Raw genomic sequence first — 83,299 nt, 5'->3', positions numbered from 1 at the left:
TGTATTCGAAGAATCATTTGAGAATGCCCGCGTGGCGGCGTGTCCGCCGGGGTGGTGTCTGCTGCTTCGGCATTGTGAGCCATGGAGCTTTCGATGAGTGAACGCAAGGCTGTCACGAAGACCATCGCGACCCGGTACGCACGCTCGTCCAAGGCGGTGAAGAAGCAGATTCTGGATGAGCTGTGCGCAACGACCGGCTGGCACCGGGACCATGCCCGGAAGGCTCTGCGGATGGCGCTGGTACTCAAGGTTGCCCGGCCCAGGGGGCCCCGGCCGCCGCTCTACGGGGAGGCGGTGATCGAGGCGCTGCGGTTCTGCTGGGCGGTCCAGGGTACCCCGTGTGGTCGGCTCCTCGCTGCCGGGCTGCCGGACCTGGTGCCGCGCCTGCGGCGGTTCAAAGAGCTTCAGATTGATGCCGGTACGGCCGAGCAGCTGTTGAAGATTGCGCCGGCGACCATTGATCGCCGGCTCAAGGCCGATCGGGCGAAACTGGAGCCCCGCGGCCGCTCCCATACCAAGCCTGGAACGCTGCTGAAGGACTCGATTCCGATGCGGACCTGGGCCGAGTGGGATGACGCAGTTCCCGGTTTCGTCGAGATCGATCTGGTCGGGCACGAGGGCGGCAACAACCAAGGGGAATTCTGTTTCACCCTTGATATCACTGACATCGCGACCGGTTGGACGGAAACCCGCTCAGTGAAAAACAAGGCCCAGAAATGGGTGTTCGCGGCCATTAAAGACGCCACCACTTCGTTCCCGTTTCCGATCCTGGGCATCGATTCGGATAACGGCTCGGAGTTCATCAATTGGGAGCTGTTCCGCTGGTGCGAACAGGAGAAACTCACGTTCACCCGGTCCCGGTCCGGGAACAAAAACGACGGCGCCCACGTGGAGCAGAAAAACTGGCACATCGTCCGCCAGACCGTCGGCTACCACCGCTACGACACCGCTGCCGAGCTGGAACTGCTGAACCGGATCTGGGCCCTCCAGCGGCTGCTGACCAACCACTTCGCGCCGCAGCAGAAACTTCTCGCGAAAGTCCGGACCGGGGCAAAGATCAGCAAGAAATACGATCCACCCGCCACCCCGTACCAGCGCGTCCTGGCCGACACCGGCACCGTCCACCGGGACGTGAAGGCCCGGCTGAAACGAGAGAACAGGCCACTGAACCCCGCCGCCATCCAGCGTCAGATCCAAGCATTATGCGCGGACCTGCTGGCACTGACCACCGCGAAACAAGGTCCAAAAACACGACCTGCTATCCGGGCAAAATCAAATGATTCCACGAATCAGCCCAGGCGGGCATCTTGACATGATTCCTCGGGTTCACTTGGAGGCAAATCAACTCTGGACAGTAGGAGGCAAAGTGGAGCAAACTGGCCTTATCATCATCAAAACTTATCAAACTGCATCAAACGGTATGAAACTCTAGGAAAGAGCCACTATGGATTCCTCCAGCTCCAAGATCGTCCGCTCAGACGCAGCCTTGGCTTTTGTCATCTTGGGGCTGGGGTGCTTTCTTGCCTTTACGGGAGAAGGTCTCATCGGACGGTGGCAGGACTCCGCGTCCAGACGGCAATCCATCGACTTCGAGGATCTCCTTGGCTTTGTAGCGGTCGCTGCCGGGCTGGTCATCGTGGCCTGGTGGGTGTTGTCCCTCATGGCGGCTTTCGCAGCAGCCGTGTTGGCACAGGCCGGGCGAAAGCGCGCCGCGGCCGTCACCGGACGCTTCAGCCCGGCCTTCATGCGTCGGCTCGCCCTGGGGGTCCTGGGGATGCAGTTGATTGGGGCACCCCTCGCCCACGCAGATGCGCGGCAGGGGCCGGGATTGGTCCCAAACTATCCGGTTGCAGTGTCTGCTGCGTGGGCGCCCACCCAAGATCAGCGGGCCGACACTCCGGTCCGGTCCTCTGTAAGTCTGGCTTTCGCCGTCGAGCCGGTGCAAGAAAACTTCACAGGCCCGCGGGTCCCCCGCACGTCGGATGTTCGGCCCCAGTGGCAACCCCATCCGCCCGTTTCAGCGCCCAGGCTTGTCACCTCAGTGCCGGCCAGGACCGCGAATAACCAGCCGCACCGGCCGGAGTTAGTGGTCAGGGCGGGTGACTCACTGTGGACGATCGCTGCCACGCACCTGGGTCCGGAAGCTACCGACATCGAGATAGCAAGGGAGTGGCCCCGCTGGTTTAGAGCAAACATCGCGACAATCGGCAACAATCCGGGTGTCCTCCTGCCAGGCCAGATCCTCAGGGCTCCCTGAGCACGACGGGCACCACAGCGAGCCTCAGCATTCCCGCATTACAGCGTGCCTGGCATTCCGTGGCGTGCCCTCAATTCCATTCAAGCCCAAAGGACCGAGTCATGACTGCAGCAACCACCATCCGGAGCGCGGGCATTCCAGCGCCACAGGCCATCCAGTCGATAGGGCTGGGTGCAACTGAGGAGATGCGGGAGATTTGCGCCATCACCAGGTCCACCGTCCAGGCGGCCATAGAAGTCCTTGCCGGCACCAGGCCGATCAACCAGCTGGCGCGGCGGCTGGACCAAAGGTGCCTGCTGGCGCTTCAGCATCGCGCCAGCCTGACACGGCGGGAAGCTGCACGTGAGCCCAGGAAGCTGGGACGCCTCCACCGGAACCCGACCGTCCGCTCCGTCCGGGCATGCGAAATTACTCCGGACATTTATGAAGCCAGCGCGGTGGTGATCGACGAGCTGAGGGCCCGTGCTGTTGCCGTGCGGCTCGAGCGAAGCAAACAGATCTGGCGGATCACTGCATTGGAAATCGGCTGAGCATCAGACAGCGCAAGGAGCGAGAGCCGGAAACACCAAGGACAGGGAACAACATGGACCAAGAACAACAAGGACCGAACACAGGAAGGGACCCGGGCGAGTTGCCCGGGTCCCTTCCTGCAGATTGTCAGTGCGTTCGGCTCTAACGCTTCTTCTTGCCGTCGCGGCGGTTCTGCGAAGCGGCCTTAGCCGGATTCCCCGAGCGTCCTGCCGCCCGGCCCTCGACGCGGGTCTGGGTTCCGCCGCCTTCCGCGGGCGCCGTGTATTGCAGCTGCGCCGGCTTTTCCGGCGCTTCCAGGCCTGCGGCGCGGATCTGCGGCTCGTGATGTTCGGTGTGCCCGCCGGCAGCATCGGCCACCACAACATCCTCGGCGGGGGTGACTTCAACCTCGAGGTTGAAGAGGAACCCCACGCTTTCCTCACGGATGGCCTCCATCATGGACTGGAACATCGTGAAGCCTTCGCGCTGGTATTCGACCAGCGGGTCACGCTGTGCCATGGCGCGCAGTCCGATGCCCTCCTTGAGGTAGTCCATCTCATAGAGATGCTCCTGCCACTTCCGTCCGATGACAGAAAGAACAACGCGCCGTTCGAGCTCGCGCATGCTTTCGGAACCGATGGCTTCCTCGCGGGCCTGGTACACCAGCTTGGCGTCGGAGAGGATCTCTTCCCTCAGGAACTCGACGGTGATGCGCGATTTTCCGCCCGCCTCGTCGATCACATCGTGTGGGGTCACCGTGACGGGGTAGAGCGTCTTGAGGTTCGTCCAGAGCTGGTCGAAGTCCCAGTCGTCTCCGTTGCCTTCGGCCGTGGCCTCGTCGATAAGGGCATTAATGGTGTCCTCGAGGAAGAACTGCACTTTTTCGTGGAGGTCGTCACCCTCGAGGATCCGGCGCCGGTCACCGTAGATGGCCTCACGCTGGCGGTTGAGGACGTCGTCGTATTTCAGGACATTTTTGCGCTGCTCCGCATTCCTGCCCTCCACCTGGCCCTGGGCCGAGGCGATGGCCCGGGATACCAGCTTGGATTCGAGCGCCACATCATCTGGCACCGAACTGTTCATCAGGCGCTCAGCAGCCCCGGAGTTGAACAGCCGCATGAGGTCATCGGTCAGCGAGAGGTAGAAACGCGACTCGCCGGGGTCGCCCTGACGTCCCGAACGGCCACGGAGCTGGTTGTCGATCCGGCGTGACTCGTGCCGCTCGGTGCCCAGCACGTAGAGGCCACCCAGGTTCAGCACTTCCTCGTGCTCTTCCTTGACGGCCTGCTTGGCGGCGTCAAGCGCCTGCGGCCACGCTGCCTCGTACTCCTCGGAGTTCTCCTCCGGATCCAGCCCCTGCCTGGCGAGTTCGGCGATTGCGGTGAACTCGGCATTTCCGCCCAGCATGATGTCCGTACCGCGGCCGGCCATGTTGGTGGCCACGGTCACTGCGCCCTTGCGGCCGGCCTGTGCAACGATCGCCGCTTCCCGCGCATGGTTCTTGGCGTTCAGCACCTCGTGCCGGATGCCTTCCTTGGCCAGCAGCCGCGACAGGTACTCGCTCTTCTCGACGCTGGTGGTGCCGACCAGGACGGGCTGGCCCTGTTCATGGCGTTCGGCGATGTCCTTGACCACCGCATCGAACTTGACGGTTTCGTTCTTGTAGACCAGGTCCGACCGGTCGATCCGCTGCATGTCCCGGTTGGTCGGGATGGCGACTACCCCGAGCTTGTACGTGCTCATGAACTCGGCTGCTTCGGTCTCGGCCGTACCGGTCATGCCTGACAGCTTCCCGTACATGCGGAAGTAGTTCTGCAGCGTAACGGTGGCGAGGGTCTGGTTTTCGGCCTTGATCTCGACGCCTTCTTTGGCCTCAATCGCCTGGTGCATGCCCTCGTTGTACCGCCTGCCGGCGAGGATGCGGCCCGTATGCTCGTCGACGATCAGGACTTCCCCGTCAAGGATGACGTAGTCCTTGTCGCGCTTGAACAGTTCCTTGGCCTTGATGGCGTTGTTCAGGAAACCGATCAGCGGGGTGTTGGCGGATTCGTAGAGGTTCTGGATGCCCAGGTAGTCCTCGACCTTTTCAATGCCGCTCTCGAGAACGCCGACGGTGCGCTTCTTCTCGTCGACTTCATAGTCCTTCTCGGGCTGCAGCCGCAGCACCACCTTGGCGAATTCGCTGTACCACCGGTTCGTGTCCCCCTGCGCCGGACCGGAGATGATGAGCGGAGTCCGGGCCTCGTCAATGAGGATGGAGTCGACTTCATCGACAATCGCGAAGTGGTGCCCGCGCTGGACCAGCTCCGACTTGTCCCAGGCCATGTTGTCGCGGAGGTAGTCGAAGCCGAATTCGTTGTTGGTTCCGTAGGTGATGTCCGCGGCGTACTGCTGCCGGCGGATGGCTGGGTCCTGGTTGGCAAGGATGCAGCCGCTGGTGAGTCCGAGGAACCGGTAGACCCGGCCCATGAGCTCGGACTGGTACTCGGCGAGGTAGTCGTTGACCGTGACGACGTGCACGCCTTTGCCGGCGAGGGCATTGAGGTAGGCCGGCGCGGTGGCGACGAGCGTCTTGCCTTCACCGGTTTTCATTTCGGCGATGTTCCCAAGGTGGAGTGCAGCACCACCCATGAGCTGGACGTCGAAATGGCGCAGGCCAAGAGTGCGGGACGAGGCCTCGCGGACCGCGGCGAAAGCCTCGGGCAGGAGATCATCGAGTGTCTCGCCGTCCAGGTGGCGCTGCCGGAGCCGGTCCGTTTCTTCACGGAGCTCGGCGTCGGAGAACGTTTTGAATGAGTCTTCAAGGGCGTTAATGGAATCGGCATAGTTCCGCAGTTGCTTCAGGGTTTTTTTATCACCTGTGCGGAGAAGTTTTTCGATTAGTGATGCCACGTGAAGTTGCTCCCAGTCTCATGCTGCCGAATTCTGGCGTGTTCAGTCTACGGGAGAGACGCGAAGCGGGTAGCCCTGTTCCCTCAGAGCGGATACCTGCTGTCGGCGCCGCTGATGGCTGTGCCCACCGCCGCGCCAAGGTCCCCTGACGGCGATACGGCCACATCACCGAGCCCGAGCCAGTCGGCCATCAGCCGCAGTTCCGCGGCAAGTTCGACGGCGGTGTCCGCCGGGGCGTCCGGCTCGCCGAAGCAGGCCTTGGCCAGCAGCCTGCCGCCCGCGCGGTCAGTCTTCAGGTCAACTCTGGCCACGATGCGGTCCCGCAGCAGGAAGGGCAGGACGTAATAGCCGTACCGGCGCTTCGGCTGAGGGGTGTAGATCTCGATGCGGTAGTGGAACCCGAAGAGCTCCTCCAGTCTCCGGCGCTCGAAAACCAGGGAGTCGAACGGGCTGAGCAGTGCCCTGCCCGTTGCGGTCCGCGGCAGCCGTGCCTCGACGTGGCGGAACAGTTTCCGCTCCCAGCCGCGAACAGTGACCGGCTCGAGCCGGCCGCTCTCCACAAGATGCTGGACAGACACAGCCGCTGCCTTCATCGGTGTTCTGAAATAGTCGGCAAAGCACCGCACCGTCCCGATGCCGTGTGCCTGGGCCGCCGCGTCGATGAGCCTGTCCATGGCCGCCTCGGGATCCTGAGGCGCCTCCAAGTCCAGGGCCGGGAGGACGTGCCTGGTCAGCGCGTATCGGCGTTCGAACTGGTCGGTCCTCGATGCGCAGGAGACGACACCCTCTTCAAACAGGTGTTCCAGGACGCGCTTGACCGCGTTCCAGTTCCAGCCCCAGTTGACGTGTTTGCGGTCCTCCACATGGCCGATAGCCGCCGTGAGTTCGGCGGCGGTCATGGGTTTTCCGGTGGCCAGGGCCTCCAGCACGAGGCCCGTCACGCCTGAGCGCAGCGCTGGATCCATGGCGGAAGCTCCCACCCAGACGCGGTTCTGCCACGTTACAAGGTCCTGGAAATGCTCTGGCCGGATGAAACTCGCCTCATGGGCCCAGTACTCGAGCATTCGCCGGGGATGCCTGCCCGCCATCTGCTGCAGGATCGTACGGTCGTAGTTGCCCAGCCGGGAGAAGAAGGGCAGGAAATGGCTCCGCGCCAGGACATTGACGGAGTCGATTTGGACCAGTTGGATCCGGGCAAAGGTCCGGCCCACCGTCCGTGAAGTCACGGGGCCGGCGGGCCGTCCTTTGTCCAGTCCCTGGGCTGCCAGGGCGATCCGCCGGGCCTGTGAAAGGCTCAGCGTTGCAACCATGTCAGCCCTTTCGTTGTGAGGGCACTATCCTAAGCTGTTGCTGCCGCGTCGTCGGAGCGGTACGCGTGGATCTTCTCCTCCAGGGTGTTCTCGCCGGGCTCGCAGTAGTGGTCCAGGGTGATCACGCCGTACGTCCAGCCGCGGCGCCGGTAGACCACTGACGGCGCATTCGTGGCCTTGTCCACGAAGAGGTAAAAGTCGTGGCCGATAAGTTCCATGTTGTCCACGGCGTCATCCAGCGTGAGGGACGCTGCCGGGAAGATCTTGCGGCGGATCAAAACCGGAGAGTCTCCGGCAGGAATGTCATTGTCGACGTCGTAGCGCGACTTCTCCGCGGGCTCCGGCGCAGGCTCGGCGCGGTTGCTCGCTTCGACGTAGATAGGCTGATGGGTGCTGGCGGGCTCCAAGGATGCGGTCGCCTCGCGTACCGCTTTGGGCGTGTGCCGCCCGTGGTGCACCTTCTTGCGGTCCTTCGCCCTGCGGAGCCGCTCCAGCAGCTTGTTGTAGGCGAGATCGAAAGCGGCGAACTTGTCTGCGGCGCTTGCTTCGGCACGGATTACGGGGCCCCTGCCCAGGACGGTCACTTCAACTGTGAGCTGGTCGCCGGTCTGGCGTGCGTTCGTTTCCTTGGAAACCTTCGCATCCACCCGCTGGACCTTGTCCCCAAGCGATTCGATCTTCGAGATCTTCTCGCCGGCGTATTCGCGGAATCGGTCCGAGACCGTCAGATTTCGTCCGCTAATCATGAACTCCATGGTGCCCTCCAAATGACTTCGGTGACACGACAGCGGCACTTCATGGGGACGATCTGACTGACAGTCGAGCCCCTTTCCGAGCCGCTATCGAAAGGTACAACTGATCTTGGTACCCATAACCGACGTTAGTTCATAGCAACGAGTTATTCATCCTTTCGCCCTTTATTTTTTTCTATGACTCCTGTAGCCGGGGGGCTGCCCCCGGAGGGGCCTCGCGGAGGGGCTGGGAGGGGCCTGCGGAGCTGCTGCGTCGGGCGCACGGGTGGCTGCCAGGACGACGGCGCCGCGGACCACGGCCCCGGCCTGGTGCAACGCCCGGGCGGCCTCCGCGAGCGTCGCACCGGTGGTGAGGACGTCGTCGACAATGATGCACGGGCGACCTGCCAGCCCGCTTTCCCCTGCCTTCCAGGCGACCCGCATGGAGCCGCGCACCCTCCTGGCCCGTGCCCCTCGGTTCAGCCCCTTCTGTCCGCCGGATGTGGCCGTGCCCGTGCCCGTGGCCACCGTGGGTGGCCTGATCTTCCGGAGGACGTCATGGCACTCCAGCCCGTCGAGGATGCCGTGGCGGCGGAGATAGCGGACCAAGAGGCGTACGGGCGTGAATCCGCGCTTCCGGTACGCCCCGTTGCTGCTGGGCACAGGCACCAGCCAGATGTCCCGGTCGGTGCCAACGGCGGCAAGGACCGCACGTCCCAGCGCCTTTCCCAGCGACGCGGTCAGGGGTCCCTGGCCATGGCGTTTGAAGGAGAGGACCGACTGTGCCAGCTCCTCGCGGTAGATGCCGGCCGCCACCACAGGCAGAAGGACGGAGCCGTCCGTGCCCATCAGGGCGGGAGCCGCAGACTCGGCCCGGAACGGCCTCCGGGTCAGCAGCCGGACCTGCCGCTCACAGCCGGAGCAAATGGCCCTGTCCTCGTTGCCGCAGCACACGCACTCGACGGGCACTGCCAGCGCCATGACCTCGGCCGTTGCATCAGCCAGCAGGTCCGCAGCCCGCAGCAGCCGCCGCCGGTGTTCACTGCGGTGCTTCGCACGTCTGAGCAGGTGGGGCTGCAGGTCAGGGTCCCTGGCAGCGCCGTGGACGGATTGGGGGTGTCGGGTCTCCACGCAGCAAGCATCGCCCGGAAGCGGCGGCGGCGGAAGACGCCCCCGCCGCGTTGTGGAAAACCGCGTTGTGGAAAACGCCGTTGTGGAAAACGCCGCGCAATCAGCCGGGGAATGAGGGATCCAAGGGCCCCTTCAGCTGTGGCGACCAGCCGTTCCCCAGCCTTTGGAAGATGCCGTCCGCGGACTGGGCGTAGATTTCCTCGGATCCATTGCCGGCGCTGAGTGCTACCAGGCCGCGCCACGGCGCGAGCTTCTGCGGCTGGGTGGAGGTGAGGGAGAGCAGTTCCGGGGCAACGTTCGCCGAGGCCGCGCCCTGCATCACCGCTACCGTTGTGTCGGTGACCCAGACTCCCTGGTTCGGGCTGTCGCCCGAGTGCAGGGTGACTGGCGAGGTCAGCTGTTTCGGGGTCCCGTCGGCGTTGCGGATGATGCCGGTCACCTGGACCCGGGTCGCTCCGTTCTGTTCGGAAATGACCAGCGCGCGCACGCCCTCGCGGGAAACGCGGAAATCCTTGACCGTGCGGCCCGCCAGCCAGGAGGGAGTCAGCGTTACGGACGGCACCGTGGCTCCTTGCGCTATTCCTGTGGGGCGGAATGCGGTGAGCTCAGTGACGCCCTGCGCACCGGGCCCCGCGGTCCAGACCCAGTCGTGCAGGCTAAAGGACGGGCGGGAGAGCGTGCTCCGGGTGATCAGGGCACGCGGGGCCTGCCCCGGAACCATGGAGTACAGGGTGCTCCGGGTGCTGTCGAGAAATGCCACCGTCTGTGAGACGGGCGATTCAGCCGGCGCACGCGGCTTCAGCCCCGCAACGGACTCCATGTCGGGCAGCGGCGAAATTCTGTTGTTTTCGTAACGCACAAGCTCGTTGTTGCTGACGGCGATCTGGCGGGCCGGAACATTTCTGTTCTGAACGGGCGGCAGCACCGAACCGTTGTCCTCAACACGCACCAGGTCCTGGTTGGCCCTAAGCTCCACGTTGATGACATCGGGCTGGCTGCGGAATGTCAGGGCCAGCTGGGTCTGCATCCTCAGCCTGTCTTCCGTGGAAGCTTCGGTGAGTTCCTTGGCAGACAGATCCACCTGGGCAGCTCCGGAGACCACCGGAACGGATTCCCGTGCCAGCTTCATCCCGGACGGGAACGCGCTGACGACGGCGCCCTTGAGATACGGAGCCGGCCCGCCAAGCAGGGCGCTCGTCATCGACTTGACGGTCTTCTTCTTGATAAACCAGCGGACGTCGGGCACGGCATAGGTGAACGTGGGGTCGTAAAAGTAAATGGGATAGGCGCCATAGATCACCTTGAACGTCTCTTCAGGAATGGCAGTGCCGTCCGGAAGTTTGGATATCCGCCACTCCCCGTCCACCTGGGTCAGCGTGACGGGGATGCTCTCCTTGGTTCCCTCCGGCATCTGGGTGGCAACGCCGTCGGCATCCACGGAATACGCGACATCCAGTTCGTAGTTGAAGACCCCCTCGACGCCCGTCCGGACCACGCGCTCGGACCGGAAAACCAGCGTGCGCTGGTCGGGCTTCCACGCGACCGACGATGCCTGGGTTAGGTACTGGCGTGCCACGGCGTAGTCATCCTCATAGCCGCTGCCCGCCAGATAGAAATCCTCGATGACGGCTTCAGGGCTGGACCCCGTGCGGGGCGCAACGGGGAAGAAAACCGGAGCATTGGGATTTCCCGCGCTCTCGTCGGTGCTCTTTCCCACCGGCCCGGACCGGGGAATCTGGGCGCACGCGCCCAGCAACAGAAGTACGACGGCGACGAGTGCCGCCGCAGCGCGGCCCACCACCGGCCGCCTTCTCATGACCTCTCCCCTGTGGCGGCCGTTTCCGATGCAACGTCACCTTCCGAAACAACGTCGCCGTCAGGCGCAGCCTCGGTTCCATGGGGCTCTGCCGTTTCATGCGCGGCCGCGTGGGCCCCGTGCGATTCCTGGTTGCCCAGAACAAGGACGGAGCGGTCGCCGCCAGCGGGAAGGGCGACGTCCGCAGGTTCAAGCTGCAGCGGTGACTTTGAGATTGTGCCGCCCTGTTTCAGAGGAAGGGTCAGCCGGAAGTTGGAGCCCACGCCCTTGTTTCCCCAAGCCTGGAGCCACCCGTGATGGAGCTTGGTGTCCTCGGTGGCGATCGACAGGCCCAGGCCGCTGCCTCCTGTCGTCCTCGCCCGTGCAGGGTCTGCGCGCCAGAAACGGTCGAAGACCCTGGCCGCTTCGGCGGGGCTCATTCCTATTCCGTGATCACGGACGGTGATGGCAACCGCCGTCGCATTGGACGCCACCGAGATGTTCACGGGCTTCCCCTCACCGTGTTCCAATGCGTTCAGCACGAGGTTCCTGAGGATCCGGTCAATCCTGCGGGCGTCCATCTCCACCACGATGCTTCCCTCCGGGGCGTTCAGCGTCATGGCCGAACCGTACTCCTCGGCCACGGGTGCGGCGCCCTCCATGACGTGGGACACGAGCTGCACGATATCCGTGGGTTCCGCATCCAGCATGGCAACGCCGGCGTCAAAGCGGGAGATCTCGAGAAGGTCAGCCAGCAGGGACTGGAAGCGTTCAACCTGGTTGTAAAGCAGCTCCGCGGACCTCTTGTTAATGGGGTCGAAATCGTCACGGGCGTCGTACAGTACCTCAGCTGCCATTCGCACGGTGGTCAGCGGGGTCCGCAGCTCGTGGGAAACGTCGGAGACGAAGCGCTGCTGCATCTGCGAGAGGGTGGCGAGCTGGGTGATCTGCTCTTGGAGGCTGGCCGCCATGTGGTTGAAGGATGCCCCGAGCCGGGCCACTTCGTCCTCGCCCTTGACCACCATCCGCTCTTGCAACTGCCCGGCAGCGAGCTTTTCGGACACCACAGCAGCATGGCTGACGGGGCTGACCACATTCCGGGTGACGTACCAGGCAATGGCACCGATCATGATGATCAGTGCCGCGCCGCCGGCCCACAGGACGTTTTGGATCTCGTCCAGGGTCTGCTGGGCCGTGTCGAGGTCGTAGATCAGGTAGAGCTCGTAGACGGTGCCGTTGAACGTCACCTTGTTGCCGACGGCGATGCCCGGACGGTCTTCGGTGCCCACGGGAAACTCCATGGACGCCCAGAACTGGTCCTTGCCGGAATCCTGGACAGCGGCCCTGAGCTCTTTGGGAATGACGCTGACGGTCAACTGGTCCGAAGCCCGGGACTCGACCCAGCGGTTCCGGGGCTTGGTTTGGTCGGGCATCGCTTCAAAGACGTAGCGCCGCTGGATCACGGATCCCCTGCCTTCGACCGCATTCAAGGTGTCGTAGACGAGGGTGATGACGCTGGACTGATCGGTGACCTGGGCGCCGTCGAACGTATCCTGCACCTGCTTGACGTTGTACCGGGTCTCTGACTCCGCCTGCGTAAGCCGTTCCTGGAATAGATTGTTGGCGATCTGGTTGGACAGGTACGCCCCCACGATCGCAAAGGAACTTATGGACAGCAGCAGGGTGGTCAGGACCGTCCTGAATTGCAGGGAACGGCGCCACCTCCGCTGGACGGAGTGCAGCAGGAACCGGATGCCGGGCAAGACCTTCTCCAGCCCGGTGCGCACGAGCCGCAGGACGCGCAGTGAAACGATCAGGGCTCGCCGTCTCCAGATCCGCGCCCGCAGCTGCAGCCGGACATATCCGCCCGAGAAGGCGTCGGTGTGCTCCGGAGCAGGATGGGCAGCCGACCCGTGCGGGCCATCGGTGCCGGACGATACGCCTTGCACCACCCGCGGGCCGGCGGGGACAGTGTGGACGCCTACCTGTTGTGAATCGGGCGCTGGATCCGGCGCCGCCGCACCCGGCATGGGGGCGCCGACCGCCGGCCCTTTAGGGGCTTCGGAGGGATTCTGGCCCTGGGGTTCAGGAACCTGCTTTATAGCCGACACCACGGACCGTCAATACTACTTCCGGTGCTTCCGGATCACGTTCAATTTTCGACCTCAGTCGCTGGACATGGACATTGACCAGCCGGGTGTCCGCTGCGTGGCGGTAGCCCCAGACCTGCTCGAGCAGCAGTTCTCGGGTAAAAACCTGCCAGGGTTTGCGCGCCAGAGCGACCAGAAGGTCAAACTCCAGCGGTGTCAGTGAGATCCGCTCGCCGCCGCGGCTCACGGCGTGGCCCGCGACGTCGATGGTAACGTCTGCGATCCGGAGCGTCTCCGGTGCCTTCTGATCGCCCGGGCGAAGCCTGGCCCGCACGCGGGCTACCAGTTCGGCGGGTTTGAAGGGTTTCGGCACGTAGTCGTCGGCGCCGGATTCCAGCCCCCGGACGACGTCGGACGTGTCCGATTTGGCAGTCAGCATGACGATCGGGACATCGGACTCCGACCGGATCTGACGGCAGACCTCGATGCCGTCCGTCCCGGGGAGCATCAGGTCCAGCAGCACAAGGTCCGGCTTCGAGGAGCGGAAGATATCCAATGCCTGCCCGCCGTCCGCGCAAAAGACTGGCTCAAAACCATCATTGCGCAAAACAATGCCGATCATTTCCGCCAATGCCTCGTCATCGTCCACTACCAGAATGCGTGCCTTCATAGTTATATATTCCCTTATTGCCCTTGCTTTGTCCTATTGACGGCATTCTCGGCATGGCGGGCAGCCCGCTAGGATGCAGCAGGACAGTCCACGCCCATCAGGAGGATCCAAATGACCATGCCGATTTACCAACAGGCCATGGGGGCAGGGTTCACGCGGCTGCAGCCTGAACTCCAGGATTACTTTTCACTCGCACCGGGTTCAGGCACGTATGGCGTGGGCGAAGGCACCTTTGACGTCGTCGGGTGCCGGCAATCCTGGCTGCGGCCGCTGCTCCGGCTGACGGCAGGCGAACAGGCATTTTTCCCTGAATACGGTGAAAGCGTGCCGTTCCGGATCGAAAACCATGCCCATCTGGATCCGTTCGGCCGTTCCAGCCTGACAGCCCGGCGGGAGATCTTCTTTCCTGGCCGCACCAGGATCTTTCAGGACACCACCAGCGTGTCTTCGGCGACGCACGGTGTTTCCGAAGGGTCTGATGACTCCGGCGGACACGCCAGGCTCGTTGACTATGTGGGCAGATACCGCAGACTGGTCACCGACCTTAACCTGAGCGTCACCCCTGAGGGCAGGCTCCGCGGCATTTCCGAAGCGTCCCGGCTGTTCCTGGGCCCGCTGCGACTGCCGCTGCCCGCTTTGCTCGATGCAAAGGCCTATGCCGAGCAGTGGTGGGAGCCATCAGACGGAGACCGTGGCCGTCACCGCATCCAGGTGAAAGTGATCCAGCCGCAGATCGGATTGGTACTGGTCTATGCCGGGCACTTTGATTACCGGCTTGAGTCGTATGCGGAGGGCAGTTCGACGCCGGGATTCCTCCCCGGGTACGCCGCCCCCGATCGCTGGGAACAGCGGAGCTGACGCTGCTCTTCAGCGCATTCGGTGCCCGGTGAATCTTGCTGGGCCAGTTCCGGCAGTACTCAGCCCAGCGCCAACTGGTTCAGGGCGTCGGCAACGTGGGTCAGCCGCGTGAGCACCGCAGTGGCGCCGGAGGGGGTGAAACCGTCCAGCCCGCCTGTGGGGGTAATCCTGAGCGTACGCAGCTCTGTCGCAGGCAGACCGAGCTGCCGCCAGGGACGCCACACCGCGTCGGCAGCCTCGCCCGCCTTGGCCAGCTCTGCCGCGGGGTTGTCCACTGCCAGGACGCCTGCCCACAGCCGCTTGCCTGCCTCAACGGCCTCAGCCAGCTGCTCCCACTGGCGTGACGTGAGCGCTTTGAGGGGAACGGCGATGCCGTCGGCGCCGGCCGCGAGGATCCGCTCAAAGGGCGCCTCGATTTCGGGCACCGAAATGACGACTTCGGCGGCGCCGGCAGCGTGGAGGCCGTCCACCACCACGCGCCAAAGCTCGGACACTTCCTGCCCGGGGACCGAACGCAGGGTCCGGTAGCCGCTGGCTGTTGGAATCGTGCCGGCCAGCACGGAAGCAATGTCCGGTTCGTCGACCTGCGCCACCAGCCGGGCGCCGGGAACGGCGCCCCCCACGCGGGCCAGATGCTCCCCAACTCCGGCGGCGAGGGAAGCCGCGATATCGCGCCGGGCGCCGTAGTCAATCAGCGCCCGCTCACCGTTGTGCAGGTGCAGTCCGGCGGCCAGGCTCAATGGACCCCGCAGCTGCACCTTGAATTCCGAAGCCGGGCTGTCCTCTTCCCCGGCAACGTCCGCGAGCGCGTTGATGTCCGTGGAGAGCGCCGATTTGGCCCGGATCAGGTCCCGCCCCGGACGGTCCACCAGGCGCCAGCCGTGCGGCTGCACGTCCACGGCCATCTCAACGAGCAGGGATGCGGTGCGGCCTATGGCATCAGCGCCCACTCCGCGGCCGGGCAGCTCGGCCAGGTACGGCAGGTGGGGGTCTCCGAGTTCACCGCGGATGCTGCGTGTGGCCTCCAGCGGATCCTGCCCGGGCCATGGTCCCAGCGCCGTGGCCGTCACCTGGCCCTGCTGCGGCTCTTCTGCTGCAGGCACGGCTTAGGCGCTGAGCTGCGTGGTCGGTCCTGCGGCAGGGCTGGCCGGCCCGCCGCCACTTTGACTGCCGGGCCCCCTGCCGGCGCCGTTGTGGTGGTCCTCCGCGATGGCCTCGTGGTGGCGGATGACTTCGCCGATGATGAAGTTCAGGAACTTTTCCGCGAAGGCAGGATCAAGCTGGGCATCTTCGGCGAGCCGCCGCAGCCGGGCGATCTGGGCCGTTTCCCTGCCAGGGTCCCCGGCAGGGAGCCTGTGCGTGGCCTTCAGGAAACCCACCTTCTGCGTTGCCTTGAAGCGTTCCGCCAGGAGATAAACAAGGGTCGCATCGATGTTGTCGATGCTGGACCGGATCGACAACAGCTCCGCCATCACCGCGGGATCCACATGCCCGGCCAGCGAACTTGCGGCGGGATTGTAGGACTCACTGTCAGGCAGATCATGGTTTAGCTCGGTCATGATTCCAGTCTATGGGCACGGCCGGGATGTCCGCCGGTGTTAAGCTGCCGAACGCGCCGACGGCGGACGGACAATGTAAGTGTTCCGGAAAAGACCGACGACGGAGGGTGACCATGAGGATCGCAGTGCTGGGTACGGGCGTTGCGGGCAGGACCCTGGCGGGAAAGCTCGTGGAGGTCGGGCACGCCGTCACCATGGGGTCCCGGACTGCCACCAACGAGGCGGCCGCGCGATGGGCTGCCGGCGCCGGGCCACTGGCCAAGGCCGCCACCTTCTTCGATGCGGCTGCGGAGGGGGAGGTGGTGATCAACGCAACACCGGGCGCGGTGTCCCTGGACGTGCTGGCGGCTGCGAGCACCAGGAACCTCGACGGTAAGGTGCTGATCGACGTCGCAAATCCGCTCGATCATTCGGCGGGCTTCCCGCCGTCGCTCTCCATCGCGAATACAGACAGCCTGGCGGAAACCATTCAGCGCGCCTTTCCCACCGCCAGGGTGGTCAAGGCCCTGAACACCATGCGCGCCGATGTCATGATAGCTCCGGAGCGGCTGGCCGGCGGCGACCACGACGCCTTTCTGGCCGGCGACGACGCGGAAGCCAAGGCTGTGGTGAAGGGGCTGCTCGCGGAATTCGGCTGGCGGCCGGAACACATTCGGGACCTGGGATCGCTCGATGCCGCCCGCGGAATGGAGATGTGGCTGCCCCTGTGGCTGCGGATCTTCCTCACCCAGGGCAACAAAGACCCGTTCAACATCAAGGTGGTTTCGGCTTAGGACCGCACGAACCCGCTAAATGGATGAGCGGGTCCGCCACACAGTCCCCGATGGTCAGTTGTGGATTGAACGACGCGGCCGGGTCTTGGAATACGAAACCGATTTCCTTGCGGAGCGGCCTAAACGTCCTCTCCTTGACGTGCAGCATTTCGTAGCCCAGCACGTTCAGGCTGCCGCCGGTAGTGCGGTTCAGGCCCGCGATGGCCCGGCCGATGGTGGCCTGCCGGAGCCGGACTCGCCCACGAGACCGAATACCGGAAAGGTCTGAGGCGCGAATCCAGACCTCAAGGCTGCCGACGTCACCGAACCACCCTTCCTGGGTGGTCCAGCTCTGCAGGTCTATGATCAGGCGATGCTCATCACCGGGGCTGGTCAGGGGCAGGAAGGTATGCAGGAGCTTCCGGGCGTTGATCTCTCCGTGCTGGCTGTGCCCGGCGCAGGGCCTCCTCCAGGACCTCTGCAGTACTGAACTCCTGGAGTGGCCCGCCTGCCCGGTCGGCCGCCGGTGGCAGGGTGAACCCGGAAAGGGCCATGACAGGCTGGCAGACCGGGCCCGGAGCATCAAGGTCAGCCGGCGGTTCCACAAAGGCGCTGCGGTCGGGCTCGGGCACCCACCGCACCAGCCAGACATCGTTGTTCCCGTCCTCGGCGTCGTACCCCTAGCTCTGGAGGTCGGGCCCACCCGGTGGTTCGACCGGTTCTGCCGGGCCTGCGGGCGGCCCCTGACTATAGGCTGGTGCCGATGATGCCTGAGCTCACCCGAGAACGCGGCCGCGGACCCCAGTGGCCGCGCAACGCGCAGCCGCGCAGCACTGTTCTGCGCCGCCGCCCCGGGCGGTGTCCTTGGTGAGCTCGGGCCCCGCAGTGCTCCTGGCGCTGGCGATCCTGTGGTTGCCGGGTGCCGTTCTGGTGGCGGCCCTGCGCCTGCGCGGTGTCGTGGCGGTCGCCCTTGCCCCGGTGCTGTCGGTGTCGGTCGTCGCCGTCAGCGCCGTCGTGGCGCCGGGGCCGGGTCTGGACTGGGGGTGGTGGGTGCCCGCGACGGGGACCGCCATCCTGGTGGCCTTCCTGGTGCTGATGACCGGCCTGCGCCGACGCCTTCAGCTCCCGGGCGAGCGGGGCAGGCGAGCCACCGGCGCCCAGGCCCGATGGGAGCCCGGCGTTCTGGCCTGGGGCCTGACCGGTGCCGCCGTGGCCACGGGACTGATCACCGCACGCCTGCTGCTGGCCACCCCCGACCTGGAGTCGATCACCCAGAACTACGACACCGTTTTCCACCTCAACGCGGTGCACTACGCGCTCGAAGCCGGCAACGCCTCCTCCTGGTTCATCGGAGAGTTCACCCGGCCCGGCGCCGAGTCCCCGGCCCCATACCCCGGGGCGTGGCACGGGCTGGTGGCACTGCTGGTGCAGCTCTCCGGGCTCAGCATCGCCGCGGCCACCAACGTGATGTGGCTGGCCGTGTCCGGTCTCGTCTGGCCGGTGAGCGCGCTCCTGCTGACCCGCACCTTGGTGGGACCCCAGCCGGTGGTGCTCGCCGCGGCCGGGGTGCTCAGTAGTGCTTTCGCGGCCTTCCCCTACCTCTTGCTGCAATACGGGACCGTCTATCCCAATGCGCTGTCCTACGCGCTTCTTCCCGTCGGACTGGCGCTGGTGCTGACCCTGCTGGGCCAGGCGCGCGCACCGGTCGTCCCCCGGGCCCTGGCGGGTCTTCTGCTGGTGCTGTACCTGCCGGCGCAGGTGCTCTCCCAGCCCAACGGCGTGGTCTCGATCGCCTTCCTGCTGTCTCCGCTGCTGCTCGTCCTGATGCTGTCCTGGGTGCGGACCGGCCTCAGCAGCTCCCCCGCCACCGGCGGGCGACGGGTGGGACTGGTGCTGGTGGCGCTGGCCAGCGCGGTCGGTGTGCTCGCGTCCAACGAGACCGTCCTGGGCCTGTTCTCCTGGTCCCACCCCAAGAGCATGCCCCTCGGCGAAGCGCTGTGGCGGGCCGTGACCCACTTCCCGCTGCCCGCCGGCTGGCCCGCCCCGGTGCTCAGTGGACTCGTGCTGACAGGGCTCTACCAGATGGCCCGCCACGATCGGCGAGGATGGATGGTCGTCAGCTTCACCCTGACCGTGATGGCCTACGGGCTGGCGATCGGCTCCAACAACGACCTGGGCAACGCCCTCATCGCCCCCTGGTACGGCAATCCGGAGCGGTTGGCCGCGTTGATGCCAATCTTCGGCGTCCCGTGGGCCGCGGTGGGGCTGGAGCGGGTGATCACCGCGGTCAGTCGCTGTCGCCGGTCCCGTCACCGCCGCCGTGATCGCCGCACCGGGCAGGTCCTACCCCTGCCTCTGGCCGCCCTTACGGTGGCTGCGCTGCTGGCCGTGGCCAGTCCCACGCTGTGGCAGTTGAACATGCGGTTGGCCGACCGCTTCGAGGTGCCCGTCGTCCACGACCCGGGCAAGCAGCTCGACGTCCACAAGCTCAGACTGCTACAGCAGCTCGCCGAGCACGTCCCCGACGACGCCGTACTGGCCAACAACCCCTGGAACGGATCTCCCCTGGCCGTGGCGATCGCTGGCCGGGATGTGCTCTTTCCTTACATGACCATGGCATCGCTCGACGAAGACAGGACGCTGCTGCGCCGTGAGCTGGACGAGATCGCCACCTCGGAGCAGGTCTGCGCGGCCGCCCAGCGCCTGCGGGTGGAATACCTGCTGGACTTCGGTGACGGCTACCACTACCCCGGCATCGACCAGGCATACCCGGGCATCGACCGGGCCGCGGACTCCGAAGCCTTCGAACCGGTTGCAGCCGCCGGCGACGCCCGCCTGCTGAAACTGACCCAGTGCGCCGGGAGCAGCCCCGGCTGAACGATTGGCGCCGTTGATATCGCCTCGTCAGACTTTGATGCCGCTTGAAGGCGTGCTTGGTGACGAGCCGGTATTCGCTGACGCCGCGCGACTGCCCGGCTTCGATATAGTCCTTGCAGAGGGTGCCTGTCACGTTGATGCGGACGAGCCGCAGGACGATGCCTGCCGTCAGCAGGTCCAGGGCGACGGCTGGCGGGACTGCATGTGCCATGACGTCAGCCAGGGCGGCCATATTCCCGCTGCGGACCGCGTCCAGCCAGTAGATCCCGGTGGGCGCCTGATCCAGTGAGGGCCGGTTCACTGGACGTCTTGGCTCGCCCTGCCACCGGAAGCCAGCCAAGCCACACCGAAAAAGTGAGTGAGCAGCAGCCCCGCAAAGAACACGGGGTCGCATAGCAGAGGCCGGCAGGAGCGCGGCGCAGAACCTACTCACGGGCACGGAAGACGGCCGGCGCAAATTCCGCCGGCCGTCGCGTGGTCCGAAATTGGGTTCTGGCTAACTCAGGAGGCGTCTACTTCAGTTCAGCGCGCTGCAGCGAGCGGGCGGCATCGATGGTGGCCTGGCCAAGGACCCGGCTGCCCTGGTACAGCACCACTGTCTGACCGGGCGCAACGCCCCTCAGGGGATCCGTCAGCGTCACCACGAGACTGTCCCGTTCCACGCCGCTGTCATCAGCAGCGCGCTCAACCCGGGCACGGGCGGGCACGGGGTCGCCGTGCGCACGGACCTGCGCATGGCAGTCGAAGTCGGCGCCTGTGCCCACCTCGCCGATGGGCAGCCCGGCCCAGGAGACCTTGATGCCGCGGATCTCGTCGATGGCGAGGAGAGCCTCCGGCCCAACCACCACTTTGTTCTCCTTGGGCCGGATTTCGAGAACGAACCTGGGCTTGCCGTCGGCAGCCGGCCGGCCGAGCTTCAGGCCTCGGCGCTGCCCCACGGTGAACGCGTTGGCCCCGGGATGCTCGCCTACCTTGGATCCGGTCTCGTCCACGATGTCCCCGGTGGTCATCTCGATCTTCTCCGCCAGCCAGCCGGCGGTGTCGCCGTCCGGGATGAAGCAGATGTCATGGCTGTCCGGCTTGTTCGCCACGGACAGCCCGCGCCGTTCGGCTTCTGCCCGCACTTCGGTCTTGGACGGAGTGTCCGCGAGGGGGAACATCGAGTGCTTGAGCTGCTCATGCGTCAGCACCCCGAGCACGTAGCTCTGGTCCTTGGCCCAGTCAGCGGCGCGGTGCAGCTCCGGGTTTCCGTCGGCGTCGTTGATCACCTTCGCGTAATGCCCCGTGCACACGGCATCGAAACCCAGGGCGATTGCCTTCTCCAGCAGGGCGGCGAACTTGATGCGCTCGTTGCACCGCATGCAGGGATTCGGCGTGCGGCCCGCGGCGTATTCGTCGATGAAGTCCTGGACCACGTCCTCCTTGAACCGCTCGGAGAAGTCCCACACGTAATACGGGATGCCCAGAACGTCGCAGGCGCGCCAGGCGTCCCGGGAGTCCTCGATGGTGCAGCAGCCCCTGCTTCCCGTGCGCAGGGTGCCGGGCATGCGGGACAGCGCCAGGTGGACCCCGACGACGTCGTGCCCCGCCTCGACGGCGCGGGCGGCGGCAACGGCGGAGTCAACTCCGCCGCTCATGGCTGCTAGAACTCGCATGTAAGCTTTCTGTGGGCTGGTGGCGTGGGGTGTCGGCAGGTTATCCCCGCCGGCCTGTGGGAGCAGGAGGCCGAACCTGAAGTTGCACTTCCTGCGCCACTATTCTATCGCCCGGGGGAATCTGGCTTAAATTGCCTTGACGGCCGCGCCCCACTCTTCTAACGTCAAAAGAACTGGTTTTAGAGTGCAGACCGCTTGGCCTGCCTGACGAATCGAGCGGACAATGTCCCCTGAGAGCATCGTTATTGCCGGCGCAGGACTGGCCGGGGCCACGGCAGCACGCACGCTGCGCACTGAGGGATTCCACGGCCGGATCACCATCGCCGGGGCGGAATCGCACCACCCCTACATCAGACCGCCATTGTCCAAGGAGTATCTGCTCGGCAAGGCCGCGGAGGATGCCGTGGAGGTCGTGCCGGAGAACTGGTACACGGAAAACAACGTCACGCTCCGGCTGGGCGTTCCGGTGACCGAGGTGGACCCTGCCGGACACGCCGTCCGCTATGCCGACGGCACGTCCGAGGGCTACGACGCCCTGTTGCTCGCCACGGGCGCGCTCCCGCGGCCCCTCAAGCTGCCCGGCAGCGGACTCGACGGCGTCACCACGTTCCGGACGCTCGACGACAGCCGGCGCCTGCGGGAGCAGCTCTCGGACGGCGGCCGCAATGTGGTCATGGTCGGCTCCGGCTGGATTGGCATGGAGCTGGCGGCCGCGGCCCGCAGCTACGGAAACCAGGTCACCCTCCTGGGACGGGAGGAGGTGCCGCTCGCAGGTGCCATCGGTCCCGACCTGGGCCGGTTCTTCCGCGCCCTGCATGAAGGCAACGGCGTGCGTTTCCTGCTGCCTGCCACGGCGCGCGAAATCACCGGCCACGCGGGCAAGACCACCGGGGTCCTCACCGATTCCGGCGAGCAGCTCCCGGCGGACATCGTGGTCATCGCCGTCGGCGTGGTGCCCGATACCGCCTTGGCCGGCGCGGCCGGCCTGGAGCTCCGGAACGGAATCCTCACCGACGCCTCGCTGAGGACGAGCGCACCGGACATCTTCGCGGCCGGCGATGTTGCGAACGCCCTGCACCCGTTCACGGGAGAACATGACCGCAGCGAGCACTGGGCCAACGCCCTCAAAGGCGGCAAGGTGGCGGGCAAAGCCATGCTCGGCCAGGACGCCGTCCTGGACGCCATCCCATACTTCTACACCGACCAGTACGACGTCAGCATGGAGTATTCCGGCTTTCCCGCACTCACGGCAGGTGTATCGCCGGTCATCCGCGGGTCCCTGGAATCGAAGGAATTTGTCGCCTTCTGGCAGCAGCAGGGACGGGTAGTGGCCGGAATGAGCGTCAACTGGCCGCGCTCCAGCAAGCCGAGCGCACAGAAGACCATCAAGGCCCTTATCTCGGCCCGCTCGGACGTGCCAGCTGCAGCCCTGTCCGACCCGGCGGTGCCCTTTGATCAGCTGATGCCGGACGCCTGACGCGCCACGGTGCCGGCCGTCTGGATCGATGATTCATGGCCGGCCATGCCGGCCTGCCGGGCGCGGGCGTACGCGTCAGGCAGCGCGGCCAGGAGCGCGTCCACGTCCGCTTCAGTCGAGGGATGGCCAAGCGTGAACCGCTGGGCCCCGCGGGCAGTTGCTTCGTCCAGCCCCATCGCAAGCAGCACATGGGAAGGACGGGGCACGCCGGCTGTGCAGGCCGAGCCGGTGGATGATTCGACGCCGGCAAGGTCCAAAAGGAAAAGCAGTGAGTCGCCTTCGCAGCCCGGGAAGGTGAAGTGTGCGTTTCCGGGCAGCCTGCCCGGCCCGGGTGCCCCGCGCAGGACGGCAGCAGGGACGGCGTCGTGAACGCCTGCGACCAGCCGGTCCCTCAACCCCGAGATCCGGGCCGACTCCGCGGCCAGGTTGCCCGTTGCGGCCTGGGCGGCGGCGGCAAATGCCGCGATGGAGGCAGTATCCAGGGTGCCGGAGCGGACGTCCCGCTCCTGACCGCCGCCATGCTGAACAGGCGTGAGCTTCACCGCCCGTCCCAAAAGCAGGGCGCCAACGCCCACCGGTCCGCCGATCTTGTGGCCGGAGATGGACATGGCGTCCAGGCCGGACTCCTTGAAATCCACAGGAATGGAACCGAATGCCTGAACGGCGTCGGAGTGGACAGGCACCCCTGCACCGTGCGACAGCTCGACGATTCGCCGCACCGGCTGAATGGTGCCCACCTCGTTGTTGGCCCACATGACGGTCACGAGGGCGATTGACTGAGGATCACGGCGGAGTTCAGCTTCAAGGACGCCGAGGTCCAGCACCCCGTTCGAGTCCACGGGCAGCCAGGTGACCTCGGCACCTTCGTGCCGCTGCAGCCACTCGACTGTGTCCATAACGGCGTGATGCTCGACGGCGGAGCAGAGGATCCGCCGCCGGCCCGGGTCTTCGGCGCGCCTGGACCAGTAAAGTCCCTTGACGGCAAGGTTGTCGGCCTCGGTTCCGCCCGAGGTAAAGATGACCTCCGACGGATGCGCGCCCGCGGCTGCGGCAATGACTTCCCGGGCGTCCTCCACGGAGCGGCGGGCCCGTCGTCCCGCTCCATGCAGCGATGACGGGTTTCCGGTCCGGGCCAGCTCGCGGGTCAGTGCGGCCAACGCCTCGGCGGCTATGGGCGTGGTTGCGGCATGATCCAAGTAGGCAGGCACGGATTAATTCTACCTGCGGGGCACGGCGCGGCCCGGCGCTATGGCCTGATCCTGGCGCAGCAGCGCCCCGCGGACCGGTCCTCTTGCACCTTCTCTTCGGGCACGCCGCAGGCGGAAGCGGCACCGCTGAGAAAAGCACCGTTCATCGCACACACCACGTCCGTGTGGCCCTCAGCCAGCCGATGGAACGGACAGTTCAAGAGGACGATTCCCCCCTGACCATCGGGAGCGGGGCGGTATCCGACCTGGGTCAGCAGTTGCTCCAGTGGCCCTCCCCCACCTGCGGCAGCCTGCCCCCGGGAGTAGGCCGTGGCGAGGAGAGCCTCGCGGACGGAAACACCGCCCGACATCGACGATTCGATGGCCGAGGCCAGGAGTTCCCCCGCGAGATCGTAACTCCGGTCCGGGACGGACGCACCCACTTCCGCTAGTGCGGGACGGTACAGCTTGGCCGGACGGCCCGAGCCAGGGCCGCCCTTGCCACCGAGCTTCCTGAATTCGACGGCGAGGAGGCCATCGCGCACCAAGCGGTCAAGGTGGAAGGACGCCGTGCTTCGCGGGAGATCCAGAGCTCCTGCGGCATCGTCACGGCCTACGGCCGAGGGCGCCGAGGCGACGTACTCGAAGAGGCGCCGCCGGGTCGCGTCCCCCAGCGACGCGAGCGCAGCCAACCGCTCCCCCCACGACAGCTTCGCACCTGATTCACGGGTCATGACTCCAGCGTATCTCTAAAAACAAGATTCATTGCTAAACCGTTGCAGGAGATCTAAAATCAAATTACCTACTTTTAGAAGGAGCGTGTCATGAAAACATCAGCATTGACCGGAAAGGCCCCCTCCGGAACGTTGGTGCAGGAGCCGGCTCGCCAGGCATTCCTGCTGCTGCGAACCGTCTTCACGGTGGCACCGATCCTCTTTGGCCTGGACAAATTCCTCAACCTGCTCACCGACTGGACGATCTATCTTGCTCCTGTTGCGACGTCGGTAATCCCGGTGTCGGGGCAGACCTTCATGTATGCCGTGGGGGTCATTGAAGTCCTGGCAGGGCTGCTGGTCGCATTCCGTCCCCGGATCGGCTCGCTGGTCGTGGCCGCCTGGCTGTTGGGGATAATCGTGAACCTGCTCATCCTGGGCAACTTCTATGACGTTGCCCTGCGCGACTTCGGCCTCTTCGTGGGTGCAGTCGCCCTGAACCGGCTCGCCGTGGCCTCGGGAAAGTAAGCCCGGCAGCTACTCGGCAGGCGGCTCAACCGCCAGCCAGCGTCCAACGTCCCCCCGGGCGGCGGCAAGGGCGGGAGCCGATGGGCAGGCAAGCGTGACGAAAATGGATGAACCGGCCTGGCCGAAGACCCGGGCAAGCATGGCGGCCCTGCCCTTGGGCAGGGCCGCACGCTCAAAGACCAGCACGTCAACGGTCGGCCCCGGCTTGCCAGCCTCCCCGCCCCAGCGGAGGACGTCCGGCTTCAAATACTTCGGCAGGATGGTGGGATCGAGATAGGTGAAGAGCCTTTCCGTCGATTCCCGGTCGTTGCCTGCCACAAGCGGCCACTGGTTGGTCCGGACCTTGGCCGCAGCCAGGCAGCCGTCGGATTTCCTGTACTCGCTGGCGCCTCCGGCCGGGGTCCCGGTCCGCCGCCAGCCTGGCGCTTCCGCCAGGCCCTCCGACACCTGCACGGGAATGCCACGGGCCAACGTGGAGCCGGCGGAAAACGGCATGCTGCGGGCGGCGACGGCGGCGGCGTCGTGACCGGGGGTAACAGTGGGAGCGGCCGGCTGCCGGCTGGCAGGCGCAGTCTCCCGGGCACCGGGATCGGGGACCCCCACGCTGCAGGCGCCCAGAACAGTCGCGGCCACCGCGGCCAGCACTGCCCGCGTGGAAAGTGCCAATCCCCACTGGAGGGACCGCCTGCCCGCCGGGTCACTCGGGCGCGGATCGCTAAGCCCGGCCATCAACACCTCACAATTTCCTGCGCGAATGGGCGTCCGGCAGAAGCCCGGGCGCCATGGTCCTTCGAAGAGTCTAAACGCCGCCCGCCGCCCCTTTGTGACCGGCCGGGAACCCGAGATGCAGGCACGGACGTTGTCAGACTAGTCCGGCATTGCCGGCCGATATGCTTGGCAGACCGGGCGGCGTGCGTGCGCTGGCAACATCAACCGAAGGACCGTGCTTGACCGAGGGAAACAGCTCCCACTACGAGGTACTCCGCGTCCCCGTGACCGCAACGGACAAAGAGATCAAGATGGCCTACCGCAGGGCAGCACGGGTCTCGCATCCTGACCACGGCGGTGATGCCGCCGCCTTCCGGCAGGTCACCCTTGCCTATGAAACGCTGATCGACCCGCGGCGACGGGCTGCCTACGACCGCTCCTACGCGACAGGCCCCAGGCACCGGAGCAGGGAGGACGCGGACGAGGCCCACTTTGATGCGCCGGCGGCAGGAAGCCATGCCTCTGCGACGATCCACCGGCCCGGCACTCCGCGGAACACCTCCGGCGACGATCCGGTCTATGTGCCTCCGTTTGATTCGCCCGGCGCTGTCCCGCTGATCCCCCTCGACGTGGCCAGCCGGCAGGTCCACGGGATGCCAAGGAAGCGTGGCATCTTCGGAGCCGAAGCCCGGATCCAGCGGGAAATGCGCACCGTCCAGCTCATCAGCCGGCAGGTCCTCCCGGCCATTCCTGCAGCCCGGCTGATCAACGGGCTGCAGTCTCCGGCGGACAACAGCCACATCGATCACGCACTACTCTCGGGCTACCGGCTGGCCCTGATCGGGTCCATGCTCCTGCCCAAAGGCGCCTACGCCTGGGACGGGGCCACGCTGAAGCATGGCAGCCGGTCCATCGCTCCCCCGCAGCTGACCCATATTGTCCGGGCGATGCAGGACATCTTCCCCGAACTGAACATAACCGGCTGGACAGTGGTCCACAGCCCCGACGGCAACCTCCACGAACCGGTCATTGACCACCACCGCCGGTCCCGCGCTTCCTCCGACGTGGTGCAGGTGGTCAATGCCGCAGGGCTTGCCAGGGGTCTCAAGCAGTTCCTCGCTGCCGGCCCGGCCCCCAACACTGTCAATGTCCCGGTACTGGCCAGGCTGCTGAGGGGAATGCACTGAGCCGGAACCGGCCCAAGACTCTCCCGGTACTAGGATTGAACGGTGTTCCGCATCCTCTTCCATACCCCTGAAATCCCCGGCAATACCGGCAACGCAATACGCCTTGCTGCCATCACGGGGGCAGAACTCCACCTCGTTGAGCCGCTGGGCTTCGATTTCTCGGATGCCAAGCTGCGCCGGGCGGGGCTCGACTACCATGACCTTGCAGTCGTGACCGTTCACCCCGACCTCGAGTCTGCATGGAAAGCTCTGCAGCCGGAGCGGGTCTTTGCCTTCACCTCGGACGGCGAAAAGTCGTACACGGACATCGCCTACCAGCCGGGCGACGTGCTGCTGTTCGGCCCGGAGTCGGTGGGCCTGCCGGAACATGTGAAGAACGATCCCCACGTGACCTCGAGGGTGCGGCTGCCCATGCTGCCCTCCCTGCGGTCACTGAACCTGGCCAACGCCGCATCCATCGCGGTGTACGAGGCGTGGCGCCAGCAGGGCTTCGCCGGCGCGAAGGTCTGACGGGGCCTGGTCTGACGGCGCGAAGGTCTGACGGCGGCCAGGTCTGACAACCAAGCTCTGACACCGCCCAGGCGCACCCATCCGAGGCGCCGCCCGCACCGAATCACTGCTGAGGTCAGATCCCAGGGATGAGGAGCGGCAGGTGAAAACAGTACGTGCGGGCAGGCCAACACCCGGTTTCGCCCGCAACAGTGCTGCCGTCTCCGGGCTGGGCCCACAGGGGACGTCCGGAGACCTATGCTTGACAGTGATGGAAACTCCCAACGCGCCGAACCTTGGCGCCCCAGCGCCGCCAGGCAGCGCCGTCGACCTGAACGGCCAGCTGGCGGCATTGCTGGAGCGCATCGCCACCGGCGACCAGCCGGCCTTCGCCGAGTTCTACCGGCTGACCTCCCGCCGGGTATACGGCATGGCCAGGCGCGTCCTGATCGATCCGGAGCTCAGCGAAGACACCACACAAGAGGTTTTTCTGCAGGTCTGGCAAAACGCCGCCAAATTCGACTCCGCCAGCGGAAGTCCCCTGGCATGGCTCATGACCATCTCCCACCGCCGTGCCGTGGACAAAGTGCGGTCATCGCAGTCTTCCAGTGACCGTGAGGCCAGGTACGGCGCCAGCAGCCAGGACATCGACCACGATTCCGTGGCGGATGAGGTGGACAGCAGGCTGGAAGCCGAAGCCGTGGCGCGGTGCCTGGGAACGCTTACGGAAACGCAGCAGGAATCCGTGCGGCTGGCCTACTACGGCGGACTGACCTACCGGGAAGTCGCCGAAAAGCTCGACGCTGCCATACCTACAATCAAGTCCCGCATACGCGACGGACTGATCCGACTGAAGAACTGCTTGGGGGTGAGTTGAAATGAGCGAAACGAACGATACGAACGGCCGCCGGTTGCCTCGGGGGTTCGCTGCCGACATTTCCACTGACCTGACCGCCGGCCGCGCGGTGGAACTCGCCGAAGTATATGCCCTGGATGCCGTGAGTGACGCGGAGCGGCGGGCCATCGAAGAGTACGTCAGGACCGCTCCGGAGTCCGAGCGCGAGTCCTTCAATGAACGCGTCCGCCAGGCCAGGGAAACACTGGCCATGGCGTTCACCGCAGAGGAGGAACCTCCGGCAGACCTGTTCGGCCGGATAGTCGCCCAGCTTCCGGTGCAGCCTCCTGCCGCGGAGCACGCTGAGGCACCGGCCGCACAGCCACCTGCGGCAGCGGATGATCTTGCTGCTGCCCGGGAACGCCGCAACGTCCGAGGCCGGGCCTCCGGTATGCGGAACTGGCTCATTGGCGTTGCTGCAGCCGCCGTCATCGCCCTGGGCGGCGTGGGGGTCGGCGCGTACATGGCCAACCAGAATGATCCGCTGACCCAGGTCCTCCAGGCGCAGGACGTGCGCCAGGCGACCGTCGAGGTCAGCGGCGGCGGCACGGCCACCGTGTCCATATCGTCGTCGAAGGACGCTTTGGTTGTACGGATGAAGGACGTACCCGCGCCCCCGCCCGGCAAGGTGTACCAGATGTGGCTGATTCCGAAGGACGGATCCACTCCGGTTTCCCAGGGGCTGATGGACGAGGAAGCGCTGTCAAAGCCTGCCGTGGTCAAGGGCATCAGTTCCGCTGCCGCGCTCGGCATCACCGTGGAACCGGCCGGCGGCTCAGCTGCACCAACATCGCCCACGGTCGCTGACGCACCGCTCAATGCCTGAGCGGCGCGTCAGCATCCGGCAACGCGCCGGTGTTGACGCCTTGGCCTAAAAGCCGGCGATCGTTCCCGGGCCGTTGACGGCTACGACGTGGAATGCCTCGGCGCTGCGCCCTTCGGGCAGGCCGGCACGCTGCGCGTTCAGCACCATGCCGTTCCGCACCGTGTTCTCCATGGCGGTGGCATCGGGATGCTGGCTGACGTGGACATGGAGCGCGGCCAGTTTGCTCTCCACATGCTCAGTGACGTCAACGAAATGGTTTTCCCGCTCCTCCGGCCCGGCAAACAGCCAAAGCCACGGGACCTTGTAGGCGTCCAGCCCGGACTCCGCGAGTTCTGGATACGCGTGCGGGTTTTCCACGGCGGGGTAGATCGCCCGCGTCACCGCCTCGCCCACTGCCAGGTGGTCGGGGTGGCTCTTCTGGATGCGGTTCCAGTTGCGCTCGGGATGCAGGGACAGCACGACGTCGGGACGGATTTCGCGGATCAGCTTCACCACTCCCCACATCACCAGATGGTTCGGTTCGAGGAACCCGTCCCGCTCGTGGAGGTAGTGGATGTCGGTGACCCCGACGAGCGCTGCCGCACGCTCCTGCTCGGCCGCCCGCAGGGCAACGATTTCCTCCCGGTGGGCCGGGTCGAACCCGCCCGCGTCGCCGTCGGTCATGATGCAGTAGCTGACGTCGACGCCGGCGGCGGTCCAGGCAGCGATGGTGCCTGCGGCACCAAAGTCGATGTCGTCAGGATGGGCCGCGAAACAGAGCACCCGTTCAACCCGGTGCTTGTCCGGGTTGAACGGGCTCTGTGCTGGAGCTTGGGGCGTCAAGGAATCAGCCCTTGCGCTTCTTGATTTCTTCGGTGGCCTGCGGGAGTACCTTGAAGAGGTCGCCGACGATGCCGAAGTCCGCGATTTCGAACACCGGCGACTCAGCGTCCTTGTTCACGGCCACGATGACCTTGGCCGTCTGCATGCCGGCCTTCTGCTGGATGGCGCCGGAGATTCCCGCTGAGATGTAGAGCTGGGGGGAGACGACCTTGCCGGTCTGGCCGACCTGGGCGTCGTGGCTGATCCAGCCGGCATCGGTGGCCGCGCGGGATGCTCCCACTGCTGCGCCGAGGGCATCAGCCAGTTCCTCGACAGGGGTGAAGTCCCCGTCCAGGCCGCGGCCGCCGGCCACCACGATCCGTGCATCCGTGAGGTCCGGGCGTCCGCTCGCGACCTTCTGCTCGCGGGCGGTGATCCGGGCAGCCGTGGCGGCCGCATCGGCGGGAGCGTCAACCGTCACGGTTTCGGGCGTTGCGGGCGCGGCAGCCGGTTCGGGGTTCACGCTGTTGGCCTTGACCGAGAACACGCTGACAGGCGTGGTGGCCTTCGCCGCGGTGGCGTAGGACCCTGCCAGCACAGACTTGTGGGCGGTGCCGTCGGCGTCGATTGCGACGACGTCGGTGATCACACCGGCGCTCAAGCGGATCCCGAGCCGCGCCGCGATTTCCTTGCCCTCCGGGGAGTTTTCCAGCAGCACCCTGGTGGCGCCGGACTTGTCGACCGATGCCGCCACGAATGCCGCTTTGGCGGCCACCAGGTAGTCGTCCAGGTCCTGCGCGGACGGCCGGTAGACGGCGGCGGCACCGTAGGCAGCCAGGGCGGCAGCGGCGTCGTCGTGCAGGTCGCCGTTGACCGCGACGGCGGTCTCGCCGAGGGAACGGGCGATGGTCAGGAGTTCCAGGGTGCTCTTCTTGAGGGCCTGGCCCGGGTTGTCAATGAATACAAGTGCGTTTGCCATGTGATGTGATCCCTCTCAGAGCAGCTTCTGGGCGGCCAGGAAGTCCACCAGCTTGATGCCGGCGTCGCCTTCGTCCGTGATGATGGTGCCGGCCGTGCGCGGCGGGCGTTCCTCGGCCGACGTCACCGTCGTCCACGATCCGGCGTGGCCCACCTGGGACGGATCGACTCCGATGTCAGCCAGCGAAAGCGTGGTGATGCTCTTGCGCTTGGCGGCGATGATGCCCTTGAAGTTGGGATAGCGGGGTTCGTTGATCTGGTCCGTCACCGACACAACAGCGGGCAGGGACGCCTCCACGGTTTCGGAGTGGGTGTCCGCGTCACGGCGCGCGGTGACCCGTCCGCCGTCGACCTCCAGGGAGGAAGCGAAGGTCACCTGGGGAAGCCCGAGGCGCTCGGCGAGCTGGGCCGGAACGAGGGATGTCTCGCCGTCGGTGGACGCCATGCCGGTGAGGACCAGGTCCACGGGCGCGTCAGCGCCGAGGTGCCGGACTGCGGCCGCGAGTGCGAGGGACGTGGCGGCGGCGTCCGAACCGGTGAGTGCTTCGTCCGTGAGGTGAACGCCCTCCGTGGCTCCGATCTGCAGGGACTTCTTGATGGCGTTCACGGCGCCTGCCGGCCCCATGCTGAGGGCGATGACCTTGTTGCCGGCCTTGCTTCCGCCGCGCGCCTCGATCAGCTGCAGCGCCGCTTCCAGAGGGTATTCGTCCAGCTCGGACAGGATGCTCTCGTCGCGGTCTGTCGTGTGGCCCTCGCCAGTGAGGTGCCGGTCAAACTGGGCGTCCGGCACATGCTTGACCAGGACGATGATCTTCAATGTCTCTTCCACTGTATTTACAGCAGCCTTCCATGCTTGTGGATAGCCAGCCGGGTGAGGTCATGGCCGCGGAACGCCCGGGGTACGGGTAGCTCCTAGCTAACCATATAGGGGCGTGCCGATGCCGCCCCGTGTTAACGCCTGTGTCAGCCTGGCTACCGGATTGGCACAGAACGACGGCGGGACCCACCTTCCCGGTGAGTCCCGCCGTCGGTAGCGCTTCTGTTGGGGTTGCCCTACTGTTCCGCTGCGGCTCCCAGTGTCACGTCGAGCTGCTGCTCGCGGCCGTTGCGCTGAATGGTGATCTTGACGGAAGCACCCGCCGGCTGCTCGCGGACTGCCGCGGTGAGCTGGTTCGGGTCACTGATGGCAAGGTCATTGAAGCGGGTGACGACGTCGCCGACCCTGATGCCTGCCTTGGCAGCGGCGGAGTTCGCTTCCACCGTGGCGACATCCGCCCCAATGGAGAAGCCCGAGGTCGAATCCGAGGAGGACTTCTCCTTGACGCTGACTCCGAGCTGGCCATGGGTGGCCTTGCCGTTCTCGATAATTTCCTGGGCCACGCGCTTGGCGTGGTTGATCGGGATGCTGAAACCTACACCGATGTTGCCCGTCCCGGTCGCCGCCGAGCTGCCGCCGGCCGAAGCGATGGCCACGTTGACGCCGATGATCTCACCCTTGGTGTTCACCAGTGCACCGCCGGAGTTGCCCGGGTTGATGGCGGCATCTGTCTGGATCACGTTGATGGCGATTGAGCCCTTGTTCGCTGAACTCTGGCCCTGTCCCTGGCCCGGAGGCGCGAACTCGAAGCCCTGGTCACCGCCCTGGGAGTTGTCCTGACCGTCCTTAGGCGCTGCGGAGGAAGCGACGCTGATGGTCCGGTTGAGGGTGGAGACGATGCCGTCTGTGACTGTGCCGTTCAGGCCAAGCGGCGAGCCGATCGCCACCGCGGTATCGCCGACGTTCAGTTTGCTCGAATCGCCCAGCGTGGCGGGGGTGAGTCCTGAGGGGTTGTCCACCTTGATGACGGCGAGGTCGGACAGCGGATCAGTCCCGACGAGTTTCGCGGACAAAACCTGGCCCTCGCTGGTCCGTATTTCTATGTCCGCGTTGGCGACGGTGCCGTCCAGCGTCACCACGTGGGTGTTCGTCAGGATGTGCCCCTGGTCGTCGATGATCACGCCCGAGCCGGTGCCGCCTTCGCTGCCGCTCGTGGCCTTGATGGTGACAACGCTCGGCGTTGCCTTGGTGGCCGCCGCCGTGATGGCGTTGACATCATCCTTGTTGTTGACGATGACAGTTCCGGGCTGGCCTCCCGTGCTGACCGTCGGTGCGGTCCCGCCGTCGAACAGATTTCCGGCACCTACCGTTGCCACGCCGCCTCCCACGAGGCCTGCGGCGAGGATGCTGGCAACCAGGGTGCCCACGCCAAAGGTGGCCTTGCGTTTGGGGGCGTTGGCCCGGTTGTCCTGGAATGCGGAGTGGGCGGCGTGCTGGGCGGGCACCGGCTGGTGGCCAGGTGCGCCGGCGTGCTGGGGTGCATGCTGCGGTGCAGAAGCGAACTGCTGGGTCGCAGGCCCGGAGTGCTGGCCATAGAAGGGAGCATGCTGCGGATATTCGGGATGCGGTCCGGTGCTGGGCTGGTGCTGCCCGTTGCCAGGCTCATGGGGTCCGTGGCCCCGGCCATCCGCGGCCTCGTCCGGCCGGTCCAGCCGCAAGGTGGGGTTCTCCTGGATATCTCGGTTTTCCTGGCTGTCCCGGTTTTCCTGGCTGTTCCGGTTTTCCTGGGCGTCCTGGTTTTCCCCCTGCTGGAGACCCTCCGGGCGCGCCGGCCGAGCCGTCTGATCAGCGGGCCGCCCTGCAGGATCTCGGTTCTCAGGAGCTGACCCCGGTAGTGGGTTCTCAGTCATTGGACTTCCTTTCATCCTCGTCTGTATTAACTATGGACGATGTGACTGAAACTAGGGCGGACGTTTGCTGAGAGCTTGCTGAGCGCGCGGCACCCCTGCGATCTTGGCGGTCCTCTAAGCGTGGAAAGCGCTTTTCGCTGGTGGCATATTCCCGGCCCGTGGACGGTCCCCTTGGTGCACCATAGAATCAAGAAGTGCCACAGCGACCTGCGGCTTTACACCCGGCGTGGGGGCGCTGCTGCATTCTGAGACGGCTGTTTCATCCTGAACCAGTCGCGGTGTGCTGAAGGGTTGCCATGCGGTCAATGTTGAAACGTGTATTCGCCGTGATCGGCCTGACTGGAATGCTGGCGCTCCCTGCCACAGCAGCCTGGGCCGAGAGTCCGGTCCCACTCGATCCTGTCACCAAGATTGTCGATAATGCCGGCGTCCTCGGCGGCAAGAAGGCCGACGTCGAAACGGCCATCAAGAAGCTCGGCACGGACCACGCCATGACACTGCATGTCGTGTACGTCAAGAAATTCGAGAACCCGACGGACGGAACAGCCTGGACCGCCCAAGTGGCCCAAAAGGCAAATCTGCGCTCAAACGCGATGGTTCTGGCGGTTGCAACAGACCCAAGCGCCAGGCAGTACCAGCTAAGCAAGCCCCAGGGCAGCAAGATCACCGACGCACAACGTGACACGATCGTAAAGAGCGCCGTCGATCCGCAGCTCCGCAACGGTGACTATGCGCAGGCCGCCATCGACACTGCGGCCGCCATCGGCGACGCCGCCGGCGGCGGAAGCGGCAGCGTTCCGTCCGGCGACGGTGCCGGCACAGCTGTGCTGGTTGGTGTGGGTGTTGTGGCCGCCGGCGGAGCGGCGACATACCTGTACCTCCGCAACCGGCGCAAGAAGGCTGCTTTGGCCTCCAGCGCCAGCTATGGCCCGCAGGGCGCCGAGCTCGATCCCCTTGCTTCGCTGAGCGTCGAGGAACTCCGCCGCAAGAGCGGTCCGCTGCTGATCGAAGCCGACGACGCCATCAAGTCGAGCGAGCAGGAACTGGGCTTCGCCGAGGCGCAGTACGGCGAGGCTGCCGTCGGAAACTTCACGAAGGCGCTCCAGGAGGCCAAAGCCCACATGTCCGAATCGTTCAAGCTGCAGCAGCAGCTGGACGACCACATCCCGGACACCGAGGAGCAGCAGCGCACCTGGCTGGGCGAGATCATCCGCCGCTCGGAAGCTGCCCTGGAGTCCCTGCAGGAGCAGAAAGCGGACTTCGATTCCCTCCGCGAGCTCGAAAAGAATGCGCCGCAGGCGCTGGCCGCTGTTGATTCCGGGGCGGCTGCTGCAGACGCGAAGATCACCAACGCTGAGCGCACCCTCGCGGAGCTGCGGGGCAAGTACGCCGAGAGCGCACTCGTCCAGGTGGCGGACAACATCACGCAGGGCAAGGAGCGGCTCGCCTTCGTGCAGAACGCCAGCAGCACCGCGCGCGAGAAGCTGGATGCCGGCGAGGGAAGCTTGGCCGCTGTAGCCGTCCGCGCCGCTGAGGAAAGTCTGCACCAGACCAACGTGCTCCTCGACGCCATTTCGAAGGTGTCCGGCAGCCTGGATGAGGCCCGGAAGGGGCTCGAGGCCGCCGTTGTGGACACCTCCCAGGACCTGGCCCAGGCAAAGGCCCTGATCCAGTCCGGTGCACACCCGGAGCTTGCCGGTCCTGTGGCAGGCGTCGAGGCGGCACTCGCCCAGGTGAAAACCGAGATCCAGGGTGGCCGGATTGACCCGATCGCCACGCTTGAACGGGTGGAAACCGCCCACCAGTCGCTGGACCGTTCACTGAGCGGCATACGCGACCAGCAGGAGCAGGCCCGCCGCGCGCAGGCCTCGCTGCAGCAGACCATCATGTCCGCGCAGGCGCAGATCAGCGCCACGTCGGACTACATCACCGCACGGCGCGGCGGAGTGGGGACGGAAGCCAGGACCCGGCTGGCCGAAGCACAGCGCAACCTCGACTACGCCCTGTCCATCTCACGCAATGACCCTGTCACGGCTCTGACGTACGCCCAGCAGGCCCACGCCCTGGCTGCCCAGGCGGCGCACGTGGCTCAATCCGACGTCGACAACTTTGGCGGTTACGCCAACCAGGGCTACGGCCGTGGCGGCATGTTCGGCGGCGGTGGAGGCGGAGGCCTCGGCGGCGCCATCCTGGGTGGCATCCTGATCAACTCCATCCTGAACGGCGGAAGCGGAGTCGGCTGGGGCGGCGGCCACAGCGACGGCGGAGGCTGGGGCGGTGATGCTGGCGGCTTCGGAGGCGGAGACGGCGGCGGCGGAGACTGGGGCGGCGACTTCGGCGGCGGCGGGGACTTCTAGCCGGCAGAGAGACTCCGCCGGGCCGGGATCTTCCGGACGGCGGGTAGAAGCGGTATATCAACTGATCACTGGATTCAGTGGGAAAACTGAGCAGGACGAAAGGTAACACCATGGTTAAGCAGTCTATTTTTGGCCGCATGGCGCAGCTCGCAAAGGCGAACATCAATTCCTTGCTCGATCAGGCCGAGGACCCGCAGAAAATGCTCGACCAGATGGTGCGGGACTACACCAACAACATCGCCGAAGCCGAGTCGGCAGTGGCGCAGACCATCGGTAACCTTCGGATGCTGCAGCAGGACTACAACGAGGATGTGAAGAACGCCCAGGACTGGGGCAACAAGGCTCTGGCGGCGTCGCGCAAGGCCGATGAGTACCGCAGCGCCGGCGACACCGTTGACGCCCAGAAGTTCGATAACCTGGCCAAGATTGCGCTGCAGCGACAGATGGCATCTGAGAACGAGGCCAAGGCCGCCGAGCCGAGCATCGCGTCGCAGGCCGAGGTTGTGGAGCGCCTCAAGACCGGGCTGGACCAGATGAAGGGCAAGCTGAACCAGCTCACCAGCAAGCGCAACGAACTGGTGGCCCGCTCCAAGACCGCAGCGGCCCAAACCCAGGTTCACGACGCCCTCAAGAGCATTGACATCATGGACCCCACCAGCGAAGTGGGCCGCTTCGAAGAAAAAATCCGCCGCGAAGAAGCAAAAGTCCTCGGCCAGCAGGAGCTCGCCGCGTCGAGCCTCGATGCGCAGTTCAACCAGCTTGAAGACCTTGGCGAGCAGACCGAGATTGAGGCCCGACTGGCCGCGCTGAAGTCCGGCGGGGCCAAGCCTGCCATCGGCGCCGGGGGTACGGCGTCCGGTTCGGCAGCAGTCGGTTCGACCGTCGACGAGGCCGACTTCGACAAGCTGTAGCACCCGAGAGCAGCCTGCAGGAACTTAGAGCAGGATAGTTGGGTACGGACAAGGCCGGGATCTGAGGATCCCGGCCTTTTCCGTACCCGCGGCAGGTAGCGTGGGGCCATGGCTTCAACGATTGTCTGGCTCCGGGACGACCTTCGCCTCGACGACAACCCGGCCCTTTCCGCCGCAGCCTCACGCCCGGACAGGATGACTGTGGTCTACATCATGGATGAGGACTCCCCCGGCATCCGTCCGCTGGGCGGAGCAACGAAATGGTGGCTCCACCATTCGCTGGCCCGGCTTTCCGCAGAACTCGAATCCAAAGGCTCCCGCCTGCTGTTCCGCCGCGGCGCCGCCCCCGCCGTGCTCCGTGGCCTGGCCGAGGAGACGGAAGCAGGAACGCTTCTGTGGAACAGACGCTACGGACTAGCCGAACGGACCGTGGACGCGGGCATCAAGGAATGGGCCGCCCGGCAGGGCATCACTGTCACCAGCTTCCAGGCGAACCTCCTCTTCGAACCATGGACGGTCCGAACAGGCACGGGCGGGCCGTACAAGGTGTTCACCCCGTTCTGGCGGTCCTGCCTGGCGGCTGCGGAGCCGCGGATGCCGGTGGACGCCCCCACGCGTCTCCCCGAACCGGCACACGGTGCCGGCGGTTCCCTGCCCGGCAGCGACAGCCTCGACAGCTGGGGGCTGCTCCCCCGCCGGCCCGACTGGAGCCGCGGGCTCGCCGAAACCTGGACGCCGGGGGAACGCGGCGGGCGCCTGCGGCTGGAGGATTTCCTGGACGGACCCGTCGAGGAGTACGGCACCGGACGTGATCTGCCCGGTGTGGAAGGCACCAGCCGGCTCTCCCCGCATCTGCGCTTTGGCGAAATCAGCCCGTTCCGGGCCTGGCAGGCACTCCGCCAGCGCTTCCCGCGGAACGCTCCTGCCGACGTCGGCATCTTCCGAAGCGAGCTTGGCTGGCGGGAATTCTGCTGGCACCTGCTCTATGAAAACCCCGGCCTCGCCACAGACAACTACCGCCGCGAGTTTGACCGCTTTGCCTGGCAAACGCCGTCCGCGGCCGAACTCGCAGCGTGGCACCAGAGGCGCACCGGCTATCCGCTCGTTGATGCCGGCATGCGTCAGCTGTGGCAGACGGGATGGATGCACAACCGCGTCCGCATGGCCGCCGCGTCGTTCCTGGTGAAGAACCTGCTGGCCGACTGGCGCCTGGGGGAAGCCTGGTTCTGGGACACACTCGTGGACGCCGACGCCGCAAGCAACCCCGCGAACTGGCAATGGGTGGCCGGCTCCGGGGCGGATGCTTCGCCGTATTTCAGGATCTTCAACCCTGTCACCCAGAGCAAGAAGTTTGATTCACGGGGCCGATACCTGCGCAGGTTCATCCCCGAACTCGCTGGTCTGGACGACAAAACTGTCCATAAGCCGTGGAAGGACGCCACAGCTGCCGAAGGCTATCCTGCACCGCTCGTGGGGCTGCAGGAATCACGCGCGCGGGCGCTGGACGCCTACCAGCAGCTAAAGGACGGCTGAGAGGCGCTTGCGGCGTCTGCGGTCAGCGGCTGGTGACCTTGCCCATCAGGGAAGCAATGGGGCGCAGGAACAGCGGCCTTGCCAGGAACCATGCCGCGACCATCACTGCGACTGACGTGGTGAAGATCCAGAAGCCGGCCCAGCCGGCGTCGTCGCTCGCGGCGTACATATGGTTCAGGTTCCTCAGCGCGCCGGTCGCCAACACGAGGAACACGTGCACCACTATGAAGGCGACGAAGTAGACCATCACGGGGAAATGGATGGCGCGCGCCGCTTCGATCGGGAAGGCCCTGTTCAGCCCGGCCGCCTTCTTGGGCCAGGCCGCTGACATCCGCAGGCCGGTGATGAAGGAGAGCGGGGCCGCGATGAAGACCGTGGCAAAGTACGCCAGCAGCTGCAGGGCGTTGTAGTTCACCCAGCCATTCTCGGTGGGCCAGTCCAGCGACGCATACTGCAGTGCAGCCGACAGCGCATTCGGGAAAACGTCCCAGCTGGTGGGCACGATGCGCATCCACTGGCCTGTTGCGAAGAGCAGGACCGCGAAAACGAGGCCATTGAGGATCCACAGAACGTCGAGGGTCAGGTGGAACCAGAGCTCCAGGGAGATCTTCGTGGGGGCAGTCTTAGTCCGGATGAGGCCCTTGTTGTTCCGCGTCCAGTAGCCGCCCGGACGGGTGGTGGTGCGTACCTGCCAGCCCGTGCGGATGATGAGCAGCAGCAGGAAGGCGTTCAGGAAGTGCTGCCAGCCGAGCCAGGCCGGGAAGCCGACCGGCGCGCCGCCGGGAAGTTCGGAATGCCCCGGGTAGTCCGACAGGAAGGACTGAACGCCGGAAAGGCCCGTAGCCCACTTTGCGAGCAGAACCACCAGCACTGCGGCCACGAGGACCGCCGGCACAGTCCAGTAAAGCCTGGACCGCTTGCCTTTCGCCGTGCCGGATTTGTTCTTCGTTGTGGACATCGAAACTACATTCCTCTCAAGAATGACTGAGACGGGCAACTGCCCCGGCCGAAACACTCCGGGCCCTGCGAAGAGAATACTAGGAAGTGCCAGAACGTGAACAAAAGCTACCGGGAAACGAAAAGCCCTGGCCGGTTCACACCGGCCAGGGCTTCGTCTTTGGTTGCGGGGACAGGATTTGAACCTGTGACCTCTGGGTTATGAGCCCAGCGAGCTACCGAACTGCTCCACCCCGCGTCGCTTGATCAACTCTACCCTACTTTCGCGGCCGCCGACGCCACTCCCCGGACCGCACCCTGGCTTCGCCCCGGCACTCTTCGGCCAGTCCCCAGGGACAGCAAAAGGCCCGGACCACCTGACGGTGTTCCGGGCCTTCTCTCAGTTGCGGGGACAGGATTTGAACCTGTGACCTCTGGGTTATGAGCCCAGCGAGCTACCGAACTGCTCCACCCCGCGTCGCAAGAACAACTCTACCGGCCGGTGAACAGCAGGCCAAATCGAGGCGACGTGATCTGCGTCTCGGGCGGCTGCCCCGCTACGGCAGGCCGACTTCAGGCCAACAGGAAAGGCCCGCCGCCGCTCCCTCGCGGGAGACGGCGGCGGGCCTTTCCTACTCGTGCCTCAGTTCAGCGTCCTGGCACGTGCCCAGCTGCTAGCCGGTTCAACTGCCCACCGCCTCAGCTGCTGGGAGTCGGGGCCGGTGTCGGCGAGGGGGACTGCTCCGAAGCCGGAGTCGTGGCGGCAATCTTCGCCTCGGCGTCGATGGCCTTCTGCAGTGCTGCGTTCAGCTTCTGCTGTTGCTCGCCATAGGCCGCGAAGTCGCCCTTGGCCAGTGCTTCCTGCCCGGCCTTGATGGCTGCGTTGGCTTCTGCCAAGGCGCCCTTCAGTTCTGCGCGGGCATCGGTTGTTCCCGGGGCAGGTGCTCCCCCACCCCCACCACTTGGTGGCGCCGGAGTCTGGCCGTTATTTGAGGAGTCGCCGGCGGCGGCACCGGAGTCACCGCCGAAGAGCTGGTTCAGAGCCTCGTCCAGGGTGGGGGCAAAGCCGATCTTGTCGCCAAAGGCAACAAGCACGCGCTGCAGTGTCGGGTACGACGTTTCACCGGTGGAGCGTAGGTACACCGGCTGGACATACAGCAGGCCGCCACCTGCGGGCAGCGTCAGGAGGTTGCCGTTCAGAACATCCGAGGCGCCCTGCCGGAGCAGGTTGAGCGCCTGTGACACCGTCGGATCGGAGTTGAACTTGTTCTGCGCCTGGCCCGGCCCGGGAACCTGGGCTTCCGGCGGGACTTGGAGAAGCCTGAGCTTTCCGTAGGACTCAGCCTTCACGCCCTTCTGGTTGCCGGCGTCCGAATCGGCCGCCAGGAAGCCGTACAGGACGTTCCTCGCATTGCCGTCAACCACCTGCGGAATGAAGGAGGACGTCAGCTGGAAGGCAGGCTTCTTCTGGTCAGGCATCTGTAGCGACATGTAGAACGGGGGCTGCTTGACGTTCTCTGAAACCGTGGGATCGTTCGGAACGCTCCAGGCGTCGTCGTTCTTGTAGAAGCTGACCGGATCCGTCACATGGTAACGCCCCAGCAGTTCCCGCTGCACCTTGAAGAGGTCCTCCGGGTAGCGGACGTGGCTCATGACGTCGGCGGACATCTCCGAGTATGGCTTGAGGGAATTCGGGAAGACCTTCTGCCATGCCTTCAGCAGCGGATCCTGATCATCCCATGCAAACAGCGTGACAGACCCGTCGTACGCATCGACGGTGGCCTTCACAGAGTTGCGGATGTAATTCACCGAGCTGTTGGGCAGCGCCACGGTTCGGCCCGCCGTGGTCTGCGAATCCGTCGTGACATCCGAGAGCTGTGCTTGCTGGGAATAGGGGTAGTACTGGCTGGTGGTATAGCCGTCCACAATCCACTTGACCCTGCCGTCAACGACAGCCGGATAAGCGTTTCCGTCGACGGTCAAATAGGGTGCCACCTTCTTTACGCGATCGCGGGGATCCCGCTCGTAGAGGATCTGGGAGGCCGGGTTCACACCATCGGACAGCAGCAGATCGGAGGACTGGAACTTGATCGAGTAGAGCACCCGGTTGAGGAAACTGCCGACGTTCGGGCCGCCGTTGCCGGTGAACGTGTACTGCGTTTCGCCTCCGGTGTCCCTGCCTGCGGGGCGGTCCTGCTCACGGTGCGGAGCACCCTCGGGAGCACCCACGATCGAGTATTCCGGCGAATCCTCGCCGAAGTAGATTCGGGGCTCGTACGTTTCGTCCGTCCCGAGCACACCGGTGGACGGAATCCCCGACTGCAGGAACTCTGGCTTGCCGTCGGCGGTGAACTTGTTTCCCTTGGCGGCCACCACTCCATAGCCGTGGGTGTACACAACGTGGCGGTTCAGCCACGACTGCTGGTCAGGGCTCAGGCCATCCGGGTTCAGTTCACGGACCGCGATCACCGTGTCCTGGACTTTACCGTCGATCTCGTACCGGTCCACATTCAACGCTCTGGGGAACTGATAGTACGGCCGGTACTGCTCAAGCTGCGAGAACGCATCCGAGATAAGGTTCGGGTCCAGGAGCCGGATATTGACGGTGGTTTGAGCGTCCTTTGCCAGCGCACCGGTGGCGGCAGTGGTGGTGGCGTTGTAACGCTCCAGCTGCACCTGGTCGAGCCCGTATGCTGCCCGGGTCATGTCGATGTTGCGTTTAATGTACTGGTTTTCGAGGGTCTGCTCGGACGGGCGGACCTGGAATTGCTGGATGACCCACGGGTAGACACCGCCGGCGAGGATGGAGGTGATGACCAGCATTGACGTTCCGATGAGCGGCAGCCGCCACCTGCCGATGATCGCGGCAACAATGAACAGGACGGCAACGAGGATGGCGGCAACAGCCAGGATCGCCTTGGTGGGAATGACGGCGTTGACGTCCGTGTAGAGCGCACCGGCCCACCTGCCGCTGTTGTTCTGGACGGCGACGTAGCGGTCCAGCCAAAAGTTGATGCCCAGGAGCAGCAGGAACGAGGCGCCCGTTACGGCAAGGTGGATCTGCGCGGCGCGGCTGGTGAAGATCCCGCGTTCCATGATCCGGATGCTGCCGTAAAGGTAGTGGGTCAGGATGCCGGCGATGCCGGCAACGACCGCCACGCTGATGAGGAATCCGACGATGAAGCCCACGAACGGGAGCGTCATGAGGTAAAAGCTGATGTCCAGCCCGAATTCCGGGTCATTCCGGCCGAAGGATTCCTGGTTGAAGAACAGCAGCACCTTCTGCCACTGGCTCGAGGCGGCACTTCCGGCGAAGAGCCCGAACAGCACCGGAAGGCCGACCATGACCACCCGCCGCACTGGTTCAAGCTGGGCCTGGTAGCGGTTGAGGTTGTCCCGGATTTCGGAATCCGGGGCGTACACCGGTCGGGCGTGGTAGGCGATCCGGATGGCGTAGAACACTCCGGCGAACATGATCGCGAAACCCGCGGCAAAGATGCTGATTCTTGCCACGTTTTCCGTCAGGAAGACTTCAAAGAAGCCCAACTGCTGGTACCAGAGGACGTCCGTCCACACGTTGGCAAAGAAGATGAATCCGACGACAACCAGCGCTACGACAATGAGCGTCGGCGTCAAGGCACCGCGCTTTGGCTGGAGTCTTCCGGGCGGGGTGGGGCTGGCAGGACGGGACAAACTCTGTACCTCATAGCTTTGTCATATTTTTGAATTTCCGGGGACCAGCATGCATGATGCGCTGCACCGTGGGCGCAGAGCACGTATCAGCTTGCTCAGCCCACCACACACCCGACAGCGGCTGTTATTTAGTGCCACGAGCGGCGAGGGGCCTTAGTTCCTGCCTTTAGTCTAGTTGTTTGCGCAGGCGGGAAGACCCGATGTGTCCCCGCCGTTTGCTGCCAATTCCACGGCGCGCTTCGCCTCGTCCAGATTCTCGACTTTAACCACCTGCAGGCCCTCTGGAACATTCCCTGAAACTTCGGAGCAGTTTGCTGCCGGTGCAAGGAACATCGTGGCACCGTCCGCCCGGGCGCCGTGCATCTTGACCGCGACACCGCCGATGGGTCCTACTACTCCGTCCGGCGAGATGGTTCCGGTTCCGGCGATGTGCTTGCCGCCCGTGAGGTCGCCCGGCGTCACGGTATCGATGATGCCCAAGGCAAACATCAAGCCGGCGCTCGGTCCTCCCACCTTTTCCAATGAGATCTCGACATCGAACGGGAAGGTGAAGCGGTATTTGAGGAGGACCCCCAGGATGAACCTGCCGGAATCGCTCCGGGCGGGGGTTACCGTTTCCGTGATGGCCTTGCCCTCGCGCTCCACGACGACGACGACGGGCTTGCCCGCTCCCGCAGCCAGTTCGTCCTGGACGACGGCGAGTGAGCTGATCGGTTTGCCGTTGATCGAGGTGAAGACATCGCCGGGCTTCAGCTTCCCCTGCGAGGCGGAGCCCTCCGACAGGTCGGCGACCTCCAGCTTCTGCCCGAACGGTATGTTGAGTTCCTTCAGCGCCGAGGCCACGGCATTCTCCTGCGACGTGGTCATGGCCACTGCGCTCTCCTGCTGGGACTGCTCCTTGGTAAGGCCCGTGGGGAAGATGAGCTCCTCCGGATAGACGGCCTTTGAACCGTCGAGCCAGGCTGAGAAGGCTTCGAATACGCTGACCGGTCCGTTAGGGCCGCCGTCGACATAGACAGTGGTGAGATTCAGATTCCCCTCGGCCGGGTAGGTGTCGCGCCCGGTGATGCTGATGACCGGCTTGCCGTTGTCCTTTCCCAGCGTGTTAAACGTGGGCCCCGGCGACTCGACGACGTACGGGACCGGCAGCACGGCGGGGGTGACACCGAGGACGAGCGCAATGAGCCCTGACAGCATCATGGCGGAGACCCGGGGATCGCGCGCCGTGGAAGGGCCTGATCCGGCGGTACCCGCCGATTCGCTGCCCGCGGCAGGAGCCGCGGACTCGTCTGAGGGCTGATCGCCCTTGGTAATCGTCACTGAAGGACCTCTCCGCGCCGCAGTCAACGTCCACGGCGCTGGGGCTGCAACAAGCGGACGGCCCGGTGCAGCCTGCAAACATTCCGACTACTAACACTACGCGTCCGGGCGCGGCTAAAGCTCTTTGCCTACAGCGAACGGACCGTCTTTGGGCAGACAGCCGCTCTCGCGCAGGGGTAGCGTGAAGGTGATCAATAGTCACACCGACGATCGGCGGGATCATGACCTCCAACCCACTCAATCCGTCCAACGGCGACGACAATCCGAAGGATCCGCTGGCGGAAATGCTGCAGAACCTCATGGGCGGCAAGGGCATGGGCGACATCGACCCCTCCGAACTGGCCAAGGCCGCGGGGCTTCCCGATGACCCCAACCTCCTGGCCCAGATGTTCTCGCAGGTCCAGGCCATGATGAGCGCGCCCTCCGAGGGGCCCGTGAACTGGAAGCTCGCCCATGACAATGCGCGGCGCGTGGCTGCCAGCAGCACCGACCCGTCAGTGAGCCCGGCGCAATCCAGGGAAGTGGATGAGGCCCTCCGGCTGGCCGAGCTCTGGCTGGACCAGGTGACGGATCTGCCGGCCACCGGACTGATCGGCAAGGCCTGGTCCCGGGCGGAGTGGGTCGAGGAGACCCTCGGGACGTGGAAGCGGCTCACCGAGCCCGTGGCCAACAGCGTCGCCAACGCGCTGTCCAGCGCCATGACCGAGCAGATGCCCGAGGAAATGAAGTCCATGATGGGCGGCGCTTCCTCCATGCTCCAGAACATGGGCGGCGCCATTTTCGGCATGCAGCTGGGACAGGCCATCGGTGCGCTCTCCGCCGAGGTGGTCAGTTCCACGGACATCGGCGTCCCCCTCGCGGACCTGGAAATGGCCCTTCTTCCCGGCAACGTGGCCAAATTCGGAGAGGGCCTCAGCCTGCCGGAAAATGACATCCGCCTGTTCCTCGCGGTCCGTGAAGCGGCGCACGCCCGCCTCTTCGTCCAGGTCCCTTGGCTGCGGGGCCACCTGTTGGGCGCCATCGAGGCGTACGCCCGCGGCATCCACATCGACACGTCCCGGATCGAGGAGCTGGCCCGGGACCTGGACCCCAGCAACCCGGAAGGCATCCAGGAGGCGCTGTCGCAGGGCGTCTTCATGCCCAAGCGGACTCCGGCGCAGGAGCAGGCCCTCCAGAAGCTGGAAACCGCGCTGGCGCTCGTTGAGGGCTGGGTGGATGAACTCACCGCGGCGGCCACGGAGAAGGTCCTCCCCTCCGCCGGCGCTCTCCGCGAAACGGTGCGGCGCCGCCGCGCCACCGGTGGTCCGGCCGAACATGCCTTCGCCTCGCTGGTGGGTCTTGAGCTGCGTCCCCGCAGGCTCCGCGAAGCGGCAACGCTGTGGGCCTCGCTCAAGCAGGAACGCGGCATCGAGGGCCGCGACGCCATCTGGAAGCACCCTGACCTGCTGCCCACAGCCGAGGATCTGGACGACCCCAAGGGCTTCAGTGAACGCCGCCAGCTGGCAGAGGCCAGCGACAGCGAAGTGGATGATGCCCTGATGAAACTGCTGGATGGCGGCTTCGACACTCCCGAGCCGGGCACGGCGGCCGACGACGGCGCGGCCGGAGGCGCGGAGCAAGGCACTAAAGACAACCGCCGCACGTCGGACGGCGGCGGTGCACAGGACACCGGCGGTGCACAAGACACAGGCGGTACAAAGGACGCCGACGGGACGAAGAAGGACGACGGCGGCCAGTAAGACGGCCGCTGACGGGTCAGTCCCCCGGGACGGACCCGTCGGCAGTTAATCCCCGCGAGGTCGCGAAAGAGACACCTTCCAGGAAGGCCTTGGCCCGCGCGGTTTCAGGGTATGCCTCCAGGAGCTGCCAGAAGGACGCGTTGTGTCCGGCAACCAGCAGGTGCGCCAGTTCATGGAGCAGCACGTAATCGATGACCCACTGCGGCATGGGCCGAAGCTTGTCCGACAGCCGGATGGACCCGTCAGCAGGGGTTGCCGACCCCCAGCGCGAGTTCTGGTTGCTGACCCAGCGCACCGACGTCGGCACGGCCCTTCCCCCGAGATAGCGTGCCGAGAGATCAGCCGCGTGGCTGGCAAGGGCAGAATCGGTGGCCGGACGCCGCCCGCCTTTGGCCTGCCGGTCCCCCTGGACCTTGAGTTTGTCCAGCATCCGGCGCACCCATTCGGCTTCCTGTGCCCTGCTGAAGTTTGCCGGGATGGCGACGACGGCGGTGCCGTTCTCCCAAAACGCGGCTACCGTACGGCGCCTCCTGGCCGACCGGCGGACGACGACGGGCGCGCCGTCGTGCGTTCTCACCTGCACGTCTGCCATCAGAGGGCGTCGCTCTCGGCAAGGACTGTCAGGACGGCTTCACCGTAGCGCTCCAATTTGGACGGGCCAACCCCTGCCAGCCGTGCCAGCTCCTCCAGGGATGATGGCCGTGCCTCGGCGATGGCGGTCAGGGTCGCATCGGTAAAGACGACGAAGGCCGGCACATCAGCAGACTGTGCGACGTCGCGGCGCCATTCCCGGAGGGCGGTGAAGGTCTGCTCCTCGTATGTTGGCGGGCACTGGCTGCAGCGGCCCACCTTCCGCTCTGCTCCGGTGGACAGCATGCTGCCGCAAACCCGGCAGGAAGCGGGAACAGCGGCCTTGCGGCGCGGCGCCGGACCTTTGCCCCTTGCAGTGGAGGTTGCCACGGAGTCCGGCCGCAGTCCGTCAAGGAACCGGGAGGGCTTGCGGTTTGCCCGGCCTCCCGGCGTGCGCGCCGTGGACCATGACAGTGACAGGTGCTCCCTGGCCCGGGTGATGCCGACGTAGAGGAGCCGGCGCTCCTCGTCCACTGCCTCCGGAGTATCCGCGAAGGAAATGGGCATCAGGCCTTCGCAGAGACCCACCAGGAAAACCGCATTCCATTCGAGGCCCTTGGCTGCGTGCAGCGAAGCCAACGTGACGCCCTGCACGGTAGGCGCATGCTGGGCGAGCGACCGTTCCTGCAGTTCGTTGACGAAGTCCGCGAGGCTGAACGTGCTTCCCCTGCTCAGAACAAGCTCATCGGCCAGCGCCACCAGGGCAGCCAGCGATTCCCAGCGCTCCCGGAGCGCGCCGCCGCTGTGCGGGGCGGAATCCGTGTAGCCGAGGGACGCCACGATGTCCCGGACGATCTGGCCTAGGGGCTGCGGCGACGATTCCGCCACTGCCCGCGTGGCGGCCCGCAGCTGCAGGATGGCGTCGCGCACTTCTTTACGCGCGAAGAAGCGCTCGCCGCCGCGCAGCTGGTAGCCGATGCCTGCCGATGCAAGGGCCTGTTCATAGGCTTCCGACTGCCCGTTGGTGCGGAACAGAACTGCGATTTCACTCGCGGGAACACCGGAATCCAACAGGGCACGGATCTTCTGCGCCACGGTGGCCGCCTCGGCTTCGTCATCCGAGCACTCGGTGAACTGCGGCAGGGGGCCCGCCGCCCGCTGGGCGACCAGCTTCAGCGGAGCGGCCCAGGCGGCATCGGCAACCGGCCCGCCGCTGCGGCGGCCCGCGAGGAGATCGTTCGCCAACTGGACGACCTGCGGCGTCGAGCGGTAATCCCGGATCAGCTTCACCACGTTGGCGTTGGGGTACATGGCCTTGAAGCCCAGCAGGTGCTTGGGCGATGCGCCCGTGAAGGAATAGATGGTCTGGCTCGCATCGCCCACCACACACAGCTCATCCCGGCCGCCGAGCCACAGCTCCAGGAGCCGCTGCTGCAGCGGCGAGACGTCCTGGTATTCGTCAACCACGAAGTGCCGGTACTGTTCCCGGACCGTGGCGGCCACCTTGGGATCCTCCTGCAGAATGCCGACGGTGATCAGGAGGACGTCTTCGAAGTCGATCACGTTGCGGTCGGTTTTGACGTCCTCGTAGGACTGGAACACCCGTGCCACGGCGGTGAGGTCGAAGCCGCCCGGGTTTCCCCGGTCCTGCGCGTTCTCAAGGTAGTTGGCCGGCGTGAGCATCGAAACCTTGGCCCACTCGATCTCCGAGGCCAGGTCCCGGATGGAAGCACGGTCCGTGCTCAGCCGGAGCCGGCGGGCCGCCTCTGCGATCATCTGCGCCTTGTGGTCCAGCAGGTTCGGCAGCGTCCCGCCAACCGCCTGCGGCCAGAAAAACTGAAGCTGGCGCAGCGCCGCGGCATGGAAGGTCCGGGCCTGGACGTTGCCCACTCCCAGGTCTCGCAGCCTGCTGCGCATTTCCGCCGCGGCCCGGGCGGTGAACGTCACGGCCAGCAGCCGCTGCGGACTGTAGACCCCGGAGTGCACGCCGTAGGCGATCCTGTGTGTGATGGCGCGGGTCTTGCCGGTGCCGGCCCCGGCAAGGACGCACAGGGGTCCGGTCAGGGTGCTGGCGACTTCACGTTGCTCGGCATCGAGGCCGCCAAGGATGCGGTCCTCCAGGGAGGCATTGCCGTCAGGAATTTCTGTAGTCACTTCTGCTGCTCAGTCGAAAGGAGGGATGGTGTACCGTGCCCGCGCAGGGCGACGGCGATAGCGGGCAGGCAAGCTGCCCTGACGCTGCACGCAGCGTCATTCGTCTGCGGGCCGGTCCTGGATCACTCCGCCGTACCAGTGCTCAATGAGCGACCGGGCGATGGACAATCTGCTGGAAATCACGATCTCCCCGCTCAGCACGGCCGCCTGGAGTTCTTCCCGGCTGAACCAGCGCGCACGGGTGACCTCCACGCCGTCGGGCCTTGCCTCGGTGTCATCCGTAGCAGCGGTGAAGCCGAGCATCAGGGAGGCGGGGAACGGCCACGACTGGGAGCCCAGGTACTGGCACGCCTTGACCCGCACGCCCACTTCCTCGTGGATTTCGCGGACCACCGCCTGTTCAAGGGCCTCCCCCGGTTCTACGAAGCCCGCCAGCGTGGAGTAGTTCTTGGCGTCAGGGGGCCCTCCCCCGCCGAGGAGCAGACGGCCGTCCGGGCCCACCACGGTGACGATGATTGCGGGATCGGTGCGGGGGTAATGTTCGGAGCTGTCAGCGGGGCAGCGCCTGACCCAGCCGCCCGCCTCGACGACGGTACGCGTGCCGCACCTGGGGCAATGCGTATGGGAGGCATGCCAGTTGGCAATGGCGCTTGCCTCGACGAAGAGCGCCGTATGGGTGGGGTCCAGCCGGGCGGCGACGTCCCGGAAACCTTCCCATGAGCCATCCGCGGGCAGTCCGGCGGAGCCGGGAACCACCGGTTCGGGCAGGATGAAAAGAAGGATCGGAGTGCCTTCCGGCAGCGCACTGGAGCTGAGGGCGGAGCCCAGGTAGACGACCAGCACAGGCCCCGAGTCGACATCCTGCAGCCGTCCCCGCAGCTCCCTGGCATCCGCCAGCACCAGCGCATCGTCATGGACCAGGGCCTGCCGGCCGGAGAGCACCATTGCCCGTGCCTGGCCTGCTGCCATCAGTTCGTCGACAAATCCCGGTTTCATCCGCTCCACGGATCCGCGGTTCATGAGGGCCGGACGCACGGGAAGCACAGTGTCGAACAGATGGTTCGCCGGCAGATCACCCGCGGGGAGGTGATTTTCCCGCCCCCCGCCGGATGGCTGAATGACCGGCGCAGCGGCCTCCGTATGACTCATGTATCCACCGTACTGACTCGGGGTGACAATTCACATTTCCCCTGCGCGGTCCCGGGAACCGCATCGTCTCCCCAACGCTGATATTTCCGCCGGATTCTCAAGACTCGCCGCGGCACATCGTTGTCTTGGACGTGAGTCAATCTACCGTGGAAGCGTGAGAAGAGAACCGATCGAACTGGCAGCTGTGGCAACCGCGGCAGTCCCCGGACTGAGCCCGACCGCAGTGAGTTCCGCCCCGGACGACCCCGCGGACTTCGACTCGGCACTCCTCCTCGATTCCGAGGGCAAGCGCTGGCGGGTCCGCTCGCCCCGGCATGCAGAGGCCAGCACCCGGCTTGAGACGGAATTCCTGGTACTCCGGGCCTTCGCCCCGGCCATCCGGGCCGAACTGCCTTTTCTGATGCCAACCGTCGCGGGGACGGTACGGCAGGAGAACCTGACCACGTTTGTGTATTCCCACCTGAACGGTGCCACACGCACTGTCGAGGAGCTCACGGCCGGCCCGCAGGAGCTCGCGAAGGAGATCGGCACCGCTCTGGCTGCCATCCATGATCTTCCCCGTGCGCTGGTCAGCAATGCGGACCTGCCCAGTTACACGCCGAATGAGTTCCGGCAGCGCAGGCTCAATGAGCTCGACATGGCAGCAACCACGGGAAAAATCCCTCCGCTGCTGCTCCGCCGCTGGGAACATGCCATGGAAGACGTCTCGCTGTGGCGTTTCAACCCCTGTGTGGTCCACGGCGACCTTCACGAGGACAACCTGCTGGTCGAGGAGGACCGGGTCACGGCCGTCACCGGCTGGACCGACCTGCGGATCGGCGACCCCGCCGATGACCTTGCGTGGCTTGTGGCCTCCAACGAGCAGGACTTTGTGGACGCGGTGGTGCGCCACTACAGCGAGCACCGTCGGGACGCCCCGGACAACCACCTGCTCCGGCGGGCGGCCCTCTCGGCGGAATTCGCCCTGGCCCAATACCTCGTCAAGGGGATCGCGGCCGACGACCGCAGCATGATCGCCGAAGCAGAATCCATGCTGGCCACCCTGGCGGACGATATCGCCGAGCACGGCGGACAGCCAATCAGTGTGGAACCCCTGCCGCAGCCGTCGGCACCGCCCGTGCCGGCAGCTCCCGCGGCGGTCCCTGCCGGGCAGGCGGCGGACGGCTCGGCTGTGCCGGCACGGGGCGCAGTCACTGTCGAACCCATCCCGGCGACGGCACTGGCCGACGCCCACGCCACTGATGTCACCGGCGTCACCGGCGTCTCCGCGCCGATGCCCGCCGTGCATGTCACGCCCATCCCCGTGGAGGAACCCGGCCGGCAGACAGTGGTCCCCGACAGCCCGGGCACACAGGACCGGCAGGAAGAACAGGACAACCCTGGCCCTCAGGAAGGGCAGGACAACCCGGGCACCCGGGACCACGATCCAGGGCAGGACCACGATCCAGAGCAGGACCACGGGGAAGCCTCCCGGCCCGTGCTTTCGGCGGACGACACGTCCACCACAGCCCTCACGGTCGTCGACGCCAAGACCAACTGAGCGGCAGCGCCTGGAGGCCCCGGCGCTACCGTGTCGGGGGTACCTGCCATGGGCCTACCTTTCCGGCTCGACCGGCCCGCACCTTCGGATCGGCCTACGCCTCCGGATCGGCGAGGGCGGCCGTCACAATGGATTCCAGTTCGTCGCCGGAAGCAAGATCGTGCGGGCGCACCACCTGGTTGTCTGCCACGTAGTAGAAGGCGGCCCGCACCTGCTCAACCGGAACATCCTTGAGGCGGGCCCAGGCGAGCCGATACACCGCGAGCTGGACGCTCTTGGTTTTCAGCTGACCCGCTGAGGGCCGGCGCCCGGTCTTCCAGTCGACAAGATCCCAGCCGCCGTCGGCGTCCCGGAACACGGCGTCAATGCGGCCACGGACCACGACGTCGCCGATCCGGGTTTCGACCGGCACTTCGACGTGGGCGGGCGACCGGTGCGCCCATTCGGATGCCTTGAACGTGGCAACCATGTCCTCGAGGCCATAGGCCTCGTCAATGTGGTCATCGGATCCGGGGGCTTCATCAATGTCCAGCATGCCGGACGTCCCGAAGTACTCCTCCACCCAGGCGTGGAAAGCCGTCCCTTTCCGGGCGGACATGCCGGGTTCCCGAGGGATGGGCCTCCTGAGCCGCTGCAGTACTGCCGCGGGGTCCTCATCAAGGGCAACCAGGGTGGAAGCGGAAATGTGTCCCGGCAGGTGCACGTCGCGGCTGTTTGCGCGTCGGGCGCGCCGCTCGAGCAGCAGGCCGGCCTCCCGCGACCAGCCAGCAGCCGGGGGCGGGAGTGCACGGCTGGTGCCACTTTCGGACTCCGAAGCAGGTGCGCCGGAGACCGCCTGCGTCCCCTGCCGGTCGATTTCCTGGAGCACGCGGGCAGCGGCCCTGTCCATGGCCGCCCGCCGCCCCGGGACAAGCCGGAGCCGCTTCCCGGTTCGGGGGTCAACAGGTCCTTCCAGCGGATCGTATGGCCAGATTGCCACCTCGAGGTCCTGGGTCAGCGGGCTTTCCTGCGGCAGCGAAACCTCGTCCACCGAGTCGGGATGGATTTCCGCCACCCTGCCGCCTGCAGTGACTGAACCGGCTGCTTCGCCAATGCCCGCCAGGGGTCCGAGTTCAGCAAGGAACGGCGACATCTCCGCCATTCCGCCGCGGGCGCCGACCCAGGCGGCGCTGGAAATCCACAGCACATGCTTCGCCCGCGTGTACGCCACATAGGCGAGCCGCCGTTCTTCAGCTTCCCCGTGTGCCTGGACCGCGGCCTTGAAGTCCTTCTCGGCGTCGAGCCACCCTTTCTGGTCCGGCTGGTCCAAATCCCACTGGGGCAGGTCAGCACGGTCACCGCGGAGCGGCCAGGGCAGCGCAGCCGAACCGCTGCTCCACCGGGAGTCCCGGCTGCTCGGGAAAGACCCGGAGTTCAGGCCCGGCACAAACACAACATCCCACTCGAGTCCCTTGGAGGCGTGGACTGTGAGCAGCTGGACGGCTTCATGGTTCACGTCAGGCGGCGGCACATCCAGGCCGCCCTCCTCGGCCGCCGCCGCCTCGAGCCATGCCAGGAAGGCGAGGATGTCCACGCGGTGCGACGTCTGAAGGAAGCCGGCGGCGGCGTCCTGGAAGGCGTCGAGGTTCCGCCGGGCCTGATGGATGCTGAGCCCGGGCCGGGCAGCGACCTCAATGTCCAGCAGCATGGCGCGTTCCACCTCGCCGAGGAGGGTTGTGAGGTCGTCCCCGATGAGTCCGCGCAGATGCCTCAGCTCGGTAGCCAGTCTGCGCAGGCGTTCCAGGGCAGCTGCCGTCAGGGTCCGTCCATGCGCCGAAGTCCAGCCGTCCCTGGGCAACCAATCCAGGGCTTCCACCAGGCTCGCCGCGTCTGTCAGGTCCCCTTCGATGACAACGTCGGCGGCGGAGCCTGGCTCCTCGTCCGCGATGGCCGCATCGGCTGCGTTCTGGCCACGCCGGCGCGCGAGGTAGGACGACCAGTCACTGAACGCCATGAGGTCTGCCGGGCCGATCCGCCATCTGGCGCCGGCCAGGAGCCGCATCAGGGAGTCTGACCGCCCGGGATCAGCAAGGACACGCAGCGTCGAGACGAGGTCAACGATTTCCGGGGTGTCCAGCAGGCCGCCTAATCCTACGATTTCGTAGGGGATCCCCTTGGCCTCAAGTTCCCGTCGGATGCACTCCATCTGGGCCCGCCGGCGGCACAGCACCGCCATCGCGGGCGGGACGGGCGCACCGGCTGACTGCTTCTCGAAGTCCGTCACCCGGAATTTCAGGAGATCGCGCGCAATCGCTGCCGCTTCATTTTCGTCCGTGTCAAACCGTCCCATGACCACCCGCCCTTGGGATGCGGCCGGGCTCGGCTGCAGGGGCGGCACTTCGACGGCGGCCGCCGACGTCCGCTGGCCGGCGGGTCCAGCCGCCGCGGCCGCAGCGCTCAGCGGCGCTGATATGACGTTAGCCGCGGCGAGGATATTCCGTCCGTTCCGCCATGCGGTGGTCAGGTAGGAGACGGGGGCCGGACTGAACCGGGCAGCTCCTGATGCGTGCCCCGCAACCTTGACCGGGAACTCGCTGACGAAGTGGAACAGCTGGCCGGCCGAAGCGCCGCGGAATCCGTAGATGGACTGGTTGGGGTCGCCCACGGCAGTGACAGCATGCCCGTCGCCGAAGAGACGCGAGAAGAGGACCAGCTGCGCGTGTGAAGTGTCCTGGAACTCGTCCAGCAGCACCACCCTGTACCGCTGCCGTTCCGTGTCCGCGGCGAGCGGGACCTGCCGGGACACCTTCGCGGCCAGGGCAACGAGGTCGCCAAAGTCCAGTGCTCCCCGTGCCCTCTTGGCCTCGGAGTAGCGGCCTACGAGGTCGGCCACACTGGCCCTCGTCCGGAGCATCGCGCCGAGCTCGGCGGCGGCCTGGGTGGGGTTCTTCTTCGCGCCGGCCACATACGGGAGGCCTTCGAAGCCGGCCAGCCGCTCCATCAGCCAGTCCTGGACCTCGGCTGGCTCACGGAGGTGCTCAGCGCACTCGCCCGCGAGCTGGATGACTGCTTTTACGAGCGTGGACTTGGCCGCCCGGAAATGGGCGTACTCGCCGTCGTACGACTCGACGACTTCGCTTGCCAGCTGCCAGGCCTGGGCGCCGCCCAGCAGGACGACGTCGCGCTCGATGCCGAGCCGGAGGCCATAGTCGGAGACGATGCCGCTGGCAAAGGAGTGATACGTGGACACCTTCGGCTCGAGGGCGTCGGCGCTGAGGAGGCCCTCGGGAAAGAGCGAGCGGCCGGCGTCGGCCGCCGCGATGCGCTGCAGGGCCCCAAGCTTGGCCCGGATACGGCTTGCCAGTTCGCCGGCTGCCTTCCTGGTAAAGGTGACACCGAGGACTTCCTCAGGTTTGACCCAGCCGTTGGCTACCAGCCAGACAACGCGGTCCGCCATGGTGGCGGTCTTGCCGGAACCGGCGCCGGCAATAACCAGGCGCGGGGTCAGCGGCGAAGAGATGATGGCCGATTGTTCCGCCGTAGGCAGGTTCTTCTCCCCCAGCAGGACCGAGAGTTCCTCGGGGCTGAACCTGGGGGCAGGGAGTTCGGGGAGGGCGCTCATTCTGTAACCTGCTTTCCCCGTGCACAAAGAGGGCAGACTTCCGGAAGCCTGCAGCCGTGGCCGCCGAAGCCGCCCTTCGAGGGATCGTGCCGAGCTTCGAATTCACGGCCGGACATGACGCCGGCGGCATCCTTCACCATGTCCATCGCCCAGTTGTCCCCCGGATCCAGTGGATCCTGATGCTGTACTCCCGGGCTCTTCGCCGTGGTGCCCAGCTGCGCCAGCACGGCCCCTCCCGGCTGCGCGCCGGGAGGAAGATCCTCACCGTCGAAGCCCCCCGCGAGGACCGCCGCCTGGTAGGCGCCGAGCTGGGGGTGCCTGCCGAGCTCGGCTTTTCCCGGCTGCCGCTTGCCGGTCTTGAGGTCAACGATCACCAGACGTCCCTGGGAGTCAATTTCCAGCCGGTCCACCTGGCCGCGCAGGACGGCGGAACGGGCTTCCGAGCCAGCATCCGGCCCGTCCTCATCCAGTGTCAGCTGGACCTCAAAGTCCTGCTCCACACCGGCCAACCGCCTGTCTTCGCTGCGCATGACCAGGATGTACTGCGCAAGCTTGCGGACCATGGATTCAGCCCGCTGGAAGTCCAGTTTCCCTTCCCAGTTGTCCTTCATGCCCAGGGCGGGCCACCGCCTGACGAGTTCGGCGAGGTATTCGGCTCCCGAGCCCTCGGGGATGTCCTGCGCGATGGAGTGCACCAGGGTGCCCAGGCTTCTGGCGAAGTCGGTGGCTGCCTCGCCGCCGGCAGCCTGGACGAACCAGTCCAGGGGCGATTTCTGCACGGACTCCACCTTTGAGGGCGACACATAGACGGTGCCGCCGGGCGGCACAATGCGTTCATCGGAGGTCAGCGGCGCCAGTCCCCACCAGCTGTGGGGATGTGCCCCCGGAACGGGAGGATCGGCCGTAGCGAGGCGCCCAAGGACCCTGACGGCCTCGTCGGATTCAGCGGCGAACCTTCCGTCCAGCTGGGCGTACTGGCGCAGCTCCGCCACCAGTGCCCTGAGCGTCAGCGGCCGCTCCACGGAGGTGAATCCCCTCGCGTCCCGATCCGGCTGCAGCGGAGCGACGTAATCCAGGAACGAGGACGGCTGTTCATCTTCCGAGGCCACGGCAGTGCAAATCAGTACATCCCTGGCGCGGGACACCGCCGTCGAGAAACTCCGGAGCTCGTCGTATCTGATCTCCCGCAGGCGGCTCAGCGGGCCACGCTGGAGCGCGTACTCCACGCCATGCTCCACGGCATCGGCAAAGAGTGTGCTCCCCAACAGCTCGCCGCGCAGCCTGGTATTCGGCCAGACGCCTTCCTGAAGTCCTGCCACGATGACCACGGGCCACTCCCTCCCTGCGGCGCTGGCAGGAGTCATCAGTTCCACAGCGTCATCGACCTGTGCCCGCGCCGCCAGCGTGTCCATGGGCAGCTCCTGGCTAAGCAGGTACTCAAGGAACTGCACCGGACCGGAACCGGGCATCTGGTCGACGTATCGTTCCGCAGTGTGGAACAGCGCCATCATGGCGTCCAGGTCACGGTCCGCCCGCGCCCCCACAAGCCCGCCGGACAGTGCCGCCGCCGTCCAGGCCCCCGCGAGGCCGGTGGAATTCCACAGCGCCCACAGGACGGTCTCGGCATTCGCCCCGGGCTCGGCCGCTGCACGACGCCCCGCATCGATCATCCTCGCGACACGCCGCGCCGACCGGCCTTCAATTCCCAAGGAGGCGAGGGCGCCGGGCTCGGTGAGCGCCTCCACAAGCAGGGAGTCGCTGGAGCGCCCGCCGCCGCCGAGGATTTCCTCCCGGCGCAGCGACTGACGGAGCCTGCGGAGTTCCAGGGACGTGGCCCCGCCGATCCGCGAGGTCAACAGCGACACCGCGGATTCCGGCGTCAGCAGGTCAGGGTCAAGGGCCACGGCATAGGCGTCGAGCAGCGGACGCACGGCAACTTCGTCCCGGACAGCGGACTCCGCCACGGGAATCCGCACCGGAATGCCCTGGCCGGTCAGATAGCGCTGCAGCTGGCTGAGTTGGCCGCCGTTGCGGACAATCACGGCCATGTCCGCGAAGTCGCGGCCGCCATTAATCTGGGTTTCGAGGATCCGCTGGGCAATATACCGCAGCTCATGAACCGCAGAGGGCAGCAGGTGTGCTTCAACGGTTCCGCCGCTATCCCGGCGTGCCTGCCCCGCCGCCGCCTCACCGCTGCGCTGACCGGCGTCGGGTTCGTCGAGACGCCGCGCGAGCTGTCCTCCTGCGCGCAGCGAGATCCGGCTGGCTACGCCCAGCCAGGCCTGCGCCACCGCCGGCTGGTGCCTGTGGGCGTACCGGAGCGGCCGCTCCACAACTCCCGCGCCGCCGTCACCGCCCAGAAGGCGCGGCAGCTCTGCGACCAGGTCAGGCCGTGCCCCCCTGAATCCCTGGACGACAGTGTCCGGGGAGGACGTGACATAGACATCCTTGCCGCCGGCGACGTCTGCCAGCAGCTCAAAGACAGCAGGATTGGCTTCATGAATATCGTCGACGAGGATCAGCTGGAGGCGTTCCCGCTCCGCCGCCAGAAAATCGGGTGCGTCCTGGAACAGCTGCCGCGCAGCCGTGATGATGCCGGCCGGATCAAAGGCCTCAGGCATGCGCAGGTCCAGGACATCCCGGTACTCGGCATAGAGGGCAGCGGCCGCAATCCAGTCCGGCCTGCCGCACTCATGCCCGAACTTTTCCAGGTCCCGGGGCGTTCGGCCGGATTCAATGATCCGGTCAAACAGCTGCCGCACTTCCTGCCGGAAACCCCGGGTGGGCAGGGCGGCGCTCAGGTCCGCCGGCCAGGGCAGCCCCAGTCCGGGCAGGGCGTGGCCGTCCAGCAACTCCTTGATGATGAGGTCCTGTTCCGGGCCGGACAGCAGGCGCGGTGCCCGCGGCAGCGGTAGGATCCCCTCTGCTTTGGCCCGCCGGATCAGGTCGAAGGCGTAGGCGGCCCAGGTCCGTGCGGGGGTGGTGCTCAGGCTGCGGTTCAGCCGGGCCGTAAAGCGGTCACGAAGGGTGTCCGCCGCCAGTCTGCCAGGGGCAAGAATCAGGATTCGCTCCGGGTCCGCGCCATCCATCTCCACCCGCCGGACTGCCGCTTCTATGAGGACGGTCGACTTCCCCGTGCCCGGTGCCCCGGGGACCAGCACGGGACCCGAACCCTGCGGCACCTCCACGGCCGCGACTTGGTCCTCGGTCAGCAGCGGAAGGGTGCTGTGGACCTGGCGCGGCGGCAAGAGACGGAGACCGGTCCCGGGCAGCGGCTGGGATCCTGCGAAGGGTTCCTGGTGCTCCGCCCCTTCGCGGAACGGCGCCTCGGTGAATGGTGCAGCGGTGGTGAATGGTGCAGCGGTCTGCCGGATAGTTGCGGTCACTCAGACATTCCATCATTTGCCGCTGACAATTTACGCCGCGACGCTTCCAGCCGCTCGGCTATGGCGTCGAGCGTGTCGAAGTCAGCATCGGAGGGCGCCCACCGGGCTGCTGCCAAGTCAACCCGCCAGCGGCCCTCGCCCGTCCTGGCAAAGCGCAGGAAGTCCCCGTGCAGCGGCGTGCCCTCCCGCAGGTAGTACTGCAACGCTTCCGCTGCCAGTCCTTCCGGGGCCTGGCCGCTTGCCCTGAGCACGCGCCACCAAGGCACGCCGCTTCCACAGTGGCTCATGACCGAACCCACCTGCCGCGGGCCCCCTGACCCGATCAGTTCTGCGACGTCCCCGTATGCAAAGGCCGAGCCGGCCGGGATGAGCTCCACAACCGCCAGCACTGCCTCGACATACTCCGTCCGCATGGCTCCAGACTATCGGTGGGTGCTCCGTGCGGAACGTCACGGAGCACCCGGCAGCCCGCGCCGGCGGACACGCACGACACCTGCAATAAACTGTCGGTGCCACCCGGTAGCGTGATCACATGAGCACTTGGAACACCCTCCCGCGGGCCGCCTTCGACCTCGAAACCACGGGCCGGAATTCCCGCGCCGCCCGGATCGTGACGGCATCGGTGACCGTGGTGGATGCTGCCGGGGGTGTCATCCAGGAACATGAGTGGCTGGCGGATCCGGGGGTCGAGATTCCGACGGAAGCCAGTGACATTCACGGGATCACCACCGAGCATGCCCGCAGCAACGGCCGGCCGGCCGCGGAGGTTACCCGGGAAGTCGCCGCGGTACTGCAGCAGCTCTTTGACACGGGCGTGCCGGTGATCGCGTTCAACGCCAGCTACGACTTCACCGTCCTGGCGGCCGAATCAGCCCGGTACGGCGTTCCCCAGCTCAGCAGGTTTCCCGTTCTTGATCCCTACATCATGAACAAGCAGGTGGACCGCTACCGCAAGGGCAAACGCACGCTGACGGCACTGTGCGAAGAGTACGGCGTGGACCTCGAGAACGCCCACACGTCCGCCGCCGATGCACTGGCCACACTCCGGGTGCTGGATGCGATGGCCGGCAAGTTCCCGAAGCTGAAGCTGCCGGCCGCCCAACTGCATCAGCTGCAGGTCGATTGGGCCGTCAGCCAGGCAGCGGACTTCCAGCAGTACCTGCGCAAGACCAAACCAGCCGCAGTCATCGAGGGCGACTGGCCCGTCCTGCCTCCGGAAGACGCCAGCCGGGGCGACTTCTAGCCTCACCCAAAGCCCCGGCTACTGGGAAAAAAGGGCGCTGCTGCGACTAAGATCACAGCAGACCGGGCCCATACGGGCCACTGGCCACCCGGCTGCGATTCAGAGAGCAGCGGATATCCTGCGCATCCCACGGCCACATCGATGGATCGCTCTCACCTATGCGTGAAAATACGTGGGTAGCCGAAGAACCTTCGGAAGTGGCTGCCGTATCCCGGCGCTGACATAATTTAGTTCAGAAGCGGGCTTGTGCTATGCCCTGCCCGGCCCCCTACCGCCTGAGGATACATGATCACAGTTACAGACCTGCGCAAGGTCTACCGTCAGGGGAAAAAGGAAGTAGTGGCCCTTGACGGGGTCTCACTTTCCGTCCCCAAAGGCTCCATCCACGGCATCATCGGCCACTCGGGAGCCGGTAAGTCCACGCTGGTCCGGTGCCTGACCCTGTTGGACCGCCCAACGTCCGGATCTGTGAACATCGACGGCACGGAGCTCAGCTCGGTCAAGGACTCCGAAATCCGTGCAGCCCGACGCCGAATCGGCATGGTGTTCCAGCACGCCAACCTGATGGATTCCCGGACGGCGGCAGCGAACGTCGCGCATCCGCTGGAACTCGTCAAGACTCCCAAGGACACGGTCCGCACGAAGGTGGCGGAGCTCCTAAAGCTGGTGGGACTCGAGGGTTTCGAAAACGCGTATCCGTCACAGCTGTCCGGCGGCCAGCGCCAGCGTGTGGGCATCGCCCGCGCACTCGCCTCCGACCCCGACGTCCTCCTGTGCGATGAACCGACGTCAGCGCTGGACCCGGCCACGACCGATGAAATCCTGGACCTCATCCAGGACCTGACCCGGCGGCTGCAGCTCACCGTGCTGATCATCACGCATGAGATGCACGTGGTGAAGCGTGTCTGCGAATCGGTGTCACTTCTGGCCAAGGGCCGCGTGGTCGAGGACGGCGAGCTGGCCGAGGTTGCTGCTGAACTCGACAGCAAACTGGCCCGGGCGCTCCTGCCCCTGCCGGCGTCGGAACCGATCCGGGGAGCTCTGCAGGCGGGTCCCGTGCTGGAGATCCTGTTTTCCGGCGAAAGCGCCAAAGAGCCGGTGCTGACGAGCGTCGCGCGGCATTTCGACATCGACCTGAACGTCCTCGCCGGAAGCGTGGAGACGCTCGGCGGGCAGCAGTTCGGGCATCTGCGGGTCCAACTGGCTGACCATGCGGACTACGACGCTGTCCTTGGGTACCTCCGCAACCGGGGCATCAGCGCCAAGCTGGCAGACGCCGGCGTCCGGTCCGACGAGCCGGAATTCGCCTCTGACACGGCCGACTTCGCCGCCGAGACGGGAGACCTCAAGTGAACGACATCTTCAGCAACCCCGTCCTGGCCAAGGCACTGCCCGAAGCGATCATGGAAACCCTCCAGATGGTGGGGATCTCTGGCTTCTTCACTGTGCTGGTGGGGCTGCCGCTGGGCGTCTTCCTGCACGCCACCGCACCGGGCGGGCTGCGCCCCATGCCCGTGGTGAACCGGATCGTCAGCGACATCGTCGTGAACATCACGCGCTCCATCCCCTTCGCCATCCTGATGGTGGCCCTGATCCCGCTGGCCCGGCTGCTGGTGGGCACCAGCCTCGGACCGGTCGCGGCCTCCGTTTCGCTCTCCATCGGAACCATTCCGTTCTTCGCCCGCCTCGTTGAAGCCTGCCTGCGGGATGTCCACCACGGCAAGATTGATGCCGCCCAGGTCATGGGCTCCACGAGGATGCAGGTCATCAGCAAGGTGATGCTGCCCGAATCCCTGCCTGCCCTTGTCGCGGCCGCAACCACCACGGTTGTGACCCTGGTGGGTTACAGCGCCATGGCCGGCCTTGTCGGCGGCGGCGGCCTGGGGAAACTCGCCTACAACTACGGATTCCAGCGGTTCGACGTCACGGTCATGCTCGTCACCATTGTGCTCATCATCGTGCTGGTCCAGGTCATCCAGCTGACGGGTGAATGGATCTCGCGGAGCCTCGACCACCGCTAAACCGGGGCCCCGCTACACCGGAACCACCGCCTAAACCGGGGCCACCCGCCAAACGGCGGGCACCCCGCCACATCTTCTCAGCAGCGAGTAGCCGCTCACTGCATCTGAACCGGATCCCTCCGCACCGCCGTCGGGCTCCAGGCTATTTCGAAAGGAACGCATCCGATGCGTAAATCACTCACCCTCCTCGCGACGGGCATCGTCACCGCCCTGACGCTGACCGCATGCGGCGGTTCGTCCGCGCCGAGCGCCGAGACCCAGACCCTGGATCCCGCCAAGCCCGCGACGCTCAGCGTCGGCGCCAGCCCGGTGCCGCAGGCAAAGATCCTCGAGTTCATCAACCAGGACCTCGCCCCGAAGGCCGGCCTCAAGCTGGACATCAAGGAGATCGAGGACTACCAGACGCCCAACACCGCGCTGAGCGACGGCTCGCTGGACACCAACTACTACCAGCACAAGCCGTGGTTCGACGACCAGGTCAAGACCAAGGGCTATGAGTTCGGCCATGGCGAAGGCGTCCACATCGAGCCTTACGCTGCCTTCTCCGAGAAGGTCAAGGACATCAGCGAGATCAAGGACGGCGCGAAGATCGCCATCACTAACGATCCCTCCAACCAGGTCCGTGCCCTCCGTGTCCTCGAAAAAGCCGGCCTGGTCAAGGACATCAAGGATGACACCTCCGTGATCGCGCTGACCGACGAGCAGAACCCGAAGAAGCTCAAGTTCTCTGAGAACCAGCCGGAACTGCTGATCAACGACCTCAAGGACCCGTCCGTGGACCTTGCGCTCATCAACGGCAACTTCATCCTCAAGGCAGGGCTCAGCACCAAGGATGCCTTGGCTGTGGAGTCCACCGAAAACAACCCGTACGCCAACTTCCTTGCCTGGCGGGAAGAGTCGAAGGATGACGCCCGCATCAAGAAGCTCGACGAGCTCCTTCACTCCCCCGAGGTCAAGGCCTTCATCGAAAAGGAATGGCCCAACGGCGATGTGACCCCGGCCTTCTAGCAAGGCCCCGTCTCCGCCGGGAGACGACCAAAAACTCCGGATCCGCTGTCGCGGGTCCGGAGTTTTTTGTTGCCGCCCTGCCCGGTTGTGCGTAAGCACCGGAAGGGACGACGGCGGTCAGGCCTTCGAAGCGGCGGCCGCCGCCTCCGCTGCGGCCGGCAGCGCATCGAAGATACGGTTCATGGCCGCGTCGTCGTGGGCTGCGGACAGGAACCAGGCCTCGAAGACGGACGGCGGGAGGTAGACGCCGGAATCCAGCATGGAGTGGAAGAAGGGGGCGTACCGGTAGGCCTCCTGCTTCTGTGCGTCGCTGTAGTTGTGGACTCCGTGTTCGGAGGTGCCGAACGCCACCGAGAACAGGTTTCCTGCGCGCTGGATCGAGTGGTCGACGCCGGCGGCATCCAGCGCCGAGGACAGCGCCGAAGACAGTTCAAGCGACCGCGCATCAACGAAGGAGTAGACGTCGCGGGTAGCATGCGTGAGGGTCGCAACGCCGGCGGCCATGGCCACCGGATTGCCGGACAGCGTCCCGGCCTGGTAAACAGGCCCGGTCGGAGCGAGGCAGTCCATGACGTCGGCGCGTCCGCCGAGGGCCGCCGTCGGCATGCCCCCGCCGATCACCTTTCCGAATGTGAGCAGGTCCGGGGTCCACTGTTCCGCAGAATCCGCGGCGCCGCCGGTAAGTCCCCAGTAGCCGGCGTAGCCGGTGCGGAAGCCCGTGAGGACCTCGTCCAGGATCAGCAGCGCGCCGTGGGCCGCGGTGATGCGGGACAACCCGGCGTTGAAGCCTTCGCCCGGGGTGACGACGCCCATGTTGGCGGGTGCCGCTTCCGTGATCACGGCAGCGATGTTGGGGCCGTGCTCGGCGAAGGCGGCTTCGACGGCGCCGAGGTCGTTGTACGGGAGGACCAGTGTTTCTGCGGCGGTCGCCGCCGTCACCCCGGCGGAGCCGGGCAGGGCGAGGGTGGCCACACCGGAGCCGGCGGAGGCGAGCAGGCCGTCCAGGTGGCCGTGGTAGCAGCCCGCGAACTTGATGATGAGGTTGCGGCCGGTGAACCCCCGGGCCAGGCGGACAGCCGTCATGGTGGCCTCCGTGCCGGTGGACACCATCCGGATCCGCTCCACGGCGGATACGCGTTCCTTGACGATTGCAGCCAGGTTGGCCTCGTCCGGCGTGGACGCGCCGAACGACAGCCCGCGGTCCACTGCGGCGTGGACGGCGTCGAGGACGGCAGGATGGGCATGGCCAAGCAGGGCCGGCCCCCAGGAGCAGACCAGGTCAACGTACTCGTTGCCATCGGCGTCCGTCAGGTAGGGTCCTTTGGCCGAGACCATGAAGCGCGGGGTTCCGCCCACGGAGCCGAACGCACGGACCGGGGAGTTGACGCCGCCGGGCATGAGCTGGCGGGCGCGGTCGAAGAGTTCCTCGTTGTGAGGCATGCTGGAAGTCATGCGTCCTATTCTTTCAGGAGTTCGTTGACGCGGGGTGCCACGGCCATGCCGAACAGCTCAATGGAGCGCATCATGGCGGGATGCGGCAGTGATCCGCTGCTGTACTTGAGATCGAAACGGTCCACGCCGAGGTTTCGTTTGAGCCTGACGATCTTCTGCGCCACGGTTTCGGGCGAGCCGACGTACAGTGCCCCTTCAGGCGTGCACATCGCGTCGAACTCACCCCGGCTTGCGGGGCCCCAACCGCGTTCGGCACCGATCCTGTTCCGAAGTTCGAGCCAGTGCGGGAAGTATTCCTCCCGTGCTTCCTCATCGGTGGCGGCCACGTGTCCGGGCGAGTGCGTGGCCATCTGCTGCATGGGGTGCCCGTACTTCGCCATGGCTTCCCGGTAGAGATTGGCCAGCGGCGCGAAGGACCTCGGCTGCCCGCCGATGATCGCGAAGATGATGGGGTAGCCGTACTCGGCACACCGCAGCACCGACTCGGGCGTGCCGCCCACGCCGATCCAGGCCGCCAGGAGGTGGTGTTCGAGATGCGGATAGACGCTCAGTCCGTTCAGAGCCGGCCTGGTGCGGCCTTCCCAGTGCACGGGCTTCTGCGCGCGGACCCTGTGGAACAGCTCCAGCTTTTCCTCGAAGAGGACCTCGTAGTCCGCCAGGTCAAAGCCGAACAGCGGGAAGGATTCGACGAACGAGCCCCGGCCCAGCATCACCTCGGCCCTCCCGCCGGATAGCGCATCCAGCGTCGAGAAGCGCTGGAAGACCCGGATGGGATCGTCGGAGCTCAGCACCGTGACGGCCGAGCCGAGCCGGATCTGCCGGGTCCGCGCGGCGGCGGCCGCGAGGAAGACTTCGGGCGCGGAGACCGCAAAATCCCGGCGGTGGTGCTCCCCCACAGCGAAGGCGTGAAGTCCGACGGCGTCTGCCAGCTCTGCCTGTTCAAGCAGCTGCCGCAGGACCTGGGCGTGCGGCACAGGACCTCCGTCCGCCCCGGCTCCAACGTCTCCGAAGGTGTTTAGCCCCAGGAGGATCCGGCCGGGCCCGACAGGATCAGTTAGGCCGGCCTGGGTGCCCGTCCGGGTGGACGAACTCTCCGGCGCTTCGCTCATCAGGATTCCTTCAGCCAGCCGGCCAGCTCGCTCGCCCAGTAAGTGAGGACCATGTTGGCACCTGCGCGGCGGATGCCCAGCACCGACTCCGTGATGGCTGCCCGGCGGTCGATCCAGCCGTTCCCCGCCGCCGCCTCGATCATGGCGTACTCCCCCGAGATCTGGTACGCGGCCACGGGGACCGGGCTCATCTCGGCAACATCCCTCAGGATGTCGAGGTAGCTCATGGCGGGCTTCACCATGACCATGTCAGCCCCTTCAGCGAGATCCAGTTCCACTTCCTGGATGGCCTCGCGCCGGTTGGCGGCGTCCATCTGGTACGTCCGGCGGTCCCCCTTCAACTGGGAGTCCACCGCTTCCCGGAACGGCCCGTAGAACGCTGACGCGTATTTCGCCGCGTAGGCAATCACGGCGGTGTTGACGTGCCCGGCGTCTTCGAGTGCCTGCCGGATGACGCCGATCTGGCCGTCCATCATCCCGGACGGGCCCAGCACGTGGGCCCCGGCGTCGGCTTGGGCCACTGCCATCTTGGCGTAGATGTCCAGCGTGGCATCGTTGTCGACGTAACCGTCACCGTCCAGGACGCCGCAGTGGCCGTGGTCGGTGAATTCGTCCAGGCACACATCGCTCATGACCACCAGGTCGTCGCCCACCTCGGCCCGGACGTCACGGATGGCCTTGTTCAGGACGCCTTCCGGATCCAGGGACGCACTTCCCTCGGCGTCGCGTTTCGCCGGAATGCCGAACAGCATGATGCCGCCCACGCCCAGTTCAACGGCTTCCGCTGCGGCACGCTTCAGGGTCTCCGTGGTGTGCTGCACGACGCCGGGCATGGAGGTGATCGGGTTGGGCTCGGAAAGGTCTTCGCGGATGAAGGCAGGGAGGATCAGCTCCGCGGGGGCGAGCCGGTTCTCTGCAGTGAGCCTGCGCATCGCCGGAGTGGTGCGGAGCCGCCGCGGGCGGTGGTTCGGAAAACTCATGTCCTGTCCTTCACTGGGTGCCTGATGCTGTCGAATGGATGTCGGGGTTGCGTGCGGCGTCGGGATGCACGGCGCGGATGACGGCAGCCACCATGCCCGCAGGCGTGGCTTCGGTTGCCGTTGCGGCAACCGTCAGGCCGAGCGCTTCCGCTTCGGCGGCCGTTGTCCTGCCGATGGCGACAAAGCGGCAGGCTCCCAGAGGGGCAAGCATCGTGTTGATGCTGCGGACAGCGCTCGGTGAAGCGGCGACGACGGCGGCCAGCCCGCCGTCGGATATCCAGGCTTTGGCTTCCGCCGGCGTGAGCGACTTCGCCTCCGCACCGGCCGACGTCTTCTCGCCAGCGGGCATCCCCTGACCGGACATTCCCTGCGAGGACATTCCCTGCGAGGGCATTCCCTGTGCGGCGAGGCTGCGGCCCGGCTCCGCCGGGTAGTCCACAGTGTGATATGCCACGACTGTCCTCACCACCGCCCCTTTGGCGCTGAGGCCGAGGGCGAGGGCGGGGGCAGCAATGTCTGCCTGGGGCAGCAGTACCGTGGCGGGTCCCTCGGGCCACTCCCCGGCAAGACCGGCGGCGGAATGGTCGTGGTGCGGTACCAGGTCCACTGCCAGCCCGGCGGCGTCAAGCGCTTTCGCGGTGGACGGGCCTACAGCAGCGACGCGAGTCGCGGCCGGAATCCACTGGTGCAGCGCCACCTCCCGCTCGGCGGCCTTGACCTGCAGCGCCAGGACCGTGGTGGCGCTGCTGACCACGAGCCAGGCAAACTGCCCGGAGCCGAGGGCGTCGAAGGCCTCGTCAAGGGATGCCTGGTCCGACGCACGTTCGAAGTCCTTGAGCGGAAGCAGGAGCGGTTCCGCACCGGCGAGACGCAGTTGCGTCACGAACGCCCCGGCACGGTCCGGGCTGCGGGTGACCAGGATACGGTCGCCCTCGAGCGGGCGCGGGCCCTGCGGCTCCGGCACTCCGGTGGCCGGCGCTCCGCTGGCCGGACCTTCGCCCTTCAGTCCCATGACGTCGTTCCCTGCCGGCCTCTCAGGACGCCGTCAGGTCCGCAATGTCGGCAGCCCCGGCAGCCAGGAGGACCTCGGCCAGCTCAATGCCCAGCAGTGTGGCTCCGACTTCAGTCAGACCGTCCGTGGCCCGCTTGTCGCGCACGGTTGCCGTGCCGTCGACGGCGCAGACCACGGCTTCGAGGTGCAGCATGCTGCCCTTGCGGTAGGCATAGGCGCCCACAGGGGCTGCGCAGCCGGCCTCGAGCCGGGCAAGCAGTGCCCGCTCTGCGGTAATGGCCAGCCGGGTGTCCTGGTCATCAAGGGCCGCAAGTGCCTGTGCGAGGGCGCCCTGCGACCCCGCGGCGGAGCCTGCCTGGCGGGGGGCCTCAGCCGTGCGGCATTCGATGGCCAGCGATCCCTGTCCGGCGGCCGGCAGCATGACGTCCGTTTCCAGGTATTCGGTGACGGTGTCCAGCCGGCCGATGCGCTCCAGGCCGGCAGCGGCCAGGACAACGGCATCCAGGTCACACGACTTTCCGGCCACCACTGCCTCGGTGGCGTTGCCCGGCAGTCCCGGGACGCGCCCCAGACGCGTGTCCACATTCCCGCGGATGTCCACGATGTCCAGGTCGGGACGGACAGCCCGGAGCTGCGCGGCGCGCCTGGGTGAACCCGTGCCCACGCGTGCGCCTTTGGGCAGGTCCGCCAGTTTGAGGCCGTCACGGGCGCACAGCACGTCGCGGACATCCACGCGGGGCGGAGTCGCGGCAAGGGTCAGCCCGGCAGCCGGCCCCGTCGGGAGGTCCTTCAGGGAATGCACGGCGACGTCGCATTCATTGCGCAGCAGGGCGTCGCGGAGCGCGGCAACGAAGACGCCGGTGCCTCCCATTTGCGACAGCGAGCCCTTGAGGACGTCCCCCTCGGTCCTGATGTGCACGAGCTCGACGGGAAAGCCCCCGACGGCGGCCAGCAGGTCGGCGGTCTGCTGCGTCTGGGTGAGCGCGAGCTTGCTGGCCCGGGTGCCGATCCGAATGGTCACTGCGTGTCCTGACTTGCTGAAGGATAAGCGTCGTGGCCGATGCCCACCGTGGTGTCGGCGCCCGCAATGGTCGGCTTTTCGCCGCGGAAGTTGGCGCAGCAGCCGGGGCGGCAGACGTCGTACCAGGGACCCAGCTCTGTGGCTGCCGGGCGGTCCCCGATGTTGTTCGCCACGGTGCGTTCGCAGATGAGGTCCACCAGTCCGTTGACGAAACGGCGGTGGGTGCCCGGCGTCGGAACGCGGGTGGCCGCAAGCCCAAGGTTCGCGCAGGTCTCCAGCGCTTCCGTATCAAGGTCCCAGACCACTTCCATGTGGTCGCTGACGAAGCCCAGCGGAACAATCACGATGCCCTTGACGCCCTCCTTGGAGAGGTCCTCGATGGCGTCGTTGATGTCGGGCTCGAGCCAGGGCACGTGCGGGGCGCCGGAGCGCGACTGGTACACGAGGGACCACGGGGCGGAAAGGCCGGATGCCTCTTCCACCCTGCGCATGACTTCGGTGCCCGTTGCCAGATGCTGCGCAACGTAGGCTGAGCCCTCGGCGAACCCGCGGGGCTCATCGGGGGACTTTCCGGCAGCGTCGGCGTCGCGCGTCGGGATGGAGTGCGTGGCAAAGAGAACGTGGATGGGGGCGTCCGGCGTTCCGGCTGCGGTGAGCTGGGCGCGGACGTCGGCGATACCGGCGGCCGTGCCTTCGATGAAGGGCTCGACGAAACCTGGGTGGTCAAAGTACTGCCGCACTTTGTCCACCTCGAGTTTGCCGTCGAGGCCTGTTTCGGTCAGCGCCATGCCGATGTCCTCGCGGTACTGGCGGCAGCTGGAGTAACAGGAGTAGGCACTCGTGGTGAGCATGAGCAGCTTCCGGTGGCCGGCGTCGTAGGCGTCGCGGAGCGTCTGCGGGATGTACGGATCCCAGTTCCGGTTGCCCCACAGCACCGGCATGTCGATGCCCCGGCGGGCCAGCTCCGCTTCCAGAGCCGCTTTGAGTTCGCGGTTCTGCTGGTTGATCGGGCTGATGCCGCCGTTGGCACGGTAGTGGTGCGACACCTCTTCGAGCCGCTCATCCGGAATGCCGCGGCCGCGCGTGACATTGCGCAGGAAGGGAATGACATCGTCCTGCCCCTCGGGGCCACCGAAGGATGCGAGGAGAACGGCATCGTACTCCTTGGGCGCCATCCGGCCGGCCTCCGTCACCGGGTTTACCGCAACGGAAGACTCCTGGGGATCCAGCGGGCTCATGCCAGCACCTCGGCAATCTCCCCGGCGGTGATGCGCCGTCCGGTGTAAAAGGGAATTTCCTCGCGCACGTGGTTGCGGGCCTCCGTGGAACGCAGGTGGCGCATCAGGTCCACCAGATCGACGAGCTCGGGGGCTTCCAGCCCCAGGATCCATTCCCAGTCGCCGAGCGCAAACGAGGAGACGGTATTCGAGATGACCTGGGGGAAGTCGCGGCCGAGCAGGCCGTGGTCCCGGAGCATCTTGCCGCGCTCTTCGTCGGGCAGCAGGTACCACTCGTAGGACCGGACGAAGGGGTAAACACAAAGCCATTCGGCCGGTTCCACACCGCGGGAAAAGGCCGGCGTGTGGTTCTTGGCAAATTCCGCTTCGCGGTGCACGCCCATGGCGGACCACACCAGTTCGGTTCCGGCGAACAGCTTGCTGCGGCGGATATCCCGGATGGCCTGCTGCAGCGCCTCTGGCTTGGGCCCGTGCAGCCAGACCATGACGTCGGCATCGGCACGCATGGCGGAGACGTCGTAGCTTCCGCGGTGGGTCACCCCGCCCTCGGCCAGGCGCGCAACCAGGGCATCGAAATCCTCTGCAGCATCTGCGCTGCGGAGGACGTCTGCGGAGCGCTTGAAGACGGTCCAGAGGGTGAAGAACTGCTCGGCTGATTCTTCGGTTTTGGTGACAGATTCGGCAGGAGTGTGGCTCATGGGTACAAGTCTGCCCGTTCCGTGCGTCCAAGTCGAAAAACCCCACTTCTACAGAGCGTAGAAGTGGGGTATTTCACAGTGCAGGTCGTCTACTGGACTTTTCGTTACAGAGCCCTGCGGATTTTGTATGCCACGAGTCCGGCTGCCCCGGCGAGCACGACGAGCCCGGCCCCGACCCAGACCAGCGGCGAAGCGGAGTCGGCCGGTGACGAACCGAGGACCGCGCTGCTTGGCCTGCTAACGGAGTACCGGGAATCGATTGTTCCCATGTTCATCGGGCCGGCGGAGCGGGAGGAGCCCCACGCCCCGGAGGTAATACTCAGGGCGCCGCTCGTCCTGCTGTCAGCTGTGGAACCCGCGGACGCCGGGCTTTCGGCTGGCGGGCCGCTGGCCGGTGCTGGCTGCTCTGCCGGTGCGGGCTGTACTGCCGGTGCCGGCTGGGTCGCCGCGCCGGGCTGAGTCACAGTTCCAGGCTGGGCTGCCGGCGCATTCTGCACAGCGGGCGCCGGAGCCGTGGCCGCCGGTGAGAAGCCAGGCTGCGACGCGGTGGGCGCAGGCGACGACGTCTCGGACGGACCAGACGTGGATGTGCTGGAAGGTGAGGGTGCCGGCGCTGTCGTCGGGAGAGGTGTTCCAGGCAGCGTCGGCACGGGAATGGTGGGGACGGGGGTGGCGGAGGGTGAGAACGAGGGACTCGTGGATGAATCCGTCGGCGCGGGCGAGGCTGACCAATCTTCGTCGTCGTCCTCGTCGTCCTCGTCATCGCCCAGGACCGTGCCTGCCCAGGCCTCGAGGCTGAGGGTGTCAGACACTGCCGCCCTGACCTGCAGTAAGGACTCGTCAGCGTCGGCGGCCGGCTCCGTCGCAGTGTTCGCGTCGGTGCTTGACGGGGTGACGTCCCCCGCGTCCGCCAACAATGTTGGGGCTGCAGCGTTGGATGCAGGGACGCCTGCGGATAAGACCAGTACCGCTCCGAGCGCAACTGCTGCCGTGCCGCGTCGAAGTCCCCCATGGTTACCGGTCAGCGTACGAAAGTTTTCCGACTTCTGATCGACCATAGTTATCGACCCTAGACACAAAACGGCGGGAAGAAAAACTTGCGGACGGCAGGGCGAGCGGGTATGAAAGGCGCTGATTTCAAGGACCGTACTGTCCGTGCCGGAGCCTGGGATTACTCCAGAAAACCGCGCAGCTGCTTCCTGGTGTCTGCCACCACGGCAGCCAGTCCGTTTCCGGCGAGCCAGCCGCCCACCAGCATGAGTCCGTCGCTGTCCCCGCAGATGCGGCGGACTTCGGCAACCCGTTGGCGGTGCCCGACAGCGGCGAACGGAAGGGCCCCGGCCCAGGAGACCACATCCCAGCCCACAAGGCTGTCCGCCGTCACAGGCACCGTGAGCAGGGCGGACGCGTCCTGCAGGGCGAGGTCCAGCAAGTCCGGGTCCGGCCATGCGGCGGCGTTGTGCGATGTCCGGTCCGTCCCCTTGGGCGCGGCTCCGTCGCTGCGGCCATACGAGAGCCGCACAACATGCCGCCCCGGCCCGGCTTCCGTAGCCAGCCAGTCCCACTTGGCCGTCGCATGGGTGAGCGCCTTGGCCCGGATTCCGGGAGTCTGGGGAGCCACCAGGATGCCCGTTCCGCGAGGGCGCCGGTCCAGCTCCGGGAGGTCGACGACGAGCGTCACCAGTTTCACTTCCGGCCCGGGGCCGGGCCGGTGGCCGGCCAGGGCCGGCACCGCGTCCTCAAGCAGTCCGATGGCTGAGGGACCGTCGAGCGCGACCACCAGCAGGCCGGCGTCGTACGTCGTGGCCCCCGGGCCGCTGGGGTGGCTGCCTGATTCATTACCGAGTGTTGCGGCGTCCGTGACGATGCGCCAGCCATCCTGGGTCCGCGTGGCCGAACGGGCCCGGCTGCCGGGGACCATCATCACGCCACGCCGGCTGAGGTCCGCCACGAGAGCCGACACCATGGTGTGCATGCCGCCTTTCAGCCCGGCGACCGCCGAGCCTGCCTTGGCGCCACCAGCGGCTTGGGCGCCTGCCTTGCCGCCGGCAGCCTGGGCAGCGGCAGCTTGGGCGGGGGCGCGACGCTGCGAAGCAACAGCGGCCGCCAACGAACCGTGCCGGGCAATTCCGGCGCGGAGGCCAGGCGCCACCATGTCCACGTCCAGGAGAGCGGGGTCGGCCGAGTGCACACCGCCAACGACCGGCTCGACCAACCGCGTGAGCACGCGCCGCCCCATCCTGGCCATGACCAGGGCGGAAACACTCGTGACGTCGGCGGTGGTCCCCACTGAGGCGGGCAGGATCCTGTCAAGCGACGCACGTAGTGATCCGGCGATCCCCAGAGAGCGGCGCACCTCCGGGTCCCAGGGGTTTGCCGGTATCCCGAGGACGCCGGTCTTGGGAAGTTCGCGCGGCCCTTCCGGCAGCTGCACCCAGGCACCGCCGGGGTGGGGTGCCACGATGGCATCGCCGAGGCCCAGCTCGCGGGCGAGATCGGCCACTGCGCTCGACCGCGTGGCGAACGATTCGGCGCCGCTGTCCAGGGCGAGCCCGGCAACCTCATGCCGGCCGACGCAGCCGCCCCACGAGTCCGTGGCTTCCAGCAGTGTGACGGCCGCTCCGGCCTGTGCAAGTTCCCGTGCTGCAAGCAGACCCGAGATGCCGCCACCCACCACCAGGGCGGTCTGTCCCGGCGCCGGTGGGCTTCCCGCCTCCATGCCTTACTCCGGGGAAATGGAGTGGATCAACGTTACGACGCGCGTCAGCACGTCCGGGTCCGTTTCCGGCGGGACGCCGTGGCCGAGGTTCAGGACGTGGCCAGGTGCCGAGGCGCCGGACGCGATGACCTCCCGGACATGGGCTTCCAGCACCTCCCACGGTGCGGACAGGAGGGCCGGGTCGATGTTGCCCTGCAGGGGCACCGTGCCGCCCAGCCGGCGGTTCGCCTCCTCCAGCGGCAGCCGGTAGTCCACGCCGACGACGTCGACGCCGACATCGCGCATCGCGACCAGGAGCTCGGACGTTCCGGTGCCGAAGTGGACCAGCGGTGCGCCCAGATGCCGGACGTGGTCCAGCGCCCGCGCCGAGGCCGGCGCCACGAAGCGGGTGTAGTCGGCCAGGCCGAGGGACCCGGCCCAGGAATCGAAGAGCTGCCCTGCCGAGGCTCCCGCTTCCAGCTGGGCCCGCAGGAACAGCCCCGAGGCGTCGGCGGCCCAGTTGGCCAGGGCCGTCCATGTTTCCGGATCCGCATGCATCATGGTGCGCGGGCCGAGGTGGTCGCGGGACGGTTTGCCCTCGACCATGTACGCGGCAAGCGTGAAGGGCGCTCCGGCGAAACCAATGAGCGGCGTCTTGCCCAGCTGGGCCACCGTCAGGCGGACGGCTTCGCGGATCGGCTCCAGCGCCTCCCAGGTGAGCGTGGGCAGGGCAGCAACGTCGGCTGCGGTGCGCACCGGCTTGCCGAGAACGGGGCCCACGCCCGGAACGATATCCACGCCGACACCGGCCAGTTTGAGCGGAATGACGATGTCCGAGAAAAATATGGCCGCGTCAACGTCGTGGCGGCGCACGGGCTGGAGGGTGATCTCCGAGGCGAGTTCCGGACGCAGGCACGAGTCCAGCATGGCTACGCCCTCGCGCACCTTCAGGTATTCGGGCAGGGACCGGCCGGCTTGGCGCATAAACCACACGGGCCTGCGGCTGGGCTTGCCGCCCCGGTATGCAGTGATAAGCGGCGAGTCGGCAGTGCGCCCGTCCATGAGCGGATGGCCTGCATCAAGAACCGTGCCATCTGATGTTGCAGCGCTAGAAGTCATCCTTTGATTGTGCCGAAAATCGCCTCCAAAAGATAACGACAGCCTGTCATCCCGCTGCCCCGGCGGCGCGGCGTGGCAGGAATCACAGGCGCCCGGATACGGCATCCCGGCCAAGGGTTGTTCTACGTCGTTGCGAAAAAGCTATGATTGTCCTGCTGTGGTTCTTTTTTCATTGGTGGCAACACACGCCGACATCGACCTCGAAACCGTCGCTCAACTTAGCAACGGTTCCTCAGGCATCGCTACATCCGCCCTCGCCGGATCGCCGGCAGTGACGGGTGCCGTTGTCCTTGCCACCTGCAACCGCTACGAAATTTACGGCGAGGCGGCGCACGCGGACGACGTCGAAGCCGCCCGCGCCGCGCTGGTCGGGCAGATCAGCGAGATGAGCGGCCTCAGCGAACAGCTCGTATCCCGGTCCTTTAATACGCGGACCGGCCCCGAGGTCAGCCACCACCTGTTCGCCGTCAGCTCAGGGCTGGACTCCGCTGTCGTCGGCGAACGCGAAATCGCCGGCCAGGTGCGGCGGGCCCTGATAACGGCGCAGCACGAAGGCACGGCCAGCTCCGGCCTGATCCGGCTGTTCCAGGCCGCGTCCAAGACGGCCAAGGACGTCGGCGCGCAGACCGCCCTCGGATCCCGCGGCCTGTCCATCGTCTCCGTGGCCCTTGACCTCGCCACAGATCTCTCCGAAGATCCCGACTGGACCGCTAAGAAAGTTGTGGTCTTCGGCACCGGCGCCTACGCAGGCGCCACCATGGCCCTCCTGCGGGAGCGCGGCTGCCGCGACATCTCCGTCTTTTCATCCTCCGGCCGCGCGGCGACGTTCGTGGCAACGCGCGGCGGAACGGCGCTCGACGGCGACACGCTCCACCCCGCCGTTGCCGCCGCCGACGTCATGATCGGCTGCAGCGGATCGGACACCAGGGTTGAGGCAGCGGAACTGGCCGAGGTGCGTGCCGGATCCGCCCGTCCCCTGATCGCCATCGACCTGGCACTCACGCATGATTTCGATCCTGCGGTCGGAGAGCTCGACGGCGTTGAACTCCTCACGCTGGAATCCGTCCGCCTCGCCGCTCCCGAGGAGCAGGCGGAATCCCTGGCCCAGGCCAGTAGCATCGTCTCCAGCGCAGCGGCGGCTTTCGAACAGGAGCGCGAGGCACGGTCCGTGGACTCGGCCATCGTGGCACTCCGCCGCCACACCATGAATGTGCTCGACGCGGAGATGGAGAAGGTGCGGGCCCGTCACGGCTGCACCGCCGCGGCCGAAGAAGTCGAGTTCGCCTTGCGCCGCATGGTGAAGCAGCTGCTCCACGTGCCCACTGTCCGGGCCAGGGAGCTGGCCGCCAACGGCCAGCAGGACGACTATGTGGCCGCCTTGGAAACCCTGTACGGCATCACCGTGGAACAGCCCGCCGCCGCATCCAAGGCCGAGTGCCCCGTTGACCACATCCAGCTTGCCGCTGCCGGGCTTCCCGAAGCAGACGCCCAGAGGAACTCCGCCTAAGCGGGCCCCTCACCTGCAGAGTCCGGGCCCTCCATAATCCGCCCCTCCCGGGACGCCCTCCCGGGACGCCCTCTCGCGCTGCCGGTACGCCGCCGCTGCGCTGCCCCTGCTCTGCCGCCGGTCTCCAAGGATCCTGCAAGGTTTCCACAGGCTCCATGCGGAGCATGGATGTCACTTGTGAAACCTATTGGGGGTGCGAGCAGTGAATCCTGATTCCCGCACGATTTCCATCCCGGTCCTGAGCCGCCGCCAGTTCGGACTGATCGTCGGAGGCGGCGCCGTCCTGCTGATGGCCGGCGGGACCTACGGCGCGGTGTCCCGCAGCGCCCCCTTTGCAGCTACGCGCATGGACACAGCCTTTGGTTCCCTGTCCGTCACCCGGGCGGGCCGCCTCGCCCGGCTGGATGCGCAGGGCCACCGAGCGTTCCGCTCCGTGGAAGCCGCCGCTGCCCGGCTCAGCGGACCCGGCCCTCGGGCCGGGAGTGCTGCGCTGGCAGCGGGGTTCCAGCGCGCCGCGAGCGTGGCAGACGTCCCCGCGGACCCCCACGGCCACGGCGGCGGAGCCCCGGCGGACCCGGCGTGGCCACAGCCGGTGAACCTGACGTGGGGCGACGTGGTCCTGGTTGAGGTGGAACTGGGTAACTCGAGTCCGGAGCCGGTGTTGTTCAGCCCCGGCCAGCTCCGGCTGAAACTGGCCCCGTCCGCCACTACTGTCACTCCCCAGGACGCCGGCCGCAACTCCGGGACGATCGCCCCGGGCGCAACGGAACACCACTGGATCAGTTATCTCGCCCCCTCCGGCTCCACAGGCATGGAGCTGGAATACACCGATCCGTGGCAGGGCCGGACACAGGTGCTGTCGCTGCCGCCGCTGGCAAGCGGCGTGCAGCGGCCGTGAGCGTTCTCCCCTGCCTGCCGCTCCCGTCAGTAAGGGGCTCCGTCAGTAAACGGGCTTCTGGGGCTCCACGTCCCTGACCCAGGCGAGGATGCCGCCGTCGAGATGGCTCACGCGCCGGTAGCCGGCCTTCCTGGCCGCGGACAGCACCGCGGAGGACCGGGCCCCCGACTTGCAGTGGAAGACAATGTCCCTGTCCTGCGGCAGCTCGCCCCACGCCTCGCCGGACAGGATCCTGCCCTGCGGGATGAGGACGGAGCCGTTGATCCTGACGATGTCGAACTCCCCCGCCTCGCGGACGTCTACGAGCTCGAAGTCCTTTAGTCCTGCCTCGCGGGAGGCCAGCATCGTGGCCAGCTGCGTGGCCGTAACGGTGTGTTCCGTGTCTGTGGCTTCCGGCGGGGTGATTCCGCAGAATGCCTCGTAGTCCGTCAGTTCGGTGATCGGAGGGGCTGCCGGATCCTTCGCCACCCTGATTTCGCGCCAGCTGCCGCCCAGAGCGTCATAGAGCGCCACCCGGCCTAGCAGGGAACGCCCGACGCCGGTGATCAGCTTGACTGCCTCCGTCACCATCAGGGATCCGACCGCCGCGCACAGCATCCCGAACACGCCGCCCTCGCCGCAGGAGGGCACCGAACCCGCCGGCGGAGCCTCCGGATACAGGTCCCGGTAAGTGGGGCCGTGCTTTTCCCAGAACACGCTGACCTGGCCGTCGAAACGGAAGATCGAACCCCAGACGTAGGGCTTCCCGAGGATGGCCGCGGCATCGTTGACCAGGTAGCGGGTGGCGAAGTTGTCTGCCCCGTCAAGGATGAGGTCGTAGCCGGAGAACAGCTCCAGGGCATTGGAGGAGTCCAGCCTGACGTCGTACAGGCGAACGTCCACCAGCGGGTTCAGGGCCGCGATGGCATCGCGCGCCGACTCGATTTTGGGCCGCCCTACGTCTGCGACGCCGTGGATGATCTGGCGCTGCAGGTTGCTCAGGTCAACATCGTCGTCGTCGATGATCCCGATGGTCCCCACGCCCGCAGCGGCAAGGTAGAGCAGGGCCGGCGAGCCGAGCCCCCCGGCCCCGATCACCAGGACGCGGGCGTTCTTCAGGCGGCGTTGGCCGAGTGTGCCGATCTCCGGAATGATGAGATGCCGGGAGTACCGCTCCACCTCATCTGGCGAAAGGCCGGGCGCCGGTTCGACGAGGGGAGCCGGTGGGGTGCGGGTTGCATTTGCGGTGGACGGAAAAGCCATACTTCAATGTATGCCTGAAGATACCGCTGGGTCATATTACCTCCGGGTAAAGTGAAGTTAACTGAAACGGAAAGAAGGCCCACAGTGATTCACGATGCACCGGTTGACCGACCCCAGGGTACGCAGTCCCCTGCAGGCGCAACCCGCGCCACCGGGCAGCGGTCAGCCAGGCTGCCCCGCGATGAACGCCGTGCCCAGCTGCTGACTGCCGCCCAGGAGGTCTTCGTTGCCAACGGCTACCACGGTGCCGCCATGGATGAGATCGCGGAAACGGCCCATGTGAGCAAACCGGTGCTCTACCAGCACTTTCCCTCCAAACGCGAGCTGTACCTGGCACTCCTGGACAGCCACCTGGGTGTCCTCACCGACCTCATGATGGGAGCGCTGAACTCCACCACCGATAACAAGGAACGGGTCCAGGCCGTCATGCGGGCCTATTACCGCTTCATCGACAGCGACGACCAGGCGCACCGGCTTGTCTTCGAATCGGACCTGATCAACGATCCGGATGTCAGCTCGCGTCTGGAGACCTTCAACAAGACCTTTGCCGACGCCATCGCGCACGTCATAGCCGAAGACACCAAGCTCCCGCACCTGGAAGCGCAGCTGCTGGGCAGGGCACTTGCCGGAATGGCCCAGGTAAGCGCGCGCTACTGGCTCGAAACCGACGGGAACCTGGACATCGATGTGGCCAGCGACCTGATCTACCGTTTAGCTTGGCGCGGAATCTCTCGCTTCCCCAAGGAGACCTAGACTACAAAGGGAGAACTACCCTTTGGAATTGCATCAACTGGAATTGCATCAACCTTGATTGGCTGGGAGGCCTTGCTGTGGAAGTAAAGATCGGCATTCAGAACATCGGCCGTGAAATTGTGCTGGAATCGGCCCAGGATGCTGACGCTGTGGCCAAGGTCGTAGCAGAATCCCTCGCCAAGGGCACCGAGCTGCGCCTGAGCGACGAGAAGGGCCGCCAGATCATTGTGCCGGCCAACGTGCTGGGTTACGTCGAGATCGGCGCGGAAGAAGTCCGCCGGGTCGGCTTCGGCGCACTCTAGGACAGGAAGTGCTGTCCCTCGTTATCGTCGCACTGGTCACCGTGACTGCGGGCTTCATCGTCTGGGCCAATGACCGGCGCCACGCCAAGTACGGCATGTTCCTGCCGGCCGGCGTGGCCACGGCAGTGGGGATGCTGGCGTGGATCATTTGCATGGCCGCCGGCCTTGGCTACCAGCCTGGCCTGACCTGGATTCCGTGGATTCTTCCGATGGTGGCCGGCGCAGCCGCGGCCGTGGCGGTGGCCGGCTACCTGGGCAGGGTGCGTGCAAAACGGGACACGCAACGGCTCACGGCAGCGCTTAAGAAGTAGCGGCTTGGGCCCGGGTGGTCACTCCCCGAGGTCCGGTCCGTGGCCTTCCTCGGTGCAGAGGCACAACCGGTTTCCTTGAGCATCAGTGACCACCACCCGATGGGGTGCGTGGTCACTGTTCGTTGAGGCGCCGGTCGCCGCCACCTTCTCCAGGACAGGGCCGGATTCGGCCTTGGACCGGTGGATGTCCACGCAGAGGCGGTTGCCGTCCGGCGCCGGCCCCTGCCGGAACGACACTCCGGGGCCACGGCCGTACGGGTCCACGAGGTGCCCGAACCGGCCCTTGCGGTAGCCCAACGCGACACGCCAGACCTCGGAAATCTCTTCTGCGTCCGCCGTCTCGATGCCGATGTCCACCGTCCGGTACAGGCCGGGCTGGGCCTCCGCGCCTGCCGCCGCGGCAGCTTGACTGACCGACGCCGCAGCGCCGGTGTCACGTGCCGTTACCTCGCCTCCGACGTCGTGGGAGCTGAACCGGATGAACACCCGGTTGTAGCGCCAATCCAGGTCGGGGTGGTGGTCACTTTCCTCGGCAAGGCGCCCGACGGCGGCAATCAGGTCGAGCGCGCCGGCCGCCGTCGGCGTCTTGAAGACCGTCACCAGGCCGCCGAGGCGGTAACGCCAGTCCGGCAGGTCCGCGAGTGCCGCGTCGATCTGGGGGCGGGTGAGGATGTCGTCCCTGGCGGCCACGGCTGCCTCCTTGGCGCGGGTTGGTTGAGTGAGCCTGCCGTGGCGTCCGCGCCCCGCGGGTGTCCGGGCTAGAGGAACTCGGCCCGGCCTTCCATGGCCGATGACGCCAGTGCATGCTCGCGGCGCGGGATCCGCCCGGCCGCTTTCGCCAGCCTACCGGCGATAACGGCGTGTTTGAAGGCTTCGCCCATGAGTACCGGGTTCTGTGCCCGGGTCACGGCGGTGGCGAGGAGCACGGCATCGCAGCCCAGCTCCATGGCCAGGGCCGCATCCGATGCGGTGCCTATGCCGGCGTCCAGGACTACCGGGACGGAGGCACGGGAGACGATCAGTTCGATGTTGTGGGGATTGAGGATTCCCAGGCCGGTCCCGATCGGCGAGCCCAGGGGCATGACTGCCGCAGCGCCCAGGTTTTCAAGACGCAACGCCAGGACGGGATCGTCATTGGTGTAGGCGAAGACCTTGAACCCGCGGTTGACCAGCTGTTCGGTGGCGTCCACGAGTTCCACCGCGTCCGGCAGGAGGGTATGTTCATCGGCGATGACTTCCAGCTTGACCCAGTCAGTCTCCAAAGCCTCGCGGGCGAGCTCCGCCGTCATGACGGCGTCGCGGGCCGTAAAACAGCCCGCGGTGTTCGGGAGCACGCGGATGTTGTGGTCCAGGAGCAGCTGGAACAGGGACCCTGTCTCGGCCGGCGAATAGCGCCGCATGGCCACCGTGGTCAGTTCGGTGCCGGACGCCAGGAGCGCCGCCCCCAGCCCGTCCAGGCTCGGGGCGCCGCCCGTGCCCATGATGAGCCGCGAGGTCAGTTCGACGCCGTCAATGATGAGGCGGTCAGCTGCGTCCGCAGCCGTTCCAGGCGGTGTTGCCGTTGTTTCAGTCATGGTCCTTATCCTCCCTGAACTGCCGTCACAAGCTCGATCTCGTCACCCTCGGCGAGTGCCGTGCTGTGCCACAGGCTGCGGGGTACTACCTCCGCGTTGCGTGCCACTGCCACCCCGAGCCGCTGGCCGTCGGTGGCGTGCCCATTGGCGGCCAGGTCCCGCCCGGTGACCTCGCTGACAAGCGTGGTGACCGAGGCGTCTGCCCCCACGGCGTGGGCGTTGCCGTTCAGTGTGATGTTCATGCGGGTTCCTTCTCCTGGTCAAATGTGACTGTGTTCGAACCGGCGGTGCCCGGCGGGGCACTGCCGGCTCCGGCGGTCCGTTCGGCGGAGAACCGACCGGGACGGAAGGCCTCCCAGCGGCTGTCCTCCACGCCGTCCATCAGCTCGCGGCAGATGACGGCGGCGGCGGGCGTCAGCAGGACGCCGTGCCGGAAGAACCCGGTGGCGATGATCAGTCCGGGCACTGTTGCGTCGGGCCCCTGCTCGCCGCCGGAAGCTTCGCAGCCGGCCTCGGGTTTGGAGCGGGCGGCAGGTTTGGACCCGGCCGCGGGTTTGGATCCGGCGGCGGGTTTGGATCCGGCGGCAACGCGGCCCAGCAGGGGCGCGTTGTCCGGCGTGCCGGGCCGCGCCCGGGCCGTCGCTTCGATGAGCTCCAGTTCGGCCACCGCGGGCACCAGCACCTGGGCATCCCTGAGCAGCTGGTAAACCCCGCCGGCGCTGGGCGCGGCCTGTCCGTCCTCCCGCTGGGTGGCGCCAATAACCACAGTGCCGTCCTGCCGCGGAACAAGGTAGACGGGGATGCCACGGACCATGCCCCGGACGGTAGCGGTCAGCAGCGGACGGAGCCGGTCCGGAACCTTGAGCCTGAGAATATCGCCGTACACCGGTCGCAGGGGCAGCTTCAGTCCCTCCGGCAGCCCGTCCAACGAGGCTGCACCGAGACCGTTTGCCACCACCGTTTCAGCGGCCAGCACGGCGCCGCCGCCTGCAAGCCGGACACCCGTGACCCGTCCGCCGTCGTGTCCGTTGCCGTGGCCCCTGTCGTGTCCGTCGTCCTGGCCCCTGTCGTCGTGTCCGTCGTGCTGGCCCCTATCCCAGAGCAGCCCGGTGGCGTTGTCACGGACCGCGTAGCCGTTCTCGGCGCCGGCCACGGCAGTCCGCGAGCCGGGTTCATGGCAGGCGAGGGCAGCTGCAATACTCGCCACCAGTTTCCGCGGATCGACCTGATGGTCCGCCGGGATGTCCAGCGCGCAGGAAATGCCGGGGCTCAGCAGCGGCTCCCGCAGCCGCGCCTCACGGATGGTCAGCGGGTCGACTGCCAGGCCGGCGGCCAGCTGGACTTCACGCAGGTCCATCAGTGCGCGGCGGTCGGCAGGGTCCGCGCCCACGGCGATGGTCGGCGTCGCCAGATACCCCGTGTCGCGGCCGGCACCGCCACCGGTGAGCGCCGCCGCGAAGCCGGGCCACCGGGCCGAGGATTCGAGCATGAGCTCCAGGAGGTCCTCCTCCTGATAATGCAGCTCGCTGACAGGGGCCAGCATCCCCGCGGCAGCCCAGCTCGCGCCTGTCCCGGGCTCCTTGTCGATGAGGACCACGGACCGTCCGGAGCGTCTCGCCTCCCATGCGATCCCGTGGCCGATCACGCCGCCGCCAATCACGGCCACATCAGCGTGGACCAGCGATACGGCAGAATTGTTCCCGCCGGTTCCAAGGTTCATGGAAATCCTTCCCTACGCCGGTACTAACCGGATCAGGTCAAGCGGTCGGCTCTTACGCCCTCTCAGCCCTGCGCCTTTTGTGACAGCTGCAGCGGGCTCCCGCGGTACCAGCCCAGTTTAGAGGAACTAGGCTGGTTGTCATGACCGTGCCTGACATCCATGAAGCCCGCCTGTACCTTTGCACCGATGCCCGTAAGGAGCGGGGCGACTTCGCCGATTTCGTCGATGCGGCCTTCGCCGGTGGAGTGGACATCATCCAGCTGAGGGACAAAACCATCGAGGCGGCCGAGGAACTCGAACTCCTGTCAGTACTGCGCCAGGCCGCTTCCCGGCATGGCCGGCTCTGGGCCGTCAATGACCGGGCGGACATCGCTTCGCTGGCGGAGGCTCCGGTCTTTCACATCGGCCAGAAGGACCTGCCGCTGCCCTCCGCACGGAAGCTGCTGGACGACTCTGCGGCGATCGGGCTCTCCACCCATTCCCCCGAACAGATTGATGCCGCCATCGCGGCCGCACAGGCACCGCAAGGCCTTAACTACTTCTGTGTCGGCCCGGTGTGGGCCACCCCCACCAAACCCGGGAGGGCCGCCGTCGGACTTGATCTCGTCCGGTATGCAGCCGGGGCTGTGGGCAGCGCCGACGGGGAAAGCGGCCGGCGTCTTCCGTGGTTCGCCATTGGCGGGATCGATCTCAGCAATGTGGAACAGGTGGTCGCGGCGGGCGCAGAGCGCATCGTGGTGGTCCGGGCCATCACCGAGGCGCCGGACCCGGCGGCTGCCGCGGCGGAACTGACTGCTGCCCTGGACGCCGGAACGGCCGGACCTGCTGGAGCGGACGGCATGGATCGCCAGTCGTCGTCCTCTGCGCGGTCATGATCTGGCTAGGCCAATAGCTGGCTAGG

70 protein-coding genes, 2 tRNA genes, 1 pseudogene and 1 riboswitch are annotated in these 83,299 nt (G+C 66.4%); of the genes and pseudogenes, 28 read left to right on the top strand and 45 right to left on the bottom strand.

The genetic code is table 11. The annotated features are described in order from the left end of the window. Window positions 1–93: 93 nt before the first annotated feature. The 3 genes from AC6CH3_RS18435 (at window position 94) to AC6CH3_RS18425 (ending at window position 2,787) form a co-directional block, all read left to right on the top strand. On the top strand, window positions 94–1,311 hold the full coding sequence (locus AC6CH3_RS18435) for an integrase catalytic domain-containing protein (protein WP_498133797.1): 1,218 nt from the start codon (window positions 94–96) through the stop codon (window positions 1,309–1,311). 133 nt (window positions 1,312–1,444) lie between these two features. Continuing rightward, the gene (locus AC6CH3_RS18430) at window positions 1,445–2,257 is read left to right on the top strand and encodes a LysM peptidoglycan-binding domain-containing protein (protein WP_498133796.1); all 813 of its coding nucleotides are present in this window, start codon (window positions 1,445–1,447) and stop codon (window positions 2,255–2,257) included. Window positions 2,258–2,358: 101 nt separating this feature from the next. Beyond that, window positions 2,359–2,787 carry an Rv3235 family protein gene (locus AC6CH3_RS18425; RefSeq protein WP_498133795.1) on the top strand — a complete coding sequence of 143 codons (429 nt, stop codon included), beginning with the start codon at window positions 2,359–2,361 and terminating at the stop codon, window positions 2,785–2,787. A 142-nt stretch (window positions 2,788–2,929) separates the two neighbouring features. On the opposite strand, the gene secA is transcribed toward AC6CH3_RS18425, so the two are convergent. From secA to mtrA, 7 genes are all read right to left on the bottom strand, one after another. Continuing rightward, the gene (gene secA, locus AC6CH3_RS18420; RefSeq protein WP_498133794.1) at window positions 2,930–5,659 is read right to left on the bottom strand and encodes a preprotein translocase subunit SecA; all 2,730 of its coding nucleotides are present in this window, start codon (window positions 5,657–5,659) and stop codon (window positions 2,930–2,932) included. Window positions 5,660–5,742: 83 nt separating this feature from the next. Next, complete coding sequence (locus tag AC6CH3_RS18415) at window positions 5,743–6,969, bottom strand: winged helix-turn-helix domain-containing protein (RefSeq protein WP_498133793.1); 1,227 nt, start codon at window positions 6,967–6,969, stop codon at window positions 5,743–5,745. A 29-nt stretch (window positions 6,970–6,998) separates the two neighbouring features. Next, the gene (gene hpf / locus AC6CH3_RS18410; RefSeq protein ID WP_498133792.1) at window positions 6,999–7,724 is read right to left on the bottom strand and encodes a ribosome hibernation-promoting factor, HPF/YfiA family; all 726 of its coding nucleotides are present in this window, start codon (window positions 7,722–7,724) and stop codon (window positions 6,999–7,001) included. Window positions 7,725–7,886: 162 nt separating this feature from the next. Beyond that, on the bottom strand, window positions 7,887–8,831 hold the full coding sequence (locus AC6CH3_RS18405; protein WP_498133791.1) for a ComF family protein: 945 nt from the start codon (window positions 8,829–8,831) through the stop codon (window positions 7,887–7,889). 100 nt (window positions 8,832–8,931) lie between these two features. After that, window positions 8,932–10,647 carry an LpqB family beta-propeller domain-containing protein gene (locus AC6CH3_RS18400; protein ID WP_498133790.1) on the bottom strand — a complete coding sequence of 572 codons (1,716 nt, stop codon included), beginning with the start codon at window positions 10,645–10,647 and terminating at the stop codon, window positions 8,932–8,934. Continuing rightward, entirely contained in the window at window positions 10,644–12,740 is a 2,097-nt protein-coding gene (gene mtrB, locus AC6CH3_RS18395) for an MtrAB system histidine kinase MtrB (protein WP_498133789.1), read from the bottom strand. Before mtrB ends, AC6CH3_RS18400 begins: the two co-directional genes overlap by 4 nt. Next, a complete protein-coding gene (mtrA, locus tag AC6CH3_RS18390; protein ID WP_494035035.1) occupies window positions 12,712–13,386 on the bottom strand; it encodes an MtrAB system response regulator MtrA in 675 nt (224 codons plus the stop codon). The genes mtrB and mtrA overlap by 29 nt, the downstream gene beginning before the upstream one ends. Window positions 13,387–13,497: 111 nt before the next feature. Between mtrA and AC6CH3_RS18385 the strand changes: the two genes are divergently transcribed. Further along, entirely contained in the window at window positions 13,498–14,244 is a 747-nt protein-coding gene (locus AC6CH3_RS18385; RefSeq protein WP_498133788.1) for a DUF4166 domain-containing protein, read from the top strand. A 59-nt stretch (window positions 14,245–14,303) separates the two neighbouring features. Here the strand turns inward: AC6CH3_RS18385 and AC6CH3_RS18380 are convergent, their stop codons facing one another. Both AC6CH3_RS18380 and AC6CH3_RS18375 read right to left on the bottom strand, forming a co-directional pair. Then, the gene (locus AC6CH3_RS18380; RefSeq protein ID WP_498133787.1) at window positions 14,304–15,347 is read right to left on the bottom strand and encodes a uroporphyrinogen decarboxylase/cobalamine-independent methonine synthase family protein; all 1,044 of its coding nucleotides are present in this window, start codon (window positions 15,345–15,347) and stop codon (window positions 14,304–14,306) included. Between the two features lie 3 nt (window positions 15,348–15,350). Further along, on the bottom strand, window positions 15,351–15,803 hold the full coding sequence (locus tag AC6CH3_RS18375; RefSeq protein ID WP_494035032.1) for a chorismate mutase: 453 nt from the start codon (window positions 15,801–15,803) through the stop codon (window positions 15,351–15,353). Window positions 15,804–15,916: 113 nt separating this feature from the next. Between AC6CH3_RS18375 and AC6CH3_RS18370 the strand changes: the two genes are divergently transcribed. Then, window positions 15,917–16,576: an NADPH-dependent F420 reductase gene (locus AC6CH3_RS18370; RefSeq protein WP_498133786.1), complete on the top strand. Its 660-nt coding sequence runs from the start codon at window positions 15,917–15,919 to the stop codon at window positions 16,574–16,576. 22 nt (window positions 16,577–16,598) lie between these two features. Here AC6CH3_RS18370 and AC6CH3_RS18365 read toward each other — a convergent pair. Beyond that, window positions 16,599–16,831: pseudogene (locus AC6CH3_RS18365) on the bottom strand (ATP-binding cassette domain-containing protein); the annotation flags it as partial. Window positions 16,832–17,422: 591 nt separating this feature from the next. Here AC6CH3_RS18365 and AC6CH3_RS18360 point away from each other — a divergent pair. Both AC6CH3_RS18360 and AC6CH3_RS18355 read left to right on the top strand, forming a co-directional pair. Beyond that, window positions 17,423–19,432, top strand: coding sequence for a DUF6541 family protein (locus tag AC6CH3_RS18360; protein ID WP_498133785.1), 2,010 nt, complete (start codon window positions 17,423–17,425; stop codon window positions 19,430–19,432). Between the two features lie 37 nt (window positions 19,433–19,469). After that, window positions 19,470–19,721 carry a hypothetical protein gene (locus AC6CH3_RS18355; protein ID WP_498133784.1) on the top strand — a complete coding sequence of 84 codons (252 nt, stop codon included), beginning with the start codon at window positions 19,470–19,472 and terminating at the stop codon, window positions 19,719–19,721. A 223-nt stretch (window positions 19,722–19,944) separates the two neighbouring features. Here the strand turns inward: AC6CH3_RS18355 and mnmA are convergent, their stop codons facing one another. Continuing rightward, window positions 19,945–21,087 (bottom strand): tRNA 2-thiouridine(34) synthase MnmA, encoded by a 1,143-nt coding sequence (mnmA, locus tag AC6CH3_RS18350; RefSeq protein ID WP_498133783.1) that lies wholly within the window; start codon window positions 21,085–21,087, stop codon window positions 19,945–19,947. Window positions 21,088–21,310: 223 nt separating this feature from the next. Here mnmA and AC6CH3_RS18345 point away from each other — a divergent pair, with 223 nt between their 5' ends. After that, on the top strand, window positions 21,311–22,564 hold the full coding sequence (locus tag AC6CH3_RS18345; RefSeq protein WP_498133782.1) for an NAD(P)/FAD-dependent oxidoreductase: 1,254 nt from the start codon (window positions 21,311–21,313) through the stop codon (window positions 22,562–22,564). On the opposite strand, the gene AC6CH3_RS18340 is transcribed toward AC6CH3_RS18345, so the two are convergent. Both AC6CH3_RS18340 and AC6CH3_RS18335 read right to left on the bottom strand, forming a co-directional pair. After that, a complete protein-coding gene (locus AC6CH3_RS18340; RefSeq protein WP_498133781.1) occupies window positions 22,543–23,772 on the bottom strand; it encodes a cysteine desulfurase family protein in 1,230 nt (409 codons plus the stop codon). The two genes, AC6CH3_RS18345 and AC6CH3_RS18340, sit on opposite strands and share 22 nt — an antisense overlap. A 38-nt stretch (window positions 23,773–23,810) precedes the next feature. Beyond that, a complete protein-coding gene (locus AC6CH3_RS18335) occupies window positions 23,811–24,485 on the bottom strand; it encodes a helix-turn-helix transcriptional regulator (protein WP_498133780.1) in 675 nt (224 codons plus the stop codon). Between the two features lie 90 nt (window positions 24,486–24,575). Here AC6CH3_RS18335 and AC6CH3_RS18330 point away from each other — a divergent pair, with 90 nt between their 5' ends. Then, window positions 24,576–24,992, top strand: coding sequence for a hypothetical protein (locus AC6CH3_RS18330; protein ID WP_498133779.1), 417 nt, complete (start codon window positions 24,576–24,578; stop codon window positions 24,990–24,992). 9 nt (window positions 24,993–25,001) lie between these two features. Here the strand turns inward: AC6CH3_RS18330 and AC6CH3_RS18325 are convergent, their stop codons facing one another. Then, window positions 25,002–25,721 (bottom strand): hypothetical protein, encoded by a 720-nt coding sequence (locus AC6CH3_RS18325; RefSeq protein ID WP_498133778.1) that lies wholly within the window; start codon window positions 25,719–25,721, stop codon window positions 25,002–25,004. Window positions 25,722–25,939: 218 nt separating this feature from the next. On the opposite strand from AC6CH3_RS18325, the gene AC6CH3_RS18320 reads away from it, so the two are divergent. The 4 genes from AC6CH3_RS18320 (at window position 25,940) to AC6CH3_RS18305 (ending at window position 29,097) form a co-directional block, all read left to right on the top strand. Then, the gene (locus AC6CH3_RS18320; RefSeq protein WP_498133777.1) at window positions 25,940–26,887 is read left to right on the top strand and encodes a J domain-containing protein; all 948 of its coding nucleotides are present in this window, start codon (window positions 25,940–25,942) and stop codon (window positions 26,885–26,887) included. A gap of 42 nt (window positions 26,888–26,929) precedes the next feature. Continuing rightward, complete coding sequence (locus AC6CH3_RS18315; RefSeq protein ID WP_498133776.1) at window positions 26,930–27,397, top strand: tRNA (cytidine(34)-2'-O)-methyltransferase; 468 nt, start codon at window positions 26,930–26,932, stop codon at window positions 27,395–27,397. Between the two features lie 250 nt (window positions 27,398–27,647). Further along, window positions 27,648–28,253 (top strand): sigma-70 family RNA polymerase sigma factor, encoded by a 606-nt coding sequence (locus AC6CH3_RS18310; RefSeq protein ID WP_498133775.1) that lies wholly within the window; start codon window positions 27,648–27,650, stop codon window positions 28,251–28,253. 1 nt (window position 28,254) lies between these two features. After that, window positions 28,255–29,097 (top strand): anti-sigma factor, encoded by an 843-nt coding sequence (locus AC6CH3_RS18305; protein ID WP_498133774.1) that lies wholly within the window; start codon window positions 28,255–28,257, stop codon window positions 29,095–29,097. A gap of 45 nt (window positions 29,098–29,142) precedes the next feature. On the opposite strand, the gene AC6CH3_RS18300 is transcribed toward AC6CH3_RS18305, so the two are convergent. The 4 genes from AC6CH3_RS18300 to AC6CH3_RS18285 all read right to left on the bottom strand — a co-directional run bounded on the left by AC6CH3_RS18300 (window position 29,143) and on the right by AC6CH3_RS18285 (window position 33,603). Beyond that, on the bottom strand, window positions 29,143–29,919 hold the full coding sequence (locus tag AC6CH3_RS18300) for a PIG-L deacetylase family protein (protein WP_498133773.1): 777 nt from the start codon (window positions 29,917–29,919) through the stop codon (window positions 29,143–29,145). Between the two features lie 4 nt (window positions 29,920–29,923). After that, window positions 29,924–30,877 carry an electron transfer flavoprotein subunit alpha/FixB family protein gene (locus tag AC6CH3_RS18295; RefSeq protein ID WP_498133772.1) on the bottom strand — a complete coding sequence of 318 codons (954 nt, stop codon included), beginning with the start codon at window positions 30,875–30,877 and terminating at the stop codon, window positions 29,924–29,926. A gap of 15 nt (window positions 30,878–30,892) precedes the next feature. Beyond that, window positions 30,893–31,693: an electron transfer flavoprotein subunit beta/FixA family protein gene (locus AC6CH3_RS18290; protein WP_498133799.1), complete on the bottom strand. Its 801-nt coding sequence runs from the start codon at window positions 31,691–31,693 to the stop codon at window positions 30,893–30,895. 236 nt (window positions 31,694–31,929) lie between these two features. After that, window positions 31,930–33,603: a S1C family serine protease gene (locus AC6CH3_RS18285; protein WP_498133771.1), complete on the bottom strand. Its 1,674-nt coding sequence runs from the start codon at window positions 33,601–33,603 to the stop codon at window positions 31,930–31,932. Between the two features lie 296 nt (window positions 33,604–33,899). On the opposite strand from AC6CH3_RS18285, the gene AC6CH3_RS18280 reads away from it, so the two are divergent. From AC6CH3_RS18280 to AC6CH3_RS18270, 3 genes are all read left to right on the top strand, one after another. After that, a complete protein-coding gene (locus tag AC6CH3_RS18280) occupies window positions 33,900–35,960 on the top strand; it encodes a TPM domain-containing protein (protein WP_498133770.1) in 2,061 nt (686 codons plus the stop codon). 110 nt (window positions 35,961–36,070) lie between these two features. Next, complete coding sequence (locus tag AC6CH3_RS18275; RefSeq protein WP_498133769.1) at window positions 36,071–36,871, top strand: PspA/IM30 family protein; 801 nt, start codon at window positions 36,071–36,073, stop codon at window positions 36,869–36,871. Between the two features lie 108 nt (window positions 36,872–36,979). Further along, the gene (locus AC6CH3_RS18270) at window positions 36,980–38,404 is read left to right on the top strand and encodes a cryptochrome/photolyase family protein (protein WP_498133768.1); all 1,425 of its coding nucleotides are present in this window, start codon (window positions 36,980–36,982) and stop codon (window positions 38,402–38,404) included. A gap of 22 nt (window positions 38,405–38,426) precedes the next feature. Here the strand turns inward: AC6CH3_RS18270 and AC6CH3_RS18265 are convergent, their stop codons facing one another. From AC6CH3_RS18265 to AC6CH3_RS18245, 5 genes are all read right to left on the bottom strand, one after another. Continuing rightward, window positions 38,427–39,362, bottom strand: coding sequence for a cytochrome b/b6 domain-containing protein (locus tag AC6CH3_RS18265; RefSeq protein ID WP_498133767.1), 936 nt, complete (start codon window positions 39,360–39,362; stop codon window positions 38,427–38,429). Window positions 39,363–39,522: 160 nt separating this feature from the next. Further along, a tRNA-Met gene (locus AC6CH3_RS18260) sits at window positions 39,523–39,599 on the bottom strand. Between the two features lie 145 nt (window positions 39,600–39,744). Beyond that, window positions 39,745–39,818, bottom strand: a tRNA-Met gene (locus tag AC6CH3_RS18255). Window positions 39,819–40,039: 221 nt separating this feature from the next. Further along, window positions 40,040–42,976, bottom strand: a complete 2,937-nt coding sequence (locus tag AC6CH3_RS18250; RefSeq protein WP_498133766.1) for a UPF0182 family membrane protein — start codon at window positions 42,974–42,976, stop codon at window positions 40,040–40,042. Window positions 42,977–43,204: 228 nt separating this feature from the next. Then, complete coding sequence (locus AC6CH3_RS18245) at window positions 43,205–44,353, bottom strand: YlbL family protein (protein WP_498133765.1); 1,149 nt, start codon at window positions 44,351–44,353, stop codon at window positions 43,205–43,207. A 221-nt stretch (window positions 44,354–44,574) separates the two neighbouring features. Here AC6CH3_RS18245 and AC6CH3_RS18240 point away from each other — a divergent pair, with 221 nt between their 5' ends. Continuing rightward, window positions 44,575–46,092 (top strand): zinc-dependent metalloprotease, encoded by a 1,518-nt coding sequence (locus AC6CH3_RS18240; RefSeq protein ID WP_498133764.1) that lies wholly within the window; start codon window positions 44,575–44,577, stop codon window positions 46,090–46,092. 16 nt (window positions 46,093–46,108) lie between these two features. Here the strand turns inward: AC6CH3_RS18240 and AC6CH3_RS18235 are convergent, their stop codons facing one another. The 3 genes from AC6CH3_RS18235 to nudC form a co-directional block, all read right to left on the bottom strand. Continuing rightward, complete coding sequence (locus AC6CH3_RS18235) at window positions 46,109–46,684, bottom strand: M48 metallopeptidase family protein (RefSeq protein ID WP_498133763.1); 576 nt, start codon at window positions 46,682–46,684, stop codon at window positions 46,109–46,111. After that, window positions 46,684–48,816, bottom strand: a complete 2,133-nt coding sequence (locus tag AC6CH3_RS18230) for an ATP-dependent DNA helicase UvrD2 (RefSeq protein WP_498133762.1) — start codon at window positions 48,814–48,816, stop codon at window positions 46,684–46,686. The genes AC6CH3_RS18235 and AC6CH3_RS18230 overlap by 1 nt, the downstream gene beginning before the upstream one ends. A 96-nt stretch (window positions 48,817–48,912) precedes the next feature. Continuing rightward, window positions 48,913–49,965 (bottom strand): NAD(+) diphosphatase, encoded by a 1,053-nt coding sequence (gene nudC / locus AC6CH3_RS18225; RefSeq protein WP_498133761.1) that lies wholly within the window; start codon window positions 49,963–49,965, stop codon window positions 48,913–48,915. A gap of 154 nt (window positions 49,966–50,119) precedes the next feature. Here nudC and AC6CH3_RS18220 point away from each other — a divergent pair, with 154 nt between their 5' ends. Continuing rightward, a complete protein-coding gene (locus AC6CH3_RS18220; protein ID WP_498133760.1) occupies window positions 50,120–51,505 on the top strand; it encodes a macrolide 2'-phosphotransferase in 1,386 nt (461 codons plus the stop codon). 94 nt (window positions 51,506–51,599) lie between these two features. Here the strand turns inward: AC6CH3_RS18220 and AC6CH3_RS18215 are convergent, their stop codons facing one another. The 3 genes from AC6CH3_RS18215 to AC6CH3_RS18205 all read right to left on the bottom strand — a co-directional run bounded on the left by AC6CH3_RS18215 (window position 51,600) and on the right by AC6CH3_RS18205 (window position 58,905). Then, a complete protein-coding gene (locus AC6CH3_RS18215) occupies window positions 51,600–55,106 on the bottom strand; it encodes an ATP-dependent helicase (protein WP_498133759.1) in 3,507 nt (1,168 codons plus the stop codon). Next, window positions 55,103–58,378 carry an ATP-dependent helicase gene (locus AC6CH3_RS18210; RefSeq protein WP_498133798.1) on the bottom strand — a complete coding sequence of 1,092 codons (3,276 nt, stop codon included), beginning with the start codon at window positions 58,376–58,378 and terminating at the stop codon, window positions 55,103–55,105. The genes AC6CH3_RS18215 and AC6CH3_RS18210 overlap by 4 nt, the downstream gene beginning before the upstream one ends. 110 nt (window positions 58,379–58,488) lie before the next feature. Further along, window positions 58,489–58,905, bottom strand: coding sequence for an MGMT family protein (locus AC6CH3_RS18205; RefSeq protein ID WP_498133758.1), 417 nt, complete (start codon window positions 58,903–58,905; stop codon window positions 58,489–58,491). A 119-nt stretch (window positions 58,906–59,024) separates the two neighbouring features. On the opposite strand from AC6CH3_RS18205, the gene AC6CH3_RS18200 reads away from it, so the two are divergent. The 4 genes from AC6CH3_RS18200 to AC6CH3_RS18185 all read left to right on the top strand — a co-directional run bounded on the left by AC6CH3_RS18200 (window position 59,025) and on the right by AC6CH3_RS18185 (window position 62,764). Continuing rightward, on the top strand, window positions 59,025–59,735 hold the full coding sequence (locus AC6CH3_RS18200) for a 3'-5' exonuclease (RefSeq protein ID WP_400578683.1): 711 nt from the start codon (window positions 59,025–59,027) through the stop codon (window positions 59,733–59,735). A 285-nt stretch (window positions 59,736–60,020) separates the two neighbouring features. Beyond that, window positions 60,021–61,088 carry a methionine ABC transporter ATP-binding protein gene (locus tag AC6CH3_RS18195; protein WP_498133757.1) on the top strand — a complete coding sequence of 356 codons (1,068 nt, stop codon included), beginning with the start codon at window positions 60,021–60,023 and terminating at the stop codon, window positions 61,086–61,088. Continuing rightward, on the top strand, window positions 61,085–61,756 hold the full coding sequence (locus AC6CH3_RS18190; protein WP_498133756.1) for a methionine ABC transporter permease: 672 nt from the start codon (window positions 61,085–61,087) through the stop codon (window positions 61,754–61,756). The genes AC6CH3_RS18195 and AC6CH3_RS18190 overlap by 4 nt, the downstream gene beginning before the upstream one ends. 165 nt (window positions 61,757–61,921) lie before the next feature. Continuing rightward, the gene (locus AC6CH3_RS18185; RefSeq protein WP_498133755.1) at window positions 61,922–62,764 is read left to right on the top strand and encodes a MetQ/NlpA family ABC transporter substrate-binding protein; all 843 of its coding nucleotides are present in this window, start codon (window positions 61,922–61,924) and stop codon (window positions 62,762–62,764) included. A 117-nt stretch (window positions 62,765–62,881) separates the two neighbouring features. Here the strand turns inward: AC6CH3_RS18185 and hemL are convergent, their stop codons facing one another. From hemL to hemE, 11 genes are all read right to left on the bottom strand, one after another. Continuing rightward, window positions 62,882–64,216, bottom strand: coding sequence for a glutamate-1-semialdehyde 2,1-aminomutase (hemL, locus tag AC6CH3_RS18180; RefSeq protein WP_498133754.1), 1,335 nt, complete (start codon window positions 64,214–64,216; stop codon window positions 62,882–62,884). Between the two features lie 5 nt (window positions 64,217–64,221). Continuing rightward, window positions 64,222–65,325 (bottom strand): LLM class flavin-dependent oxidoreductase, encoded by a 1,104-nt coding sequence (locus AC6CH3_RS18175; RefSeq protein ID WP_498133753.1) that lies wholly within the window; start codon window positions 65,323–65,325, stop codon window positions 64,222–64,224. Next, complete coding sequence (hemB, locus tag AC6CH3_RS18170) at window positions 65,325–66,305, bottom strand: porphobilinogen synthase (protein ID WP_498133752.1); 981 nt, start codon at window positions 66,303–66,305, stop codon at window positions 65,325–65,327. The genes AC6CH3_RS18175 and hemB overlap by 1 nt, the downstream gene beginning before the upstream one ends. Before the next feature lie 10 nt (window positions 66,306–66,315). Then, window positions 66,316–67,317 carry a uroporphyrinogen-III synthase gene (locus AC6CH3_RS18165; RefSeq protein ID WP_498133751.1) on the bottom strand — a complete coding sequence of 334 codons (1,002 nt, stop codon included), beginning with the start codon at window positions 67,315–67,317 and terminating at the stop codon, window positions 66,316–66,318. A 22-nt stretch (window positions 67,318–67,339) separates the two neighbouring features. After that, a complete protein-coding gene (gene hemC / locus AC6CH3_RS18160) occupies window positions 67,340–68,338 on the bottom strand; it encodes a hydroxymethylbilane synthase (protein ID WP_498133750.1) in 999 nt (332 codons plus the stop codon). Beyond that, window positions 68,335–69,576: a ferrochelatase gene (locus tag AC6CH3_RS18155; RefSeq protein ID WP_498133749.1), complete on the bottom strand. Its 1,242-nt coding sequence runs from the start codon at window positions 69,574–69,576 to the stop codon at window positions 68,335–68,337. The genes hemC and AC6CH3_RS18155 overlap by 4 nt, the downstream gene beginning before the upstream one ends. Then, window positions 69,573–70,274, bottom strand: a complete 702-nt coding sequence (gene hemQ, locus AC6CH3_RS18150; protein ID WP_498133748.1) for a hydrogen peroxide-dependent heme synthase — start codon at window positions 70,272–70,274, stop codon at window positions 69,573–69,575. The genes AC6CH3_RS18155 and hemQ overlap by 4 nt, the downstream gene beginning before the upstream one ends. A gap of 104 nt (window positions 70,275–70,378) precedes the next feature. Next, complete coding sequence (locus tag AC6CH3_RS18145) at window positions 70,379–70,549, bottom strand: hypothetical protein (protein WP_498133747.1); 171 nt, start codon at window positions 70,547–70,549, stop codon at window positions 70,379–70,381. 67 nt (window positions 70,550–70,616) lie between these two features. Further along, entirely contained in the window at window positions 70,617–71,006 is a 390-nt protein-coding gene (locus tag AC6CH3_RS18140) for a hypothetical protein (protein WP_498133746.1), read from the bottom strand. Between the two features lie 439 nt (window positions 71,007–71,445). Continuing rightward, window positions 71,446–72,993: a protoporphyrinogen/coproporphyrinogen oxidase gene (locus AC6CH3_RS18135; RefSeq protein WP_498133745.1), complete on the bottom strand. Its 1,548-nt coding sequence runs from the start codon at window positions 72,991–72,993 to the stop codon at window positions 71,446–71,448. Window positions 72,994–72,996: 3 nt separating this feature from the next. After that, entirely contained in the window at window positions 72,997–74,091 is a 1,095-nt protein-coding gene (gene hemE / locus AC6CH3_RS18130) for a uroporphyrinogen decarboxylase (RefSeq protein WP_498133744.1), read from the bottom strand. 157 nt (window positions 74,092–74,248) lie between these two features. Here hemE and AC6CH3_RS18125 point away from each other — a divergent pair, with 157 nt between their 5' ends. Together AC6CH3_RS18125 and AC6CH3_RS18120 are read left to right on the top strand one after the other, a co-directional pair. After that, window positions 74,249–75,598 carry a glutamyl-tRNA reductase gene (locus tag AC6CH3_RS18125; RefSeq protein WP_498133743.1) on the top strand — a complete coding sequence of 450 codons (1,350 nt, stop codon included), beginning with the start codon at window positions 74,249–74,251 and terminating at the stop codon, window positions 75,596–75,598. A 202-nt stretch (window positions 75,599–75,800) separates the two neighbouring features. Continuing rightward, on the top strand, window positions 75,801–76,496 hold the full coding sequence (locus AC6CH3_RS18120) for a DUF4352 domain-containing protein (RefSeq protein WP_498133742.1): 696 nt from the start codon (window positions 75,801–75,803) through the stop codon (window positions 76,494–76,496). Between the two features lie 42 nt (window positions 76,497–76,538). Here AC6CH3_RS18120 and moeB read toward each other — a convergent pair whose 3' ends face one another. Beyond that, on the bottom strand, window positions 76,539–77,738 hold the full coding sequence (moeB, locus tag AC6CH3_RS18115; RefSeq protein ID WP_498133741.1) for a molybdopterin-synthase adenylyltransferase MoeB: 1,200 nt from the start codon (window positions 77,736–77,738) through the stop codon (window positions 76,539–76,541). An 84-nt stretch (window positions 77,739–77,822) separates the two neighbouring features. On the opposite strand from moeB, the gene AC6CH3_RS18110 reads away from it, so the two are divergent. The 3 genes from AC6CH3_RS18110 (at window position 77,823) to AC6CH3_RS18100 (ending at window position 79,104) form a co-directional block, all read left to right on the top strand. Beyond that, window positions 77,823–78,491, top strand: coding sequence for a TetR/AcrR family transcriptional regulator (locus AC6CH3_RS18110; protein ID WP_498133740.1), 669 nt, complete (start codon window positions 77,823–77,825; stop codon window positions 78,489–78,491). A gap of 77 nt (window positions 78,492–78,568) precedes the next feature. Next, on the top strand, window positions 78,569–78,793 hold the full coding sequence (locus AC6CH3_RS18105; protein ID WP_205655431.1) for a DUF3107 domain-containing protein: 225 nt from the start codon (window positions 78,569–78,571) through the stop codon (window positions 78,791–78,793). 8 nt (window positions 78,794–78,801) lie between these two features. After that, window positions 78,802–79,104, top strand: a complete 303-nt coding sequence (locus AC6CH3_RS18100) for a hypothetical protein (RefSeq protein ID WP_498133739.1) — start codon at window positions 78,802–78,804, stop codon at window positions 79,102–79,104. Window positions 79,105–79,122: 18 nt separating this feature from the next. On the opposite strand, the gene AC6CH3_RS18095 is transcribed toward AC6CH3_RS18100, so the two are convergent. The 4 genes from AC6CH3_RS18095 to AC6CH3_RS18080 all read right to left on the bottom strand — a co-directional run bounded on the left by AC6CH3_RS18095 (window position 79,123) and on the right by AC6CH3_RS18080 (window position 82,398). Continuing rightward, window positions 79,123–79,794: a 4a-hydroxytetrahydrobiopterin dehydratase gene (locus tag AC6CH3_RS18095; protein WP_498133738.1), complete on the bottom strand. Its 672-nt coding sequence runs from the start codon at window positions 79,792–79,794 to the stop codon at window positions 79,123–79,125. A 68-nt stretch (window positions 79,795–79,862) separates the two neighbouring features. After that, a complete protein-coding gene (locus tag AC6CH3_RS18090) occupies window positions 79,863–80,678 on the bottom strand; it encodes a thiazole synthase (RefSeq protein ID WP_498133737.1) in 816 nt (271 codons plus the stop codon). Window positions 80,679–80,683: 5 nt separating this feature from the next. Beyond that, window positions 80,684–80,920, bottom strand: a complete 237-nt coding sequence (thiS, locus tag AC6CH3_RS18085) for a sulfur carrier protein ThiS (protein ID WP_498133736.1) — start codon at window positions 80,918–80,920, stop codon at window positions 80,684–80,686. Then, the gene (locus AC6CH3_RS18080; protein ID WP_498133735.1) at window positions 80,917–82,398 is read right to left on the bottom strand and encodes an FAD-dependent oxidoreductase; all 1,482 of its coding nucleotides are present in this window, start codon (window positions 82,396–82,398) and stop codon (window positions 80,917–80,919) included. The genes thiS and AC6CH3_RS18080 overlap by 4 nt, the downstream gene beginning before the upstream one ends. Beyond that, window positions 82,391–82,511: riboswitch (TPP riboswitch) on the bottom strand. It overlaps the preceding gene by 8 nt. Before the next feature lie 27 nt (window positions 82,512–82,538). On the opposite strand from AC6CH3_RS18080, the gene thiE reads away from it, so the two are divergent. Continuing rightward, window positions 82,539–83,273, top strand: a complete 735-nt coding sequence (thiE, locus tag AC6CH3_RS18075; RefSeq protein ID WP_498133734.1) for a thiamine phosphate synthase — start codon at window positions 82,539–82,541, stop codon at window positions 83,271–83,273. Window positions 83,274–83,299 lie beyond the last annotated feature (26 nt).

This window comes from Arthrobacter sp. GQ119, assembly GCF_059759125.1.
Note: the sequence above shows the minus strand (reverse complement) of the source record. Positions and strands in the feature narration are given on the sequence as shown.

Coding starts and splice junctions, on each gene's coding strand:
- AC6CH3_RS18185 (WP_498133755.1), top strand. CDS start 61,922: ATGCGTAAATCACTCACCCTCCTCGCGACGGGCATCGTCACCGCCCTG.
- nudC (WP_498133761.1), bottom strand. CDS start 49,965: ATGAGTCATACGGAGGCCGCTGCGCCGGTCATTCAGCCATCCGGCGGG.
- hemQ (WP_498133748.1), bottom strand. CDS start 70,274: ATGAGCCACACTCCTGCCGAATCTGTCACCAAAACCGAAGAATCAGCC.
- hemL (WP_498133754.1), bottom strand. CDS start 64,216: ATGACTTCCAGCATGCCTCACAACGAGGAACTCTTCGACCGCGCCCGC.
- AC6CH3_RS18265 (WP_498133767.1), bottom strand. CDS start 39,362: ATGTCCACAACGAAGAACAAATCCGGCACGGCGAAAGGCAAGCGGTCC.
- AC6CH3_RS18155 (WP_498133749.1), bottom strand. CDS start 69,576: ATGAGCCCGCTGGATCCCCAGGAGTCTTCCGTTGCGGTAAACCCGGTG.
- AC6CH3_RS18310 (WP_498133775.1), top strand. CDS start 27,648: ATGGAAACTCCCAACGCGCCGAACCTTGGCGCCCCAGCGCCGCCAGGC.
- AC6CH3_RS18175 (WP_498133753.1), bottom strand. CDS start 65,325: ATGAGCGAAGCGCCGGAGAGTTCGTCCACCCGGACGGGCACCCAGGCC.
- moeB (WP_498133741.1), bottom strand. CDS start 77,738: ATGGCTTTTCCGTCCACCGCAAATGCAACCCGCACCCCACCGGCTCCC.
- AC6CH3_RS18165 (WP_498133751.1), bottom strand. CDS start 67,317: ATGGGACTGAAGGGCGAAGGTCCGGCCAGCGGAGCGCCGGCCACCGGA.
- AC6CH3_RS18235 (WP_498133763.1), bottom strand. CDS start 46,684: ATGGCAGACGTGCAGGTGAGAACGCACGACGGCGCGCCCGTCGTCGTC.
- AC6CH3_RS18215 (WP_498133759.1), bottom strand. CDS start 55,106: ATGAGCGCCCTCCCCGAACTCCCTGCCCCCAGGTTCAGCCCCGAGGAA.
- AC6CH3_RS18305 (WP_498133774.1), top strand. CDS start 28,255: ATGAGCGAAACGAACGATACGAACGGCCGCCGGTTGCCTCGGGGGTTC.
- AC6CH3_RS18330 (WP_498133779.1), top strand. CDS start 24,576: ATGAAAACATCAGCATTGACCGGAAAGGCCCCCTCCGGAACGTTGGTG.
- AC6CH3_RS18090 (WP_498133737.1), bottom strand. CDS start 80,678: ATGACTGAAACAACGGCAACACCGCCTGGAACGGCTGCGGACGCAGCT.
- AC6CH3_RS18355 (WP_498133784.1), top strand. CDS start 19,470: ATGCCGCTTGAAGGCGTGCTTGGTGACGAGCCGGTATTCGCTGACGCC.
- AC6CH3_RS18270 (WP_498133768.1), top strand. CDS start 36,980: ATGGCTTCAACGATTGTCTGGCTCCGGGACGACCTTCGCCTCGACGAC.
- mtrA (WP_494035035.1), bottom strand. CDS start 13,386: ATGAAGGCACGCATTCTGGTAGTGGACGATGACGAGGCATTGGCGGAA.
- AC6CH3_RS18415 (WP_498133793.1), bottom strand. CDS start 6,969: ATGGTTGCAACGCTGAGCCTTTCACAGGCCCGGCGGATCGCCCTGGCA.
- AC6CH3_RS18295 (WP_498133772.1), bottom strand. CDS start 30,877: ATGGCAAACGCACTTGTATTCATTGACAACCCGGGCCAGGCCCTCAAG.
- AC6CH3_RS18195 (WP_498133757.1), top strand. CDS start 60,021: ATGATCACAGTTACAGACCTGCGCAAGGTCTACCGTCAGGGGAAAAAG.
- thiS (WP_498133736.1), bottom strand. CDS start 80,920: ATGAACATCACACTGAACGGCAACGCCCACGCCGTGGGGGCAGACGCC.
- AC6CH3_RS18335 (WP_498133780.1), bottom strand. CDS start 24,485: ATGACCCGTGAATCAGGTGCGAAGCTGTCGTGGGGGGAGCGGTTGGCT.
- AC6CH3_RS18425 (WP_498133795.1), top strand. CDS start 2,359: ATGACTGCAGCAACCACCATCCGGAGCGCGGGCATTCCAGCGCCACAG.
- AC6CH3_RS18370 (WP_498133786.1), top strand. CDS start 15,917: ATGAGGATCGCAGTGCTGGGTACGGGCGTTGCGGGCAGGACCCTGGCG.
- hpf (WP_498133792.1), bottom strand. CDS start 7,724: ATGGAGTTCATGATTAGCGGACGAAATCTGACGGTCTCGGACCGATTC.
- AC6CH3_RS18205 (WP_498133758.1), bottom strand. CDS start 58,905: ATGCGGACGGAGTATGTCGAGGCAGTGCTGGCGGTTGTGGAGCTCATC.
- thiE (WP_498133734.1), top strand. CDS start 82,539: ATGACCGTGCCTGACATCCATGAAGCCCGCCTGTACCTTTGCACCGAT.
- AC6CH3_RS18080 (WP_498133735.1), bottom strand. CDS start 82,398: ATGAACCTTGGAACCGGCGGGAACAATTCTGCCGTATCGCTGGTCCAC.
- AC6CH3_RS18385 (WP_498133788.1), top strand. CDS start 13,498: ATGACCATGCCGATTTACCAACAGGCCATGGGGGCAGGGTTCACGCGG.
- AC6CH3_RS18240 (WP_498133764.1), top strand. CDS start 44,575: ATGACCTCCAACCCACTCAATCCGTCCAACGGCGACGACAATCCGAAG.
- AC6CH3_RS18345 (WP_498133782.1), top strand. CDS start 21,311: ATGTCCCCTGAGAGCATCGTTATTGCCGGCGCAGGACTGGCCGGGGCC.
- AC6CH3_RS18145 (WP_498133747.1), bottom strand. CDS start 70,549: ATGAACATGGGAACAATCGATTCCCGGTACTCCGTTAGCAGGCCAAGC.
- AC6CH3_RS18375 (WP_494035032.1), bottom strand. CDS start 15,803: ATGACCGAGCTAAACCATGATCTGCCTGACAGTGAGTCCTACAATCCC.
- AC6CH3_RS18400 (WP_498133790.1), bottom strand. CDS start 10,647: ATGAGAAGGCGGCCGGTGGTGGGCCGCGCTGCGGCGGCACTCGTCGCC.
- AC6CH3_RS18435 (WP_498133797.1), top strand. CDS start 94: ATGAGTGAACGCAAGGCTGTCACGAAGACCATCGCGACCCGGTACGCA.
- hemE (WP_498133744.1), bottom strand. CDS start 74,091: ATGACTTCTAGCGCTGCAACATCAGATGGCACGGTTCTTGATGCAGGC.
- AC6CH3_RS18200 (WP_400578683.1), top strand. CDS start 59,025: ATGAGCACTTGGAACACCCTCCCGCGGGCCGCCTTCGACCTCGAAACC.
- AC6CH3_RS18325 (WP_498133778.1), bottom strand. CDS start 25,721: ATGGCCGGGCTTAGCGATCCGCGCCCGAGTGACCCGGCGGGCAGGCGG.
- AC6CH3_RS18275 (WP_498133769.1), top strand. CDS start 36,071: ATGGTTAAGCAGTCTATTTTTGGCCGCATGGCGCAGCTCGCAAAGGCG.
- AC6CH3_RS18430 (WP_498133796.1), top strand. CDS start 1,445: ATGGATTCCTCCAGCTCCAAGATCGTCCGCTCAGACGCAGCCTTGGCT.
- AC6CH3_RS18280 (WP_498133770.1), top strand. CDS start 33,900: ATGCGGTCAATGTTGAAACGTGTATTCGCCGTGATCGGCCTGACTGGA.
- mnmA (WP_498133783.1), bottom strand. CDS start 21,087: ATGCGAGTTCTAGCAGCCATGAGCGGCGGAGTTGACTCCGCCGTTGCC.
- AC6CH3_RS18135 (WP_498133745.1), bottom strand. CDS start 72,993: ATGGAGGCGGGAAGCCCACCGGCGCCGGGACAGACCGCCCTGGTGGTG.
- hemB (WP_498133752.1), bottom strand. CDS start 66,305: ATGAGTTTTCCGAACCACCGCCCGCGGCGGCTCCGCACCACTCCGGCG.
- AC6CH3_RS18285 (WP_498133771.1), bottom strand. CDS start 33,603: ATGACTGAGAACCCACTACCGGGGTCAGCTCCTGAGAACCGAGATCCT.